The 114,536-nt window shown below is 59.6% G+C and carries 98 protein-coding genes and 3 pseudogenes (1 of these 101 running past the window's edge); 46 read left to right on the top strand and 55 right to left on the bottom strand.

Features of this window, described 5'->3' with window-relative positions:
• Nucleotides 1–2: 2 nt before the first annotated feature.
• Both GQ39_RS33870 and GQ39_RS33865 read right to left on the bottom strand, forming a co-directional pair.
• Nucleotides 3–728, bottom strand: a complete 726-nt coding sequence (locus GQ39_RS33870; RefSeq protein ID WP_371919880.1) for a methyl-accepting chemotaxis protein — start codon at nt 726–728, stop codon at nt 3–5.
• A gap of 132 nt (nt 729–860) precedes the next feature.
• Nucleotides 861–1,028, bottom strand: a pseudogene (locus tag GQ39_RS33865) (HAMP domain-containing protein); the annotation flags it as partial.
• A 973-nt stretch (nt 1,029–2,001) separates the two neighbouring features.
• Between GQ39_RS33865 and GQ39_RS24745 the strand changes: the two are divergent.
• The 5 genes from GQ39_RS24745 (at nt 2,002) to GQ39_RS24725 (ending at nt 9,167) form a co-directional block, all read left to right on the top strand.
• Nucleotides 2,002–2,904, top strand: coding sequence for a LysR family transcriptional regulator (locus GQ39_RS24745; RefSeq protein ID WP_047535368.1), 903 nt, complete (start codon nt 2,002–2,004; stop codon nt 2,902–2,904).
• Between the two features lie 127 nt (nt 2,905–3,031).
• Nucleotides 3,032–3,658 carry a glutathione S-transferase family protein gene (locus tag GQ39_RS24740; RefSeq protein WP_047535364.1) on the top strand — a complete coding sequence of 209 codons (627 nt, stop codon included), beginning with the start codon at nt 3,032–3,034 and terminating at the stop codon, nt 3,656–3,658.
• 64 nt (nt 3,659–3,722) lie between these two features.
• Nucleotides 3,723–5,753: a pyridoxamine 5'-phosphate oxidase family protein gene (locus GQ39_RS24735; RefSeq protein ID WP_047535361.1), complete on the top strand. Its 2,031-nt coding sequence runs from the start codon at nt 3,723–3,725 to the stop codon at nt 5,751–5,753.
• A 110-nt stretch (nt 5,754–5,863) separates the two neighbouring features.
• Nucleotides 5,864–7,060 carry a DUF3142 domain-containing protein gene (locus GQ39_RS24730; protein WP_047535358.1) on the top strand — a complete coding sequence of 399 codons (1,197 nt, stop codon included), beginning with the start codon at nt 5,864–5,866 and terminating at the stop codon, nt 7,058–7,060.
• Nucleotides 7,047–9,167: a hypothetical protein gene (locus GQ39_RS24725; protein WP_047535356.1), complete on the top strand. Its 2,121-nt coding sequence runs from the start codon at nt 7,047–7,049 to the stop codon at nt 9,165–9,167. Before GQ39_RS24730 ends, GQ39_RS24725 begins: the two co-directional genes overlap by 14 nt.
• On the opposite strand, the gene GQ39_RS24720 is transcribed toward GQ39_RS24725, so the two are convergent.
• Nucleotides 9,168–9,797 (bottom strand): LysE family translocator, encoded by a 630-nt coding sequence (locus tag GQ39_RS24720; protein ID WP_047535353.1) that lies wholly within the window; start codon nt 9,795–9,797, stop codon nt 9,168–9,170.
• Between the two features lie 145 nt (nt 9,798–9,942).
• On the opposite strand from GQ39_RS24720, the gene GQ39_RS24715 reads away from it, so the two are divergent.
• Nucleotides 9,943–10,416, top strand: a complete 474-nt coding sequence (locus tag GQ39_RS24715; RefSeq protein WP_047535350.1) for an Lrp/AsnC family transcriptional regulator — start codon at nt 9,943–9,945, stop codon at nt 10,414–10,416.
• A gap of 107 nt (nt 10,417–10,523) precedes the next feature.
• On the opposite strand, the gene lpdA is transcribed toward GQ39_RS24715, so the two are convergent.
• A complete protein-coding gene (gene lpdA, locus GQ39_RS24710; protein ID WP_047535348.1) occupies nt 10,524–11,924 on the bottom strand; it encodes a dihydrolipoyl dehydrogenase in 1,401 nt (466 codons plus the stop codon).
• A 218-nt stretch (nt 11,925–12,142) separates the two neighbouring features.
• Between lpdA and hflK (GQ39_RS24705) the strand changes: the two genes are divergently transcribed.
• The 5 genes from hflK (GQ39_RS24705) to cfaB all read left to right on the top strand — a co-directional run bounded on the left by hflK (GQ39_RS24705) (nt 12,143) and on the right by cfaB (nt 19,517).
• Nucleotides 12,143–14,104 carry a protease modulator HflK gene (hflK, locus tag GQ39_RS24705; protein ID WP_047535345.1) on the top strand — a complete coding sequence of 654 codons (1,962 nt, stop codon included), beginning with the start codon at nt 12,143–12,145 and terminating at the stop codon, nt 14,102–14,104.
• Complete coding sequence (hflC, locus tag GQ39_RS24700; RefSeq protein WP_047535344.1) at nt 14,101–15,144, top strand: protease modulator HflC; 1,044 nt, start codon at nt 14,101–14,103, stop codon at nt 15,142–15,144. The genes hflK (GQ39_RS24705) and hflC overlap by 4 nt, the downstream gene beginning before the upstream one ends.
• On the top strand, nt 15,141–16,199 hold the full coding sequence (hflK, locus tag GQ39_RS24695; RefSeq protein ID WP_047535341.1) for a protease modulator HflK: 1,059 nt from the start codon (nt 15,141–15,143) through the stop codon (nt 16,197–16,199). Before hflC ends, hflK (GQ39_RS24695) begins: the two co-directional genes overlap by 4 nt.
• Nucleotides 16,196–18,103, top strand: coding sequence for a cation-translocating P-type ATPase (locus tag GQ39_RS24690; RefSeq protein ID WP_047535338.1), 1,908 nt, complete (start codon nt 16,196–16,198; stop codon nt 18,101–18,103). Before hflK (GQ39_RS24695) ends, GQ39_RS24690 begins: the two co-directional genes overlap by 4 nt.
• A gap of 226 nt (nt 18,104–18,329) precedes the next feature.
• Nucleotides 18,330–19,517: a C17 cyclopropane fatty acid synthase CfaB gene (gene cfaB, locus GQ39_RS24685; RefSeq protein WP_047535335.1), complete on the top strand. Its 1,188-nt coding sequence runs from the start codon at nt 18,330–18,332 to the stop codon at nt 19,515–19,517.
• Here cfaB and cls read toward each other — a convergent pair.
• A complete protein-coding gene (gene cls / locus GQ39_RS24680) occupies nt 19,514–20,953 on the bottom strand; it encodes a cardiolipin synthase (RefSeq protein WP_047535333.1) in 1,440 nt (479 codons plus the stop codon). The two genes, cfaB and cls, sit on opposite strands and share 4 nt — an antisense overlap.
• A 133-nt stretch (nt 20,954–21,086) precedes the next feature.
• On the opposite strand from cls, the gene GQ39_RS24675 reads away from it, so the two are divergent.
• Nucleotides 21,087–21,608 carry a DUF3617 domain-containing protein gene (locus GQ39_RS24675; RefSeq protein WP_047535330.1) on the top strand — a complete coding sequence of 174 codons (522 nt, stop codon included), beginning with the start codon at nt 21,087–21,089 and terminating at the stop codon, nt 21,606–21,608.
• A gap of 78 nt (nt 21,609–21,686) precedes the next feature.
• Here GQ39_RS24675 and GQ39_RS24670 read toward each other — a convergent pair whose 3' ends face one another.
• The 5 genes from GQ39_RS24670 to folE2 form a co-directional block, all read right to left on the bottom strand.
• Complete coding sequence (locus GQ39_RS24670; protein ID WP_047535328.1) at nt 21,687–22,592, bottom strand: His/Gly/Thr/Pro-type tRNA ligase C-terminal domain-containing protein; 906 nt, start codon at nt 22,590–22,592, stop codon at nt 21,687–21,689.
• Between the two features lie 167 nt (nt 22,593–22,759).
• Nucleotides 22,760–23,635 (bottom strand): metal ABC transporter substrate-binding protein, encoded by an 876-nt coding sequence (locus GQ39_RS24665; protein WP_047535326.1) that lies wholly within the window; start codon nt 23,633–23,635, stop codon nt 22,760–22,762.
• An 11-nt stretch (nt 23,636–23,646) separates the two neighbouring features.
• A complete protein-coding gene (locus tag GQ39_RS24660; RefSeq protein WP_047535323.1) occupies nt 23,647–24,513 on the bottom strand; it encodes a metal ABC transporter permease in 867 nt (288 codons plus the stop codon).
• On the bottom strand, nt 24,513–25,181 hold the full coding sequence (locus GQ39_RS24655; RefSeq protein ID WP_047535321.1) for a metal ABC transporter ATP-binding protein: 669 nt from the start codon (nt 25,179–25,181) through the stop codon (nt 24,513–24,515). The genes GQ39_RS24660 and GQ39_RS24655 overlap by 1 nt, the downstream gene beginning before the upstream one ends.
• A complete protein-coding gene (gene folE2 / locus GQ39_RS24650) occupies nt 25,178–26,074 on the bottom strand; it encodes a GTP cyclohydrolase FolE2 (RefSeq protein WP_047535317.1) in 897 nt (298 codons plus the stop codon). The genes GQ39_RS24655 and folE2 overlap by 4 nt, the downstream gene beginning before the upstream one ends.
• 106 nt (nt 26,075–26,180) lie before the next feature.
• Here folE2 and GQ39_RS33430 point away from each other — a divergent pair.
• Nucleotides 26,181–26,378: pseudogene (locus GQ39_RS33430) on the top strand (N-acetylmuramoyl-L-alanine amidase); the annotation flags it as partial.
• A 3-nt stretch (nt 26,379–26,381) separates the two neighbouring features.
• On the opposite strand, the gene GQ39_RS24645 reads toward GQ39_RS33430, so the two are convergent.
• A complete protein-coding gene (locus GQ39_RS24645; RefSeq protein WP_047535313.1) occupies nt 26,382–26,759 on the bottom strand; it encodes a hypothetical protein in 378 nt (125 codons plus the stop codon).
• Nucleotides 26,760–26,903: 144 nt separating this feature from the next.
• Here GQ39_RS24645 and zigA point away from each other — a divergent pair, with 144 nt between their 5' ends.
• Nucleotides 26,904–28,109 carry a zinc metallochaperone GTPase ZigA gene (gene zigA, locus GQ39_RS24640; protein ID WP_047535310.1) on the top strand — a complete coding sequence of 402 codons (1,206 nt, stop codon included), beginning with the start codon at nt 26,904–26,906 and terminating at the stop codon, nt 28,107–28,109.
• On the top strand, nt 28,109–28,774 hold the full coding sequence (locus tag GQ39_RS24635; RefSeq protein ID WP_047535306.1) for a DUF1826 domain-containing protein: 666 nt from the start codon (nt 28,109–28,111) through the stop codon (nt 28,772–28,774). Before zigA ends, GQ39_RS24635 begins: the two co-directional genes overlap by 1 nt.
• A gap of 4 nt (nt 28,775–28,778) precedes the next feature.
• Here the strand turns inward: GQ39_RS24635 and GQ39_RS24630 are convergent, their stop codons facing one another.
• On the bottom strand, nt 28,779–29,135 hold the full coding sequence (locus tag GQ39_RS24630; protein ID WP_047535303.1) for a hypothetical protein: 357 nt from the start codon (nt 29,133–29,135) through the stop codon (nt 28,779–28,781).
• 26 nt (nt 29,136–29,161) lie between these two features.
• Between GQ39_RS24630 and GQ39_RS24625 the strand changes: the two genes are divergently transcribed.
• Nucleotides 29,162–30,133, top strand: coding sequence for a CobW family GTP-binding protein (locus GQ39_RS24625; protein ID WP_047535301.1), 972 nt, complete (start codon nt 29,162–29,164; stop codon nt 30,131–30,133).
• Between the two features lie 11 nt (nt 30,134–30,144).
• Here the strand turns inward: GQ39_RS24625 and GQ39_RS24620 are convergent, their stop codons facing one another.
• Nucleotides 30,145–30,558, bottom strand: coding sequence for a DUF3301 domain-containing protein (locus tag GQ39_RS24620; RefSeq protein ID WP_047535298.1), 414 nt, complete (start codon nt 30,556–30,558; stop codon nt 30,145–30,147).
• A gap of 120 nt (nt 30,559–30,678) precedes the next feature.
• On the opposite strand from GQ39_RS24620, the gene pdxY reads away from it, so the two are divergent.
• Nucleotides 30,679–31,551 (top strand): pyridoxal kinase PdxY, encoded by an 873-nt coding sequence (pdxY, locus tag GQ39_RS24615; protein ID WP_047535295.1) that lies wholly within the window; start codon nt 30,679–30,681, stop codon nt 31,549–31,551.
• Nucleotides 31,552–31,602: 51 nt separating this feature from the next.
• Here pdxY and GQ39_RS24610 read toward each other — a convergent pair whose 3' ends face one another.
• Nucleotides 31,603–32,085 carry an acyl-CoA thioesterase gene (locus GQ39_RS24610; RefSeq protein ID WP_003229693.1) on the bottom strand — a complete coding sequence of 161 codons (483 nt, stop codon included), beginning with the start codon at nt 32,083–32,085 and terminating at the stop codon, nt 31,603–31,605.
• A 283-nt stretch (nt 32,086–32,368) separates the two neighbouring features.
• Between GQ39_RS24610 and GQ39_RS24605 the strand changes: the two genes are divergently transcribed.
• The gene (locus tag GQ39_RS24605; RefSeq protein WP_047535289.1) at nt 32,369–34,132 is read left to right on the top strand and encodes a cation:proton antiporter; all 1,764 of its coding nucleotides are present in this window, start codon (nt 32,369–32,371) and stop codon (nt 34,130–34,132) included.
• Between the two features lie 22 nt (nt 34,133–34,154).
• On the opposite strand, the gene GQ39_RS24600 is transcribed toward GQ39_RS24605, so the two are convergent.
• The 4 genes from GQ39_RS24600 to uvrD form a co-directional block, all read right to left on the bottom strand.
• Nucleotides 34,155–34,562 (bottom strand): SMI1/KNR4 family protein, encoded by a 408-nt coding sequence (locus tag GQ39_RS24600; protein WP_047535286.1) that lies wholly within the window; start codon nt 34,560–34,562, stop codon nt 34,155–34,157.
• Between the two features lie 139 nt (nt 34,563–34,701).
• A complete protein-coding gene (locus GQ39_RS24595; protein WP_047535283.1) occupies nt 34,702–35,580 on the bottom strand; it encodes a Tim44 domain-containing protein in 879 nt (292 codons plus the stop codon).
• 179 nt (nt 35,581–35,759) lie between these two features.
• Complete coding sequence (locus tag GQ39_RS24590) at nt 35,760–36,200, bottom strand: EamA family transporter (protein ID WP_047535280.1); 441 nt, start codon at nt 36,198–36,200, stop codon at nt 35,760–35,762.
• A gap of 40 nt (nt 36,201–36,240) precedes the next feature.
• A complete protein-coding gene (gene uvrD, locus GQ39_RS24585; RefSeq protein ID WP_047535277.1) occupies nt 36,241–38,424 on the bottom strand; it encodes a DNA helicase II in 2,184 nt (727 codons plus the stop codon).
• 258 nt (nt 38,425–38,682) lie between these two features.
• Between uvrD and GQ39_RS24580 the strand changes: the two genes are divergently transcribed.
• Entirely contained in the window at nt 38,683–41,553 is a 2,871-nt protein-coding gene (locus GQ39_RS24580; protein ID WP_047535275.1) for an EAL domain-containing protein, read from the top strand.
• A gap of 61 nt (nt 41,554–41,614) precedes the next feature.
• Here the strand turns inward: GQ39_RS24580 and GQ39_RS24575 are convergent, their stop codons facing one another.
• Nucleotides 41,615–41,929 carry a hypothetical protein gene (locus GQ39_RS24575; protein WP_047535272.1) on the bottom strand — a complete coding sequence of 105 codons (315 nt, stop codon included), beginning with the start codon at nt 41,927–41,929 and terminating at the stop codon, nt 41,615–41,617.
• A 352-nt stretch (nt 41,930–42,281) separates the two neighbouring features.
• On the opposite strand from GQ39_RS24575, the gene hexR reads away from it, so the two are divergent.
• Nucleotides 42,282–43,148, top strand: coding sequence for a transcriptional regulator HexR (gene hexR, locus GQ39_RS24570; RefSeq protein ID WP_047535270.1), 867 nt, complete (start codon nt 42,282–42,284; stop codon nt 43,146–43,148).
• A 160-nt stretch (nt 43,149–43,308) separates the two neighbouring features.
• A complete protein-coding gene (locus tag GQ39_RS31845; protein ID WP_081997966.1) occupies nt 43,309–43,521 on the top strand; it encodes a PA3496 family putative envelope integrity protein in 213 nt (70 codons plus the stop codon).
• On the opposite strand, the gene GQ39_RS24565 is transcribed toward GQ39_RS31845, so the two are convergent.
• Nucleotides 43,463–44,425, bottom strand: a complete 963-nt coding sequence (locus GQ39_RS24565) for a LysR family transcriptional regulator (RefSeq protein ID WP_047535268.1) — start codon at nt 44,423–44,425, stop codon at nt 43,463–43,465. The genes GQ39_RS31845 and GQ39_RS24565 overlap by 59 nt on opposite strands.
• Before the next feature lie 190 nt (nt 44,426–44,615).
• Between GQ39_RS24565 and GQ39_RS24560 the strand changes: the two genes are divergently transcribed.
• Nucleotides 44,616–46,031, top strand: coding sequence for an acetyl-CoA carboxylase biotin carboxylase subunit (locus GQ39_RS24560; RefSeq protein ID WP_047535265.1), 1,416 nt, complete (start codon nt 44,616–44,618; stop codon nt 46,029–46,031).
• Between the two features lie 100 nt (nt 46,032–46,131).
• Entirely contained in the window at nt 46,132–47,940 is a 1,809-nt protein-coding gene (gene oadA, locus GQ39_RS24555; protein WP_047535262.1) for a sodium-extruding oxaloacetate decarboxylase subunit alpha, read from the top strand.
• 108 nt (nt 47,941–48,048) lie between these two features.
• On the opposite strand, the gene GQ39_RS24550 is transcribed toward oadA, so the two are convergent.
• Entirely contained in the window at nt 48,049–48,885 is an 837-nt protein-coding gene (locus tag GQ39_RS24550) for an amino acid ABC transporter permease (protein ID WP_047535259.1), read from the bottom strand.
• Entirely contained in the window at nt 48,882–49,703 is an 822-nt protein-coding gene (locus GQ39_RS24545) for an ABC transporter substrate-binding protein (protein ID WP_047535257.1), read from the bottom strand. Before GQ39_RS24545 ends, GQ39_RS24550 begins: the two co-directional genes overlap by 4 nt.
• Before the next feature lie 111 nt (nt 49,704–49,814).
• Between GQ39_RS24545 and GQ39_RS24540 the strand changes: the two genes are divergently transcribed.
• Entirely contained in the window at nt 49,815–50,714 is a 900-nt protein-coding gene (locus tag GQ39_RS24540; protein WP_047535255.1) for a homocysteine S-methyltransferase family protein, read from the top strand.
• Nucleotides 50,715–50,833: 119 nt separating this feature from the next.
• Here GQ39_RS24540 and GQ39_RS24535 read toward each other — a convergent pair whose 3' ends face one another.
• Genes GQ39_RS24535 through GQ39_RS24525 form a run of 3 tightly spaced genes read right to left on the bottom strand, consistent with a single transcriptional unit; the run spans nt 50,834 to nt 52,603 of the window.
• A complete protein-coding gene (locus tag GQ39_RS24535; RefSeq protein WP_047535252.1) occupies nt 50,834–51,505 on the bottom strand; it encodes a GNAT family N-acetyltransferase in 672 nt (223 codons plus the stop codon).
• A gap of 17 nt (nt 51,506–51,522) precedes the next feature.
• Entirely contained in the window at nt 51,523–51,969 is a 447-nt protein-coding gene (locus tag GQ39_RS24530; protein WP_047535249.1) for a GNAT family N-acetyltransferase, read from the bottom strand.
• 10 nt (nt 51,970–51,979) lie between these two features.
• Complete coding sequence (locus tag GQ39_RS24525; protein WP_047535246.1) at nt 51,980–52,603, bottom strand: FMN-binding negative transcriptional regulator; 624 nt, start codon at nt 52,601–52,603, stop codon at nt 51,980–51,982.
• A gap of 92 nt (nt 52,604–52,695) precedes the next feature.
• Here GQ39_RS24525 and pdxR point away from each other — a divergent pair, with 92 nt between their 5' ends.
• On the top strand, nt 52,696–54,249 hold the full coding sequence (gene pdxR, locus GQ39_RS24520; RefSeq protein WP_047535244.1) for a MocR-like pyridoxine biosynthesis transcription factor PdxR: 1,554 nt from the start codon (nt 52,696–52,698) through the stop codon (nt 54,247–54,249).
• A gap of 33 nt (nt 54,250–54,282) precedes the next feature.
• Here pdxR and GQ39_RS24515 read toward each other — a convergent pair whose 3' ends face one another.
• The 5 genes from GQ39_RS24515 to GQ39_RS24495 form a co-directional block, all read right to left on the bottom strand.
• Nucleotides 54,283–58,827, bottom strand: coding sequence for a dermonecrotic toxin domain-containing protein (locus GQ39_RS24515; protein ID WP_047535242.1), 4,545 nt, complete (start codon nt 58,825–58,827; stop codon nt 54,283–54,285).
• Nucleotides 58,820–63,433 carry a dermonecrotic toxin domain-containing protein gene (locus GQ39_RS24510; protein WP_047535238.1) on the bottom strand — a complete coding sequence of 1,538 codons (4,614 nt, stop codon included), beginning with the start codon at nt 63,431–63,433 and terminating at the stop codon, nt 58,820–58,822. The genes GQ39_RS24515 and GQ39_RS24510 overlap by 8 nt, the downstream gene beginning before the upstream one ends.
• 161 nt (nt 63,434–63,594) lie before the next feature.
• Nucleotides 63,595–64,695, bottom strand: a complete 1,101-nt coding sequence (locus GQ39_RS24505; protein WP_047535235.1) for a polyamine ABC transporter substrate-binding protein — start codon at nt 64,693–64,695, stop codon at nt 63,595–63,597.
• A gap of 12 nt (nt 64,696–64,707) precedes the next feature.
• On the bottom strand, nt 64,708–65,739 hold the full coding sequence (locus GQ39_RS24500) for a histone deacetylase family protein (protein ID WP_047535232.1): 1,032 nt from the start codon (nt 65,737–65,739) through the stop codon (nt 64,708–64,710).
• 166 nt (nt 65,740–65,905) lie between these two features.
• Nucleotides 65,906–66,904: an AraC family transcriptional regulator gene (locus tag GQ39_RS24495; RefSeq protein ID WP_047535230.1), complete on the bottom strand. Its 999-nt coding sequence runs from the start codon at nt 66,902–66,904 to the stop codon at nt 65,906–65,908.
• Nucleotides 66,905–67,123: 219 nt separating this feature from the next.
• Here GQ39_RS24495 and GQ39_RS24490 point away from each other — a divergent pair, with 219 nt between their 5' ends.
• The gene (locus GQ39_RS24490; RefSeq protein ID WP_047535229.1) at nt 67,124–70,534 is read left to right on the top strand and encodes a dermonecrotic toxin domain-containing protein; all 3,411 of its coding nucleotides are present in this window, start codon (nt 67,124–67,126) and stop codon (nt 70,532–70,534) included.
• A 76-nt stretch (nt 70,535–70,610) separates the two neighbouring features.
• Here GQ39_RS24490 and GQ39_RS24485 read toward each other — a convergent pair whose 3' ends face one another.
• From GQ39_RS24485 to aspA, 3 genes are all read right to left on the bottom strand, one after another.
• Nucleotides 70,611–71,615, bottom strand: coding sequence for an asparaginase (locus GQ39_RS24485; protein WP_047535228.1), 1,005 nt, complete (start codon nt 71,613–71,615; stop codon nt 70,611–70,613).
• Between the two features lie 106 nt (nt 71,616–71,721).
• Nucleotides 71,722–73,170, bottom strand: coding sequence for an alanine/glycine:cation symporter family protein (locus tag GQ39_RS24480; protein ID WP_047535227.1), 1,449 nt, complete (start codon nt 73,168–73,170; stop codon nt 71,722–71,724).
• 269 nt (nt 73,171–73,439) lie between these two features.
• Nucleotides 73,440–74,864, bottom strand: coding sequence for an aspartate ammonia-lyase (gene aspA / locus GQ39_RS24475; RefSeq protein WP_047535225.1), 1,425 nt, complete (start codon nt 74,862–74,864; stop codon nt 73,440–73,442).
• A 180-nt stretch (nt 74,865–75,044) separates the two neighbouring features.
• On the opposite strand from aspA, the gene GQ39_RS24470 reads away from it, so the two are divergent.
• Nucleotides 75,045–75,956 carry a LysR substrate-binding domain-containing protein gene (locus GQ39_RS24470; protein ID WP_047535223.1) on the top strand — a complete coding sequence of 304 codons (912 nt, stop codon included), beginning with the start codon at nt 75,045–75,047 and terminating at the stop codon, nt 75,954–75,956.
• A gap of 145 nt (nt 75,957–76,101) precedes the next feature.
• Here the strand turns inward: GQ39_RS24470 and GQ39_RS24465 are convergent, their stop codons facing one another.
• Nucleotides 76,102–76,698: a hypothetical protein gene (locus GQ39_RS24465; RefSeq protein WP_052193630.1), complete on the bottom strand. Its 597-nt coding sequence runs from the start codon at nt 76,696–76,698 to the stop codon at nt 76,102–76,104.
• 407 nt (nt 76,699–77,105) lie between these two features.
• On the opposite strand from GQ39_RS24465, the gene purE reads away from it, so the two are divergent.
• The 4 genes from purE (at nt 77,106) to GQ39_RS24445 (ending at nt 79,666) form a co-directional block, all read left to right on the top strand.
• Nucleotides 77,106–77,597 carry a 5-(carboxyamino)imidazole ribonucleotide mutase gene (gene purE / locus GQ39_RS24460; protein ID WP_017341565.1) on the top strand — a complete coding sequence of 164 codons (492 nt, stop codon included), beginning with the start codon at nt 77,106–77,108 and terminating at the stop codon, nt 77,595–77,597.
• Nucleotides 77,598–77,608: 11 nt separating this feature from the next.
• A complete protein-coding gene (locus tag GQ39_RS24455; RefSeq protein ID WP_047535216.1) occupies nt 77,609–78,691 on the top strand; it encodes a 5-(carboxyamino)imidazole ribonucleotide synthase in 1,083 nt (360 codons plus the stop codon).
• A 105-nt stretch (nt 78,692–78,796) separates the two neighbouring features.
• Nucleotides 78,797–79,042, top strand: coding sequence for a GlsB/YeaQ/YmgE family stress response membrane protein (locus tag GQ39_RS24450; RefSeq protein ID WP_047535215.1), 246 nt, complete (start codon nt 78,797–78,799; stop codon nt 79,040–79,042).
• Nucleotides 79,043–79,129: 87 nt separating this feature from the next.
• Nucleotides 79,130–79,666, top strand: coding sequence for a DUF3299 domain-containing protein (locus GQ39_RS24445; protein ID WP_047535212.1), 537 nt, complete (start codon nt 79,130–79,132; stop codon nt 79,664–79,666).
• 59 nt (nt 79,667–79,725) lie between these two features.
• Here the strand turns inward: GQ39_RS24445 and GQ39_RS24440 are convergent, their stop codons facing one another.
• Nucleotides 79,726–80,625 (bottom strand): D-hexose-6-phosphate mutarotase, encoded by a 900-nt coding sequence (locus GQ39_RS24440; protein ID WP_047535210.1) that lies wholly within the window; start codon nt 80,623–80,625, stop codon nt 79,726–79,728.
• Nucleotides 80,626–80,698: 73 nt separating this feature from the next.
• Nucleotides 80,699–81,103: an acyl-CoA thioesterase gene (locus GQ39_RS24435; RefSeq protein ID WP_047535207.1), complete on the bottom strand. Its 405-nt coding sequence runs from the start codon at nt 81,101–81,103 to the stop codon at nt 80,699–80,701.
• Nucleotides 81,104–81,466: 363 nt separating this feature from the next.
• Here GQ39_RS24435 and GQ39_RS24430 point away from each other — a divergent pair, with 363 nt between their 5' ends.
• The 8 genes from GQ39_RS24430 to GQ39_RS24395 all read left to right on the top strand — a co-directional run bounded on the left by GQ39_RS24430 (nt 81,467) and on the right by GQ39_RS24395 (nt 92,147).
• Nucleotides 81,467–82,765, top strand: coding sequence for an MFS transporter (locus tag GQ39_RS24430; protein ID WP_047535205.1), 1,299 nt, complete (start codon nt 81,467–81,469; stop codon nt 82,763–82,765).
• A gap of 231 nt (nt 82,766–82,996) precedes the next feature.
• On the top strand, nt 82,997–83,998 hold the full coding sequence (locus GQ39_RS24425) for a phosphate ABC transporter substrate-binding protein PstS (RefSeq protein WP_047535203.1): 1,002 nt from the start codon (nt 82,997–82,999) through the stop codon (nt 83,996–83,998).
• A gap of 163 nt (nt 83,999–84,161) precedes the next feature.
• Complete coding sequence (locus tag GQ39_RS24420; protein WP_047535201.1) at nt 84,162–86,444, top strand: ABC transporter permease subunit; 2,283 nt, start codon at nt 84,162–84,164, stop codon at nt 86,442–86,444.
• 15 nt (nt 86,445–86,459) lie between these two features.
• Nucleotides 86,460–88,130 (top strand): phosphate ABC transporter permease PstA, encoded by a 1,671-nt coding sequence (pstA, locus tag GQ39_RS24415; RefSeq protein ID WP_047535198.1) that lies wholly within the window; start codon nt 86,460–86,462, stop codon nt 88,128–88,130.
• Nucleotides 88,131–88,244: 114 nt separating this feature from the next.
• The gene (gene pstB / locus GQ39_RS24410; protein WP_047535196.1) at nt 88,245–89,078 is read left to right on the top strand and encodes a phosphate ABC transporter ATP-binding protein PstB; all 834 of its coding nucleotides are present in this window, start codon (nt 88,245–88,247) and stop codon (nt 89,076–89,078) included.
• 119 nt (nt 89,079–89,197) lie between these two features.
• Nucleotides 89,198–89,959: a phosphate signaling complex protein PhoU gene (gene phoU / locus GQ39_RS24405; RefSeq protein WP_047535192.1), complete on the top strand. Its 762-nt coding sequence runs from the start codon at nt 89,198–89,200 to the stop codon at nt 89,957–89,959.
• A 166-nt stretch (nt 89,960–90,125) separates the two neighbouring features.
• Complete coding sequence (locus GQ39_RS24400) at nt 90,126–91,043, top strand: response regulator (RefSeq protein ID WP_047535189.1); 918 nt, start codon at nt 90,126–90,128, stop codon at nt 91,041–91,043.
• A 207-nt stretch (nt 91,044–91,250) separates the two neighbouring features.
• The gene (locus GQ39_RS24395; RefSeq protein ID WP_047535186.1) at nt 91,251–92,147 is read left to right on the top strand and encodes a peptidoglycan DD-metalloendopeptidase family protein; all 897 of its coding nucleotides are present in this window, start codon (nt 91,251–91,253) and stop codon (nt 92,145–92,147) included.
• A 68-nt stretch (nt 92,148–92,215) separates the two neighbouring features.
• Here the strand turns inward: GQ39_RS24395 and GQ39_RS24390 are convergent, their stop codons facing one another.
• The 3 genes from GQ39_RS24390 to phoB all read right to left on the bottom strand — a co-directional run bounded on the left by GQ39_RS24390 (nt 92,216) and on the right by phoB (nt 95,781).
• Complete coding sequence (locus GQ39_RS24390; protein WP_047535182.1) at nt 92,216–93,556, bottom strand: hemolysin family protein; 1,341 nt, start codon at nt 93,554–93,556, stop codon at nt 92,216–92,218.
• 111 nt (nt 93,557–93,667) lie between these two features.
• Nucleotides 93,668–94,954, bottom strand: coding sequence for a phosphate regulon sensor histidine kinase PhoR (gene phoR / locus GQ39_RS24385; RefSeq protein WP_236693159.1), 1,287 nt, complete (start codon nt 94,952–94,954; stop codon nt 93,668–93,670).
• A gap of 137 nt (nt 94,955–95,091) precedes the next feature.
• On the bottom strand, nt 95,092–95,781 hold the full coding sequence (gene phoB / locus GQ39_RS24380) for a phosphate regulon transcriptional regulator PhoB (protein ID WP_034149326.1): 690 nt from the start codon (nt 95,779–95,781) through the stop codon (nt 95,092–95,094).
• Nucleotides 95,782–95,933: 152 nt separating this feature from the next.
• Here phoB and GQ39_RS24375 point away from each other — a divergent pair, with 152 nt between their 5' ends.
• Nucleotides 95,934–96,320, top strand: a complete 387-nt coding sequence (locus GQ39_RS24375) for a COG4315 family predicted lipoprotein (RefSeq protein WP_047535175.1) — start codon at nt 95,934–95,936, stop codon at nt 96,318–96,320.
• A 54-nt stretch (nt 96,321–96,374) separates the two neighbouring features.
• Here GQ39_RS24375 and ubiA read toward each other — a convergent pair whose 3' ends face one another.
• A complete protein-coding gene (gene ubiA / locus GQ39_RS24370; protein ID WP_047535172.1) occupies nt 96,375–97,265 on the bottom strand; it encodes a 4-hydroxybenzoate octaprenyltransferase in 891 nt (296 codons plus the stop codon).
• On the bottom strand, nt 97,265–97,828 hold the full coding sequence (locus GQ39_RS24365) for a chorismate--pyruvate lyase family protein (RefSeq protein ID WP_047535170.1): 564 nt from the start codon (nt 97,826–97,828) through the stop codon (nt 97,265–97,267). The genes ubiA and GQ39_RS24365 overlap by 1 nt, the downstream gene beginning before the upstream one ends.
• 200 nt (nt 97,829–98,028) lie before the next feature.
• Between GQ39_RS24365 and GQ39_RS24360 the strand changes: the two genes are divergently transcribed.
• The 4 genes from GQ39_RS24360 to GQ39_RS24345 all read left to right on the top strand — a co-directional run bounded on the left by GQ39_RS24360 (nt 98,029) and on the right by GQ39_RS24345 (nt 100,621).
• Entirely contained in the window at nt 98,029–98,196 is a 168-nt protein-coding gene (locus GQ39_RS24360) for a rubredoxin (RefSeq protein ID WP_007954349.1), read from the top strand.
• A gap of 21 nt (nt 98,197–98,217) precedes the next feature.
• On the top strand, nt 98,218–99,366 hold the full coding sequence (locus GQ39_RS24355; RefSeq protein WP_047535164.1) for an NAD(P)/FAD-dependent oxidoreductase: 1,149 nt from the start codon (nt 98,218–98,220) through the stop codon (nt 99,364–99,366).
• A gap of 194 nt (nt 99,367–99,560) precedes the next feature.
• On the top strand, nt 99,561–99,836 hold the full coding sequence (locus GQ39_RS24350; RefSeq protein ID WP_003213368.1) for an HU family DNA-binding protein: 276 nt from the start codon (nt 99,561–99,563) through the stop codon (nt 99,834–99,836).
• 401 nt (nt 99,837–100,237) lie between these two features.
• Entirely contained in the window at nt 100,238–100,621 is a 384-nt protein-coding gene (locus tag GQ39_RS24345; RefSeq protein WP_047535153.1) for a hypothetical protein, read from the top strand.
• Between the two features lie 55 nt (nt 100,622–100,676).
• Here GQ39_RS24345 and GQ39_RS24340 read toward each other — a convergent pair whose 3' ends face one another.
• Together GQ39_RS24340 and GQ39_RS24335 are read right to left on the bottom strand one after the other, a co-directional pair.
• Nucleotides 100,677–101,426, bottom strand: a complete 750-nt coding sequence (locus GQ39_RS24340; RefSeq protein ID WP_047535151.1) for a Fic/DOC family protein — start codon at nt 101,424–101,426, stop codon at nt 100,677–100,679.
• A complete protein-coding gene (locus tag GQ39_RS24335) occupies nt 101,423–101,680 on the bottom strand; it encodes a hypothetical protein (RefSeq protein ID WP_047535149.1) in 258 nt (85 codons plus the stop codon). The genes GQ39_RS24340 and GQ39_RS24335 overlap by 4 nt, the downstream gene beginning before the upstream one ends.
• 73 nt (nt 101,681–101,753) lie before the next feature.
• On the opposite strand from GQ39_RS24335, the pseudogene GQ39_RS31835 reads away from it, so the two are divergent.
• Nucleotides 101,754–101,879 (top strand): annotated as a pseudogene (locus GQ39_RS31835) (helicase); the annotation flags it as partial.
• Nucleotides 101,880–101,975: 96 nt separating this feature from the next.
• Here the strand turns inward: GQ39_RS31835 and GQ39_RS24330 are convergent.
• The 6 genes from GQ39_RS24330 to exbB all read right to left on the bottom strand — a co-directional run bounded on the left by GQ39_RS24330 (nt 101,976) and on the right by exbB (nt 108,859).
• Nucleotides 101,976–103,376: an aminoacyl-tRNA deacylase and HDOD domain-containing protein gene (locus tag GQ39_RS24330; protein WP_047535146.1), complete on the bottom strand. Its 1,401-nt coding sequence runs from the start codon at nt 103,374–103,376 to the stop codon at nt 101,976–101,978.
• Nucleotides 103,377–103,454: 78 nt separating this feature from the next.
• Nucleotides 103,455–105,530, bottom strand: a complete 2,076-nt coding sequence (gene recG / locus GQ39_RS24325; protein ID WP_047535143.1) for an ATP-dependent DNA helicase RecG — start codon at nt 105,528–105,530, stop codon at nt 103,455–103,457.
• A 9-nt stretch (nt 105,531–105,539) separates the two neighbouring features.
• Nucleotides 105,540–106,469 (bottom strand): hydrogen peroxide-inducible genes activator, encoded by a 930-nt coding sequence (locus GQ39_RS24320; RefSeq protein ID WP_047535140.1) that lies wholly within the window; start codon nt 106,467–106,469, stop codon nt 105,540–105,542.
• 240 nt (nt 106,470–106,709) lie between these two features.
• Complete coding sequence (locus GQ39_RS24315) at nt 106,710–107,459, bottom strand: TonB family protein (protein ID WP_047535137.1); 750 nt, start codon at nt 107,457–107,459, stop codon at nt 106,710–106,712.
• Entirely contained in the window at nt 107,456–107,884 is a 429-nt protein-coding gene (exbD, locus tag GQ39_RS24310; RefSeq protein ID WP_047535134.1) for a TonB system transport protein ExbD, read from the bottom strand. The genes GQ39_RS24315 and exbD overlap by 4 nt, the downstream gene beginning before the upstream one ends.
• Before the next feature lie 6 nt (nt 107,885–107,890).
• Nucleotides 107,891–108,859 carry a tonB-system energizer ExbB gene (gene exbB, locus GQ39_RS24305; RefSeq protein WP_047535131.1) on the bottom strand — a complete coding sequence of 323 codons (969 nt, stop codon included), beginning with the start codon at nt 108,857–108,859 and terminating at the stop codon, nt 107,891–107,893.
• A gap of 189 nt (nt 108,860–109,048) precedes the next feature.
• Between exbB and GQ39_RS24300 the strand changes: the two genes are divergently transcribed.
• Nucleotides 109,049–109,906, top strand: a complete 858-nt coding sequence (locus GQ39_RS24300) for an SDR family oxidoreductase (protein ID WP_047535128.1) — start codon at nt 109,049–109,051, stop codon at nt 109,904–109,906.
• 127 nt (nt 109,907–110,033) lie between these two features.
• Here GQ39_RS24300 and GQ39_RS24295 read toward each other — a convergent pair whose 3' ends face one another.
• The 6 genes from GQ39_RS24295 to GQ39_RS24270 form a co-directional block, all read right to left on the bottom strand.
• Nucleotides 110,034–110,774 carry a hypothetical protein gene (locus GQ39_RS24295; protein WP_047535125.1) on the bottom strand — a complete coding sequence of 247 codons (741 nt, stop codon included), beginning with the start codon at nt 110,772–110,774 and terminating at the stop codon, nt 110,034–110,036.
• Between the two features lie 67 nt (nt 110,775–110,841).
• On the bottom strand, nt 110,842–111,222 hold the full coding sequence (locus GQ39_RS24290; protein WP_003229509.1) for a RidA family protein: 381 nt from the start codon (nt 111,220–111,222) through the stop codon (nt 110,842–110,844).
• A gap of 24 nt (nt 111,223–111,246) precedes the next feature.
• Entirely contained in the window at nt 111,247–113,352 is a 2,106-nt protein-coding gene (gene spoT / locus GQ39_RS24285) for a bifunctional GTP diphosphokinase/guanosine-3',5'-bis pyrophosphate 3'-pyrophosphohydrolase (RefSeq protein WP_047535119.1), read from the bottom strand.
• A gap of 57 nt (nt 113,353–113,409) precedes the next feature.
• A complete protein-coding gene (gene rpoZ, locus GQ39_RS24280) occupies nt 113,410–113,673 on the bottom strand; it encodes a DNA-directed RNA polymerase subunit omega (RefSeq protein ID WP_007921129.1) in 264 nt (87 codons plus the stop codon).
• A gap of 166 nt (nt 113,674–113,839) precedes the next feature.
• Entirely contained in the window at nt 113,840–114,460 is a 621-nt protein-coding gene (gene gmk / locus GQ39_RS24275) for a guanylate kinase (RefSeq protein ID WP_047535114.1), read from the bottom strand.
• A 12-nt stretch (nt 114,461–114,472) separates the two neighbouring features.
• Nucleotides 114,473–114,536, bottom strand: partial view of a YicC/YloC family endoribonuclease gene (locus GQ39_RS24270; protein WP_047535111.1) — the 3' end only. It continues 800 nt past the right edge of the window; the window shows 64 of its 864 coding nt (coding positions 801–864); its start codon lies off the right edge, out of view — the gene reads right to left on this strand; it ends in the stop codon at nt 114,473–114,475.

The following is a 114,536-nucleotide window of genomic DNA, read 5'->3' as shown; positions in this document are numbered from 1 at the left end:
ACCTAAAGTTTGAACTGACGCACAATCTGCAACAACCGCTCAGCGTCTCCACCGCTCGCCCGGCCACGGCTGAGGGTGCTCTGCGCAAGTACAACGGTGGTGTTCGCGACTACCGAAACACTACTGATCCGCCGATTGATTTCATCGGTCACCATGGCCTGCTCTTTGGCAGCCTCAGCAATGTGCAGGCTCATATCGGACACTGAAGACACCAGTGCACTTATTCGCTGTAATGCTTCGCCAGCGCTAAGAGCCTGCTGCACTCCACGTTCAGCAAAGTCACGACTGTCGTCCATTACTTTAACCGCATGCTGTGAAGCATTTTGCAGCCGTTCGATCATATCGTTGATTTCTTGTGTAGATTTTTGCGTACGACTAGCCAACGTGCGGACTTCATCTGCCACTACTGCAAAACCACGACCTTGCTCACCGGCGCGAGCAGCTTCGATGGCGGCGTTAAGCGCCAGCAAGTTGGTTTGTTCGGCGATGGTGCGAATCACCTCCAGCACCCCGCCGATTTCGCGTGAATGGCCTTCCAGATCAGCGATCACTTGGGCAGCTTGACCCACTTCTTCTGCCAAGGAGCGAATATCAACGATGGTTTTATCGACGACGGCAATCGCTTCTTTTGCCTGTGTAGAGGCGTCACGCGTTTGAACAGAGCTGGCTTCGGCGTTGCTGGCAACCCCCTGCACGTTGGTAGCCATTTGATTGGCCGCCGCCGCCACTTGTTCAACTTCAATTTGCAAATCCGTAGCACTTTGCTGAGAGGCACCGGCATCACTTAGCAATTGTTCGGCCGATTGCTCTAGCCCCTTCGAAACATCCGCAACGGTCGAGATTTTGCTGCGCAAGCCGCCTAAAAATGTATTGAATAGCCCAACAACCTGACCTATTTCATCATCTCGCTTTGACTGGATGCTGCGGGTAAGGTCGCCGCTCCCGTCATTTAATGCGCTCAGTGACCTGCTCAGTTGCTGCATCGGCGGTAGCACTCGACTAGCAATCAGCCACAACACCCCGAGCATAATTAAAAGTACGGTTCCCCATGCGACGAGGCTGGTGACCTGGATTTTTGTGCGCTCGGCTTCACTGTCATCCAACTGCTGACGATACAACTTGTCCAATGGCTGACTAAAAGCAGCAAACTCGGAAATAACTTTTGCCGAACGCTGGTCAAAATCTTCCATAACTTTATCGCCGTCAGCTTTGTTACTGGCATAGGCCTGTACCATTAGCTTGCCGGTGCTGTTGAGTTGGTCCAGTGGCGTGCGCAGGGCCTGAAGTCGGCTGGAAAGACTTGGAACGATTTTCTCTATCTCCTCCAAAAGCTGTAGCGAAGCTGCGTAATGCTGCTGCGCTTCCTCCATCGGCTCATGGTCTTGAGTAAGGCTTGCATCGGTATAGAACTGTTGAATTTGCGCGCTCTCGTAGCGCAATTTTTGAGTCGACTCAAGAGCGTTTCCCAGTCGCTCGATTTCGGATCCAATGGCATCTAGGACGTTAAATTGGGTTTGCATCAATGTCGTTAAACCCATTGCTATAACGATCAAACCAGCAGCACAGAAAGTCATCAAACGAGAAATACTGAATATCATAAGGTAGTCCGGCAAAAGGGAACGCAGATCAAAAAATCGTGTGTTTTTAACGATTAGCAGTAGAGAACCACCGATTTTTCAAAGTTCTGTCTTGTTTGGTTGAAAGTAACTGATTTTTTGAGCAACGGATTTCCATTTTACTCTCAACGCACCACTACTTTAGGGATCCAATAGTCGTAGTGGGGGTGGGGAAGCTCCTGGCAACTTGCTGCAATCGCGCGGCAAGTGGAAAATGTCATGGCGTTCGGCGCTATATCTGGAGAAACATCCGGGGCGCTCCCCCAAGATGTGAGTTGGCCAATGTTCTCGGGGCCCTTTGTGACAAACTATGTTTTAAGCCAGCACCCTCTGAAAAATCGCAGCCAATGGTTGCGATTTTTTTATCCGAATCCAGGACATGCTCATGGACCGCTTCCAGGAAATGCAAGTCTTCGCCGCAGTCGCACAAGATCAAGGGTTTTCGGCGGCCGCGCGGCGTCTGGGTATGTCGGCAGCCAGTGTCACGCGCGCGGTGGCGGCGTTGGAGAGGCGTATTGGTACGCAGCTGCTGACGCGCACCACGCGCAGCGTTCATCTGAGCGAGGCGGGCCAGCGTTATCTTGAAGACTGTCGGAGAATTCTCGCCGAGGTGCAGGAAGCCGAGGACTCGGCGGCGGGCAGTCACGCCCAACCTCGTGGGCAACTGACGATTACCGCACCGGTATTGTTTGGTGAGCTGTTTGTCACGCCATTGATGGTGAATTTTCTGACGCAATTCCCCGATGTCACGATCAATGCGTTGTTGGTGGATCGTATGGTCAGCGTGGTGGAGGAGGGCATCGACGTGGCCGTGCGCATCGGGGAGCTGCCCGACAGCAATCAGCATGCAATTCGGGTGGGGGAGGTGCGACGGGTGATTTGTGCGTCGCCACGGTTTCTTGCCACTTTCGGACGGCCAAATCACCCGCAAGACCTGGCCCAGGCACCGGTTATCGCGACGTCCTCGATCGGGCAGTTAAGAAGCTGGCCGTTCCTCGTGGACGGCGAACCACTGAGTGTCCGGCCTGAACCACGGCTGGTGGTCACGGCGAATCAGGCGGCCATCGCCGCTGCCGGCCTCGGCCTGGGTTTCACACGAGTCTTGTCTTATCAGGTTGCAGGCAAAATAGCGGCCGGTGAACTGGAAATTATCCTGGCCGACTTCGAAATGCCGCCATTGCCCATCCATGTGGTTTACCAGGGCGGACGTAACGCCCCGGCGCGGGTTCGCAGTTTTGTCGATTTTACGGTGAAGGCCCTCCGGGAACACCCGGCCTTGCGCAGTTGATGCATTATTGCTGCAGATGAAATAATGGATTCCACTTGCTGGTTATTCTGTTGCTTTCGGGACTGGTAGAAGATGGCTGCCGTCGGTGCTGATCTTCCGAAGCGCCACTTACCCTGCGGAGTCGACCATGCAAGCCATCAAACTCTACAACTTTCCCCGTTCCGGCCACGCTCACCGTGTGGAGCTGATGCTTTCGCTGCTGCAATTACCCACCGAGTTGATCTTCGTTGACCTGGCCAAAGGCGAACACAAACAACCGCAATACCTGGCACTCAACGCTTTCGGACAGGTGCCTGTGCTGGATGACCAAGGCGTGGTGCTGGCGGATTCCAACGCGATCCTGGTTTATCTGGCACAGAAATACGGCAAGGGTCGTTGGCTGCCAACCGATCCGGTCGGTGCCGCCAAGGTACAGCGTTGGTTGTCGGTGGCTGCCGGGCCGATTGCCTTTGGTCCGGCCAGGGCCAGGTTGATTACGGTGTTTGGTGCACCTTACAACGCTGAAGAAACGATCGCTTATGCCCATACCGTGCTGAAGGTCATCGATCACGAACTGGCCAACACGCCTTGGCTGGCGGGCGGCGAGCCGACCATTGCTGACGTCGCGGCCTACAGCTACATCGCCCATGCACCTGAAGGCAATGTCTCGCTGGACGACTACGCCAACATCCGCGCCTGGCTGGCACGGGTCGAAGCCTTGCCCGGATTTGTCGGCATGCCGCGCACCGTCGCCGGCCTGCAAAAAACCGCCTGATGCTTGTGGCCCGACGCTGTCGGGCCGTTCACGCTGCGCCGAGGGTGCAGGGGGAGTAGCCGTAATGGACCGTTCACCGTGGCATGCTGGCGAGAAACAGATGCAGGCTCATGTCGGCGTCGCCGAGCGAATGGAGGTGTTGGGGCGTCGGGTGATTCGTAGCGAGATGCCGGACCAGCACCGCACGTTCTATCAGCAACTGCCGTTCATGCTTTACGGCGCGGTGGATGCCGAAGGCAACCCGTGGGCCAGCGTGCTTGAAGGTGAACCAGGCTTCGCCCATTCACCTGAACCAGGGCTGTTGCAATTCAGCAGCCTGCCGACTGCCGATGATCCGGCGCAATTGACTGACGGCGCTGCGATCGGTCTGCTGGGGATCGAACTTCACACCCGGCGCCGCAACCGTATCAACGGTCGTATCGGTGCTACATCGGCGAGCGGATTTAGCGTGACGGTGCAGCAGTCCTACGGTAATTGCCCGCAATACATTCAATTGCGCCAGTTTCGATCGGTGCCTCTGGAAGATCCGGCAACGCGACGCGCGCAGCATGACAGCGAGCTGGATGATGCGGCCAGGGCGATGATTGCCGAGGCAGATACCTTCTTTGTCGCCAGCTATGTGGACGTCGAGGGTGAGCGTTCGGTGGATGTCTCCCATCGCGGCGGTCAGTCCGGTTTTGTACAGGTAGAAGGTAATCGCCTGACCATCCCGGATTTCGCCGGCAATCTTTTTTTCAACACGTTGGGCAATCTTCTGGCCAATCCCAGGGCCGGTTTGTTGTTCATCGATTTCAATTCAGGTGACCTGCTGCAACTCAGTGGGCGCACCGAAATCATTCTTGAGGGTCCACAGGTCGAAGCCTTTCAAGGCGCCGAACGTTTATGGACGTTCCACGTGGAACATGTGGTGCGTCGGCCTGCAGCTTTGGCGTTGCGCTGGCGATTCGACGGCGTCTCTCCCACCAGTTTGCTGACCGGCACTTGGGCGCAGGCCAAGGCTCGTCTGCAAGCGCAGGCCCTGGGCGATAGCTGGCGGCCGCTGCGGGTGGTGCGGATTGAACCGGAAAGCCACAACATTCGCTCGATCTATCTGGAACCCGCCGACGGTGCCGGGTTGCCATTGTTCCACGCCGGGCAGCATTTGCCTTTGCGGTTCAACATTGATGGCGAGGTGCATATCCGCACGTACAGCCTGTCGAGCGCACCGTCGGATGATTTTTTCCGCATCAGCGTCAAACGTGATGGACGGGTGTCTTCGCACCTGCACGAACAGATTCGCGTCGGGGATCTGCTGGAGGCGCGTGCGCCTCAAGGGCATTTCACCGTGGCACCCCATGAGCGTCGGCCTTTGGTGTTGCTGGCTGCCGGAGTTGGCATCACGCCATTGCTGTCAATGCTGCGTGAAGTGGTTTATCAAGGTTTGCGCACCCGCCGCATTCGGCCGACCCTGTTCCTGCAGAGTTCGCGTACGTTGGGTGATCAAGTGTTTCGTCGTGAACTGGACCGCTTGCTTGGTGACGCTGGTGATGCCGTCAGGGTGGTGCGGCTGCTGAGTCAGCCAGAGCCGTCGGCGCGGGAAGGTGAAGATTTCGACCTGACTGGACGGATTGACGTCGCACTACTCAAGGATCTGCTTGAGGTAGAGGACTACGATCAGCTGGATTTCGTCCTGTGTGGCCCTGGAAGTTTTACCCAAGCGATGTACGACGGATTACGCGAGCTGGACATCCGCGACGCAAGGATTCACGCCGAAACCTTCGGGCCTTCCACATTGCGTAGACAGCCAGACCCCGACGCCGTGGTTATCGAACAACCGCCAGCCGCCACCACCTCGGTGCCGGTGGTGTTCCAGCGCTCCGCCAAGGAGGCGCGCTGGCAACCCGATGGCGGCAGTCTTCTGGAGCTGGCAGAGAGTCGCGGGTTGCGACCGGAATTCAGTTGCCGAGGGGGTTCCTGCGGGACCTGCAAGACTCGCCTGATCAGTGGCCAGGTGCATTATCCACAGCCGCCCGCCGAAGTGCCGGAGGAAGGACAGGTGCTGATTTGTTGTGCGATTCCGGCTCAGGGCGAGCAGCGTTTGGTGCTGGATATCTGAAGGATCGTCACACGCCATCATTGCCCGTGGATCGATGGCTCAGTAGGGTAGAGCGCAGAACGAAGGGGCCGTCACTGGCCCTTTCTGCATTTTCAGGGATAGGCGCTTACATGGTTTTTCTGACTCGCTGGATCCTCCTGCTGACGTCGCTCGCCCTGTTCAGTGGTTGCGAACGACAGGACGCTCCGCCACTCGATCAGCAGCTCTACGTCTGGCAACGACAATGGACATCCAACCATGACGTCGCCCTGAGGGACAGCCGCAAAGACTTTTCCGCTTTGCGGGTGCTGGCGCTACAAGCCTTTCCCCAGGCTGGCTGGAGTCGCGCACAAATTGATCCTGCATTGCTCAAGCGAGACGGGCGGCCACTGATTGCGGTGATTCGCCTCGATGGTCAGCTCAAGTCATTGGATCAGGATGAGGTCACGACACAGATTCAACAGGTGATCAGCGATTGGCAGGCGCTGGGACTGAGCCTCTGCGGTGTGGAAATCGACCACGACGCAGGCAACGCTCGGCTACCGGCCTACCGCGAATTTCTTCAGCAGCTGCGCGCCCGTCTACCGGCCTCATTACCCCTGAGCATTACCGCGTTACCGGCGTGGCTCGACAGTCGCGAATTGCCTGCGTTGTTATCCACAGTCGATAGCAGCGTGCTGCAAGTGCATGCCGTCAGCGACCCGCGTCGTGGGTTGTTCGATCCGGTCCAGGCCCTGCAGTGGGCAAACGCCTGGAGCCGTATCACTTCGAAACCCTTCTATTTGGCGTTGCCGGCCTACGGCGTGGCCTTGTTGCCGGGTGATGGCGGTGCGCCGATCGTGGAAAGTGAGGTACGCCTCGAACGTGAGGGTAAGCGTCAGGAATTGCTGGCCGATCCACAGCAACTCAGCCAGCTCAGCGCCAAGTTGCGCGCCGATCCACCGGCACATCTGGCCGGCCTGATCTGGTTTCGCCTGCCACTGGCCAACGACCGTCGAGCCTGGAGCCTGACGACGTTGCGCGCGGTGGTGCGAGGTGATGCCCTGAGCAGTCGGTTGGCGCTGAAACTCTCGGCTCAGGAAGGCCTCTATGACATCGGCATCAGTAACGAGGGCAACCTCGACAGCGCCTGGCCCGAACGTGTGACATTGGCGGTGCGAGGGTGTGAGGGGGCGGATGCGCTGGCCGGTTATGCGTTGCAACAAGGCCCGGATCTGCTTACCTTCACCCGCCTGCATGAAGGTCGAATAGCGGCTGGCGGACAGCGTGCCATGGGTTGGGCACGCTGCGCACATATTGATCAAGGAGGTTCGAATGTTTACCCGTAATTGGCCCCGCCATCTGCTTTGCCTGAGTCTCAGCCTGCCGCTGGGTTCGGCGTTAGCGTGCGGGCCGGATTTCCCCATGCGCCTGCTGGACAACCGTGGCCAGTCGCTGGCGGAACTGCCTGAGGGTAACTTCAATTTCGAGGTCAATCGCCTCGGGCATGCCATTGCCGGGCTGAAACGCGTCACCCAAGCAGTCAACAGCATGGAAGCAACCGACTATGCAGAACAGCGCAGTCAGGCCGAGCAGGCAGGTTTGACGGCCGAGCAGCAGGCGCTGGTGCAACAGTTGCGTGATTTGACCGATGCCCGGCGGGTTGAGGTTGAGGGTGAAAGTCTGCCGGCTGAGCTCAAGTTCTATCTGGCCGGTGCCGTGGCATTTGCTGGCGGTGATCATGGTCTGGCGGCGGAATATTTTCAGAAAGTACTGGCGCTGCCGGCCGATCAACGGCCGTTACGCAGCACCTGGGCCGCTTACTCGTTGGGCCGGGCGTTGTTTGCCATGAGCTCGGAAGCGGGCGCCGGTCCTGACCTGCTGGCGCAGTCGCGCAAGGCTTTCGAACAAGCCCGACAATTGAGCATCGATGGCTTCAGCGATCCGCTGGAACTGGGTGTTGCCAGTCTGGGTGAACAGGCCCGCGTTGCCCGGACCGAGGGCGACTGGAACAGCGCCATCGAGCTGTATGCCACGCAAAACCTCCAGGGGTCGGCGGTCGGCTACACCTCGCTGAAGCTGTTGATGGCTGATCTGTCAGCGATGCCGGACGATCAACTGGCCGAACTGCTCAAGGGCAAACCGGTGCAGCAACTGATCACGGCGTCCTTGATCAGTCGACTGGGATGGTCATTCGGTGATCAGCCGCCCAATGAACAGAAATTGATCAAACTTTTGCAGAGCAGCACGCGCGGCACACTCGATAACGCGGATCGCCTGGCGGCAGTCAATTATCAACAAGGTGACTACACCAGTGCCAAGGCCTTTCTCGAACACGCGGGCGATGGCGGCCTGGCTTGGTGGCTGCGGGCCAAACTGGCGGTGCGCGAGGGTGATAAAAGCGCCGCGGCTGCCGCTTATGCGAAGGCCGCCCAGGCTTTCCCGCAGAATGAATCCTGGGGTGAGCGCAGAACGCCGGACTACGACTACGAAACGCTCCAGCCCAAGTGTCGGGTCGATGGCGAAAGCGCGATTCTGGCCTTGCAGCGCGGGGATTATCTGCAGGCTTTTGATCAGCTTTATAGAAGCAACGACATTTACTGGTTCGATGCGGCAACAGTCGCCGAGCGTGTGCTGACCGTCGATGAGCTCAAACATTACGTCGACACTCAGGTGCCGGCGCCACCCCCCCTGACTCAGCAGGACCGCGATAACTATGTACCGCTGCCGGTGGCCGCCAAGCTGCGCAATTTGCTCGGACGGCGCTTGTTGCGTGAAGCACGTTACGACGAGGCACCGGCCTACTTCGACAGCCTGGATTTACAGAAAAAGGCAACGTGGTATGGGCAGTTGCGCCACGACGCTGAATCAAAATGGTGGCCGAGCAAGCGTGCATTTGCCTACTTCCACGCTGCCACGCTGGCCCGATTCGACGGAATGGAACTCCTGGGTTACGAGATGGCTCCGGACTACGCCACATTGGCTGGCAATTACAGTCTCGAAAGCAACGAACTCAAAGTTGGTCCATGGGTGGCCGAACAGGAAGTCATCCGCCAGCGAGCCAGCGCTGCCCAACCCGATCAGCGTTACCACTACCGCTATGTCGCGAATGCATTGGCCAGTCGTGCCGCCGATTACTTGCCTCATACCAGTCAGGCATTCGCGGCTGTGCTGTGTGCGGCGACGGGGTGGAACACCGGTCCGGATGAAAAACGCGCTTTCTATCAGCGCTACGTCAAAGAAGGCCCTTATGTGGATTGGGCAGTATTTTTCGGTGAACGCTGCCCTTATCCGGATTTCCAGAATGCAGATAAGCGTTACGTGACCCAAGCGGTGGCGCCCATCCGTGCAGCCCTTCGGCCCTACAAAAAGTGGCTGGAGATGGGGGGTGTCGTGGTGTTAACAGCGATAGCCCTGCTGCTGGTCAACCGTCATAAGCGCAAGAAACGGGCTTAATTACGCCTGCTGAACAAAGGTCAGCCGCACGGCGAAACCAATCAGCAGGCTGCCGAACAGCCACTGCTGAAGGCGTTGGGCGGATGGACTGCGTTGCAGCCATCGGCCCAGCGCCGCACCGACCAGCGCATAAGCACTGTCGAACAGCAAACCGACGGCCACCAACACCACGCCCAAGGTCGCGAATTGTGCGAGTACCGGCCCGGCGTGTGGGTTGATGAACTGGGGCAGTAGCACGGAGCAGAACAACAGCGCCTTGGGGTTGAGCAGGTTGGTCAGCAAACCGCGCTGGATCGCCTGCGCCCAGTGCGGTTTCCCGGTGGTTTGATGGGCACCATTGAGGTTCGGCAACAGGGTCGTGCGCAGGCACTGAACACCGATCCACAACAGGTACGCGGCGCCGGCCAGACGCACCACGTCGAAGGTCCAGGGCGCCGCCTTGAACAGTGCCGCCAAACCCAATGCCGCCAGCGCCACATGGCAGGCTCGGGCGATGGCCAGGCCCACCGCCGTGGCCAGCGCCGCGCCTTTGCCCTGGCGAGCACCGGTCTGCAACAGCAGGATCATGTCGGGGCCGGGCAATAAATACACCACCGCCAATGCCATGAAAAACAGCCAGAGACCCGCCATGTTGCACCCCATTCGTTGTCGATTCGGTAGGGCCAGTCTAGGGCGCAAGGGCGGGGCAGGTGGTTGCGTAGTTCGCTTCTAAAGCGGCCAGCCTTGGCATAATCTGCCAGGCTATGACCTCTGTGCTATCGGGATCTGCCAAACCATGAAACTGGATGCCTACGACCGCAAGATTCTTGCCGCGCTGCAACGGGACGGTCGCTTGAGTAATGTGCAGCTGGCTGACGAAATCGGACTGTCTGCGTCACCCTGTCTACGGCGGGTGCGGATGCTTGAAGAAGCCGGGGTGATTCGTGGCTACCAGGCCAATCTGGATCGCGACGAAGTCGGGCTTGGCTTGACCGTGTTTGTCGGGGTCAAGGTCGAGCGCCACAACGACGAGCAGGCAGAAGCGTTTCGCCTGTCAGTGACGGCGTTGCCCGAAGTGATTTCGGCGTTTCTGGTATCAGGAGAATCGGATTTTCTGCTGCAGGTGGTGGTCCCGGATTTGCGTGCCTATGACCGTTTCCTCACGGGATGCTTGTTGAAATTGCCGGGCGTGAGCGATATCCGCAGCAACTTTGCCATTCACACGGTGAAGACGCCGGGGGCGTTACCCTTGGGACATTTGCCGCTTTAGCCCCGGGCGAGCTTTTCGCGAGCAAGCTCCCACAGATGAACGCATTCCAATGTGGGAGCGAGCCCGCTCGCGTAAGCGATGGACCCGCCCCAGAACACTCAGGCGCCTTACATCTGCGTCGCCATCCCCTCCACATTCATCGCGGCCTGGCGCAACGCCTCGGAGCGAGTCGGGTGCGGGTGACAGGTCAGGGCGATGTCTTCGGCGGACGCGCTGAACTCCATGGCCACGCAATACTCGCCAATCATTTCACTGACGCTCGGGCCCACCAGATGCACGCCGAGGATTTCGTCCGTGCGCTCATCGGCCAGCACTTTGGCGAAGCCTTCGGTTTCGTGATTGATCTTCGCCCGGCTGTTGGCGGTGAAGGGGAATTTGCCGACTTTGAATGCCCGACCTTCGGCCTTCAGTTGTTCTTCGGTCTTGCCGACGCTGGCCAGTTCGGGTTTGGTATAGATCACGTTGGGGATCAAGTCGTAATTGACCTCGCCGGCCTTGCCCACGATCTGCTCGACGCAAGCCATGGCTTCGTCTTCGGCCTTATGGGCGAGCATCGGGCCGGAGGTGACATCGCCAATCACCCAGACGCCGGCGGCCTCGGTTCGATGGCCCTTGTTGGCGAGCATGCCGCGTTTGTCTGTGGTGAGGCCGACGTTTTCCAGCCCCAGGCCCTGTGTATAAGGTCGGCGTCCGATGGCCACCAGCACGTAATCGGCTTCAATCGACTCTGCGGTGCCGCCTGCGGCGGGCTCGACGCTGAGTTGAACGCCGGTGGCGGACGTGGTGGCGCGGGTCACTTTTGAACTCAGCTTGAAGCTGATCCCTTGTTTGCTCAATGAGCGCTGCAGGGTTTTGCCCGCTTCGCCGTCCACGCCCGGGCAGATACGGTCCAGGTATTCGACCACGGTCACCTGAGCCCCCAGACGCCGCCAGACCGAACCCAGCTCCAGGCCAATCACCCCAGCGCCGATCACCACCAGGTGTTTCGGGACTTCGGTCAGTGACAGGGCGCCAGTGGAATCGAGGATGCGTTGGTTATCGATGTCCACGCCGGGCAGGGGAGTGGGTTCGGAACCGGTGGCGATAATGATGTCTTTGGCGCTCAGTTCGGTCTTGCCACCGGCACTGTCCGTTACCGTGACTTTGCCCGGCCCGTCGATATGGCCCCATCCCTTGATCCAGTCGACCTTGTTTTTGCGAAAGAGGAACTCGATGCCTTTGGTCAGACCGGTCACGCTCTCGTCTTTCTGTTTCATCATTTGAGCCAGATTAAGCGTGGGTTTGACCTCAATCCCCAGGTTGGCGAATTCCGCGCCCATCGCCGCGTCGTAAAGTTCGGAGGCGTGCAGCAATGCCTTGGATGGCATGCAGCCGACGTTCAGGCAGGTGCCGCCCAGCGTGGCGCGTCCTTCTACGCACGCGGCTTTCAAACCCAGTTGGCCAGCGCGGATCGCTGCGTTGTAGCCACCGGGGCCACCGCCAAGTATCACAACGTCATAAGTGCTCATGGATTACTCCTGGAATGAAAGCGGTTGGGGAAGGGGTAAACGTAGTCTTTGATAAAAAATTACGATCATAATATGAGCGTTTTAGTGCATTTCGGTCAAGGCTTCAGGCTAGCGACAGGTTGAGCCTTTTTAGATAGCGCACATATGTACGGAAATTTCACTGGTCGCGTTATATCGTAACGAAATGTGACGCTGGCCAATGTAAACACTGGGGTGGTATGCAAGTCGATCTCGATGAGGAAGGAGCGCAGGCAGCCGGATTGCCGCGCTTTCAGCAGGCCGTTTTTCAAGGGCGACGATTGCGCCTGCTCGCCATCGGTCTGGGCGCGCTCGCGGCGATGGGCCTGGTATCTGGTTTTTTTGTCGGGCTGTTTGCGCCGCAATCCCTTTGGCCTGCCCTGTTGTTCAATCAGAGCGCCGCGTTGCTGGTGCTGGTTGCGGGCTTGCAATCCGCCGGGTGGGTGACGCGATGGCGCGCGCAGGCAATGAGTCCGCTGGCGCCGTTGGTGGTCGCCTCGGCAGAGACAGAAGCCCCGTCGGGCTGGTACGAACGGCTGCTGGAGCGGATCAGTCAGCGCTGGCTGAATCTGCTCGGGCAAATCGGTGCGCCAACACTGTGGTTGGGTGGTTGGGCGCTGTTGGCATTACTCAGCGTCGAGCAAGCCTGGAACCTTGATTTACCGCCCGCCGCTTTGGGGGTGTCGGCCACTGTCGGCGCTGCCATGGCGCTGTTGCTGGGCTTCGGCTTGCTGGTTCTTGAGCGTCAGCTGACGCAGGAAGGCAGCGCCCAATGGCCCGAAGCCGGCGCGTTGGCACAGTTGATCCGGGTGGCAATCATCAGCCTGATACTCGGTGCGTCATGCCTGTTGTTTGGCAATGAAACCTCGGTCTGGCCGGTGCGTCTGGCTGTACTGATCGGCCTGTTGCCGGGGCTCGTTGCATCCGAATTGTTGCTGCGTGCCGTGTTGTCACTGTTCAGCCCTCGTCGAGATCAACTCGAACCTGCTTTGCTGGCGCGCAGTTTTATCGCCGATATGCTGCGCTGGCCGCCACAACCCTTGCTGGCCCTGCAGCACGAATTGCACAACCGCTTCGGCATCGACCTGCGACAAATCTGGGCCTTCACTTACATGCGTCGGGCGTTTTTGCCGGTGCTGGGCGTTGTCGCTCTTGTCGGATGGTCGCTGACCGGTATTCATGAAATACCGTTGCAAGGGCGGGGGATCTACGAGCGCTTCGGCCAACCCGTGGCGGTATTCGGTCCTGGATTACAGGCAGGTTTACCCTGGCCGTTGGGCAGGGTGGTGAGTGTCGAAAACGGTGTGGTTCATGAATTGGCCACCAGCGTGGGTGAAAAATCAGCACCCGTGCAGGCCGACCCCGCCGAAGGCCCGGCGCCCATAGCGGCCAACCGGTTGTGGGACGCCAGCCATGTGAATGACAAATCCCAGGTGATTGCCAGCAGCCGTGCCGACAAACAGAGCTTCCAGATCGTCAACATGGACGTCCGGTTTGTCTATCGCATCGGTCTGGATGATCAGGCCGCGCTGGCGGCGACTTATAACAGCGCGGACGTGCCGACCCTGATCCGCAGCACCGCCAGCCGCATTCTGGTCCACGACTTCGCCTCGCGAACCCTTGATGGCTTACTCGGTGAGGACCGGGTCGGGCTCGCCGAAGAGATTGGTCGGGCCGTGCAGGCCGACCTGCAGAAGCTCGACAGCGGCGTTGAAATTCTCGCCACGGTGGTCGAGGCGATCCATCCACCGGCAGGGGCGGCCAATGCTTATCACGGTGTACAAGCGGCGCAGATCGGCGCGCAGGCCCTGATCGCCCGTGAACGCGGTGCCGCCGCCGAAGCAACCAACCAGGCCCGGTTGCAGGCCAGCATGGCCCGCGATCAGGCCACGGCGAGTGCCCAGGAAATCAATGCGACGGCCAAGGCTGCCGACCTGAAATTTGCCGCCGAGAAAAAGGCTTATGCCAGTGCGGGCCAGGCCTTCGTGCTTGAGCAATACCTCGGCCAACTTTCCCAGGGCCTGGCCAATGCCAGGTTGCTGGTCCTCGATCATCGCCTGGGCGGCAGCAGCAATGCGCCGACCATCGATCTCCGTACGTTCACGTTGCCGGCTGACCCTGCGCCGTCGCGTCCATCTGCTCAGCCAGGAGCCGCCCATTGAGCCAGTCGCATACCCACGATCATGATGACCACAGTGGCCACGATCACGGCCATGGCGGGCATCACCACCACGGTCATCACCACCATCACCACGGCGATCCACAAGAGGCCGGCCCGTTCCCTTGGCGACGCATGGGGTGGGCCGCGTTGCTGGTGGCGGTTGCGGTAGCGGCCGCGAGCCTGGTGCAAGTGCGCTCGGGTGAAGCGACGGTGATTACCCGTTTCGGCAATCCGTCGCGGGTCTTGCTTGAACCCGGTCTGGGGTGGCGTTGGCCGGCGCCGTTCGAAGCGGCGATCCCGGTTGATCTGCGGTTGCGCACCACGTCCAGCGGTTTGCAGGATGTCGGTACGCGCGACGGTTTGCGCATCATCATCCAGGCGTACGTGGCCTGGCAGGTGCAGGGTGACCCTGACAATGTGCAGCGCTTTATGCGTGCTGTGCAAAATCAGCCGGACGAAGCGGCGCGACAAATCCGCACCTTTGTCGGCTCGGCACTGGAGACCACGGCCAGTAGTTTCGATCTCGCCAATCTGGTGAACACCGACGCCAGCCAAGTTCACATCGCTGATTTCGAAGCGCAACTGCGTAAGCAAATCGATCAGCAGTTGCTGACCACCTATGGCGTGCGGGTACTGCAAGTGGGTATCGAACGCCTGACCTTGCCTTCAGTGACGCTGACGGCGACGGTTGATCGTATGCGCGCCGAGCGTGAAACCATCGCCACCGAACGCACAGCCATCGGCAAGCGCGAAGCGGCGCAAATCCGCTCCGCGGCGGAACGTGATGCGCGGATCGTGCAGGCCGATGCGACGGTGAAAGCGGCGGACATCGAGGCGCAATCCCGGGTCGAGGCCGCGCAGATTTATGGCCGCGCGTATGCCGGTTCGCCACAGCTCTACAACCTGCTGCGCTCGCTCGACACCTTGGGCACTGTAGTCACGCCGGGTACGAAACTGATTCTGCGCACTGATGCCGCGCCTTTCCGGGTGTTGGTTGATGGCCCGCCAACCCTCGATAACAAGTCCGGATCGCAGCCATGAGTTGGGTTCCACGTGGAACAAATGAGTTGAGCAGCCCCTGGATACAGGCCGGGCGCCTGGCATTTCTCGCGCTTTACGCGGTAACGGTCTTGGCTGCTTTGGCGTGGGCGTTCTCCAACGTGCGGCAAATAGACCCACAAAATCGTGCGGTGGTGTTGCACTTCGGCGCCCTGGATCGCATCCAGAATGCTGGTTTGCTATTGGCCTGGCCGCGACCGTTCGAGCAGGTGATTTTGCTGCCGGCGGCGGACCGGGTGATCGAGCGTCGCGTGGAAAACTTGCTGCGCACCGACACCGCCTTGCAGGCCGATCGCGTGGCCAGTTTCGCAACGCCGATCAGCGATGCGCTGGCAGGTTCCGGTTATCTGCTGACAGGGGATGCCGGTGTGGTGCAACTGGATGTTCGGGTGTTTTACAAGGTTACCGAGCCATATGCCTTCGTGCTTCAAGGCGAGCATGTAATCCCGGCACTGGACCGCATGGTGACCCGTAGCGCGGTGGCACTGACCGCCGCACGTGACCTGGACACTATTCTGGTCGCCCGACCGGAACTGATAGGTGCCGATAATCAGGCAGCCGAAAGACGTGAGCGCCTGCGAGGTGATCTGGTGCAAGGCATCAATCAACGCTTGGCTGAATTGGCGGCGACGGGGCAGGGATTGGGGATCGAGGTGTCGCGGGTCGATGTGCAGTCGAGTCTGCCAGACCCTGCGGTCACCGCCTTCAACGCGGTGCTGACGGCCAGCCAACAAGCCGACAAAGCCGTGGCCAACGCGCGCACGGAAGCGGAGAAGCTGACCCAGACCGCCAACGAACAAGCCGACCGCACACTGCAGGTCGCCCACGCTCAGGCCAGCGAACGGCTGGCGAAGGCCTCTGCGGATACGGCCACGGTGTTGAGCCTGACCCAGGCGCAACAACAGGGCACCGACCCGCAAATGTTGCTGCGTATCTACCGCGAGCGGATACCGAAGATTCTTGGCCAGGCTGGCTCGGTCACCACGGTTGATCCGAAAGACGATACCCGCCTGATCATTCAGGGAGCTGCACAATGACCGCTCAAACTGCTGCGCCGAGCATGTTGTCCTCGGCAGAACAACGCAGCGCTGCCCGTCAGTTGACGCTGGCCATGCTTGCACTCGGCTTGCTCGCGCTGGGCCTCTCGTGGCGCTGGTGGTCGCCGGATCAGATCGGTGTCAGCCAATTGCTCCTGGGTTTTGCTTCTGTATTGGTGGCCGTGCCGGTCATGCGGTCGGCCTGGTACAGCCTGCGGTATCCGAGTTTGCACGGGATTACTGATCAACTGATCGCCTTGGCCATGCTGGGGGCCTGGGCGACAGGCGATCTGCTCACGGCGGCGTTGTTGCCGATCATCATGATCTTCGGTCACGTGTTGGAAGAGCGCAGCGTCATTGGCTCGCAAGAAGCCATTCACGCCCTCGGCAAACTGACTCGCAGCCATGCACGCAAGGTTCAGGCGGATGGCTCCATCGTCGAGGTGGACAACGGTACGCTCAAGGCTGGCGATCGGGTGGAAGTTCGCGCCGGTGACCGGGTGCCGGCGGACGGTCGGGTGTTGTCCGGTCAGGCGAGTCTGGACACCGCATCCATTACCGGCGAATCGGTGCCGATGGAGGCCGGCGTCGGCATGCCGGTGTTCGGTGGCGCGATTAATCTCGATGGCCTGCTGCGCATCGAAGTCACCCGAACCGGCCGCGAATCGACCCTCGGCAAAGTCATCGCGCTGATGCAAAACGCCGAACGTTCCAAGCCGCCGATCACCCGGTTGCTGGAGCGTTACGCCGGAAGCTACATGGTGCTGGTATTGCTACTGGCCGCCGTGACCTGGTTCATCACCAATGATGCTCAAGCCATGCTCGCGGTGCTGGTGGCGGCTTGTCCTTGTGCGCTGGTGTTGTCTGCGCCCGCGACGGCGATTGCCGGGGTGGCAGTGGCTGCACGGCATGGCATTCTGATTCGCAGTTCGGCGTTTCTTGAGGAACTGGCCGACCTGACATCGCTGGTGGTCGACAAGACCGGAACCCTGACCTTCGGCACCTTGCGCCTGCAATCCATCGACAGCCCGCTGGAGGACCGCAGCCATGTCCTGAAACTTGCCGCCAGCCTCGGTTCCGCCAGCAGTCATCCGGTCAGTCGGGCGCTGGCCGGGCTGGTGACGCAGGATCATTTTTTGCTGTTGTCGAACATTCACGAGCGTCAGGGCTTGGGCGTGGTGGCCATGACGGAGCAAGGCGAAGCCGCGCTGGGGCGACCGGAGTTGTTCGCCCAATTGGGCATCGCCACCTCAGACGTTCCAGACCACGACGGTCCGATTGCCGGGCTGGCGCTAAACGGTGAATTCCTCGCCTGGCTGTTGTTGGCCGACAGCGTTAAACCGGAAGCGAAATTTGCCTTGAATGAATTGCGCGAGCTTGGATTGGGTCGGCAGCTGTTGCTGACCGGCGACCGACAAAGTGTCGCGCACTCGCTCGCTCGGGATGTCGGCATCAGTGACGTCGAGGCACAGGCCTTGCCTGAGGATAAGTTGAACTGCGTGCTCAAGGAGATCGGCAGCGGTTTCCGGCCAATGGTGGTGGGGGATGGAATCAACGATTCGCTGGCGCTCAAGGCGGGTGTGGTCGGTGTTGCAATGGGCGCGGGCGGGGCGGATATCGCATTGGCGTCGGCGGACGTCGTGTTGATCGGCAGCGACCTGCGTCGCCTCGGTACCTGCGTGCGCTTGAGTCGGCAATGCCGACAGACTTTGCAGGTCAACGTGATCATCGGCCTGGGTTGGACCCTGGCAATTGTGGCCTTTGCCGCGTTCGGCTGGCTCGGTGCGGCGGGCGCGATGATTGCGGCGGTCTTGCATAACCTCAGTACGTTGTTGGTATTGGGCAACGCAGGGCGGCTGCTGCGCTTTCAAGAGCCGTTGCTGAAGCTAAAGGATGGGGACTGAGTTCAATTCGGCAGCGGCTCTAGCGCGCTGGATGCCCGCTTGAAAGATTTCAGAACTGCGCGCGCTGTCCGCAGTCATCTAAGGTGAGGGCACGGCATTTTGTTTTTTCGCGGCAACTGGGCATTTCGCTGCGAATTATAGAAAACGGCTATTAATTCGATAGCCAGCTATTTTTTCAGGATGGTCTACCCTCTGATCAGACGTCTGAAACAAGGGGGGATTATCCATGCTCGCGCAACTTCCACCGGCCTTACAGAATCTGCAGTTACCGCTACGCCTGCGACTCTGGGACGGCCATGAATTCAATCTGGGGCCGTCACCCAGCGTCACGATTGTGGTCAAGGACCCACAAATGGTGACCCAGTTCACCCATCCCAGCCTGGACGCGCTAGGGGCAGCGTTTGTCGAAGGCAAACTGGAGCTGGAGGGTTCCATCAGCGACGTCATTCGCGTGTGCGATGAATGGAGTCAGGCGCTGCTAGCGGAGGACGATGGCAGTCAGCCTGTACGTACTGTCCACGACAAGGAAACCGACGCCAAGGCGATTTCCTACCACTACGACCTTTCCAATGCGTTTTATCAGCTGTGGCTCGACAGCGACATGGCCTATTCCTGCGCTTATTTCGAGACCGGCAGCGAGAGCCTTGAGCAAGCCCAACAAGCGAAATTCCGCCATTTGTGTCGCAAGTTGCGCCTGCAACCGGGTGACTATTTACTGGATGTCGGCTGCGGTTGGGGCGGATTGGCTCGGTATGCGGCCCGTGAATTCGGCGCGAAAGTTTTCGGCATTACGCTGAGCAAAGAGCAACTGGCCCTGGCCCGCGAGCGCGTTAAAGAGGAAGGGCTGGAGGACCTGGTCGAGCTGCAGTTGCTCGACTACCGCGATTTGCCGCAAGACGGTCGGTTCGACAAGGTGGTCAGCGTCGGAATGTTCGAACACGTCGGTCACGCCAACCTGGCCGAGTACTGCAAAACCTTGTTCGGTGCGGTGAAGGAGGGTGGCCTGGTGATGAACCACGGGATCACGGCCAAGCACACCGACGGTCGTCCGGTGGGACGTGGCGCTGGGGATTTCATTGAGAAATACGTATTCCCCAACGGCGAACTGCCGCACCTGTCGATGATCTCTGCCGAGATCAGCGAGGCAGGGCTCGAGATCGTCGATGTCGAGAGCCTGCGTCTGCACTACGCACGCACCCTGGACCACTGGAGCGAACGCCTCGAAGACAACCTTGAAGCCGCCGCCAAAGAGGTGCCGGATCAAGCGCTGCGGATCTGGCGGTTGTACCTGGCAGGATGCGCCTACGCGTTCGCCAGGGGCTGGATCAACCTGCACCAGATCCTTGCGGTGAAGACCCACCCCGATGGCAGCCATGAATTGCCGTGGACCCGCGACGACATCTATACGCCTTAAAGAATCGGCGAAATTAGCCGGGCAACCCGCATGCCGACCTGTTGCAGGCGGTGGGTTTCCCGGCTTTCTTCTTTGGCGATTTCGTGCGCCTGGGCGAAGTCGTCGTTGAGCATGCGCTCCACCTCGGCAGCAAAGGCGCTATCGACCGTCAGCAACATCACTTCGAAGTTCAGCCGGAACGAACGGTTGTCCAGGTTGGCGCTGCCAATGGCGCTGATTTCACTGTCGATCAAGACCACCTTCTGATGCAGGAAACCGGGCTGGTAGCGGAACACGCGCACCCCGGCACGCACCGCTTCGAAGGCATACAGGCTGGAGGCTGCATAGACGATTCGGTGATCGGGTCGTGATGGCAGCAGCAGCCGCACATCCACACCACGCAATACCGCCAGGCGCAAGGCGGCGAACACCGCTTCGTCCGGGATGAAATACGGGCTGGTGATCCACACCCGCTCGGTCGCCGCATGGATGGCTTCGACGAAAAATAACGAACAGGTTTCGTAGGAATCCGCTGGCCCGCTGGCCAGCAATTGGCAGAGCACTCCGTCATCCGGGTACACATCCGGCAGAATCAGGGGCGGCAGTGCGCGCGCGGCCCAGAACCAGTCTTCGGCAAAGGACTCCTGCATGCACGCGACCACTGGGCCACGGGCGCGCACATGGGTATCACGCCAAGGGGCCAGGGGCGGTTTCTCGCCCATGTATTCGTCGCCGACGTTGTGCCCGCCGACGAAGCCCAGCATCCCGTCCACGACGACGATCTTGCGGTGATTACGAAAGTTGACCTGAAAGCGGTTAAGCCAGCCGCTGCGGGTCGCGAAGGCCTTGACCTCGACGCCGCCCTCGCGCAACGACTGCACATAACTGTGGGGCAGGGAGTGACTGCCAATCCGGTCGTACAGCAAGTAAATCGCCACGCCTTCAGCGGCTTTGTGCAGCAGCAAATCTCGCAGACGCTGACCGAGGCGGTCGTCGTGGACGATGAAGAACTGGATCAGGACGGCTTCCTTTGCCTGACTGATGGCGTCGAAAATCGCATCGAACGTGGCTTGACCGTTGATCAACAGTCGCACTTCGTTGTTGGCCAGGCACGGCATACGGCCCAACTTCGGCATGGCTCTTAATGAGGCGTATGCGGTGGAGGCGCGAGCCGTGAGCGCTTCTTCTACCCATGGCCGCCAATTGAGCTCGGAGATCGCCCTGCGCATTTCTTCGTTGGCCTGGCGCCGGGCCTTGACGTAAGCGTTGAACGTACTGCGGCCAAACACCAGATAAGGGATGAGCGTCAGGTAAGGTATAAAAACCAGGGACAGGGCCCAAGCGATCGATCCCTGGGCGGTGCGTACGGTCAGCACCGCGTGTATCGCCGTGATCATGCCCAGGAAGTGCAGCAGAGCAATCGTGTAGCCAAAAATATGGGGGCCAAAATAATCCATGGGGGGCAGCCTTGCTCCTGAAGATTCAATGCGTAACAGACCATGTTCCGGGCAGAATGTCGCTATTTAATTGACCCATGAACCGAAGCCCGTGGCTGACGTCTAACGGCCACTACTGATCAGGAGTTACACGATGAACGTTCGTCTGCTGGGTTTGGCCATGGCACTGGGTTTGGCACTTCCTGTGGCCGCTCAGGCGCAAATGCTTCAGCCAGGCTTGTGGGAATTGACCTCAAGCAATATGAAAGTCGATGACCAGAACCTGCCGGATCTGCAATTGATCCTCGGTCAGCTTCAAAGTCAGATGACCCCTGAACAGCGCGCGCAGCTGGAAAAGCAGGGCATCACCATGGGCGGTAAAGGAATCCGCGCGTGCTTGACCCCGGAGCAGGTCAAGACTGACAACATTCCACTGACGGACCCGCAATCGGGCTGCAAGCAGGAAATCACTGATCGCAGCGGCAACCAGTGGAAATTCCGCTTCAGTTGTCCTAAGGCGCAAGGTGCAGGTGTCGCCACGTTCCTCAGCGATCGTGAGTTCACAACCAAGGTTAACGGCACCTTCAATGCCACCGGTATTCAGCAGAAGGGCAGTCTCGATACCCGCGCCGTGTGGTTGGGGCAGGATTGCGGAACCGTGAAGCCCAGGGCTTAAAAGCTTCGCGGGCCAGCCTCGTTCCTGCAGATGTCACCGACTGACAGGGAATGAGGCGGGTTCGCGAGGGTGCTGCGTTTACACGTGCTCATTTCCCGGTTGCTTCAACCATTCACACGCCGCCTCAACCTTCATCCTGCCGAAATCCTCACCGGTGCGACTGCGTACACTGACGAACCCACCCGCCTGCTCTTTCTCGCCAATCACGATCAGGTAGGGCACCGTTTGGCTGTGCTGGCGAATCTTGTAACCGACTTTTTCATGTCGCAGATCCGCCGCGGCGCGCACGCCAGTGCGGCGCAAGGTTTCGGTCACCGATTGTGCATAAGTCGCCTGACGTTCATCGATGCTCACGACCATCACATGGGGAGGCAGGCGCCACTGTTGCAGCTCCTGGTGGCTGGACCAACACGTACCGTAGATTCGTTGCTGCAAGGTCCCGCTGATGTGATCAAGGGCGAATGCTTGCAGAACCTTGGTGGTGGGCACGTGCGGGCCAGTCGTTAAATACTCGGAGTCACCCAGGCGGTAGACCGACAAGTGCTCAGGGTGCATGGAGGGAGAGGGCGTCTCGCGGCGACGTATTGAGTGGTTGGTCGCGGCCAGTGACTGCATGCGCGCTTCGATCAGGGGCAAATCGGTCGAGGTCAGGGGGCGCTCGACAGCAAACTCGCAAAAGAATCCGTCACCCAGCACCGAGCCCGTGCGCATTTGCGCGTGGGAATGGAGTTGCTTGACCGCCATGGCCAGCATCAACGAGCAGGACCGTCGCAGGATTTCCAGCCCATCGGGCTCGCGCGGCGTCACAATGCTGACCCTGGCGTTCGCCTTGATCATGAATTCGCAGTCCACTAGCGCACCTTCCACCCGGCCTGCTACTGCCGCATTGGCCAGCCCTGGACCGATACTCGCGGCAACCTCATGGACGGATAGCGGTTGATCGTATTCACGCAATGAACCATCGGGGAGGGTGATCTTGATCATGGTTATTGTTCTCAAATGCTTCGATCACACGCATGAACATTAGAGGTAAAGGTTATCGTTTGTCATTTAGACCTTCTTCCTATTCGACCACTGCCCCCGACGGCCATGTTCAGAACTCGTTCTTCAGGGCCTTGTAGCCAGGCGCCAGAACGCGGTAGGTCACCGGATCATGGTTTGCTCAACGCGTTGTAGAGGGTGTTGAGGTTGTGTTCGAACAACCCGGCAAACGTACTGGCCTGACCGCTCGACGCGAGCGCGTCGGAGTACAGGGTGCCGCCGATCTGCGCCCCGCTTTCGTCGGCGATCTGCTTGAGCAGGCGGGCGTCCTTGATGTTTTCCATGAACACCGCTTTGACCTTGGCCTGACGAATCTGGGTGATCAGCGCCGCGACTTCGCTGGCCGAAGGTTCGCGTTCGGTCGACAGGCCCTGAGGCGCCATGAAGTCGATTCCATACGCCTGGCCGAGATAGCCGAAAGCGTCATGGGACGTGACGATCTTGCGATTGCCCGGGGGAAGCGAGCCGAGCTTGGCCTTGGCTTCGGCCAGCAGTGCGTGGATCTGCTTCAGGTAGGTTTGGCTGTTGCGTTGGTAGTCGGCTTTGTTCGCGGGATCGGCGGCGATCAGCGCTTTGGCGATGTTGTTGATGTACAGCTCGGTGTTCGCCAGGTTGTGCCAGGCATGGGGGTCTGGAATGGATTCGCCGTCCTCCTCCAGTGAGCGCGGAATGACGCCGTGGCTGGCGCTGATCAACGGTGCTTCGGTTTCACTGCTGGCCACCAGGCGATCCAGCCACGGTTCGAAACCCAAGCCATTCTTGATGATGAGTTTGGCCTTCAACAGCGCTTTCGCGTCATCTGGCGTCGGTTCGTAAGTGTGGGCATCGGCGTCCGGGCCGACCATGTTGGTGATCTGTATATGTTCGCCACCGACCTGATGCGTCATGTCGGCGAGGATGCTGAAACTGGTGACCACCTGAAGTTTTTCTGCAGCGGACAGCGACATCGACAGCATCAAACTGAACAGCACGAGTAAAGCGCGCATCGGGTAATACCTCATTGGGATGTGAGCAAAGGAGGGCGGCGCAGCAATCCGTGCACCGGTCCGAACACCACGGACACCAGATAGAATCCGCCGGCCACCAGCACAATGGCGGGACCGCTGGGAAGCGAGTCATGGAACGACAGCAGCAGACCGAGCCACACCGAGATGCTGCCGAGCAGCGCCGCAATGGCGATCAGTACCGGCAGTCGACGGCTCCAGAAGCGCGCAGCGGCGGCGGGCAGCATCATCAAGCCAACCACCATCAAGGCCCCGATCGCCTGGAAACCAATAACCAGATTCAGCACCACGAGCGTCAGGAAGACGCCATGGACCAGTGGACCGAGCCGGCTGACGATTTGCAGGAAAAGCGGGTCGAGGGTGTCCAGCACCAGCGGACGGTAGATCAACAGCAGGGTGATCAGGCTGAAGCCGCAGACCCATAACATGCCAGTCAATGTCGGAGCATCGACCGCCAGCGCGGAGCCGAATAGCAGGTGCAGCAAGTCCAGGCGTTTACCGGCCATCCCGAGGATCAGTACGCCGCTGGCCAGGGAGATCGGGTAGACAGCGGCGAGGCTGGCGTCTTCCCGCAGGCCGGTGCGACGGGTGACCCATGCTGCGAGACCCGCCATGCCAAGGCCTGCGGCAAGACCGCCGATGGTCAGTGCGCCGAGGCTCAAACCGGCGAGCCAGAAGCCCAGTGCTGCACCGGGCAAGATGCCATGGGCCACCGCATCACCCATCAGGCTCATGCGTCGCAAGATCAGAAATACGCCAAGCGGCGCTGTGCTGCACGCCAGCGTCAGGCCACCGAGTAACGCTCGGCGCATGAAGACGAACTCGTGAAAGGGTTGCCAAAGATCGACGGCAGCGAGCATCAGGCCACCTGCGTTTGCGGTTGTTGATGGATCAAGTCCACGCTTTGCCCGAGGACGCACCCACTGCTTTTGATCAGCAGGGTTTGAGGCATGTGTTGGCGAACGGCGGCCAGGTCGTGGCACACGACGACCAACGTCCGGCCCTCGGCATGCCAGGCGTGAATGTGTTCCCAGAGCAGCGCCTGACCCGATTCATCGAGGGCCGCATGAGGTTCATCGAGCAACAACAAGGGCGCGTCCGCGAGGCTCAAACGGGCAAGCAGGGCACGCTGCAGTTCGCCGCCGGACAGTGCCATTAACGGGCGTTGTTCCAAGCCGATCAGGTGCCAACGTTCAAGCACGGCTTCGAGGCGTTGCTTGCGTGTCTCTGGCGCTTGCTTGCTGCCCCAGAAACCGGCGGCCACCAAGGCTTCCAGGTTGATGGGAAATTGCCGGTCCAGATGTTGTTGCTGTGGCAGAAATGAAAGGGCGCCCCGACGTGGAACCCCTAGCACAACCTTGCCAGCCAGGGGCTTTTGCAGGCCTGCAATGACTTTCAACAGGCTGCTTTTACCTGAACCGTTCGCCCCGATAATGGCGGTCAGGCTGCCCTCGGCTAATTCGAAATCTATCGGTGGCGTCAGCGGTTGTCCGGGCGCTCCCCATTGCAAGGCTTGGCAGCGGATCATGCGGCCTCCCAATTCCAGCGACTGTCAGCCACGGCATCGTGGGCGTGCAGGCTTTCCGCGTGGACGACTCGAATGTGGAAGGCATTAATGCCCGGGGCGCGTTTCAGGGCCTGGTTCAAACGGCGCGCGGCGTCTTCACAGAACATCAAGTTCTGACCGTTGGCCAAGGCGAAGGCTTGCTCGTCTGCGCGCTTTACTGCGGTTTGCACGGCGGTACCGAGGGCCGCTTCGGCGTCGTTGATGATTGCAATCAGCGGCAGTTCATTCAGATAGTCATCCAGACGAAGACGCAATTGGGCACTGCTGCGTTGACTGTGCGGCGTCGCGACGATGCCGTTTGTTGACCCGAGCCACGCCAACACGTCGGCATGTTGCAGGGAGGTATTGGCGAAGTCAGTGATGAATTGTTGCTGAATCAATTGCCGGGCCAGTGCCGCTGAACAAGGACAGGTTGAGGAATACGGCAGGTCGATTTTTAGTTCCACGTGGAACATTGCGTTTTTCAAACGCGCTTCGATGGTCACTGGGTAGCTTTTCCAACCGGCCAGCGGGCTAATCAATGCGGGTCTTTTTAGCAGTAAATCGGTGTGAATTTTTATCGATGCGCTGCTGGAAAGCCCTCGGTGGCTGTCGAGAAAATGCTGTAAAACTCGCTGTAGAACAGGGGGCGAGAGCGTTTCCTGTTCCAGTTGTTCCAGCGCCAGATAAAGACGCGACATGTGGATGCCGCGTGCTTCTCCATCGTCAAGGCTCACTCCGGCATCAGCGGTTGCCACCAAGCGTTGGCCATCGAACAAAACAGGAAGAGCAATGCCGCGCATGCCCACCCACTCCAGTGGCAGGGCTTGGCGTGCGGCCTGCGCGGCGATATCCGGCAGAGTCAGCGCATTCATGGGCGGGTCCATCGTGGGAGTTGATTTGACATGTTATATTATAACAATCAAATCGACGATGCCTTTTTTACGAGCGGGCTTTCACCCTGCACAGAGGCAAGCACAGCAGTCTCCGGACGTGCTGTCGCTCCTGGAGGAAACCGGCTTCATTTCCAATGCCTGCGATAGTCAGCGATTGGTCATGGCACGCCATTAGCAGGCAGTGGCTGACGGCTTGTTTGAAGGTTTGCAGCGCTACTTTCAGAAGAACCCGCCGGCCCACAGCTACATCGCCTGGCGGCAGGCGCAGAAAACGTCCCAAGCGTGGCTAGCAGCCAGCAACTCGGCTGCAGGTGAACCTGGCACTGCTACCGCCGGAGCTGGAAAACCGATTGATCGTGGTCCAGCCGACGCGCCGGTTATAGCCGACCCAGGTTTCGCCGTCAGACGCGATGCCAGTGAAAAACGTCAGTTGGCCATAACGACTGTTGGTCTGTGCCCAGTAGCGTTTTCCGGCCGCTTCGAACCCGCGCAGATAAATCGTGCTGCCGACCGTGTTGACGCCGTAGGCATTGCCATCGGCGTCCACGCAAGCCAGCAAATTGGCGCTGCGGGTGCAGGTGGCCAACGTCGGAATTTGCCCCCAGGTATCGACGGCGACCAACAATGCAGCGCTCATCAGCGCCAATTTCAGGGCATTAGGCATGGCGTTTCTCTTGGTTGGAAGGGGCTTTGGCATTCTGCCTTTTGTCATCGCGGGCAAAAAGGGAGTGGTTCGACTGATTGGTTATATTATAACATTTAAATAAGCCCGACGATTTGACCGGGCATTCCTTGTGAGGAGCACCTGATGCCCGATCGTCTTCCCGTCACCGTGTTGTCCGGCTTTCTCGGTGCCGGAAAAAGTACACTTCTTAATTACATACTACGTAATCGCGAAAACCTGCGGGTCGCTGTCATCGTCAACGACATGAGCGAAATCAACATCGACGGTAGCGAGGTGCAACGGGATGTGCGCCTCAATCGTGCTGAAGAAAAACTCGTGGAAATGAGCAACGGCTGCATTTGCTGCACCTTGCGCGAAGACTTGCTTGAGGAAGTGAGCAAACTCGCGATGGACGGTCGTTTTGATTACTTGTTGATCGAGTCCACCGGCATTTCCGAACCGCTTCCCGTCGCGGAAACCTTCACCTTCCGCGACGAAAGCGGCCAAAGCCTCAACGATATCGCCCGGCTCGACACCATGGTCACCGTGGTCGACGGCATGAACTTCCTGCTCGACTACCAGGCCGCCGACAGCCTCGACTCCCGTGGTGAAACCCTTGGCGAGGAGGATGAACGTTCGATCACCGACCTGTTGATCGAGCAGATCGAATTCGCCGACGTCATCCTGATCAGCAAAATCGACCTGATCAGCAGCCGCGAACGGCAAGAGTTGATGGCAATCCTCGAGCGGCTCAACGCCCGCGCGGAAATCATCGCGATGGTCATGGGCGAAGTGCCGCTGAAAAAAATCCTCAACACCGGTCGATTCGACTTCGAAAAAGCCGCCGAGGCACCGGGCTGGTTGCAGGCGTTACGGGGTGAGCATGTGCCGGAAACCGAAGAATATGGCATCGCGTCTGCGGTTTATCGTGCGCGCCGACCCTTTCATCCGCAGCGTTTCTTCAGCTTTATCGATCGTCCGTGGGTGAACGGCAAACTGCTGCGTTCCAAAGGTTTTTTCTGGCTGGCGAGCAAGTACAAGGATGCGGGCAGTTGGTCCCAGGCTGGGGGGCTGATGCGACACGGGTTTGCCGGACGCTGGTGGCGTTTCGTGCCGAAAGACCAGTGGCCTCAAGAGGAAGAAAGCACGGCCGGCATCATGGCGCACTGGACTGCCGCCACGGGTGACTGTCGACAGGAGCTGGTGTTCATCGGCCAGAACATCGATTTCGCGCACCTCACCGACGAGCTCGATGGCTGCCTGCTGACCGAAGGAGAAATGGCGCTCGGTGTCGAGGGCTGGCAACGTCTGCCAGATCCATTCGGTCCCTGGCATGAAGAGGCGGCCTGATGTTGACGCTGACCCCCGTAGGCGCGAGCCCGGTCGCGACGCGCGCCTTGTATCAATATCAGGCTGCCACTCCAGAGTCCTTGACCCGCATCCTCGACGATGATGTGAACCTCGCTGTCTGGAATCGCCAGCTCCCGGCCCATATCGCGGATTTCTCGACCCTGCTGCTGTCTCTGAACGATCCGCTGGCCGAGTCGTTGTCACTGGAAATGCCCAATGACGAAGCCGAGCCCGATCTCCACGGATTGGCCTCAGGTTTCAGTGATGTTCAGGGTTACGAAGGCTTCATCGCCGACCTGTCGTGGCTGGTCCGTGCTTTCGCTTGTTTGCTCGGCGCCAGGCGCATCGGCCTGCGTCTGCGGATTTTGGACAAGGCCATGTGCCCGCGTTTTCACGTCGATCACGTACCGGTGCGGCTGATTACCACCTATGCCGGGATCGGCAGCCAGTGGCTGATGGAAGGCGCCATGGACCGCCGACAATTGGGCAAGCCTGACGCGGAACCCCAGGACAACTCGCTGATCGGGCAGATCGCCAGCGGCGACGTGGCGTTGCTCAAGGGGGAGAAATGGCACGGCAACGAAGGTTTCGGGTTGATTCACCGCTCGCCGCAACTCGCTGCAGGCGAGCGTCGTTTGATCCTTACCCTCGACTGGTTGAGCTAGCGGCTCAGGGTTTGACCCAGGTGCCCTGGCTCTGCGCCTCGCAAAACGGCTTCAGATACGCCGCATCGGTGGCCACGCCGTAATAGTGAATATCCTGCCGGTAAGGCATATTGGCAACTTGAGCGTTGCTGCAGACGCCGAACGCCCCGGCAGGGCATTGGTCGAGGTACTGGACCTCGACTTTCTGTCCGGCCAGATTCGGTTGGCAAAAGCCGTCGGCGAACAGTTTTTCCGGGATGTTGCGGTTCTGCTGACAGACTTTCACGTCGAGCCTTTCAGCCTGACTGTGGACGACGCAGGCTTGAGCCAGCGCCTCGCCGCAAGTCAGCGTCAGGAGCAACGACAATCCTCTCAACCGCATCCTTACCTCCTCAGAAAACCTCGATCATGTTGCAGAACATTCCCACCCACGTCATCGCCGGGCCATTGGGTGCCGGCAAGACCAGTCTGATCAAGCACCTGCTGGCGCAGCGCCCGGCCGGAGAGCGCTGGGCGGTATTGATCAACGAGTTCGGCCAGATCGGTCTCGACGCCGCGCTGCTGACACAGGACGCCGATGGTATCGCACTGGGTGAAGTCGCCGGGGGCTGTTTGTGTTGCGTCAATGGCGCGCCGTTTCAGATCGGGCTCGGCCGCCTGCTGCGCAAGGCGCGACCGGATCGGTTGTTCATCGAACCGTCCGGGCTGGGGCATCCGGCGCAGTTGCTCAGGCAGTTGAGCGAGGCGCCGTGGGTCGGCGTGTTGGCGGTGCAGCCCTGTGTGATGGTGCTCGATGCCCAGGCTCTTGCCAGCGGCAAGGCGTTGCCCGAGTCGCAACAGGACGCGTTGGGCAGCGCCGGTTTGTTACTGCTGAACAAGGCGGAAGGCCTGGACGCCAGTGATCGCCAGCGAATCGCTGCGCAGTTGCCTGCTCGTTTATTGTATTGGACGCAGCAAGCGCTCTTGCCACTGAGCGAACTGCCGGGACTGGCGGCTCAGGGAGCGGCGGGTGTGGATAACTTTGTGATGCCCAGGGGGCTGGCGCAAATACCGGCAATCTGGAGCGATCCGGCGCTGCCGATTTGTTTGAGTCAGGAACAGGAGGGCGGCTGGAGCATCGGCTGGCGCTGGCATCCGAGCCAGACATTCGATGTGACGCTTGTATCCCGGTGGCTGACCAGCCTGGACTGGCGGCGGGCGAAGTTGGTTATCCACAGTGTCGAGGGGTGGGTCTCGGCAAATGCGCTGGACAATGCCGAATTGCAATGGCTGGCCAGTGAGTGGCGGCAGGATTCGCGGATCGAGCTGATTTTCAGTGCGCCGCAGGATGTCGACTTACTGCAGCAAAGCCTCGCCGGGTGTCGGTTGAGCGGGAATTAACTCGCCCGCGCTCAAGGCCGCCATTTGCTGTGTTCTTGCCGCCAATGGCTCAGTTCGATCACTTCGGCACTGGGCCTCGCCACATCGACCACCGGTGGCGTGTCGTCGAACGGTGCCGGGTAGGGCGCCAATTCGATCTGCGCACTGTGGGCGCCGAACTGGGTGATGGTGCCGTTGTGGCGAGTTTCGCCCGTCACGGTGAATTCGAAGTTATACACACGGGCCAGGCGCCGACGACCACTGGCATCCTTGATGAAGCCGATTTTTTTCAACGCCACGTTGCCATCCAGCAACTCGATTCCGAGTTTGCCGCAATGCTGCTTGACCCGCTCCAGCGCGCGTTCGCGCAGGCCGTGGTTGTGCCAGAGCCAAGCGCCCGCCGTGGCGAACAACATCAGCACGAAAATATTTCCAAGGGTCAGCATCAACAGGGTGCTCCAACAAGATAGTGTCAGCTTAACTGCGTCGCCGGTCTGTCGTACAGGCTGCGTTTAGTCGCATACTGCGCGGCTCGAATTTCAATCGTTTTACGGATAACTCACCGCATGAAACGTACACCCCATCTGCTCGCTATCCAGTCCCACGTGGTGTTCGGCCATGCTGGCAACAGTGCCGCGGTTTTCCCGATGCAGCGGGTCGGGGTAAATGTATGGCCGCTCAATACCGTGCAATTCTCCAACCACACCCAGTACGGCCAATGGACCGGCGAAGTGCTGGCGCCTCATCAGATCCCCGACCTGGTTGAAGGTATCGCGGCGATTGGCGAACTGGGCAATTGCGATGCGGTGTTGTCGGGCTATCTCGGCAGTGCGGCCCAGGGCCGGGCCATCCTCACGGGTGTGGCGCGGATCAAGTCGATGAATCCCAAGGCCTTGTACCTGTGTGACCCGGTGATGGGGCATCCGGAGAAAGGTTGCAGCGTGCCGGCGGAAGTCAGTGATTTCCTGCTGGAAGAGGCCGCCGCCGTGGCGGACTTCATGTGCCCGAATCAATTGGAGCTCGACAGCTTTTCGGGGCGCAAGCCGCAGTCGCTGTTCGACTGCCTGGCGATGGCGCGAGCGTTGCTGACGCGCGGTCCGAAGGCGGTGCTGGTCAAGCATCTGGACTATCCCGGCAAAACGCCGGACGTCTTCGAGATGCTCCTGGTGACCGCAGAAGGCAGCTGGCATTTGCAGCGTCCGCTGCTGGCGTTCCCGCGTCAGCCGGTGGGTGTTGGCGACCTGACCTCCGGGCTGTTCCTGGCCCGCGTTCTATTGGGCGACAGCCTGGTGGCCGCTTTCGAATTCGCCGCGTCGGCGGTGCATGAGGTGTTGCTGGAAACCCAGGCCTGCGCCAGTTATGAACTGGAACTGGTGCGGGCGCAGGACCGGATTGCCCATCCGCGGGTGCGGTTTGAAGCGACTTCGATCAGTTTGTAAGCGGATCGCGGCAAAAAAGATCGCAGCCGCCTCAGGCTGCGATCCTTCGGCTTAGGCGTCGCCCTTGATTTCCTGATAACGCTTTTCCAGTTCCTGGCGAATCTGCCGGCGTTGTTGAGCCTGCATGTAGCGACGCTTGTCTTCACTGTTTTGCGGTTGCAGGGGCGGCACGGCTGCGGGTTTGCGTTGGTCATCCACCGCGACCATGGTGAAGAAGCAGCTGTTGGTGTGGCGCACCGAGCGCTCACGAATGTTTTCGGTCACGACCTTGATGCCCACCTCCATCGAAGTGTTGCCGGTGTAGTTGACCGAAGCGAGGAAGGTCACCAGTTCGCCGACATGAATCGGCTCACGGAAAATCACCTGGTCTACCGACAGGGTCACCACGTAGCGGCCGGCATAACGGCTGGCGCAAGCGTAGGCCACTTCATCGAGGTACTTGAGCAAGGTCCCGCCGTGAACATTGCCAGAGAAGTTGGCCATGTCAGGGGTCATCAATACCGTCATCGACAGCTGGGCGTTTCCGGGTTCCATAGCATTCTCACGGGTCAAGGCAAGGTCTGAGGGGACGCACCTCTGCGGGTGCCTGTACGGTTTTTTCAAACCAACGTTATCGGGACGCCGCAGCGTGCGCCGCCGTCACGCCGGATCGATCTGTTTCCTTATATTGCACTGCCTTTCTGCCGGAAGTCGCGGTGTTACCCTTCAAAAGCCCATATCCAAGGGCAATTCCTACGCGGAAAGCGGATTTATTACCCTGCTTGATCAGACTTTTCCTGCGTCCGATTGAGCGATGTCAGTCAAGGAGCCTCACACCATGCATGCCATCAGTTTCATTCAGGATTTGGCAGTCATCATGCTGGTCGCAGGTGTGGTGACCGTGCTTTTTCATCGGTTCAAGCAACCGGTGGTTCTGGGCTACATCGTCGCCGGCTTCATCATTGGCCCACACACCCCGCCGTTCGGCTTGATCCACGACGAAGAAACCATCAAGACCCTGGCGGAGCTGGGGGTGATTTTCCTGATGTTCTGCCTGGGTCTGGAGTTCAGTCTGCGCAAGTTGTTCAAGGTGGGCGCCACAGCGTTTATCGCGGCGTTCCTGGAAATCGTGCTGATGATCTGGATCGGTTACGAGATAGGCCGATGGTTCGACTGGAACACCATGGATTCGCTGTTCCTGGGCGCGATCCTGGCGATTTCCTCGACCACCATCATCGTCAAGGCGCTCAACGATCTGAAGATGAAGAACGAGCGCTTTGCGCAGCTGATTTTCGGGGTGTTGATCGTCGAGGACATTCTGGGCATCGGCATCATCGCTTTGCTATCGAGTATCGCGGTCAGCGGCACGGTCAGCTCCGGCGAAGTGTTCTCCACGGTCGGCAAGCTCTCGCTGTTCATGATCGTCGCGCTGGTCATCGGCATTCTGTTGGTACCGCGATTGCTGGCCTATGTGGCCAGATTCGAGAGCAATGAAATGCTGCTGATCACGGTGCTGGGCCTGTGTTTTGGCTTCTGCCTGCTGGTGGTCAAACTCGAATACAGCATGGTGCTGGGCGCGTTCCTGATCGGTGCAATCATGGCCGAGTCCCGGCAGTTGCTGAAGATCGAGCGCCTGATCGAACCGGTTCGCGATTTATTCAGTGCAATTTTCTTCGTCGCCATCGGGTTGATGCTGGACCCGATGATCCTGCTGCAATATGCCTGGCCGATTGCGGTGATCACCGTCGCCGTGGTGCTCGGCAAGATGTTGTCCTGCGGTCTTGGCGCCTTTATCGCCGGCAATGACGGACGCACCTCACTGCGGGTGGGGATGGGGCTGTCGCAGATCGGCGAATTTTCTTTCATCATCGCTGCCCTGGGCATGACCCTGCAGGTGACTAGCAACTTCCTGTATCCGGTGGCGGTGGCGGTATCGGTGATTACCACGCTGCTGACACCCTATTTGATTCGCGCGGCCGATCCTTTGTCGATCAAGCTGGCCGCCGTGATGCCGCAGCGTCTGGGGCGAGTACTGGGGATGTATGGCGAATGGCTTCGCAGCATCCAGCCGCAGGGCGAGGGTGCGCTGCTGGCATCGATGATTCGACGAATTCTGCTGCAAGTTGGGGTCAATCTGGCATTGGTGATCGCGATCTTCTTCGCCGGCGCTTATTTCGCCGAGAAAGTGTCCGCCTATGTGCAAGATCTGATCAGCGATCCGAGCTGGCAGAAGGCGCTGATCTGGGGTGGAGCTCTGCTATTGTCGCTGCCCTTCCTGATTGCCGCGTATCGCAAGCTCAAGGCACTGTCGATGTTGCTGGCGGAAATGGGCGTGAAGCCGGAGATGGCCGGGCGCCACACACAGCGAGTGCGTCGGGTGATTGCAGAAGTCATCCCGATCCTCTCGCTGTTGGTGATCTTCCTGCTGTTGGCAGCCTTGTCGGCCAGTATTCTGCCGACCAACAAGTTGCTGATGCTGATCGTCGTGGTCGCAGCCGCCGTGGCGGCGCTGCTGTGGCGCTGGTTTATCCGTGTCCACACCAGGATGCAAATTGCGTTGCTGGATACTCTGGACAATCACAAGGATTCATCCGGGCACTAACCCGTTGGGGGCGTCTGCGCACTCAGCTTTCCAGCCAGACGTCCCGCGCCCAGTGCCAAACCGATTCCCAGGTTTCTTCGGCGAGCAGCTCGTCTTCGGCCTGCCAAAGCGCCACGGTGCCATCCTCTTCGACCACGTAGTAGTCATCACCGTCCTGGCAGATTGGAATCATGCTGCGATCAACGCCGGCGTCCCAGGCGTTGGCGGCAACGTCCGGCAGGTAGGTATGGGATTGTGGGTCGGTGACGGTCACCGGCTCCAGGCTGCCGTAGACCACGTCGCTGACGGTCAGCAGAAACTCTCTGAAGACGAAGGGAATGTCGATGAACAGCTGTTCTTCGATTTCCACCAGCAGATCTTCGTCCGGCAACTCCAAGGGGACCGGTACCGGTTCATTGGCTTCACGCAGCTGTTCGATGATTTCTTCCACGTCCGGGATCCTCTTGCTTGAATGGCGCGGTTTATATGGGGCGGTTTATACAGTAGCTCGCTATAGATGCAACCGTGAAATAGAAAACCCCGGACGAGTCCGGGGTTTTTTATTACTGCACGTAAGGCGCGTAGGTCAATCAGCCGTTCTGGCGGATACCGGCCACCAGCCAAGGCTGGTTTTCGCCCTGGGCACGTTCCATGTTCCAGCTTTCGCTGAACACTTCGCCCTGGTCGAAACGCGAGGTTTTCGACACGCCGCTGAAGGTCAGGGTGGCGATGGTCTTGTCGGCGCGATCATCCACACCGTCCAGTTGTACAACGAGGTTATCGATGTAGGTGGACTGGAAGCCGTCGCCCAGATCGGCACGTTCGCGCTTGAGGAAATCCAGCATTTGCGGGGTCACGAACTCGGCGATCTTGTCCATTTCGTTGGCATCCCAGTGTTGTTGCAGGGACTGGAAATGGTTGCGGGCCGCTTCGATGAAGTTCTTTTCATTGAACCAGGCTGGCGCATTGATCACCGGACGTGCAGCAACCGGTGCGGTCGAACCGCCGAAGATCGAGCCGCCGGCAGGCTTCTGCTCGAACACTTCACGCTGCATGGGTGCGTAACCTGCCGGAGCCATGTGCTCCTGCTGCTTGCGACGACGAGCGGCAATAAAGCGGAAGATCAGGAAGGCGATGACCGCCATGATCAGGATGTCGAAGATCTGCATGCCCTGGAAGCCACCGCCCATGAACATGGACGCCAACAGGCCACCGGCGGCGATACCGGCCAGAGGGCCGAGCCAGCGCGAAGCACCGCCGGCCTTGGCTGCGGCACCCGCGGCACCTGCAGCGCCAGCGGTCGCAGCAGCGCCGCCCATGCCTGGAGAAGAAGGTGCCATCTGGCTGGTTTGGTGCGTCGGCGCCGCGCCGGCGCTTTTGCCACCACCGAAGCGCTTGGCGGCATTGACGTCGAGACTCATCGTCAGGCCAATGCACAGCGCCATGGCGATGCTAAGAAAACGTTTCATAAAGGGAATTCCCGTTTGTGGAGGGCACGCGCGCCATGTTGCACAGCTGAAGTGTTACTGGCTAGCGGCAGAGTGTTTCGGGCTTTTGCTTGACAGGTTTCATTCAGCTTTAGTCAACGCAATAAGGCCTGTTAACTTTGGTCTGTAGGATAAGTGGATAAGTTCTGTAGGGAAGATCTCTAGCGTCGCAACGCCAGCATGACAACGCCGGCCGTGATCAGACCGATTCCGCCCCATTGGCGCAGGTCGAGTTTTTCACCCAGCAGGATCACGCCGAGCACCGCGACCAGCACCACGCTGAGTTTGTCCACCGGAGCGACCAGTGAGGCAGGGCCGACCTTGAGCGCGCGGAAGTAGCAAATCCACGATGCGCCAGTGGCCAGTCCCGACAGCAGCAGGAACAGATAGCTTTTGGTGGAAATCGATCCCAGTGACTGATATTGGCCCGTGGCGCACAAAATCAAGGCCAGGCTGACCAGGACCACGATGGTACGCAACAGGGTGGCAAAGTCGGAATTGACGTTTTCAATGCCGACTTTCGCGAAAATGGCCGTCATTGCCGCGAATGCCGCCGATAACAGGGCCCAGAATGTCCAGGAAGAAAAGAAGCCTGAGCCCATCTCATCGCACCTTAAATTCAAATGTCGGCCTGCTGAAAAGCTAGATCGCTTCCAGCTTCGCATACCCCAACATCAGCCACTTGCTGCCTTCGCTGAAGTTCACTTGCACGCGGGCCTGGGCCCCGGCGCCTTCGAAGTTGAGGATTACGCCATCGCCAAACACTGAGTGGCGTACGGTCTGCCCCAGGCTGAAGCCGGTCTGCGGGATCTCGCTGCCGCTGAACAGGTTGCTGCCACTCATCGACTGGTTGCCACCGAAAGGACGGCTGACGCTGTTGGAAAGTCGCACTTCCTGAATCAGGCCTTTCGGCACTTCGCGTACGAAACGCGAGACTTTGTTATAGGTCTCGCTGCCGTACAGACGTCGGGTTTCAGCATAGGTCATCACCAGGTTCTGCATGGCCCGGGTGATGCCGACATAGGCCAGGCGACGTTCCTCCTCAAGACGGCCGGGCTCTTCCAGGCTCATCTTGTGCGGGAACAGGCCTTCTTCCATGCCCACCAGGAACACATAAGGGAATTCCAGGCCCTTGGCGCTGTGCAAGGTCATCAACTGAATGCTGTCTTCGTGCTCGTCGGCCTGGGTATCCCCGGCCTCCAGCGACGCATGACCGAGGAACGCCGCCAGTGGCGTCAGGTCCTCGTCTTCTTCGCTGTTTTCGAAGTTGCGCGCGGCGCTGACCAGTTCCTCAAGGTTTTCCACCCGGGCCTGGCCTTTCTCGCCTTTTTCCGCTTCGTGATAGGCAATCAGCCCGGACTGCTCGATGACGGTCTGGGTCATCAGGTGCAGCGGCATCTCCATGCATTTGGCCGCGAGATTCTCGATCAGCTCGACAAATGCGCCCAGAGCGCTGGCCGCGCGACCGGTCAGGCCCTTGTTGGCCACGAGCTGACGCATGGCTTCCCACATCGACACATCGCTGTGGCGCGCGTGGTCACGAATCGCTTCGACGGTTTTCTCGCCAATGCCACGGGCCGGGACGTTGATCACCCGTTCCAGTGCCGCATCGTTGCCTCGACCTTCAAGCAAGCGCAGATAGGCCATGGCGTTCTTGATTTCCGCGCGTTCGAAGAAGCGCTGCCCACCATAGATGCGGTACGGGATGCGCTCACGCAGCAAGGCTTCTTCCAAAACGCGCGATTGGGCGTTGGAGCGATACAAAATGGCGATATCGCTACGGGCCAGGCCGGTTTTCAGCGCGCTTTCGATGGTTTCGACAACGTAGCGGGCTTCGTCGTGTTCATTGAATGCAGCGTACAGATTGATGGCTTCGCCTTCGCCGCCGTCAGTCCACAACTCTTTGCCCAGGCGCCCGGTATTGTTGGCGATCAAGGCGTTGGCGGCCTTGAGAATCCCGGCGGTGGAGCGGTAGTTCTGCTCCAGGCGAATGGTTTCGGCGTCCGGGAAGTCTTCGGAGTACTGATAGATGTTCTCGATTTTCGCGCCACGCCAGCCGTAAATCGACTGGTCGTCGTCGCCAACCACCATCAGGCTGTCGCCACCCTTGGCCAGCAGACGCAACCAGGCGTACTGAACGGCGTTGGTGTCCTGGAACTCGTCCACCAGAATGTGCCGGAAGCGCTTCTGATAATGCGCCAGCAGCCCCGGGTGATCGCGCCACAGGTCCAGTGCGCGCAACAGCAGTTCGGAGAAGTCGATGACGCCGGCGCGCAGGCACGCGGCCTCGTAGGCTTCATAGATGCTGCGCATGGTGGCCAGAAACAGGTCGCCGCTGGCTTGAATGTGTTGCGGACGCAGACCTTCGTCTTTCTGCCCGTTGATGAACCATTGAGCCTGACGGGCAGGCCAGCGTTGCTCGTCCAGGCCGAGCTCACGGATGACCCGCTTGACCAGTCGCTGCTGATCGTCGCTGTCGAGAATCTGGAAGGTCTGGCTCAGCCCGGCTTCCTGCCAGTGCGCCCGCAACAAGCGGTGGGCCAGGCCGTGGAAGGTGCCGACCCACATGCCGGCCGGGTTGATACCCATTAACTGCTCGATGCGATGACGCATCTCGGCAGCGGCCTTGTTGGTAAAGGTCACCGACAGAATGGAGTGAGGCGATGCGTTTTCGACCTGGATCAACCAGGCGATACGGTGCACCAGCACTCGGGTTTTACCGGAACCAGCACCGGCCAGGACCAACTGACGACCCACGGGGGCTGCTACGGCCTGCCGTTGGGCATCGTTGAGGGAGTTCAGCAGAAGGGAGAGATCATCGCGCATCGGGGCATTCTAGGGGGCTGCGTCACACCGGGCAAACCCCGCTTTGTTTTAGCCGATGAAAGAGGCGCGCGTGACGACCGGTCAGTCATTGTCCGCAGGCGCTGGCCGGCCTTGCCCAGCGGCTTTTACTCCCGAGACGGGTGGTCGTACTTTTGACTGTTTTTTAACCTGTAGCTGTTTGGTCCGGGCATTTGCTTGTGTATGCTCCGTTCACGTTTCGAGCCTGTGCTCGTCATTATAAGAACAAGAATATTGCCTATGATCTTCAGCTCCCACCTGTCGGGCCCCACAGTGGAGCCTCGGGTTATCCGTAAACAATACGCTATGGAAATGGCGGTCGAACGCACGCGTCTGCTTTATCAGGGCTCTTTGCTGCCGACATTGTTCATGTTGATCAATGGTCTGGTCTGCGCCGGGTTGCTCTGGAGCCCGCAGCGGTACTTCCTGGTCAGTGTCTGGATGGTGTGGTTGCTGTCCCTGGTGGCCTTGCGCGTGATTCAGGTCGCCGCCTTCGATTCGGCGATTCCCAACCGTCAGGCGCATCCCGTCTGGCGACGCATGTTTTTGCTGGGCTCCGGTCTGACTGGCTTGACCCTCGCTGGCGCGGGCATCGCGCTGGTTCCCGCCGATAACTTCATCCAGCAGGCCTGGGTTTTCGGTCTGATCGGCGCCGCGGCACTCTCAGCCAGTGTGGCCTATGCGGTCAGCCTGCCGGGGTTCCTGTCGTTCACTTTGCCCTGTTTGTTGCCGGCCATCGCCTATCTGTTCTGGGGCGGCGATGAGCAGGCGCAAGGCTGGGGCTGGTTCGGCCTGATTTTGTTGGGCGCCCTGAGCGTGGTGGCCTGGCAGGTCAACCGCCTGATCGATCGAGAGTTATTGCGACGCTTCCAGAATCAAGCGTTGATCGAGCATTTGCAGCAGGCGCAAAACTGCAGCGACCAGCTCAATCAAAAGCTGGCCAGCGAAGTTGAGCAGCGCCGTCGCGCCGAAAACGAACTGCGTGAAATTCAGGCCGGCCTGGAAAGCCGTGTTGCACAACGCAGCCTTGAGCTGGACGCTGCCAACCAGGCGCTGAGCAAGAGTGAGGCGCGACTGGCCCTGGCATTGGAGGCCAGTGAGCTGGGTCTATGGGACTGGAACCTGCAAACCGATGAGGTCCATCACACCCAGATTCAGGAGCTGTTCGGCCTGGAGCCAGAATACGTGACGGCCATGCTGCGTCATCTCAAGCCACGCCTGCATCCCGACGATCTTCCTGCGCTGAGAAAGGCGTTGGTCGAACATTTGAAGGGGCGGACCGAGGATTACCAGATCGAATACCGGGTGCGTCATGCCGACGGCCACTGGGTGTGGATCGAAGATCGCGGGCGAGCGGTGGAACGCGCTGAAAACGGCCGGGTGATCCGCATGGTCGGCACCCGTCGCGACATCAGCGCCAGCAAGGCGCTCGAAGAGCAGCAGCAACTGGCGGCGACGGTGTTTGAGGCGGCCAGCGAGGGCATTGTGATTTTTGATCCGAATTACGCCCTGATCGCCATCAATCAGGCCTTCAGCCGCGTGACTGGCTATGAGATCGAAGACATGCTGGGGCGCAACGTCGTCGAGTTGCCCTGCAGTCGCGATGCGCGCCGACACTACGGAGCGATTCACCAGGCGCTGGAGCAATACGGCAGCTGGCAGGGTGAACTGGTGGAAACCCGCAAGAACGGTGAGATGTACCCGCAATGGCTGCAATTGAGCACTGTGCGCGATACTCGGGGAAAGGTAAGCCATATTGTCGGCTTCTTCTCCGATCTCTCGGCGCGGCGAGAATCCGAAGAGCGCATGCGCTATCTAACCCATTACGACGAACTGACGGGCCTGGCCAACCGGGCGATGTTCCGCGAACGGCTCAGCGAAGCGCATCAGCGAGTGCGCCAGGGCGGCTATCGCAGCCTGGCACTGCTGCATATCAATCTGGATCGCTTCAAACAGCTCAACGATAGTCTTGGCCACGAAGTCGCCGATCAGTTGCTGCAGAAAATGGCTCGGCGGTTGGTCAACGCGCTGCCCGAGGCGGACACCATTGCGCGTTTGTCGGGCGACGAGTTTGCCGTGTTATTCAATTCCTACGGCAACCTCTCGAGCCTGGCGCGGGTAGCGACGCGCTTGTCGAATAAGTTGCGTTTGCCGTTGACCATCGATGGCCATGAACTGGTGGTCAGCTCATCCATGGGGATCAGCCTGTTGCCGGACAACGCCCGGGAGATTTCCGCGCTGGTCAGCCAGTCGAACATGGCCATGCAACATGCCAAACATCTGGGCGGCAATAATTTCCAGTTCTACACCGACAGCCTGCAAGCCAGCACGCTGGAGCGCTTGCAGCTGGAAAACCAGCTGCGCAAAGCCATCGATGAGAATCAGTTGATGGTGTTCTACCAGCCGAAGCTGTGTCTTGCCACGGGCAAGCTGAATGCTGCCGAGGCCTTGGTGCGCTGGGACCACCCGACCATGGGCCGCGTGCCGCCGGGAGACTTCATCGGGCTGGCGGAAGAAACCGGGCTGATCGGCCCAATTGGCGAGTTCGTGTTGCGTCAGGCCTGCTGGCAGGCCTGTGAGTGGCAGCGACAGGGGCTTGAGCCGATTCGGGTGTCGGTCAATCTGTCGGTGTATCAACTGCGTCAGGGCAAACTGGTCAGCCTGGTTCGGCAGGTGCTGGAGGAAACCGGTCTGGCGCCGCATTACCTGGAGCTGGAGCTCACCGAAAGCCAGTTGCTGGACAGCGTCGAGCACATCATCGCGAATTTCCAGCAGCTGCGTGATTTGGGCGTGAAGCTGGCGATCGATGATTTCGGTACCGGCTATTCGTCACTGAGCTATCTCAAGCGCATCCCGGTGGATTACGTGAAGATTGATCAGGCGTTCATTCGAGGCCTGGGGGAGGGTAGCGAGGACGCGGCGATTACCCGGGCGATCATCGCCATGGCTCACGGCTTGTCGTTGAAGGTAGTGGCGGAAGGGGTCGAGCGTCAGGAGCAACTTGAATTCCTCAAGCAAGAGCACTGCGACGAGGTGCAAGGGTATCTGATCAGCCGGCCCATCGAGGCGGAGAGCCTGGCGATCCTGTTGCGGGAGCAATTCGCCGGTTGAATGGCAAGATTTCCCGTCGGGCAGGTTTGAATGCCGACGGGAAATCGGGAATATGATGTTTTTAGTGGGTCATCAGAACTTCATCGATATGGTGAATTAACTTTCCGTCGTGAAAGATACTGACGCCGGTGACATAGGATTCGCCAGATACTTTATATTCGACAAGTTTGTCGGTCTCGACCTGTAAAGAAATTTGATTGGAAGTTTCAAGTTTCAAATCCAGGCTAAGGTCATAGGATTTGTCCTGTATCGGACTGAGTTCAAGCTTGGGTGTGATGCCCGTATGGGCAACGGTCACAGTGCCGAAGGTGCGGAAAGATTTGGCGCCAGGCATGCGATCGATTTGTGCGGTCCAGTTCTTCGTTTTAATGCTCATGATATAGAGTTCCTTTAATTAATTGTTGTTGCTTCCTGCGGAGTTAATATATCGAGCAAAGTTTGATTGCGGGTAATAAAATAAAGTTGTGTTTGTAAGGTTATGTATATTGTTTTTATTGTTCTGGCGAGTCGGGATGAACCATCACTTAGCCGGCTGAAGACCGTAGTGAGCGCGAAAAGGGGAGGCAAGGGGCTGCTTCAAGCATCAGGCAGGACTGCTACATGAAGCGCAGGCACGTGAAATCGAGGGATCTGGTTACGCATTGAGCAGGCAAAAAGCCGTTTCATGTAGTATAACTACAAGCTTGCTACATCCCCCGGCGCTTGCCCATAACAAAGAGTCCACCCCTTTGAATCTGCTGCAACACATCGCCCAGTCTCGCCACCTGTTACGCAAGTCGGAGCTCAAGGTCGCCGACCACGTGCTGCTTGATCCTGCGGCCGTGATGCACAGTTCCATGGCTGATCTGGCCCATAGCGTGGGCATCAGCGAGCCGACCATCGTGCGCTTTTGCCGCGCTATCGGTTGCTCCGGGTTCCAGGACCTGAAGCTGAAGCTGGCCCAGAGCCTGGCGGCAGGCGCGAGCTTCGGGCAGTTCGCGATCCACGAAGACGATTCGGTCGCTGATTACAGCCTGAAGATTTTCGACACCACGTTGCACACCTTGATGGAGGTTCGCGAGAAGCTCGATCCCCTGGAGTTGCAGCGAGCCGTGACGCTGATGTCACAGGCTCAGCGCGTGGAATTCTACGGTTTCGGCGCATCGGGTGCGGTCGCGGCGGATGCCCAGCACAAGTTCTTCCGTTTGCTGCTCACGGCTGCGGCCTATTCCGACCCTCACATGCAGGCAATGTCGGCGGTGACCCTGAAACCGACCGACGTGGCGATCTGTATTTCCCAGTCTGGACGTTCCAAGGATTTGCTGATCACCGCCAACCTGGTGCGTGAAAGCGGTGCGTCATTGATCACGCTTTGCCCAAGTCAGACGCCGTTGGCCGAACTGTCGACCGTCAACCTGGCGATCGATGTGCATGAAGACACCGAAATCTACACACCGCTTACCTCGCGTATTGCTCACCTGGTGGTGATCGATGTTCTGGCGATGGGGGTGGCCATGGCCCGTGGTCCGAGCCTGGTCAATCACCTCAAGAGCGTCAAGCGCAGCCTTCGCGGCTTGCGGTTATCGCCCAAGTCGGTGAAAGCACTGGACGAATGATTTCAAGGTTGGCGTGGACTTTGTGGCGAGGGAGCAAGCTCCCTCGCCACGGGTGCCGCGGCGACCCACAAATTTTCATCAGTCTGTAACTTCAGAGCCGCCAAAGCGTCATCCCCCGCGCCTATCTTGAAGCTCCCGTACTCGCCTTGGGAGACTCGAAATGGCCCTGCCTTACGAAGAACGCAACAGCGCTGTCAAAACCCGTCGCCAGCAAGAAGATCAGCGCCGCATGGAATTTCGCCGCGCCATCGAAGATCGCTGTGAACGCCGTCAGCTTCTGGCCGAGATTGGTGATTTTCCTGAAGATCCGGAACTCAACTTTTGGCAGGCTGCATCGACAGCTTCCCGTCGAAACGCTCAACCAGCGCGCTGATCTGTACACGTTCGCTGCGAATGAACGCAAGGAATGCGTGAGCCACCGGTGACAGCCGTTTAGCCTTGGCCTGCACCAGGCACCAGCTGCGATACAGCGGCAGCTCCTCGACCGGTAACTCGATCAATCCGCCGGTCGCCAGTTCAAGGTTCAGGGCGTGGCGCGTTAACAGCGCCACGCCCAGACCCGCCAATACGCATTCACGCTGGGCTTCGGCTGACGAGACTTCCTGGGTCTGGTTGAAGTGCACGCGCTTCTCTTTGAAATACTCTTCGCAAGCCAGTCGCGTCCCGGAGCCGGACTCGCGCATCAGCAGTGTGTAGGGCTCAAGATCCTGCAATCGCAGCGGCCCCATGTGACACAGCGGATGATCCGGCGGCGCCACGGCGACGATGGGATTGTTGAGGAACGGCAAGAACTCCAGGCCCATGTCCTGCGGCACCATCGACATGATCACCAGGTCGTCGCGGTTGTCCGACAGGCGTCGAATCACCTGTCCGCGGTTGACCACCGTCAGTTGCAGGTTCACTTCCGGGTGCTGGCGCTTGAAGGCGGCAAACAGGTGTGGAACGAAATACTTGGCGCTGGATTCTACCGCCAGCTTCAATTGGCCCTGCAGCGAGCCCTGCATGTCCGAGAGCTGCATGTCGAGGTTTTCCAGGCGCCCGAAAATGTCCCGGCTGGCGCGTTGAAGGGCTTCCGCCGCTTCCGTCATGTAGAGTTTCTTGCCGACGTAGTCGAACAAAGGCTGGCCAATCAGTTCCTCAAGTTGCCGAATCTGTAGGCTGACGGCCGGTTGTGTGAGCGACATTTCGTCGGCTGCACGGCTGTAGGACCTTAGGTCACAGACTTCATTGAAAATCTGCAATTGACGCAATGTCATACGCATCAATGACTTACGCATTTTTTGCTCGCTCTCTTCGCCGGCAGATGTTTCAACTATAAGTCTTTACTTATGCATGACCCAATAATTATTCATTTTTGTTAATTCCTTGTGAGGGCTAGTGTGGGGCCGCGACCAGATTGAAACATTTGGTCACGCGTCGACCTGGTCTAGCAGGTCGTGGGTACCACCGGCTCATGGGAACCTCCAAGTGATAAAAAAGATCCTGATCGCCAACCGTGGTGAGATTGCCGTACGAATCGTGCGTGCTTGCGCCGAAATGGGCATTCGCTCGGTCGCGATCTATTCCGACGCCGACCGCCATGCCCTGCATGTGAAGCGTGCGGACGAAGCCCACAGCATCGGTGCCGAGCCGCTGGCCGGTTACCTGAACCCGCGCAAGCTGGTGAACCTAGCTGTGGAAACCGGTTGTGATGCGCTGCACCCCGGCTACGGATTCCTTTCGGAAAACGCCGAACTGGCGGACATCTGCGCCGAACGCGGGATCAAATTCATTGGTCCATCGGCTGAAGTCATTCGTCGCATGGGTGATAAGACCGAAGCTCGCCGCAGCATGATCAAGGCAGGCGTGCCGGTGACTCCAGGCACCGAAGGCAACGTGTCGGGCATCGAAGAGGCCCTGCTCGAGGGTGATCGTATCGGTTACCCGGTGATGCTCAAGGCCACTTCCGGTGGTGGCGGTCGCGGCATTCGTCGTTGCAACAGCCGCGAAGAACTCGAACAAGCCTTCCCACGCGTCATTTCCGAAGCCACCAAGGCTTTCGGTTCTGCGGAAGTGTTTCTGGAAAAGTGCATCGTCAACCCGAAACACATCGAAGCTCAGATTCTTGGCGACAGCTTTGGCAACGTGGTGCACCTGTTCGAGCGTGATTGCTCGATCCAGCGTCGCAACCAAAAGCTGATCGAGATCGCCCCGAGCCCGCAACTGACCCCTGAACAGCGCGCCTACATCGGCGACCTGTCGGTGCGTGCAGCCAAGGCTGTGGGTTACGAGAACGCCGGCACTGTGGAGTTCCTGCTCGCCGAGGGCGAGGTGTACTTCATGGAAATGAACACCCGGGTGCAGGTGGAACACACCATCACCGAAGAAATCACCGGCATCGACATTGTTCGTGAGCAGATCCGCATCGCCTCCGGGCTGCCGCTTTCGGTGAAGCAGGAAGATATCCAGCACCGTGGTTTCGCCCTGCAGTTCCGGATCAACGCCGAAGACCCGAAAAACAACTTCCTGCCGAGCTTCGGCAAGATCACTCGTTACTACGCTCCCGGCGGCCCGGGCGTGCGGACCGACACGGCGATCTACACCGGTTACACCATTCCGCCGTTCTACGATTCCATGTGCCTGAAACTGGTGGTGTGGGCGTTGACCTGGGAAGAAGCGCTGGACCGTGGCTTGCGTGCCCTCGACGACATGCGTCTGCAAGGGGTCAAGACCACCGCCGCGTACTACCAGGAAATCCTGCGTAACCCGGAATTCCGTAGCGGCCAGTTCAACACCAGCTTCGTTGAAAGCCACCCTGAACTGACCAACTACTCGATCAAGCGCAAACCCGAAGAGCTGGCCCTGGCCATCGCCGCCGCCATCGCCGCACACGCCGGTTTATGAATAAACAGCTGCAAGTTGTCAGCGGCAAGCTTCAAGTAAAAGCAGATTGGCTTTTTCTTGCAGCTTGTAGCTTGAAACTTGTCGCTATGAGGAGATACCAATGACTAAAAAGATCTTCGTTACCGACACCATCCTGCGCGACGCCCACCAATCGCTGCTCGCCACGCGCATGCGCACCGAAGACATGCTGCCGATCTGCGACAAGCTCGACAAAGTCGGCTACTGGTCGCTGGAATGCTGGGGCGGGGCGACTTTCGACGCCTGCGTCCGCTTCCTCAAAGAAGACCCGTGGGAGCGTCTGCGTCAACTGCGCGCCGCGTTGCCTAACACCCGCCTGCAGATGCTCCTGCGCGGCCAGAACCTGTTGGGCTACCGCCACTACAGCGACGACGTGGTCAGGGCGTTCGTGGCCAAGGCGGCGGTCAATGGCATCGACGTATTCCGTATCTTCGACGCCATGAACGACGTGCGTAACCTGCGCGTGGCCATCGAAGCGGTAAAAGCTGCCGGCAAGCACGCCCAGGGCACCATCGCCTACACCACCAGCCCGGTGCACACCATCGACGCGTTCGTGGCGCAAGCCAAGCAAATGGAAGCCATGGGCTGCGACTCGGTGGCGATCAAGGACATGGCTGGCCTGCTGACGCCGTACGCCACCGGCGAATTGGTCAAGGCCTTGAAATCCGAGCAGTCGCTGCCCGTATTCATTCACTCCCACGACACCGCGGGTCTGGCCGCGATGTGCCAACTCAAGGCGATCGAAAACGGCGCCGACCACATCGACACCGCGATCTCCAGCTTCGCCTCTGGTACCAGCCACCCGGGCACCGAGTCGATGGTTGCCGCCCTGAAAGGCACCGAGTTCGACACCGGCCTGAATCTGGAACTGCTGCAAGAGATCGGCCTGTACTTCTACGCCGTGCGCAAGAAATACCACCAGTTCGAAAGCGAATTCACCGCCGTCGACACCCGTGTTCAAGTCAACCAGGTTCCGGGCGGGATGATTTCCAACCTGGCCAACCAGTTGAAAGAGCAGGGCGCTTTGAACCGTATGGGCGAAGTGCTGGCTGAAATCCCGCGCGTTCGCGAAGACCTCGGCTTCCCGCCGCTGGTGACCCCGACCTCGCAGATCGTTGGCACCCAGGCATTTTTCAACGTGCTCGCCGGTGAGCGTTACAAGACCATCACCAACGAAGTGAAACTCTATCTGCAAGGCGGTTACGGCAAGGCGCCGGGCACCGTGAACGAGCAACTGCGTCGCCAGGCCATCGGCAGCGAAGAGGTTATCGACGTTCGCCCGGCCGACCTGCTCAAGCCGGAAATGGCCAAGCTGCGTGCCGACATCGGTGCCCTGGCCAAGTCTGAAGAGGATGTGCTGACCTTCGCCATGTTCCCGGACATTGGCCGCAAGTTCCTTGAAGAGCGTGCCGCTGGCACCCTGACGCCGGAAGTGTTGTTGCCTATTCCAGAAGCCGGCGGCATGGCCTCGGCGGGCGGCGAAGGCGTACCGACCGAATTCGTCATCGACGTCCATGGCGAAACTTACCGCGTCGACATCACCGGCGTGGGCGTGAAGGCCGAAGGCAAGCGTCACTTCTACCTGTCCATCGATGGCATGCCGGAAGAAGTCGTGTTCGAGCCGCTCAACGAGTTCGTCAGCGGCGGCAGCAGCAAGCGCAAGCAAGCGACTGAGCCGGGCCACGTCAGCACCACCATGCCGGGCAACATCGTCGACGTATTGGTCAAGGAAGGCGACACCGTCAAGGCTGGCCAGGCTGTGCTGATCACCGAAGCGATGAAGATGGAAACCGAAGTCCAGGCCGCCATCGCCGGCAAGGTCACCGCCATTCACGTGGCCAAGGGTGACCGGGTGAATCCGGGCGAGATCCTGATCGAGATCGAAGGCTGATTTAACAGCCTCGATAAAACGCTTTAAACCTCGGGGGGGCATGTGCTCCCCTTTTTTTTGCGTTGTTGGCCGAGTCGTATTTATGAAGTCACCACACTTCAAGTGAACTCATCGGTTATGCAAATACGCCTTCCCGTAGTGCCGCTCCATTCTTGCCTGAATCAACTCCAATCCAATCGACATCAGCCAGTAAATCACCGCCGCAGTCGTCAGCATCTCAATGTACCGATAGCTCGACCGCCCATAGGATTGCGCCAAAAACATCACTTCCCAAACCCCCATCACCGAGATCAGCGACGAGTCCTTGAGCATGGAGATGAACTGGTTGGTGGTCGGCGGGATGATGGTGCGCATGGCTTGGGGCAGGGTGACGCGCCAGAAAATCACGGTTTCGCGCATGCCCAGGGCCAGTGATGCTTCCCGTTGGCCATGGGGAACGCCGAGGATGCCTGCGCGAAAGATTTCGCTCAGGTAGGCGCCGTAGTTCAGCGACAGGGCGATGATCCCGGCCGCGATGGCGCCCGGTACGACGCCCAGTTGAGGCAGGCCGAGGTAGATCAACAGAATCTGTATCAGCAAGGGTGTGCCGCGAAAGAACGAGGCGTAGAAACTGGCGATGCCGAACGCCACGGCGCTTTTCGACAGCCGCCCCAGGGCGGTGATGAAACCCAGCAGCGATGAGGCGACGATAGAGCACAGGCACAGAAACAACGTCAGCGCCGCACCTTGCAGGAAGCCGTTGGGCGCCAGGTGCAGGCCGACGAGGTTGGGCAGTTTGTCGAGGATGATTGAGAATTTCAGGTCGAAGCTCAGGAAGAAGCTGGTGAACAACCCGAGCATGGCCGCCCAGGTCAGGTACAGCCGCGTGCGGAAACTGAAGATCCGTTGCAGTCGTGACTCAGCCACCGGTTGCGGTGGCTGGGGAGGTTGCTGGAAAGAAGTCATTTACTGATATCGGCGCCGATCCATTTTTGCGAGAGCTTGCTCAATGTGCCGTCCTGTTTCAACTGGGCGAAGACTTCACGTACTTTGCTGTCCCACTGGGCGTCACCCTTTTCAATGGCGACCGAGTTCGGCTCCGAGTACAGCGGGTCGCCGGCCAGTTTGAAGCGCTTGTCTTCGTTCAGGCGCGGTTGGGCGGTCACCAGGTTAGTGAGAATCGCGTCCAGTCGAACCCCGGCCCCCAGGCCCAGGTCCTGGAAGGCGACGTTGTCGGTGTCATACGGGGCGATCTGCACGTCTTCGAACGGGTACTGCAATTGCGTGTCTTCGGCGCCTTCGATCACCAGGTTTTTGTTCAGGTAGCTTTCGTAGCTGGAGGCGCTGGTGAGGCCAACTTTCTTGCCGCTCAGGTCCTTGGCATTGTGAATGCGTTCATCCTTGGCGTTCACCACGATCACCGCCGGCGAAGCGTAGTACTCGACCGGGAAGTCGAAGACCTCGGCGCGGGCTTTGCTCGGGGTCATGGAGCAGATACAGATGTCGTAACGACCACTCCAGCGGCCAGCGGCAATCACATCCCAGGACGGGGTTTCGAGGCGCAGTTTCACACCCAGCTTCTCGGCCACGGCTTTAGCCACGTCGACGTCGAAACCGTCGAGTTGGTTCTGGTCGTTGAGGAACGAGAACGGTGGATAACTTTCCATCAACACGCCCACCAGTTCTTTCTTTTGTTCGATGCGATCCAGCGTGGCGCCGCCAAAGGCTTGGGTGGAGGCAGCCAGAATCGTCAGGCCCAGGGCCAATAGCGGTTGGAATTTCACAGTCGATCCCTGATAAAAAATGATTGTTATTAACCGATTGGTGCGTATTAAATAGTTATAACAACGACTCTGGTAGTGAGTTATTTTCATAAGCTTATGAGTGAATAGCATATGGGCGCAGCAAGCACAGTGATTCTGGATGGTGGCATGGGCCGCGAGTTGCAGCGCCGAGGGGCTCCATTCAGGCAGCCCGAATGGTCGGCGCTGGCCTTGAGCGAAGCACCGCAAGCGGTAGAGGCGGTGCACGCGGCTTATATCGAAAGCGGCGCGAATGTGATCACCAGCAACAGCTACGCGGTGGTGCCATTCCATATCGGTGAAGAGCGTTTCGCCGCTGAAGGTCAGGCCCTCGCGGCGTTGGCCGGTGAGCTGGCGCGGCGAGCAGTCGATGCGGCGGGCAAACCGGTGCGCGTGGCAGGCTCATTGCCTCCGCTGTTTGGTTCTTATCGTCCGGACCTGTTCGACGCCAAACGTGTCACTGAATTGCTGACGCCACTGGTGAAGGGGCTCGCGCCGCATGTTGACCTATGGCTGGCGGAAACCCAGAGCTCGATCGTTGAGGCGCAAGCGATACACGCCGGTCTGCCGAAGGACGGCAAGCCGTTCTGGCTGTCGTTTACCTTGAAGGATGAAGACGTCGACGAAGTGCCGCGTTTGCGTTCTGGCGAGCCAGTGGCCGAGGCGGCGGCAGTGGCGGTTGAGCTGGGCGTCGAGACGTTGCTGTTCAACTGCAGCCAGCCGGAAGTGATTGGCGCGGCGATTGATGCGGCGCGGGAAGCGTTTGAACGGTTGGGGGTGAACATTCAAATCGGCGCGTATGCCAATGCCTTCCCGCCGCAACCGAAAGAGGCGACGGCTAACGATGGGCTGGACCCGTTGCGCGACGATCTCGATCCGCCAGGTTACCTGCAATGGGCGGCGGATTGGCGCAAGCGTGGGGCGAGCCATTTGGGCGGGTGCTGCGGGATCGGGCCGGAGCATATTGCTGTGCTTGCCCAGAAACTGGCGTGAAGCCATTCGCGGGCGGGCTTGCTCCCACAAGGTTTGGACTGGCCACGATAATGTGACCATCGCAAGACCCTGCAGGAGCGAGGCTTGCCCGCGAAGGCGCCCGTCCAGGCGCTAAAGATCTACCCGCGGCACTCTGCCAGGGTTTTCACCTGCCCCGATTCCGTCTGGTTCTCATCGCTCAACCAGCGCGCGAACCCGGCACCAATCGCCGGCCATTCCGAATCGAGGATCGAGTACCACGCGGTATCGCGGTTCTGTCCCTTGACCACCATGTGCTGGCGAAACACGCCTTCAAAACTGAATCCCAACCGCTCGGCCGCGTATTTGGAGCGGGCGTTGGCGTTGTTGCATTTCCATTCCAGGCGCCGGTAACCCAGGGCGAATGATTCCTTGGCCAACAGGTAAACCGCCTCGGTACTCTTTGGCGAGCGTTGCATCGGCGCGCCGAAGGTCACATGGCCGATTTCGATGCGACCCTGGGCCGGCACGATCGACATCAGGCTGAGAATGCCTTGAACCTCGCCTGTGGCTTTATCGATCACGCTGAAGAAGTACGGGTCGCTATTGGCCGCATGGTTGTTCAGCCAATCGTTGAACGCGCTGCGCTGGGGGAAGGGACCGTAAGGCAAGTAGTCCCAGAGTTTGGGGTCGGCGCCCGGGCCTTGCAGGACTTCGAACAGACCGTCGCCGTGGCGCGCCGGGTCGAGTTTTTCCAGGCGGATGAAACGCCCTTCGATGAGTTGAACCGAGGGTGCCGGGACGCCTTTCCAGTCCGCGAGTGAAATCGACATGTTGTTCTCCTTGAACCTTAAATGGCTTTGCGAAACTGGATGAAACCGGGACGTTCGGCGATGCGCTCGTAGAGCTGGATCGCGGTGGCGTTGGTTTCGTGGGTCAGCCAATGCACCTTGCAGCAACCGTCGGCCTTGGCTGTGGTGTAGACGAATTCAATCAACTGGCGGCCCACGCCCGTGCCGCGGGTTTCTGGCACTACCAGCAAATCTTGCAGGTAGCAGGAATTTTCGATGCTCCAGTTTGAACGATGGTAGATGAAATGCACCATGCCCACGGCTTTGCCGTCGGCCCAGGCCAGAGCGGCGTGGGTCGGTTCGTTTGTGGCGAGGATGCGCTGCCAGGTGCTTTGGGTGACGGCATCCGGCAATTCGGTGTTGTAGAAGCGCAGGTAGGCCTGCCACAACGGCAACCACGCGGCGTGATCATCGGCGGTGACTGGGCGAATGTCGATTTGACTCATGGCGAATTCCTTAGCGCATCAATTGGGCAAGGGTTTGGTCGTTGACTTCGGGGCTGGCGGCCAGGCCTTCACGTACGCCGGCGATGTCGGCGGCGCTGCGGTTCTGGCTGAGCTTGCGCTTGCCTTCCAGACGGTCGATGGGAATGGCGAAACCGACGATGGCCTTGAGCATGCCGTCGATGTAATCGGCGGGGGCATCGGCCACGGACCACGGTTGAGTGCGGCCAGCTTCATGGCGGTCGGTGAGGGTGCTGACGATGTCCAGCAGCCGCCCGCCATCGCTGAACGTTTCGGCTCGGCCATAGGCGTGTACGGCGACGTAGTTCCAGGTTGGCACGACTTTGCCGTGTTCGGCCTTGCTCGGGTAGAAGCCGGGGCTGACGTAGGCGTCGGCACCGGCAAAAATCAGCAGGGCTTCGGCACCGTCGCGCAGGTCTTTCCACTGTGGGTTGGCTTTGGCCAGATGCCCGTACAACGTGCCGTTCGAGCCTTGTTCGCAATGCAGCAGCACCGGCACATGACTGGCTTGCAGGCCGCTCTCGCCCTGGGTAACCAATATGGCGAGGCGGGTGGCGAGGATCAGTTCATGCAGTTGGGACAACTCGTCGATGGCAAAAGCGCGCGGCGTGTACATGGGGATATTTTCCTTGGCGAATGTCTGCATCCTAGGCAGGCTATTGGTCTGTTGTAAGAGCCATTAACGACCAATTTCATAGGTCCATTGCCATGACGGACGCGCCGCTTTCCTTGTCGTTCAATCCCGCTGGTATCGAACTCGACCGCCGCCAGGGGCTGAGCCGCCAGCTCTATCAGGCTTTGCGCCTTCGCGTCCTCGATGGGCGATTGGCCAGCGGTACGCGACTGCCGGCCAGTCGTGATCTGGCCGCAGCGTTGGCGATTTCCCGTAACAGCGTGGTGCGTGCCTACGATCAGCTCTATGCCGAAGGATTTATCGAAGGGCGCGTTGGTGACGGGACCTATGTGGCTCAGCTACCGCAAACCGCAATACCGGCAAAAAAACTATCCACAAAAGTATCCACAGGGTTGTCAACAGGCTTACCCACAGCCTTATCCACAAATTGGCTGGATTTACCTGTGGTTTCATCCAGCAAAGTTATCCACAGCGATGCGTTGGCGCGCGTTGAAAAGAACCATCTGGCGATGCCGCCGAGTGGTCCGCCGCGAGCATTTCGGGTCGGTGTTCCGGCGTTCGATCTATTTCCCTTTGAGGTCTGGGCCAAGCTGAATGCGGCTTTCTGGCGTAAACCCGATCTGCAGCAGTTGTGTTACGGCGACCCGGCAGGCGATGCCCGATTACGCGGGTTGATTGCGGCCTACTTGCGCAGTTCGCGAGGCATGCAGTGCACGGCTGAGCAAATAGTGATCACCAGTGGTGCGCAGCAGGGGATCAGCCTTTGTGCACAGTTGCTGGTGGAGCCGGGCGACGGCGTGGCGATTGAAAATCCGGGGTATCGCGCGGCGGGCCATGCGTTTGCCGTCGCCGGTGCGCGGTTGCACGGGGTCGCCGTGGACAGCGAGGGCATCGACTGCGACGAGCTGGCCATGCTCAGTGACTGCCGGCTGACCTACGTCACGCCCTCGCATCAGTACCCGACAGGGGTGGTCATGAGCCTGGCGCGTCGTCTGGAGTTGCTGGCCTGGGCCGAGCGCACGCAGGGCTGGATCGTCGAGGATGATTACGATGGCGAGTACCGCTACAGCGGCGCACCGCTGGCTCCCTTGGCGGCATTGGACCGGCAAGGCCGGGTGCTTTACGTCGGCACGTTCGGCAAGGTGGCGTTCCCTGCCTTGCGTCTGGGGTATCTGGTATTGCCGACAGGGCTGGTGGATGCGTTTTCCCAGCGCCGTGCCGTTGATGTTCGCCATTCCGAAGTCAGCACCCAGGCGGTGATGGCCGAGTTCATGGCGGCGGGGCACTTCCAGCGACATATCCGCCGCATGCGCCGTGCGGCGTTGAGTCGGCGCAATACGCTGCTCAATGGTTGGCCGCTGGACATGCCCGGCGTCGGCCCGTTACCCACGGTTGCCGCCGGGCTGCACATGACCGTGCCGGTCGACAGTGTGGCGCGCGAGCAGGAACTGATCGAATGGGCACGTGGTGTCGATGTCGAGATCAATGGCCTGAGCAGTTATTGGCTGCCGGACTCCGCCACCCCGATCGATCAGCGTGCCGGGCTGGTGCTGGGCTTTGCCGCGGTGCCCGAGAAATCGATCGAAGCGGCGCTGGCGCGATTACGCACGGTGTGGCGTGCCGGCTGAAGAGGGCGGCCAGTCGGGCCGCCCACGCGCGCGTCAAGGTTGCGTCTCGAGTTTGAAGAACGGGGACGGATCGTTGATGCGCCGCAGCACGTAGTCCAGTGGCGTCAGAGTGGTCAGTGCCTGGCGCCGTTCGGCCGAGAATTGCTGCAGGTGCGGTTCGGCGATTTTCAGGTGTGCGGCGGTGTATTGCTCCAGCGGCGCATCCACGGACGCATAGTGAAAATGCGCGAGCCACAGCGGCTTGTCGTGGCCGGCGATGTCCAGCACCTGGTACTCCTGAAAGTAGTCCCGGCGTTTTTTGGTCCTGATCCGGCCTTGGCCGTTCTTGACGATGCGCACCTGGTTGTTATCCAGCAGCCACTGCAAATACGCCTGTCGGGGCTGCCGATCCTTGAGCAGGCTGGCGCGGATGCTGACGCCCTGAGCACGTAACCGGACGGCTGCACTCTTGAGCTCCCCGCTCAGGTTGCCCACAGGAAGCCGCGCTCCGCCCGATGCGCGTATGCGCTCCAGTGCCTGCTCGACATTGATCGCTGCCCGCTCCAGTCGTTGAGCCTGATGATCGAAAAGATCCTGCATGTCCGCTGGAATACGATTGGGCTTGAAGGCATCTTTGCGGGTTCGATCAATGAACGCCTGTACGTCCTCATTCAGGGTCAAGGCATCGTCGACCGTGTCGACGTCATCCAGCACGGGCTGCAGACCGGGGGCCGGCCTGGCGGGAAGTACTTCCCTCAGGGGCAGTTCGTCCGCTGTGGAAGCCTTGGCGGGCGCAGAGTCACGTGGTCGAGTCTTGGTGACTTTGCCAATAGGGCGGGAGGGACCGGCAACTGCGGGTTTGGGCATCACCGGAGGATCGTTTTGTCTAACCTCGGGCAGTAGCGTATTCAGTTGCGTCTGAGCCAGTTGCTTGAACTCGCCGATCAATGCGCTGACCCGTTTAAGCTCGAACGCTTCCACCTTGTCGGGGTATTCGCCGGGCAGGTCTTCGAGACGCTGATTCACATCGGCGTAGACATCGATCAGCCGGCTCAGAGTGTCGATGCGCTGTGCGGTGGCTTCACCGCTGTCGTGCGTTCTGATCAAGGCGGCATGCTGGTGGGTGGCGGTTGCGGCCTCGATAATCAACGAGCCGACCGCTTCACGCGCCGGCTCGTCGTTCTCGGAGGCGGTACCGCGCACGCACAACTCGTGGGACATGCCGATTTCGTTGGACTTCAAGTCCCACTGATTAAAAGCGGGAAGCAGCTCTCGCAGGCTTTGCGAGGTGGTCATGCCCGCGTGACCAGCCGCCTCCAGGTTCTCAAGCGATGCCTGGGAAAGCTGCAGGCGGGCGATGATCTCCTGGCTCAATGCCAACGCCTGCCTGACTCCCTGAACATGCGTCTGCAATAAAGCGTCGGAATCGATGACCGTGTCTTGCGCCAGCATTTCGGTGAGTTTGGCGTAGTCGTTGCGCTTGAATACGAGCCACAGGCAGATGTTCTTTTGCAGCACGATGGTCATGCGCTCTAAATCGTTGAGATAGCCTTTGGTTCCTCCTGTGAGACGCCATTGCTCGAGATTTTTCAATGCCTGATCGTAATCATCGATCAGCTTTTCCAGACGAGCGACGTAACGCTGTGTCGCCTGCTCGTGCGCGAGCCCGGTTGCGCCCAGCATTTCTGTATAGGCCTCCTTCAACTCGGCATTGTTGGCGACCTCCTGGCCTTTGAAAGTCTCCAGCGCAACGCCCAGTCGTTTCTTCTGCTGCTCCTTGGCCTTGCGTTGTGCTTTGAGCTGGCTTTGCAAACTGGTGCCCCCGGCGCCCCCGCGCAAGCGCAATCGGGTGTCGACAAACCACTGTCCTTGCGTGTTATGAATCAACAGCGGGCCGGTTTTCGAGGGGGTCTGCGGATCTACGATTTGCACCTGCTCGTTGTCGTTTTCCACGACACGGAACCAGCGCTCGCCAACCTGTGCGTAGGTGTTGCCGTCCAGGCGATACAAGGGCGCGGTATCGTGCGAGAGGGTTTCCAGCGACGGAGTCGTGAGGTCGACAGTCGGCACTTTCAGGCCCTCCAGATACAGCGCCAATGCCGTGCCTGAGCGATGGGGCACTGAGCCGCCAGGCTCAAGTGACGAGTAATGGCTGGACGCAAGTTCGCCGGTCAAAGGTGTCGTCATTAACGTCACGGTGGGCTTGGCAAGTGCTGTCGATGGCGTGACGCCGACCTTGAGCTGCCTGTCGTGCTCGTCCCGTGGCCCAGCCTTAAGCCTGGCCCTGCGTCGAGTGGCGGCATGTTGCGCCAGGAGCATGCCCAGGTTCAGAAGCATATCGGCGATGGCGCTCCATTGAGCATGAGCATCACCGCGATTGTGCGCGTCCAGAACTTGCTCGATTTCGCTGATGCTTTGCCAGACCCAAACCGCAGCCCCTGCCGGGCCACTGAGAAAATTCGAGGCAATGTTGAACAGCGCCCAACCGCTGTCCCGAAGCAGGGCCCAGCGTCGTTGTGCATTGGATAACGATTGGCGGTCGGCGAGTTCGGCCATGGCCAGGGCATGGTTCTTGAACAGGGTGGGGAATACATCGCCGCTCAGTTCCGTTGAAGAAAGTTCGACGGGACCGGCCCAACCCGAGGATGTCCAGGGTTCGGAGAGCAGTTGTACGCTCAGCCACGGGTTGGGAAAGCCGATGGGGAACGTGTATTGGGCGTATTTGAAAGCGAGGGTGGAATCGGGCAGCCACGCCAGCACCGAGTCCCTCAGCTCGCCTGGCTGGTGCAAGGCGTACAGCAGGTTTTGCGCTGACGGGAATTGCAGCAACGGTTGTTCGAACAGCGGGCGATAGAGCAGGCAAGGACCCTTCTCTGGCTGGCGCGCAGCGATGATGAACATATTGGCAACGGTGTCGCCGGCGGTTTCCCCGGCCCGGATGAAGGTCAGGGGACGAATGACCACCGGTTGAGCGTGACCGGGCGTCGGCTTGAGCCATTCGCGCACATAGCGACACCCCAATTCGTCTACGCCGCCAATGCGCCGGATCTTGCACTCCAGCGCAATCAGCGGCAGCAAAGCGCGCAACTGGCTGATGTAGAAGTGCTCCTGCAAGGGTGCCTGCACCGGATCGTCAATCAATTTGTCCTTGATCAGGCGCGGATACGCCTCGCCAATATCGACCTTGCTCGCGATCTTCGTCAGGTAGCCTTCATCCAGCCATTCGGGGACCGTTTGCGGCGGGTTGAATCGAAGCGTTGCCTGATACGGCGCGGAATTTTGAACGGCGTATTCGCCGAGCGTTTCGGTATGAACATCGAGCGGGTTGGGCAGCGTCAAACCACCGGACTCGAAGCTGTTGGTGATGGTGATCTCGAGGCTATCGAGCGGCAGTCCGGTTGCGGATGGTTTGTCAGCCACGATCGCTTCGCGCATGCGCTGCTGGGCGAAGGTGGTCATGGGCGGAATCCGGAACAGTTGTTTGTCCGTCTGCCTGTACAGCTTGCCCAGCGCATTGATCGATTGGCTGTAGTGATCCAGGTCCGTCACCGAAGCACCAAAAAGCCAGTCGGGTATTGCGTCGGCCAGCTCGCCGAGCGCCTTTTGCTCCTGGATATTGGCGTTTTCTACCTGAGGAGCCGAAGCCAAAGGGGTATCCAGTTCGGCGGCAAGGCCTTGAGCTGTCATCGCGGCAATGGAATCGAGTTGGTTGGCGATCAGGGCCCAAGCCATGTGGTCGAAAATATTGCCCTCCGGTTCAAACAGTTGCCATTGCAAATTTTGTCCGGGCGGCAGCTTATCGAGGCGGGCCGGCAACGAAGCACCTAACTGTTCCAGTGAATTGAAGGTTTCGTAGCCATATCCCACGGTGTACATCATGACCAGATCGCGCTCTTCATAGTGCCCTGTAATCACCGCGGCTCCGGCCAGTGTCTGGTGTCGGGTGATGCCTTGCGCGTCGATGGTGTCACAGTCGACGAGGCTGACCTGAATAGTCGAAAACGTCGGGTCATGAGCCAGGCGCGACTGTTTATCAGGATGACGCGAGATGGCGCGAGCCACCCGACACTGATCCTTATCCCAACCGTTGACTCTTTGAACATTGAGGGCTTTGCGCAAGGCTGCGGACAACTCCAGCCAGTGCGGTGCCAGCTGCCCCTTGAGGTTCCAATAGGCCAGTTGCTGTTCGCCATAGGCAACCAAGAGCAGGGGTGAATAGTCATTGAGCAACTCGGCGATGGCTTCGATATCGATATCCAGATGCACGACAGGCGTGGCCAAGGGATTCAATGTCAGAAAGTGCTCGCCTTCGAGATAGTTGGCGCTTTTCGAGGTAGCGAACAGGTTTATCAACGTCTGGGTCAACGATTCAAACTGTGTGGGCCTCGCCTCGAGCACGCCGTCCAGGATTTGCCATTGAGGCGTGCCGATCATGGTTTGGTCAGGGTCGATATCGCGCTCGGGATACCGCGCCTTCAGCGCTTGGCGCAGTAGCAGGGCGGCGACCTCATCGACCGTGGGGCCTCTGCTGGTCTGGTGAATCACTTGGCTTTTTTTTAGCAGTGCGGGCGTTTCGGTATCTTCCAGGTGTTCAGTCATCGCCAACTTCCTTCTTGACGTTCGAGGCTTTTGAAAAGAACAGTGAATTGGCCAGCGGCGGGCTGATTTCGCTGCGATAGATGGCGATCAGCTGGCTGCTGGAAGCCGAATTCAGATCGAATGCCCCGGCCATCAGTCGTTGATTACGCAGTTTCAGGTGGGCGGCAGTAAACGCTTCGGCGGGGCTATCGGGGCCGGCATAGTGGAAGTGCGCGTACCACAACGGTTGCCCGGTGCCTGTCTCGCGAATCTCGTATTCCTGCAGGTAATCCTTGCGCGGGCCTTTGAGTCGACGCCGTTCACCATTCGGCACGATATCGATTTCATTTTTGCCCGATAGCCATTCGACGCGAGCGGCCGTGGGCGGCTGTTGCTTGATCATCTCGACCCTGATTCGGTAGCCCTCGGCATAGAGTCGATCGCGCGCTGCGCTCAATTGCGTCACCAGCGCTGTCGTGGAGGTCGTTGTATTCGAACCGGTCGGGGTCTGTTCCAGTGTCCTGGCGCTTTTGTCGAGTTGCTCGGCTTTGTGCTGGAACAACTCCTCGATTTCCACCGGTATACGGCCAGGTTTTTTTGCGCTCGCTTCGGTTTGCCGAATGAAGGTATCCACGCTCTCGAGCAACGTCTGGCCTTGAGCAATTTGCATCTGGAGTTCGGGCACCTGGATGGTCGGATGCCGCTTGGGTTGCACGCGCTCGACCCACACGCCTGGTGTCTTCTCGTGGAAGGTGGCGATCACTTTGCCGGTCATGGGCGATTTCACATCCAGCAGGACCGGTTGTCCCGATGCCGAGGGACGAACTTCGCCAACGACCGTACCCTTGAAGCGCGTTTTGACGACCCGTTTGCGCGATGCCGGTGCGGGCCTTGAAGGGCCGGGACGGGGCTCCACCGGCAGTTGTTCGCGCAGCAGTTGCGCCAGATAGGCTTCGGTCTCTTGCTGGAATTCGCTGATCCGTTTACGTACGTGTTTGAACGGTTGCTCCAGAACCGCTTCCTTGTGGCTGAGGCTGAAGTCTTCGAAGGATTGGTCGATGGCGGCAAACTGTTCGAGCATCCCGTTGAGGCCTTCGATGCGGTCGCCCTCAGCCCATGTACTGTCTTTGAGCATCAACTCCTGCGACGTCTGGATAACCAGGTTGGTGGTATCGAGCAGGCGTTCGAATGCGCTTCGAGCATCAGTCAACCCAGCACTGTTTCCTTCTTTCAGACAGACGTCGCGAGCCAGCGAAACCTGGAGTGCCTTGAGATCGTTAAGGCTGAAAGCAGGCAATTTTGCCCGATAGGTGCTGGCCACCTCGGCAGCACTTCTACCGAGTCGGCTCAACGCCGGGAACTGCGATTGTGCAAACTCGATTTTGCCGATCATGCCCTCGGTCAGGTCGGTCATTTTCTGGTAGGTGGCGCGATCGCCGGCACCCCCTGCCGTTTCTTCAGCTTCCAGCAGCGCCAGGGTTTCCCTCAGGGTTTGAGCGAACGTTGGACTGCGTTGGTCAAGCCACGTCTGGTTGAAGAACAGCTGAGTGCCGAGCATCTCGATCATGGATGCCCGGTAGTTGGGCACTGTTTCCAGCAGGCTCAGGGATTTCATCTGTTCGATGGGAGCGGCGTAGTCTTGGGTGCGTCGCTCGAGCTGCTCGAGGAATTGCGTTTGCGCGGTGAGCAGAGCCTCGTCGCCGACCGAATTTTTCATGGCGTTGTGGGCGTCCGTCAGCTCCTTGCGTGCCTTCTCGCGTCCGTCGTTAAACTCGGCCAATTGACTCTTGAGTTCGGTGATGCGTGCACGGTTTTGTTGCTTCAGTGCCTTGCGTTGGCTCGACAGCCCGCCGCCCCGCAAGCGCAGGCGCGTGTCGACGAACCATTCGCCGCGGTTGTTGCGGATCAGCGCCGGACCGCTGCGCACAGGCTGCTCCCGTGCGTCGATGATCGACACTTCGCCCGTGTCCTCGACCGCGACCTCGAACCAGCGCTCGCCCACCGGTGCGTAACAGGCGTTGCCCTTTCGATAGAGGTGACGATACAGGCCGCTGTCGTTGACGGGCGCTGATAGCTCTTCGGGTGGCGTGATATTGAAGCGGTCCAGGGTTCTGGCAAGGTCCAGGGCCGTATCGGTCGCCACGGACTGGCGATGTTGCGCGGGAGGGTGTTCGCTGGGAATGTCGGGCAACTGCACGACGGACACAGGTTGCGGGGCTGGTTTTTCCGGGGGCTCGATCGCTGTTGCTATCGGCTTTTCCTGGGCTCTGCGCACAGGCGAATTACGCGTACTGGCGTGATGGGCAAGCACCATGGCCAGGGTCAGCAACAGATCGGTCATGGCGGATGTCTGTTGCTGATCGCCACTGCCGGCAGCGTCGAGGGTTTGCTGCAAGTCATCCAGCACTTGCCAGATCCACGCGGCCGTCCCGACGGTGCGACCGAGAAAGGGCAGTGCGGCATTGAGCAGCGTCCAGGCTACGCGTTTGAAAGTCTCCCAGCGATATTGCGCATTGGACAACGATTGCCGTTGCGCCATTTCAACCAGCGCATTGACGTTGGCCTTGTACAAGGTGGCCAGGTAAACGCCGCTGAGGACCCGCTGGCCAAGGCTGACCGGGCCGCTCATTTGCAGGGAGGTCAACGGGTCGGCCAGCTGTTGGGAAATGCTCCAGACCGAAGGTCGGTCGCCGGTGAACGCATAGTTGGCGTAGTTGGCGCGGGCGTCGTCCGGCAGCCAGGCGAGTACCGATTGGCGCAACATCGGCGAGTGTTTGATGGCGTAGATCAGGTTGGCCGGCGTCGGGTACTGGCTCAACGGTTGCTCAAGCATTGGCCGGTAAAGCAAGCATGGTCCCTTGTCCATCTGCCGGGGGCCGATCACGAACATGTTGGTCACTTCATCGGTGGCGCCCCCGACGCGCCAGCCAGGCGTGAAGGCCAGTGGGCGAATCACGATCTCCTGGCCATCCACCCAGCGATTGGCGTCGAGCACCTGGACCACGGCGGCGACATAGCGATAACCGGTTTCATCGATGCCGTTCTGGTTGCGAATCTTCAACTGTAAGGCCTGCAGCGGTAACTCGACGCGCAAATGACTGGTGAACAGGTTCTGCCGTCGCAGGCTTTCAACGGGGTCGGCGAGCAGCTCGCTTTTGATCAGCGCCGGGTACTTCTGGCCGATGTCGACGCGAGTGATCAGCGCCTCCAGATAGCTTGGCGTCATCCATTGCGGCACTGCTGTGGCGCTGGTGCTACGTACGGATTTGTTGCCCTGGGGCAGGGCAATCAGGTTTTGCAGTGCCAGGTCGACCAGGCTCAGGGTCGTGCGCTCGGGCTCCACCATCGGCACAAAGCTGCCCCAGACCACCACGCTGTCGACCACGATCTCGATGTCCGCCAGGTTCAGTCCTGCCGCATCGGCATGATCGTTGAGCATGGCCTCGCGCAGTTGATCCAGCGCAAATTCGCGGATCGGCTTGAGCCCGTCCTGAAAGGACTTCCCGGCGTTCTGATTACGCACGGTCACCAGGTCCATCAGATGCCGACTGTAGGCGGTGAGATCAGTGGGAGAAGCACCGGCCATCCAGTCAGGCAGCGACTGCTCGACCTGATTGAATCGCGAGGATGACTGCTTGTCCGTCGGGTCGAGCTCACTGGTGGTGCGGCTGACGTGGGGCGCCAAGTCCGGATTGCTTGCAGCGGGTTCGTTGGCCAGCGCACCGATGGCGTCGGCTTGCAGGGCGATGAGGTTGCACGCCAGGCGGTCGAAATAATTGCCCTGGGGTTCGATCAGGCGCCAATGCAGGACGTTGCCCGGTGTTTGCCCATCGGCGTCCGCCACCAACGATGCGCCCAGTTCCTCCAGGGAGTCGAACGTCTGGAAGCCACGGGGGATGGTGTGAGTGATCACCAGGGTTCGAGTGCCCAGGGTTCCGATCAGGACTGCCATGTCGAGGATGTTGACGTGAGTCGAGGCAGCACCGCTCATGGCGTCCAGGTCGATCAGGCAGGCGCGTGACTGATAGGGGTCATGGGAACGGCGAGCACTTTTTTCCGGGTAGGCGAACAGTTTGCCGGCCATGGCGTGTTGGTCGCTGTCCCAGTCCGGGTTGGCCTCGATGTTCCATAGATCGCGCAAGGATTTGGACAGCTCCTGCCAGCGCGGAGTGGACGCGCGGGTGTACTGGTTCCAGTAATCGACCTGCTGTTCTTGAAACGCGACAAACAGCAGCGGCGCCAGCTCATTGAGCAGGCGCCCGATGGCTTCAATGCTGACTGGCAGTTGTACAGGCGTCTGCTCCTGAGGCTGCAGCGTGAGGTAGTGTTCACCGTCGAGGTAGATCACTGGCGTGCCCGCTACACCATGGTGCACCAGCGTGTCGGTCAGCGATTTGAAGTGCCGTGGCCCGGGTTCGACGCGCCCATTGTGATAGGCCCAGGTTGGCATCACCACCATGGCCAGGCGCGGATCGATATGTAGATTCGGGTACAGCGCTTTCAGGGCAGGCTGCAGCGCGTGGGTGGCGACTTCCCTGATCGAGGGGCCGGTGACCAATTGGGTGAGCAGGGCATTCTGGTCGGAGGAAAGGCCGGGTAAAACGGGAGGGCGGGTGGCGTCGGTCATGGTCACATCCTTTGTGTGGTTAGCGGGCACCGCAGAACATTCGGTGCGCGAAGCGTTGCAAGGTAGTGACGGGCCGTTGGGCGATGGCGGTAAATAAATATCGCGGGCAAAAAAAGACCCGCGCATGCGCGGGTCCGGGGAAGCGGTTGAAGCGATACGGGTCAGGTGCCTGACTTGATTTTGGTCCAGGCCCGGGTCCGCGCACGTTCGGCATCGCGAGGCAGCGGTTGCAGGGTATAGAGCGTGCCCATCGCCGTGTCGGTCGGGTACAGGTTCGGGTTATTGCGGATCGCCGGGTCGACCAGCTCGGTGGCGTCCTTGTTCGGGTTCGGGTAGCCGACGAAGTCGCTGACCGGCGCAATCACCTGCGGTTGCAGCAAGTAGTTGATGAAGGTGTAGGCGTCTTCCGGGTTCTTCGCACCCTTCGGAATGGCGAGCATGTCGAACCAGATCGGCGCGCCTTCTTTTGGCAGCCGCATGTCGACGACGACACCATTCTTGGCTTCCTTGGCGCGGTTGGCGGCCTGGGAAAAACTGCCGGAATAGCCCACGGCGACGCAGATGTCACCGTTGGCGATATCAGCCATGTACTTCGATGAGTGGAAGTAGGTGATATACGGGCGAATCTTCATCAGCAGCGCTTCAGCCTTGTCGTAGTCCGCAGGCTTTTTGCTGTTGGGGTCCAGGCCGAGGTGTTGCAGGGCCAGGGGCAGTATCTCCGACGGCGAGTCGAGCAGGGCGACGCCGCACTGCTTGAGCTTGCTGATGTTCTCTTCCTTGAAGATCAGGTCCCAGCTGTCCACCGGTGCGTTATCGCCGAGGACTGCCTTGACCTTGGCCGGGTTGAAGCCGATCAGGATGGTGCCGTACATGTAAGGCACCGCGAATTTGTTCCCCGGGTCGTTGGCTTCGATCAGCTTCATCAGCTTGGGATCGAGGTGGTTCCAGTTCGGCAGCTTGCTGCGGTCCAGCGGCTGGAACACGCCAGCCTCGATCTGCTTGGCGAGGAACACGTTGGACGGCACCACCACGTCGTAACCGGAGTTGCCGGTCAGCAGCTTGGCTTCGAGGGCTTCGTTGGTGTCGAAAATGTCGTAGACCAGTTTGGTCTGGGTGTTCTGCGCCTTGAAATCTTCCAGGGCTTTGGGGGTGATGTAGTCGAACCAGTTGTAGACGCGCAACGTTCGTTCTTCGGCGTGCGCGGCGCCACTGAGCACCAGGGCACTCAGGGCCGGCACGATAAAACGCTTGAGCCTTTTCATTGTTTTAATTCCTCACTGAGCGCTTTCAAAACCTTCAAGGACGTTCACCGCGTTGATGCCGATTTCCTCGACCGCGTAACCGCCCTCCATCACGAACAGCGTTGGTTTGCCCAGGGCTGCGATGCGCTTGCCCATGGCCAGGTAATCCGGGCTATCGAGCTTGAATTGCGAGATCGGATCGTCCTTGAAGGTGTCGACGCCCAGGGACACGACAATGATGTCCGCGCCGTAGCTTTCGATCTCTTTGCAGGCCTGTTCCAGCGCCGCGCTCCATGTGTCCCAGCCGCTGCCGGCGGGCAACGGGTAGTTGAAATTGAAGCCCTCACCGGCGCCTTCACCCAACTCATCTTCATAACCAAGGAAGAACGGGAACTCGGCTTCCGGGTGGCCATGGATCGAGGTGAACAGCACGTCGTTGCGTTCATAGAAAATCGATTGGGTGCCGTTGCCGTGGTGGTAGTCCACGTCGAGGATCGCGACCTTTTTGTGACCCTGGTCGAGGAAGGCCTGGGCGGCGATGGCCGCGTTGTTAAGGTAGCAATAACCCCCCATCAAGTCGCCAGCGGCGTGGTGTCCTGGTGGACGGCACAAGGCAAAGGCACTGCGCGCGCCAGCCTGGATTTCTGCCTGGGCGGTCAATGCCACTTGCGCTGCGCTGTACGCGGCCTGCCAGGTTCCGGCAGTGATCGGCGCACCGCCGTCGAAGCTGTAGTAACCGAGCTGGCCGTGCAGGCTGGTCGGTTTGATTTGGCGCAGGGTGCGGGCCGGCCAGGTGTAGGGCAGCAGGTCGCCGTCAGTGTTGAATTCGGTCCAGCGCGCCCAGGCGCCTTTGAAGAAGTCGAGGTAGTCGCGGCTGTGTATGCGCTCGATGGGGCCGAGGCCGAAATCCTTGGGCGCTTCTACCGGGCCGAGGTTCTGGTTTTGCACGCGGGCCAACACGTGGTCGGCGCGCGAAGGCATTTCGAAGCAAGGCTTGAGTTGCCCATCTATCAATTCACAACGGCCGTGGTGCAGATGGTGATCATTCGAGTAGATCGTCAGCATTTCTTGTTCTCCGCAGGCTGATTCGGTTGAACACAGTCTTGCGGCATGGACGATTTTGGAAAACGGCAGGAAAGGCCAAAAGGGGATCGATATGGCCAAAAAAACTGACCGAAATTCGCCCCTTTTTAATGCGCCACGCCCTGGCATGGCGCGTGGAATTCAGACGTTATCCATGTGGGCGGAACTGGCTTGGCGCTACACCACTCCAGCGCACGAAGGCATGGCGAAAGCTCGCGGTCTCGCTGAAACCCAGGGCCTCGGCAATCTGATAGATCGGCAACTGATCCTCGCACAGCATTTGCTTGGCCTGTTCGAAGCGCAATTCATCGAGCAATTCCTGATAGCTGCAGCCCAGGTCCTTGAGATGCCGACGCAGGGTTCTCGCCGAACAGTTCATCTGCTCCGCCAGGCCCTCCAGCCCAGGCGCCGCATTCAGTTGCGCACTCAGCAATTGGCGGATTCGCCCCAGCCACGCCTGGCGTCCGGTGAACTCGGTATTCTGCTTGCGGCAACGTTCGGCCATGGCTTGATGGGTAATCACGTCGGCCAAGGGCAAGGGTTGATCGAGCCAGTGCTTGTCGAAGGCGAAGGCGTTGTCCCGTGCCCCGAAATGCAGCGGGCAGTTGAAGTGTTCGGCATAGGTCGCTTCGTAGTCGGGTGCGGCATGTTCGAAGCGAGCGGCGAGCAGTGGCAGCGGATGACCGAGCAGGTCGTCGCAGATGACCTTCAGCGAAACCAGGCAGAACTCGGCGTTGAACACCGCCATCGCCGGGCTCTCGCGATAGTCGGCCGCGACGAACCAGACACGCTCGCCATCTTCCTCCAGGCTCAGTTCGAAAAGTGTTCCCAGCAGCGCCGGATAACGCATCGCCAGACGCAAAGCGTCACCGAAGGTGGCACTGGTGAGCAGTGCATAACCGAGAATGCCGTAGCAGGACACGTGCATCCGCCGGCCCAATTCCAGGCCGATGTCACGCTTGAGTGCGACAGCGTTGGCACAGACTTGCATCTCTTGATTGGTGGTGATGCGCGTGTCGGCGCGGTTCAGATCCGCCGCACTGATGCCGCTGCCGGCCAATAGCGCCTCACTGGACAAGCCTTCAGCCTTGAAGGTGTTGAGGATCAGCGAGACGGCATTGAGGGTCGTGAGATGAGAGTGGAGCATGGCGACTTCCAGTCTTGATTTGCTGGAATGGGAGCAAGTTGTGTGCCGGGCCCGGAGTCATGGGGGGGCGGCACGCCCGGTGAAGCCAACGGTTACAGACGCTATACATGGATACCGCCTTCCCGTGTCTGCAAGGTTATTACCTTGGTCATGACGGTCACACGCCCGAGCGTTGGCTGTCGTGACGACATTTCATGTACCCAGGGATGGACTTAAATCATGACCTCTTCAGACACGACCTCAACCGATACCCGCCTGCTGCGTCCCCTGCGGCCGGATGCTGAGGTGGCTTCACAGGCCTTGAGCATTTTGCACCTGTTTGCCAATCGCCCCACCTTGCGAGAAACGGCTCGAAGGACCTTGCAACAAGTCCTGGATGACCTGTTTCCCAGTCTCGATATCAAGGCTGCAAGCGCTGCCGTACTCGAACCTCGGTGGAATGAAACCCCGGGAGGGTCAAGCTTTGCGGGTTATCTAAGCTACGGACTGACGGATCTGTTGCTCGAAAGTTACTGGAAGGGCAGTTGCAGGGCTTTCAGTGACAAGAGCTTTCTCTCACGCTACTCCAACGTAGAAACGCCTCCAGCCATTAACGTTGAATTGAGCGAAATCAGCGAGGTGCTCGATGAATGGGGGCCGCAGTTGCTGCAGTGCTATCAACAAGAGCTGGTCGACTTCTGGAGCCAATCGAGCGGGAACGACGCCGGTCTCTGGCAGCGACTGCGCGATCTGTTCCGAGAGCAACTGCGGATAGCCTCCCAAGCACTTGCCGGTGAAGCACTGCTGGCGGTCCAGGGCGTGCTTGATTACCCCGATAACACCCAGCGCGAAAGGGTCCAGGGCGATGCGGCGACCCAAGCTGCCGTGACATTCGTGTATGAGGACGTCAGCACCGCCACTGCGGATGATGTGCTGGTCCTGTCGATGACCCGCAATGTGGGTGGGCGAACCATTGCGCTACTGTTCACATTGTCCGGCGGAATCGAAGTATTCAGCTCCGAGGAAGCCATGACGCGATCCTGGTTTGGTGTGCGCCGCGCGGGACGCCTGTCGCTAAGAAACTACTGGCCTGAACATGACATTTTCGACGCACTGACCCTGAGTCTTCTCGAGCGTCAGCTGCAGGTTATTGCGGCAATCAAACCCGAAGTATTCGCCGACTTGCCGACGCTCGAACGACGGCTGGAACAGGTCAGTAGTCCCTCGACGTTACTGGGTGCCTTTCATTCAGGTCATGAAGCCAGGTTGTCGACGCTGGAAGACTTGTTGCCATCATGGCTAAAGCAAGCCAGTCCGGCTGATCGCGTTGCTTACAGCAAATTGCTGGCCTCGCAGGCGGGCCAGAATCGAACCGGTACCACATTCCTGTCGGACATCGCGCCCATTCATGAGTATGCCGAGCAGGCATTGAAGGCGCTGATGGTCGCAGACGATCCGACCCGAAAGCTTATCAATGTGCGCGATATCGAGGTGACGCAGCAGCGGTTGGAGAACACGGCGTTCGAAATCATTGATCCGCCATTTCCCGAGCCTCGCTACCAGACAACCCGCTCGGCATTTTCGCAACTGGCCGTGAAAAATATCGGCGCGTTGCCCCTGGTTCCATCGCAGATCCATTATCGCAACGGCGAACCACCGGCGTGGCTGACCTATGACTATCTGAGGGACCTGACCACTCGCGCCGACATCGGCCAGCGTTATCCCGACCTGTTGCAGCGCAAATTGCGGGGTGACTCCGATGAGTCCCAAAGGCGACGAGAACAATTTCGCGCAAGCATGAGCATTCAACTGCCGCTGTTGGCACTGGAACTGAAAATCCGCAAGCGCTTGTCCGATCCGGCTTATCGACAGGTTGTCGCCGCCCTGCAAACGGCCGCGGTCGATCGTCAGGTCGAGGGACATGCCATGGTGGTCAGACCGCTGGGATTCCAGGCTGGAGCCGACTCCAGAACGGACTACGTCTTGAACATGTTTGTGATCGGCCCGCAGGAGCTTGGACGCGGGCCACACATTCTCTACCGACCTGCTTCGGACGAACCAATGCTCGAGTTTGTCTCGTGGGCAGATTTGTTGAGCGCCATTCAGGAGGATGAGTCATTGCAGCGCAGCGTGCTTGCCGGGCTGGCACCCTCGATTCGCCACATCTATGCCAACGGCGGCTTCGTGGAGCCCCATGTAGGAGGGGTCATTCTCGGTGAGTTCGACGTGCTCCAGTTGCAACGCGTCTCGCTCGCCAGCGCGGTCTCAGTGGACGTGTTCAGCGCGCTGTACCGGGCTTGCGCCCAGGCACTGATCGAGCAGGCCAAAGGTGATTCCGTATCGAACTCAGAGGCCCGCTGGGATCAACTCAAGGACTTCGGGTGGGCATTGTTCAACCTGTTACAACCATTGTTGGACGGCCCATTGGCTACTATCGGCCTTTTGGTCCAACTCACCAAAAGCATTGAAGGGCTTGTTCAACGCGAAAATGCCGAGCATCGATTGGAAGCAGCGGCAGATGTGTTGATGAACCTGGCCTTGATACTGGTGCACTCGGGTTCGCCCGTGCCTGCGATTGCGCGCACCGAAGCGTCTGGCGTTGTCGGCGAAACCGCGCTCGATCTGCGCATCCTGCTCGACAATAAAATTGACAGGCGGCCTGTCGGCCCTTTCGGGGGAGAGCCGAAGCTGTCTTTTGGCTGGAACAGCGCGCGAGGCCAGTTGTCAGCTCCACAGCTGGCCAATCTCAACTCATTCAAGCTCTCGGTGCCGCTGCGCGGAGATTCGTTGGTCAAATCCGGCGAGTTTCGCGGGCTATATAAGCAAGGCGGCAACGTGTATGCCTGCATCGAAGATGACTGGTTTCGGGTGTCGCCTACATTGGATGGGGTTGTGATCACCGATCCGACGAGCGCGTCGCGCAGGGGCCCCTGGTTGAAAAGCGATGAGCAGGGTCGCTGGAGTTTCGATTTCCGCCTACGGCTGCTGGGAGGCATGCCGCTTAGTGTTCGGGCCACAAGGAAGCTTGGAAAACTGGAGAAAAATGCGCGAGATCTATTGGCCGGATACGACGGGCAGGTGGCTGAGGCCAGGCGGATGGCCAAATCCGATCGTCCGCCGGCCGATGTAGAAAGTCTCATCATGAACCAGGCTGACCCGTTTGACGCTGCCGCCTACAACATCGAGGCGTTGACCCGGTCGGCGGGTGAAGTGTCATTAGAGCCAGTCGTCGATCAATTGAGGAATACAGCCACGCGCCTTCGGAAGCTGGCACAGCAAACACGCATTGAAATGTACAAGTCGCGGAATCCGACCGCGGGGGCGGTGGAGTATCTGTTGGAGGCAGAAGAGATAAGCATCCGCAAGGTCGGCGGGCGAACCGACAGCTCTGGGGGTAAAGGCACTGACTTTTTGCAGGAATACGAGATCCGCGATACCGACAACAATGTGCTGTGGTATGCCCATTTTCACTACCCGACAAAAGAGGCTGCTCCAGATTCCTTTGCCAAGGCGCATTTGAAAACGGTCGCGCAGCGCCGCCTGGGCCTGAATTTTCAGAAGGATCAACAGGCGGCTGGCCACGCAGTGACCAGCATATGGCGTGGCGACATTAGCCGAACGACGGCCAGGCAGGTGTTTTTCCATCAATAGACTGAAGTTACAGGGCAAGCCTTCCTGACGGCGACGGACAGGAAGGCTTGCTAGTTTGCTACCGGCCCTGTTTGCCTCAGACCAGCTCGCCACAGAGGTCGAGTTCTACAAGTCGACGGACTTCGCTCGTTTCCAGCCCCGCCCCCAACAACCCGTGCAACTTGCCGAACGCCGCTTCACGGGTCATGCCGCCGCCGGACAACACACCGACCCCGCGCAAGCGACTGCCGGCCTCGTATACATCCAGCTCGACGCCACCTTCATGGCACTGCGTAACCGCCACCACCACCACGCCTTTGTCCCGCGCTCGCCCCAGGCTGGCGAGGAACGCCGGATTGTCGCTGGGCCCGGTTCCACTGCCATAGCACTCCAGCACCAGGCCTTGAATGCCGCTGGCGAGCAAGCCGTCCAGTACCTCGGCGCCGATGCCGGGGAACAGTGGCAGTACCGCGACGTTCGCCAGTTGCCTGGGTTGGTTGTAGTTCAACTGTGGAGCTATCGAAGTTGCCTTCACGCCGCCGCCCTGACGTTCCAGGCGCTTGAAGGGATGGCGGCCGAAACTGCGTACTTTCGCGCAGCGGGTCGGTGCCAACAGCTCGCCATGGAAGTACAGGTGCACACCCGGTGCCAGGCCTTGGCCCAACGCAACCAGCGCGCCGCTGAGGTTTTCCCAGGCATCGCTATCAGTGACGCCGGCCGGCAGCATGGAGCCGGTGAAGCACACGCGGGCCTGCAGGCCGAGCAACTGGAAGCTCATCGCCGCAGCACTGTAGGCCAGGGTGTCGGTGCCATGCAGGATCAGCACACTGTCGCAGCCTTGCACGTCAACGGCATCGACCACGGCTTCACGCAGTTGCTGCCAGTAGGCCGGGGTCATGTTGGCGCTGTCGATCAGCGGCGACATCTCGCGAAAGCGCCACTGCGGCACGACCCGTTCCGGTTGGCTGTGCAGGTACTCGCGCATGCGCGCTTCGAAACCGGAGGCCGGGGCCAGACCATGGGCGCTGGCTTGCATGCCGATGGTGCCGCCGGTGTAGAGCACCATGACGTGCTGGGCGGCAGGGTAGTTCGAGGAATTCATGGGGATTCTCCGGAAGGAAGAGTGCCTGTGGAAGTGAGCTTGTTCGCTTCCACAGTTTTTCGAACTTTAACTGACGGGCGCGGAGTATGCGCCCGTCATCTACCCGTCAGCGTTGCGCTGCAGGTACGCCATGCGGTTCGGCTTGGGCCTTGGTGGCGGCTGGCGGATTGGCCGGCCACGCCTGGCGATCCAGATCCAGGTCCGGGAACTTGGCGGAATCGAACACCGGCGTCTTGATCCCGGCGGCGCGCTGGTCGTCGTAGTCGCGCAGGATGCGCATGCCGACCTTGAACAGCAGGAACAGCGCGATCAGGTTGACGAACGCCAGCAGGGTCATGGTGATGTCGGCGAAGGCGAACACGGTGCCGAGGTTCTCGATGGCGCCCCAGAAGATCAATACCAGCACCAACGCACGGTAGCCCATCAGCGCCTTGCGGTTTTCGCCGATCAGGAAGCGCAGGTTGCTCTCGCCCAGGTAGTAGTTGTAGAGGATCGAGGTGAACACGAACAACGCCAGCGCCACGGAAATGAACATCCGGCCCCAGTCACCGACCACGGCGGCCAGGGAGTTCTGGGTCAGGGCGATGCCGTCGCCTTCGAAGCCCGGGGTGTAGAAGCCCGAGAGCAGGATCAGCAGCGCGGTGCAGGTGCAGATCACGAACGTGTCGAGGAATACGCTGAAGGCTTGCACCACGCCTTGTGCCACCGGGTGCTCGACCGACGCGACAGCGGCCACATTGGGCGCGCTGCCCAGGCCCGCTTCGTTGGCGAACACGCCACGCTTCACGCCCATGACGATGGCGCTGCCGATCAGGCCGCCGAAGGCCTGGTCCAGACCGAAGGCACTTTTGACGATGGTCATCAGCATGGCTGGAACGTGATCGAACTGCAGCACGATCACGTAAAGGGTCACGCCGATGTACACCAGTGTTTTCACCGGCACCAGCAGGTCGGCGACCTTGGCGATGCGCTTGATTCCGCCAATGAACACCAGGCCCAGCAGCACGGCCAGGCCGATGCCGGTGTAGGTCGTGTCCAGACCGAAGGCATTGTTCAGTGAGTGGGTCACGGCGTGGGCTTGCAGGCCGTTGAAGGCGAAGCCGAACGTCACCAGCAGCAGGAATGCCATGAGCATGCCGAGCCCGCGTTTTTGCAGGCCATGCTGGATGTAGTAGGACGGGCCGCCCCGGTAGGTACCGTCGGCATCGGCGCGTTTGTAGAGCTGGCCAAGGGAGCATTCAAAGAAGCTGCTGGACATGCCGACCAGCGCGGTCACCCACATCCAGAACACCGCGCCTGGTCCGCCAAGGGTCACGGCGATGCCGACACCGGCGATGTTGCCTGCACCGACGCGGCCGGCAAGGCTGAGCATCAGGGCCTGGAACGAGCTGAGTTGCCCGGCGCTGCTTTTAAGGCTGTCGCGGAACACGGCGAACATGTGGAAGAAGTGACGCAATTGAACGAAACGCGAGCGGATCGTGAAATAGCTACCGAGCCCGACAATGAGCACGATCAGTACTTTCCCTGAGAGGAAGTCGTTAATGACTTCGAGCATGGATTTTTCCTCGCTGTTTTTTGTTTAGGCAAATGCTGGCCAGACGGACACATTGCGTTACACCCGTTGGCGCTCGGCACAACAGGCGGGTCGATGTTCGTCCCGGTTTCATATCGCGGGTTTGTTGTTAGGTCGGGTTTCGCAGGGGTTGAGCTTTTGCTTCTGTCGCGGATAAAAAAAGGGCCTGGAGAATGATCTCCAAGCCCTCAAAAGGTGAGAGGTGTCTAGTCCCTCGACCTGGTGAGCGGTGCTACAGGTAACGCGTCGGATCAGGCTTTAAGCGGAACCAGACGCGGAGCAATCATGTTTTCCGGGCGCAGGATGTCGGCGAGCATGGCGTCGTCGAGCAAGCCTTCTTCGCGCACCAGTTCCAGCACGCCGCGGCCGCTTTCGAGCGCGATGCGGGCGATGCGGGTGGCGTTTTCATAGCCGATGTACGGGTTCAGTGCGGTGACCAGGCCGATCGAGTGTTCGACCAGTTCACGGCAGCGCTCTTCGTTGGCGGTGATGCCGACGATGCAGTGCTCGCGCAGCATGTCCATGGCGCGTTGCAGCAGGCGGATCGAGTCGAAGATCTTGAACGCGATCAGCGGCTCCATCACGTTCAGTTGCAGCTGGCCGCCTTCGGCCGCGATGGTCAGCGCCAAGTCGTTACCGATGATCTGGAACGCGACTTGGTTAACGGCTTCCGGGATAACCGGGTTGACCTTGCCTGGCATGATCGAGCTGCCCGGCTGACGCGCTGGCAGGTTGATTTCGTTGATGCCGGTGCGTGGACCGCTGGACAGCAGGCGCAAGTCGTTGCAGATCTTCGACAGCTTGACCGCGGTACGCTTGAGCATGCCGGAGAACAGCACGAACGCGCCCATGTCGGAAGTGGCTTCGATCAGGTCGGCTGCCGGTACCAGCGGATGACCGCTGATGGTTGCCAGGCGCTGAACGGCCAGGTGCTGGTAGCGCGGGTCGGCGTTGATGCCGGTGCCGATCGCGGTGCCGCCCAGGTTCACTTCGGTCAGCAGTTCAGGTGCCAGCGTTTTCAGGCGTGCCAGGTCTTCGCCCAGGGTCGTGGCGAAAGCACGGAATTCCTGGCCGAGGGTCATCGGCACGGCGTCTTGCAGCTGGGTACGGCCCATCTTCAGGACGTGGTTGAATTCTGCACCTTTGGCGGCAAACGACTGAATCAGGCTGTCGAGGCTGGCCAGCAGCGCATCGTGACCCAACAGCAGACCCAGGCGGATAGCCGTCGGGTAAGCGTCGTTGGTCGACTGCGCCATGTTCACGTCGTTGTTCGGGTGCAGGTACTGATATTCGCCTTTCTGGTGACCCATGGCCTCCAGTGCGATGTTGGCGATCACTTCGTTGGCGTTCATGTTGGTCGAAGTGCCAGCGCCGCCTTGAATCATGTCCACCACGAACTCTTCGTGGAAATCGCCGCGGATCAATCGTGCACAGGCTTCGCTGATGGCCGCGTGCTTGGCTTCACTGAGGTGACCCAATTCACGGTTGGCGTCAGCGGCGGCTTGTTTGACCATGGCCAGGCCGACAACCAGCTTCGGGTAGTGCGAAATCGGAACGCCGGAGAGACGGAAGTTGTTCACCGCTCGCAGGGTCTGGATGCCGTAATACGCTTGAGCCGGTACTTCGAGTACGCCAAGCAGGTCTTTTTCTGTGCGGAAAGATGCAGCGGAGGACATGATAGAAATCATCTCGATATGGACCCGGTCTGTGCCGGAACACTGCAAATGCTAGGCTTGTGAAGAAATTTGGGCCAATGCTGTTAAACACTGGCCTATGCACATTCGGCATAATGCCTATGTGACGCCGTGTGTGCGGCGAGCGTGTGACCTAAATTGGTGCGTGTCCGGGAGGACGTGATGAATCTGGAAAGCAAATGGCTGGAGGACTTCAGTGCCCTAGCTGCCACCCGCAGCTTCTCCCAGGCGGCGGAACGGCGTTTCGTGACCCAGCCGGCGTTCAGTCGGCGGATCCGCAGCCTGGAAGCCGCGCTGGGCCTGACGCTGGTCAACCGCTCGCGCACGCCGGTGGAGCTGACGGCGGCGGGGCAGTTGTTCCTCGTCACCGCGCGGACCGTGGTCGAGCAACTCGGTGAGGTGTTGCGTCATTTGCATCATCTGGAAGGCGGGCAGGGTGAAGTAATGCAGGTCGCTGCCGCTCACTCGCTGGCGCTGGGGTTCTTTCCGCGCTGGATCGCCCAACTGCGCAACGAAGGCCTGAACATCGCCACACGATTGGTGGCAACCAACGTTGGCGATGCGGTGCATGCCTTGCGGGAAGGTGGCTGCGACCTGATGCTCGCGTTCTACGACCCGGATGCGGCCATGCAGATGGACCCGGAAATCTTCCCTTCGCTACACCTGGGGCATACCGAGATGCTCCCGGTTTGCGCGGCGGATACAGAGGGCAAGCCGCTGTTCGATCTGGAAGGTGAGGGCAGTGTGCCTTTGCTGGCCTACAGCGCGGGCGCGTTTCTCGGTCGCTCGGTGAACATGCTGTTACGTCAGCGAGCGTTGCGCTTCACTACCATCTACGAAACCGCCATGGCCGACAGCCTCAAAAGCATGGCGCTGGAGGGACTGGGCATCGCCTGGGTGCCGCAATTGAGTGTGCGCGCCGAACTGGCGCGCGGTGAACTGGTGGTCTGCGGCGGTCCGCAATGGCATGTGCCACTGGAAATTCGCCTGTATCGCTGCGCGCTGGTGCGCAAGGCGAATGTGCGGTTGTTGTGGCGCAAGCTGGAGGGTGGGGCGGCGGGCTCGACCATCTGACAGAAAATAAAGAGTGAAAGCCGATGATGCGTTCACTCTTTTACAGTGGCGGGGTTAATCGGGTTTTTATTGTATCTCTTCGAGATATTTGAACGGATTGAATCGACCTGTCATGAAACTTTCCTGATGAATAATCCAGTCGTTATCAGTCTATGCTCGCCAAATAATTCTTTATGTTCTGTCGGTTGGCAGGGCTGAAGAGATAACAGTTGGATGTAATGCCTCCAGGTTTTGGTGTCATGTAAGTTTCACACCACCAGCCGTTGTATTGGATTTCCGAATCTTCATGCCTGGCCCCTAGTAAATGGCCAATTTCATGGGCGGCATAGTTGTAGCCGGTCAGCGATGCGATTGCGCTTATTCCGGTAAATAACGGTGGGTGGACACGAGCTATACCTGCGATCCTGTTGTTCATGTCTTCGTTGGTGACCAGGAGCACTTTGGTCGGTCGGTCAATTATGAACCCTTCTGCGAGTCTTTTCTCCAAATAGCTGACGCACATGTTTTCCCAGCGCGATGAGGTGATTTGTTCGTTTTCGTTTTTATAATCAAAGTTGCTGTAGGGCGCGAGGCGGCCAAAGATCACGTAGACTTTACGCTCGGTGAAACTTTCCAGCTCGGATATGAGCGGCTGGAAGTAGTCGGCATGAAGGTTTTTTCTTGTTGATTCCGGTACGTCATCGTGAATGACCACGAAAATAGTAATTGGTTTCTTCTTGGTGGAGTCGGCAGTTGGGCTCATCCTTGAATCCTTTAGTTGTCTTGTGAATGTTGCAAGCTTTGTTTGCTTATAAAGTTCCAGCGGATTAAATCTAATGATGATGTATTGTTTTTGCGAGTTGGCGTCTGTTGCTTTGTATTGCGTTGAATTAATAGTGCCAACTTTTGGCGGTTAGAAGTTTGGGTTCTCGAGAGTAATTAAGTCGTCATCTGAAACAGCTGTCCCAGCTGACTTTGGAGTCAGTTTAAATTCCGGCAAGGCGAATGACAGATGGTCGCAAGAGGGGCTGTTTATCTGGCGTATTGCGGTATACTGCGCGGCCTTCGGCCGGTTCGCCCGGCCATAATTCGTACAATCAAGCCACGCATTTTGCGTGGCTTGTTGTTTTTTGATGCGCCTGCGGGCGCCCAGAGAGAAGAGGCACGACGATGAGTGCATTGGTTGGCGTGATCATGGGCTCCAAGTCCGATTGGTCCACCCTTAGCCACACCGCCGATATGCTGGAAAAGCTCGGCATCCCCTACGAGGTGAAAGTGGTCTCTGCCCACCGCACCCCGGACCTGCTGTTCCAGTACGCTGAAGAAGCCGAGGCGCGTGGCATCGAGGTGATCATCGCCGGTGCCGGTGGCGCGGCCCACTTGCCTGGCATGTGTGCGGCCAAGACCCACCTGCCGGTGCTGGGCGTGCCGGTGCAGTCGTCGATGCTCTCGGGTGTCGATTCGCTGCTCTCTATTGTGCAGATGCCTGCGGGCATTCCGGTCGCCACCCTGGCCATCGGCAAGGCTGGCGCGATCAACGCCGCGCTGCTGTCGGCGAGTATCCTGGGCGCCAAGCACCCGCAGTTCCACGCGGTGTTGAAAACCTTCCGTGCTGAGCAGACAGACAGCGTCCTGGAAAATCCAGACCCACGCATCGCCTGAGGTTGTTGACGATGAAGATCGGTGTAATCGGTGGCGGCCAGTTGGGCCGCATGTTGGCGCTGGCGGGTACTCCGCTGGGCATGAACTTCGCTTTTCTGGACCCGGCGCCGGACGCCTGCGCTGCGGCATTGGGTGAACACCTGCGCGCCGACTACGGTGACCAGGATCACCTGCGTCAGTTGGCCGATGAAGTCGATCTGGTGACCTTTGAGTTCGAGAGCGTCCCGGCCGAAACCGTGGCGTTCCTGTCGCAATTCGTTCCGGTTTATCCGAGTGCCGAAGCCTTGCGCATTGCCCGCGATCGCTGGTTCGAGAAGAGCATGTTCAAGGACCTGGGGATTCCAACCCCGGCGTTTGCCGACATTCAGTCGCAAGCCGATCTCGACGCCGCTGTGGCCTCCATCGGTCTGCCGGCCGTGCTCAAGACCCGCACCCTGGGTTACGACGGCAAGGGCCAGAAAGTTCTGCGCACCCCTGAAGATGTGGTTGGCACGTTTGCCGAGCTGGGCAACGTCGCCTGCCTGCTGGAAGGCTTCGTGCCGTTCACCGGTGAAGTCTCGTTGATCGCCGTGCGTGCCCGAGACGGTGAGACCCGCTTCTACCCGCTGGTGCACAACACCCACGACAGCGGCATCCTCAAGCTGTCCGTGGCCAGCACCGATCATCCGCTGCAAGCCCTGGCCGAAGACTATTCCAGCCGCGTGCTCAAGCAACTGGATTACGTGGGGGTGATGGCGTTCGAGTTCTTTGAAGTCGACGGTGGCCTCAAGGCCAACGAAATCGCCCCGCGCGTACACAACTCCGGGCACTGGACCACCGAAGGCGCCGAATGCAGCCAGTTCGAAAACCACCTGCGCGCCGTGGCCGGCCTGCCGTTGGGTTCGACGGCCAAGGTCGGCGAAAGCGCCATGCTCAACTTCATCGGCAAAGTGCCGGAGACCGAGAAAGTCCTGGCCATCGCCGATTGCCACCTGCACCACTATGGCAAGGCATTCAAGGTCGGGCGCAAGGTCGGTCACGCCAACCTGCGTTGTGCAGACCGCGAGACGCTGGCCGCGCAGATCCTCAAGGTCGAAGCGCTCATCGCCGAATAGTTTCATGTGGTAGCGGCGGAACCATTCAGGGGCGCCGTTCTCTCATGGCAGGATGCGAAAGTCTGGCTAGGCTTTCGCATGACTATCCATTCAGAGGGAAATGCCATGGGAATTATCGGAACCATCTTTATCGGCCTGATCGTCGGCCTGCTGGCGCGGTTCCTGAAACCGGGCGATGACAGCATGGGCTGGATCATGACCATCCTGCTCGGTATTGGCGGTTCGCTGGCGGCTACTTATGGCGGCCAGGCATTGGGCTTTTATCAGGCCGGCCAAGGTGCGGGTTTCATTGGCGCACTGGTGGGCGCCGTCGTATTGCTGGTGATCTACGGCCTGATCAAAAAGAACTGATTTAAGCGACAAAGCCCTCTCGGCCGCGTACGCCGAGAGGGCTAGAATGCTCGGCGTCTCACCGTCCTCCCTTTACCGAGCACTTTCATGCGCCGTCTTCTTTTGACTCTTCTTTTCCTGGGCACGGGCCTGGCTCATGCCGCCGAACTGCCGGAAACCGACTGGCTCGAACTGATGCCCAAGTCGGACCAGAAAGCCCTCGAGGCCATGCCCGAAATCGACCACAACTCCCCCGAGGCCAATGGCACCTTTACCGAAAAGGGTGGCATGAAGCAGAGCAAAGGCCTGCCGGCGGTGATGTATTCAACCAAAACCGTAGCGTCGATGAACGACAAGAACATTCGTATCGGTGGTTATCCGGTGCCGTTGGAGACCGACGCGAAAGGACGCAGCACGCTGTTTTTCCTGGTGCCGTACCCGGGTGCCTGCATCCACGTGCCGCCACCGCCACCGAATCAACTGGTGCTGGTGCGTTATCCGCAAGGTTTGAAACTCAACGACATCTACACACCGCTGTGGGTGACCGGCACGCTGAAGATCGAGAAGGTCAGCAATGACCTGGCCGATGCGGCGTATGCACTGGATGCGGCGAAGGTGCGGGTGGTGAAAGAGTCGGATCTGTAACGGCAACACTAAAACATTGCGGGAGCGAGCTCGCTCCCACAGTGGTTTTGTAGTGCGGCTTAGAGCGGCTTGCTGGCGATGCTGACGCCCAGGGTATGGCTTGCACCCGGCGCCAGCGAAACCACATCACCCATCACATTCGCCGTCTCGATGCACAGCATGCGCTGCCAGCCATCGTTGGCCATGTCGCTGAACGCGGCGGCGCGCTCGATCCATGGGTTCCAGATCACTGCGGAGCGCGAACCACTGCTGGTCAGCGCGATGCGGCGCTCCCAGGCTGGATCGACGATGCTCAGCGTCGCCGGGGTATTCAGGTAGATGCGATCCGTCTCGCCGGTAAAGCGCAAGTCGCCGGACTGAGTGACGGTTTTCCAGTCGTCCAGCGTCTCGATGTAATCCAGGCCATCCAGCCCTTCGACATGCACGTTGCGCACATCGCTGACGGCGAAATAGCTGTGTAGCGCCTGGCTGATGGTGACGTTTTCAGCGCCCTGGTTGTGGCTGGTCAGGTGGATATGCAACTGTTCATCCAGACGAATGCTCAGCGTCAAGTCCACCTGATGCGGCCAGCCCGGCAGACCGCCTTCGGGGTAGGGCAGGAGGAATTCGATCTTGAGGCTATCGCCCTCTGCTTCTATGCCGCCCAGTTCCCAGTCCATCGCTCGCACCAGGCCGTGAGCTGCGGCCGGTTCGTGGCTGACGCGCATCGACTGAACGCTCTGCGGGTTGCGCGCCAGGTTGCCGAACCACGGCCAGCAAACCGGTACGCCGGCACGAATGCTCTTGCCCGTCTTGAACACCGCCTCGTCGTTGAGCCAGATCAACGGTGGCCGGCCGGCCAGTTGATAACTGAGGATCTGCGCACCTTGCTGGGCGACCAGCAATTCGGCCTGGCCGTGGCGGATGCGCCAGCAGTTCAGTTCATCCAGTTTCACGGCTTCAACGTTGGGCGTGTTCATGGGGCAGCTCTCGATCGGGAACAATGACGACTACAGACTGCAAAAAGATCGCCGGGTTTAACGAGGCGTTTTATTAACGAGCTCTGGGCGGAACCGAACGGGTGCGGCCGCTGCCATCGATGGCGACGAACACGAACACCGCTTCAGTGACTTTACGCCATTCGCTGGACAGCGGATCGTCGCTCCAGACCTCGACCATCATCTTGATCGAGCTACGGCCGATTTCCAGTGCCTGCGTATAGAAGGAGAGCTGAGCGCCCACCGCCACCGGTACCAGGAACGCCATACGGTCGATCGCCACCGTGGCCACGCGCCCACCGGCAACCTTGCTGGCCATAGCGGTGCCAGCCAAGTCCATTTGCGAAACCAGCCAGCCGCCGAAAATATCGCCAAAGCCGTTGGTTTCGCGAGGAAGGGCGGTGATTTGCAGGGCCAGGTCGCCTTGCGGAATCGGATCTTCTTGTTCGAGCTCTATCATGCCGGGGGGCCTCTGACCCGTGACTCTTCGTTGGTATTGCTGGTGGTAGCCGTCTTCGCGAAAAACGATCCAAGCACCGAACATACTACGTTCGTCACGTTTTTCTTAAGGCGCCTAAAGGGAAACTCTGCGAAATCGCCTATGAACCTGACAGGCGTTTTCGCACAGCAACCCTTTCGAACTGCAGCGAGATTGCGAGTATATCGGTCGGTAGACTCCGAGACGACCGTCCGGTTCTCATTTTGACTGTCAAAAACGCGCCTCTATGTGCTTTTTCGAACAATTTGTTATGGTGCCGGTCCTGCCCGAGCCCTTGCCAGCGTTGTTGGGGCGGCAGATTTGACTATAAGAGAAGCCCTTGCCATGACCACAGCGCCCTCGAGTATCGCGCAGCCAAGCCAACCTGCACGTCCGCTGACCCGCAACGACTACAAGACCCTATCGCTGTCGGCCCTGGGCGGCGCGCTGGAATTCTACGACTTCATCATTTTCGTGTTCTTTGCCACGGTGGTGGGGAAACTGTTCTTCCCGGCGGACATGCCGGAGTGGCTGCGCTTAATGCAGACTTTCGGCATTTTTGCCGCCGGCTATCTGGCTCGACCACTGGGCGGCATCGTGATGGCGCACTTCGGCGATCTGCTGGGGCGCAAGAAGATGTTCACCCTGAGCATTTTCATGATGGCGGTGCCGACCCTGATCATGGGCCTGCTGCCGACCTATGCGCAGATCGGCATGTGGGCGCCTATCCTGTTGCTGCTGATGCGGGTGATCCAGGGCGCGGCCATCGGCGGCGAAGTGCCGGGCGCCTGGGTCTTCGTTTCCGAGCACGTACCGCAACGGCACATCGGCTACGCCTGCGGCACGCTGACCAGCGGTCTGACGGCAGGCATCCTCCTGGGATCTCTAGTGGCGACGGCGATCAACAGCCTGTACACCCCTGGGGAAGTGTCGGATTACGCCTGGCGGATTCCGTTCCTGTTGGGCGGTGTGTTTGGCCTGTTCTCGGTGTACCTGCGCCGCTGGTTGCACGAAACCCCGGTGTTCGCCGAACTGCAATTGCGCAAGGCCCTGGCCGAGGAAGTCCCGCTGCGTGCGGTGCTGCGTGACCATCGTGGTGCCATCGCGATTTCCATGCTGCTGACCTGGCTGCTGTCCGCCGGGATCGTGGTGTTGATTCTGATGACCCCGACCGTGTTGCAAACGGTCTATCACTTCTCGCCAACCACATCCCTGCAGGCGAACAGTGTGGCGATCATTTTCCTTAGCGTGGGTTGCATCATTGCCGGCGCATTGGCCGATCGTTTTGGTGCGGGGCGGGTGTTCGTATTCGGTTGTGCGGCCCTGCTGGCCAGCTCCTGGACCTTCTACCACAGCCTGGCCGACCATCCTGACTGGCTGTTCCCGCTGTATGCCCTGACCGGCCTGCTGGTCGGCACCATCGGTGCGGTGCCGTACGTCATGGTCAAGGCGTTCCCGCCTGTGGTGCGCTTTAGCGGCTTGTCCTTTTCCTACAACGTGGCCTACGCCATTTTCGGTGGCCTGACGCCGATGATCGTCAGTTTGTTGCTCAAGGAAAGCCCGATGGGGCCGGCTTACTATGTGGCGGTGCTGTGTGGCGTCGGGATTGTGGTGGGCGGTTATCTCTGGAAGAAAGGGCGCTGATCCCGCGGTCCTCTGTGGCTGTACCGGTCCTATCGCTAGCAGGCTAGCTCCCACATTGAAATGCATTCCAATGTGGGAGCTAGCCTGCTAGCGATTTGGGGCGCCCCGAATCACCCGGTAAAAACGCGATGCTGGCCTTTCATCCAATTGTCATATTTCAGCCATAGAGTGTTCACACGGCCTGCTGATACTTGGCCCCGAATAACACACCCTATCTGCTAGGAGTAAGGCATGAAACTGAAGCGTTTGATGGCGGCAATGACTTTTGTCGCTGCTGGCGTTGCGACTGCCAACGCGGTTGCCGCTGTTGACCCTGCTATCCCGAGCTACACCAAGACCACTGGTGTGTCGGGCAACCTGTCCAGCGTCGGTTCCGATACCCTGGCCAACCTCATGACCCTGTGGGCTGAGAACTACAAAAAAGAATACCCGAACGTAAACATTCAGATTCAGGCCGCTGGCTCCGCCACCGCGCCACCTGCGCTGACTGAAGGCACCTCTAACCTGGGCCCGATGAGCCGCAAGATGAAGGACACCGAACTGGCTGCCTTCGAGCAGAAGTACGGCTACAAGCCAACCGCTATCCCGGTTGCCGTGGACGCCCTGGCGGTGTTCGTGCACAAGGACAACCCGATCCAGCACCTGACCATGGAACAAGTCGACGCGATCTTCTCGTCCACTCGTCTGTGCGGCGCCAAGACCGAAGTCAAAACCTGGGGTGACCTGGGCGTGACCGGCGACCTGGCCAACAAGCCGGTTCAACTGTTCGGTCGTAACTCGGTATCCGGCACCTACGGCTACTTCAAAGAAGAAGCCCTGTGCAAAGGCGACTACAAACCAAACGTCAACGAACAACCAGGTTCGGCTTCGGTCGTGCAGTCGATCAGCTCCTCGCTGAACGGCATCGGTTACTCGGGCATCGGTTACAAGACCGCCAGCGTGAAGACCGTGGCCCTGGCCAAGAAAGGCAGCACCGACTTCATTGAAGACAGCGAAGAAAACGCCCTGAACGGCAAATACCCGCTGTCCCGCTTCCTGTACGTATACGTCAACAAGGCCCCGAACAAGCCTCTGGCCCCGCTGGAAGCCGAGTTCGTGAAACTGGTTCTGTCGAAACAGGGTCAGGAAGTGGTCGTGAAAGACGGTTACATCCCACTGCCAGCCAAAGTTGCAGCCAAAGCCCTGGCTGACTTGGGGCTGTCGGAAGGCGGCGCTGAAGTCGCAAAAAAGTAACAAATTGAATCCGGTGTGAACTTCACCGGATTCACATGGGGGCGGCAGGAGCTGCCCTCATACACCTCTAATTCTCTATCCACTGCCAGCCACCGCTGGCGGCGGATTTGTTGCGTCACTGCATTGTCATCTTTCTGTCATACAGGATCGCTAGGGTGTGCGCATGAATGATCTGGCCAATTCCAACATGACTACAAATCCCCCCAAGCGAATTGATTTCAATACGCCTGAGCTGCAACGCAAGCGCCGCATTCGCGCGCTCAAAGATCGCCTGACCCGCTGGTACGTCCTCGTGGGTGGCCTGGCCGTGCTGGGTGCGATCACGTTGATCTTTTTCTTCCTTGCCTACGTCGTCGCGCCCCTGTTCCAGGGTGCCAGCCTGACCGCCAAGGACGCCATCACGCCTGCCTGGATGCAAGACGCCGGCAAGCCGCTGATGATCTCCCTGGAAGAGCAGAACCAAGTGGCCATGCGGGTTTCCGACAAAGGCCAGGCGCTGTTCTTCGATATCGACAGTGGCGCTGAACTCAAGCGCGTCGATTTGCCTGTTCCGGCCGGCGTCACCGTGACCTCCATCGGAGAAGACCAGCCAGGTCACCCGTTGGTGGCCGTGGGCCTGTCCAACGGTCAGGCGCTGGTGTTCCGTCACACCTATAAAGTCAGCTACCCGCAAGGCAAGAAAACCATTTCGCCAGCGGTCGAGTACCCGTACGGCGAAGCACCTATCGTGGTGAACGAGGCGGGTGGTGCGCTTGAGCACGTCAGCCTCAACGCCAACGATTCGACCCTGATGCTGGTCGGTGCCACCGGTTCGCAACTCAATGTGTTGTCGCTCACCAGCGAAGAAAACATGATGACCGGCGAAATCACCAACGAGCAGAAGCGTATCGATCTGCCGCAAATGACCGAACCGGTGAAAAACATCTTCGTCGATCCGCGTCAGCAGTGGCTGTACGTGGTCAACGGGCGTGCCCAGGCCGACGTATTCAGCCTGCGTGACAAGAGTCTCAACGGTCGCTACAAACTGCTGGAAGACGGTGAAGCCCAAGTCACGGCCAGCACTCAGTTGGTTGGCGGTATCTCGCTGATCATCGGCGACTCCAAAGGTGGCCTGGCTCAATGGTTCATGGCGCGCGATCAGGACGGTGAACAACGCCTCAAGCAGATCCGTACCTTCCAGATGGGCACCACGCCTATTGTTGAAATCACTGCCGAAGAACGCCGTAAGGGCTTTATCGCCCTCGACGCCTCCGGCAAGCTCGGCGTATTCCACAGTACGGCCCACCGCACCTTGCTGGTGGATCAAGTGGTCGAAGGCCAGGGCATTTTCGGCCTGTCGCCACGGGCCAACCGCGTGATCGTGGAAGCCGGCGGCAAGCTGCAACCGTTGCTGCTCGACAACCCGCACCCGGAAGTCTCTTGGAGCGCGCTGTGGAGCAAGGTCTGGTACGAGAACTACGACGAGCCTAAATACGTCTGGCAATCGACCGCCGCCAACACCGATTTCGAACCCAAGCTGAGCCTGTCGCCGCTGACCTTCGGTACCCTCAAGGCCGCGTTCTACGCGATGCTGCTGGCGGCTCCACTGGCCGTCGCCGCTGCGATCTACACCGCGTACTTCATGGCACCGGGCATGCGCCGCAAGGTCAAGCCGGTGATCGAACTGATGGAAGCGATGCCGACGGTGATCCTCGGTTTCTTCGCCGGTCTGTTCCTCGCCCCGTATGTGGAAGGGCACTTGCCGGGCATCTTCAGCCTGCTGATGCTCCTGCCGATCGGCATTCTGGTCGCCGGTTTCGTCTTCAGTCGCCTGCCTGAATCCATTCGCCTGAAAGTGCCCGATGGCTGGGAAAGCGCGATCCTGATCCCGGTGATCCTCTTCGTTGGCTGGCTCTCGCTGTACATGAGCCCGTTCATGGAGAACTGGTTCTTCGGCGGCGACATGCGCATGTGGATCTCCCACGACCTGGGCATCACCTACGACCAGCGCAACGCACTGGTGGTCGGCCTGGCCATGGGCTTTGCGGTCATCCCGAACATCTACTCCATCGCCGAAGACGCCGTGTTCAGCGTACCGCGTGGCCTCACCCTCGGCTCCCTGGCCCTCGGTGCCACGCCGTGGCAGACCATGACGCGCGTGGTGATCCTCACCGCCAGCCCGGGCATCTTCTCGGCGCTGATGATCGGCATGGGCCGTGCGGTCGGTGAAACCATGATCGTGTTGATGGCCACCGGTAACACCCCGGTCATGGAGATGAACCTGTTCGAAGGTCTGCGCACCCTGGCCGCCAACGTCGCGGTGGAAATGCCCGAATCGGAAGTCGGCGGCAGTCACTACCGCGTGCTGTTCCTCTCGGCGCTGGTGTTGCTGTTGTTCACCTTCGTCATGAACACCCTCGCGGAACTGATTCGTCAGCGTCTGCGCAAGAAATACTCGTCGCTTTAAGAAAGGTAGAAGTCTGTGAAACAGAACTCCCTGAATGGATGGTTCAAGAGCGGCGCCCCCGGCGTCTGGATCAGCGGTGGCGCGGTGTCCATCGCGGTCATCATGACCATTGGCCTGCTGGCGGTGATCGCCGTGCGCGGCCTGGGTCACTTCTGGCCGGCGGATCTGATCCACGCCAACTACGACGTGCCGGGCCAGGCTAATCACCTGGTCATTGGCGAAGTGGTACAGAAGGAAGAAGTGCCCCGCGCACGTCTGAAGTCCGCTGGTTTGCCGGTGCCGGATCAAGGCCCGGAATTCATGACCCGCGAGCTGATCAAGGTCGGCAACCGCGACCTGAACGGCAACGACTTCACCTGGACCGTCGGCGAGTGGCTGACCAACCAGACGACGCCGCCGGAGCTGATGGCCATCGAGCGTCGTGAGTGGGGTAACTTCTACGGCTACCTGGTCAACGTCAAACAGGATGGCAAGGTCATTGCTGAAGGCGAAGCCGCATGGCCTGAGTTGCAGGCCCGTGTCGATCGCGTCAACAAGCTGGCTGCGCAGCTCAAGAGCCTGGAAAAAACCGACATCGGCGCGATTAACGCCGGTCTCGAGCGCATCCGCCTGCACGGTCGCAAGCTGGAGCTGGAAGGCAAACTCGACCCTGCCGCGCAAGCGGACATGGAATCCGAGCGCGCTGAACTGAACGCTCGCTATCAAGAGATCGAAGCACGTTTGGCCGATCTGCACGCGCAGTTCAACCGCGACAGCCTCACGGCCCGCGATGCCAACGGCAAGGAAGTGGAAATTGGCATCGGCAAAGTGGTTCACGCCTATCAGCCGAACGCCATGAGCACCCTGACCAAGATCGGCTTCTACTTCAGCAAGGTCTGGGAATTCCTGAGCGACGACCCGCGTGAGGCGAACACCGAAGGCGGGATTTTCCCGGCGATCTTCGGCACCGTGATGATGACCCTGATCATGGCGATGATCGTCACCCCGTTCGGCGTGCTGGCGGCGGTGTACCTGCGTGAATACGCCAAGCAGAACACCCTGACCCGCGTGATCCGCATCGCGGTGAACAACCTGGCGGGCGTTCCGGCCATCGTGTACGGCGTGTTCGGTCTGGGCTTCTTCGTCTACGTGCTGGGTGGCTCGGTCGACCGGTTGTTCTTCCCGGAAGCCTTGCCGGCACCGACCTTCGGTACGCCGGGCCTGCTCTGGGCTTCGCTGACCCTGGCACTGCTGGCGGTGCCGGTGGTGATCGTGGCCACTGAAGAAGGCCTGGCGCGAATTCCTCGCACCGTTCGCGAAGGCTCGTTGGCCCTCGGCGCGACCAAGGCTGAAACCTTGTGGAAGATCGTGCTGCCGATGGCCAGCCCGGCGATGATGACCGGCATGATCCTCGCCGTGGCACGCGCCGCCGGTGAGGTGGCGCCGCTGATGCTGGTGGGTGTGGTGAAACTGGCGCCGTCGCTGCCGGTGGACGGCAACTACCCGTACCTGCACCTGGACCAGAAGATCATGCACTTGGGCTTCCATATCTATGACGTCGGCTTCCAGAGCCCGAACGTCGAGGCCGCGCGGCCGCTGGTATACGCCACGGCGCTGCTGCTGGTACTGGTGATCGCGACATTGAACCTGTCGGCCGTGTGGATCCGTAACCACCTGCGCGAAAAATACAAAGCGCTGGATAGCTGATAAATAAGCCACAAGCGGCAAGTTCCAAGCGGCAAGCTTTAGGCCGCAAGCCGCTTTTGCTCAAACTTGCAGCTTGCAGCTAGAAGCTTGCAGCTACGAACGGAGTGAGACCCCATGCAGCACGAAGCACATACTCACGGCATCAACATGTCGGCCCTGGGTCGCGACAAGCAGAGCCTGAATCTCGAGCAGGAAACCGTGGCCATCGAGGTACCGAGCCTGAGCCTGTTCTACGGTGAGAAACAAGCGCTGTACGATGTCAGCATGAACATCCCGAAACAGCGCGTGACCGCCTTCATCGGTCCGTCCGGCTGCGGCAAATCCACATTGCTGCGTACGTTTAACCGCATGAACGATCTGGTGGACGGCTGCCGCGTCGAAGGCGCGATCAACCTGTACGGCAACAACATCTATCGCAAGGGCGAAGACGTGGCCGAGCTGCGTCGTCGCGTCGGCATGGTGTTCCAGAAGCCCAACCCGTTCCCGAAAACCATCTATGAAAACGTGGTTTACGGCCTGCGGATCCAGGGCATCAACAAGAAGCGCATCCTTGACGAAGCGGTCGAGTGGGCGTTGAAAGGCGCGGCCCTGTGGGATGAAGTCAAAGACCGTCTGCATGAATCGGCACTGGGCCTGTCCGGTGGTCAGCAGCAACGTCTGGTCATCGCCCGCACCATCGCCGTGGAACCGGAAGTGCTGCTGCTCGACGAACCGTGCTCGGCACTCGACCCGATCTCGACGCTGAAAGTCGAAGAGCTGATCTACGAACTGAAATCCAAATTCACCATCGTCATCGTGACCCACAACATGCAACAGGCCGCTCGGGTATCCGACTACACGGCGTTCATGTACATGGGCAAACTGGTGGAATTCGGCGACACCGACACCCTGTTCACCAATCCGGCGAAGAAGCAGACCGAAGACTACATCACCGGTCGTTACGGCTAGCCCCTACAGCCGCAAGCGTCAAGCTGCAAGCGGCAAGAGAAGCGGTGCGATATCAGGACTTATACATAACTGCTTGAAGCTTGCAGCTTGAAGCTTGCAACTTTCGCGGAGCGAAACAGATGATTAGCAAAGAAGGCCTTACCCACCACATCTCCCAGCAGTTCAACGCCGAACTGGAGGAAGTGCGCAGCCACCTCCTGGCCATGGGCGGTCTGGTGGAAAAACAGGTCAACGACGCGGTCACCGCGCTGATCGAGGCCGATTCCGGCCTGGCCCAGCAGGTTCGCGAAATCGACGACCAGATCAATCAGATGGAACGCAACATCGACGAAGAATGCCTGCGCATTCTGGCCCGTCGTCAGCCGGCGGCGTCTGACCTGCGTCTGATCATCAGCATCTCCAAGTCGGTGATCGACCTGGAGCGCATCGGTGATGAAGCGACCAAGATCGCCCGTCGTGCCATCCAGTTGTGCGAAGAAGGCGAAGCGCCACGCGGCTACGTCGAAGTGCGCCACATCGGCGACCAGGTCCGTAACATGGTTCGTGACGCGTTGGACGCCTTTGCCCGTTTCGACGCCGATCTGGCGTTGTCCGTGGCGCAGTACGACAAAATCATCGACCGTGAATACAAGACCGCTCTGCGTGAGCTGGCGACCTACATGATGGAAGACCCGCGCTCTATCTCGCGCGTCTTGAGCATTATCTGGGTGCTGCGCTCGCTGGAGCGCATCGGCGACCACGCGCGCAATATTTCCGAGTTGGTGATTTACCTGGTGCGCGGCACTGACGTACGTCACCTTGGCCTCAAGCGCATGAAAGAAGAAGTTGAAGGAACCGCCGGCGAAACCGCTAATGTTCCGGGCAAACCTGACGATAAGTAAGATTGCCCAAGTAAAGCGCCCGGCCTGTTGGCCGGGCGTTTTTGTTTGCGGCTCTCGAATTCGAAAAGCAGCACCCGCGAACGAAAAGTCCCGGCGTGACTGAAGGTTTTGGCAATGTGCCATCAGCAAAGCGGTATGCTTGCCGGGGTTTTTTAAGGGGTTATGGATGAGTAAGGTCAGTGTGTTGGTCGTGGACGATGCCTCGTTTATTCGTGACCTGGTGAAGAAATGCCTGCGTAACTATTTCCCGGGCATGCGGATCGAAGACGCAATCAATGGCAAAAAGGCTCAGGCATTGCTGGCCCGGGAAGCGTTCGACCTGGTGCTGTGCGACTGGGAAATGCCGGAAATGTCCGGCCTGGAACTGCTGACTTGGTGTCGCGCGCAGGACAGCCTCAAAACCATGCCGTTTGTGATGGTGACCAGCCGTGGCGACAAGGAGAACGTCGTCCAGGCAATCCAGGCCGGGGTTTCTGGCTATGTCAGCAAGCCGTTCACCAACGAGCAATTGATCAATAAGGTCAGGCAGGCACTGCACAAGGTCGGCAAGCTCGACGCGTTGGTGAACGTTGCATCGACCAAAACGACTTCGGCGTTCGGTAACGACTCACTGAATGCATTGACTGGCGGCAAGGCCACCGTGGTCGCGCCATCGCCTTCTGCCCCGACTCCTGCTGCCGCGCCATCCCGTGGTTTGCTCAACAGTCCGCCGGTCAAGGCTCCCGCTCCGGCTGCCTCTGGGGCGGGTGGGCGTGGTCAGGGGCAATTGCGCCTGCCCAACGGTATCCAGCAATGCGTGATCAAGGCGCTGAGCCTCAAGGAAGCGCTGCTGGTGGTGAAACGCTCCGAAACACTGCCACAGGTACTGGACAGTGCCGTGCTCGACCTGGAGCAGGGCGACAACGCCGAGACTGCTCGTCTGAATGGCTATTTGCACGCCGTCGTCGCCCATGAGCCCAAGCCGGACAGCGACTGGTTGCAATTGACCTTCCGTTTCGTCGATCAGGACTCGCAGAAGCTCGATTACATTTCCCGCCTGATCGCCCGTGGCACCGCACAGAAGCACTTCGTTCCGGGCGCGTAAGTCAGGCGTCGCCTGTCAGCCAGCCATCGCGGGCGAGCCCGCTCCCACAGGTACAGTGCAGAACCTGTGGGGGCGAACTTGCCCGCGATGACGCTAAAGCAATCACCACACATCTGCTAAACCATCCACTTTGAAACATCTGCCGACAACACAGGTCAATTCCGACTGCTAGGCTCATTCCAGGCCTCACACGACAGAATCCTGCCCATGCTCGCGCGCCTGCTGTTTTTATGTGGTCTGTTCATGGCCGCCACCCCGGCGATGGCCGTGACTATCTACAAGTCCACCGACGCCAATGGCGTGGTCTCCTACAGTGACCGCCCCACGAAAGGCTCCAAGGTGTTCACCTTCCGCGATCGCATGGAAGAGCACCTTGAGCGTCAGGTGTACCTGGTGATCATGAAGAAGGAAGGCGTGGACAGCGTATACGTGCGAAACGACCTCTATGCGCCGGTGGAAATCGAATTGAGTTTCGATGGCTTGAAGAACGTCAGTGGCGCGCCGAGCCGGCCGATTCGTCGGGTGATGCCGTCACGCAGCAGCATTCGCCTGGCGATGCTCACGGCCACAGAGGCCACAAGGCCGATCGCCTATATCCCCAGGTTCGAATACTCCCTGGGCGACCCCGCAGGCGCCTCCATGGCCTATCGATACCCGTTGCCCTGGCGTGGCGGGCCGTTTCGGGTGAGTCAGGGTGCCGAGGGCCAATACAGCCACTTTGGGCCGAAGAACCGTTACGCCATCGACATCGCCATGCCCGAAGGCACACCGATCATTGCCGCACGTGGCGGGGTCGTGGTGAAGATCGAAAACGGACAGACTGGACGCGGCACCAATCCATCGGGCAATTTCGTGCGGGTGTTGCACGATGACGGGACCATGGGCGTGTACCTGCACCTGAAAAAAGGCTCGGTCAGCGTTCGGGAGGGGCAAAGGGTCATGGTGGGCACCGCGCTTGCGCTGTCGGGCAATACCGGCAACAGCAGCGGGCCGCACCTGCATTTCGTGGTGCAGCGCAATACCGGGATGGGCCTGGTGTCGATTCCGTATCAGTTCAACCAACCGGTGAGCTCATTGCCCAACTTTGCGTTGGGCAAGCAATAACGAAGGCTTGCGAAAACTAATTGTGGCGAGCAAGCAAGCTCCCTCGCCACAAGCGCCGGGTGCAGCACTCAATCCAGCATCAAGACCTTGGCCAGAATGATCTTCGGCCCTTTCATCTTCTTGATGATGATGCGCAGGCCTTCGACTTCCAGCACTTCTTCCTCTTCCGGTACGCGTTTCAGGGTTTCGTAGACCAGCCCTGCGAGGGTTTCGGCTTCAACGTGGTCCAGGTCGATGCCCAGCAGCCGTTCGACCTTGAACAGCGGCGTATCGCCCCGTACCAGCAGTTTGCCCGGCTGGTAGGCGAGGATCCCGCGTTCGGCCTTGCGGTGTTCGTCCTGAATGTCGCCCACCAGCACTTCCAGCACGTCTTCCATGGTCAGGTAGCCGATGATGTTGCCGTCGGCCTCTTCAACCACGGCGAAGTGCGAGCCGCCCTTGCGGAACTGTTCGAGTAGTTGCGACAGCGGCATGTGCCTGGACACGCGCTCCAGCGGACGGGTCAGTTCGGCCAGGTTGAACGACTCGGGAATATGATCCAGTGCCGCCAGTTCAAGCAGCAGGTCCTTGATGTGCAGCAAGCCGACGAACTCCTGGCGCTCGCTGTCGTACACCGGATAACGGCTGAACTTGTGACGACGGAACATCGCCAGGATTTCCTTGAGGGGGGCGTTGAACTCCAGTGTCACCAGGTCTTCGCGGGAGTTGGCCCAGTCGACCACCTCCAGTTCGCCCATTTCCACCGCCGAAGCCAATACGCGCATGCCTTGGTCGCTCGGGTCCTGGCCACGGCTGGAGTGCAGGATCAGTTTCAATTCTTCGCGGCTGTAGTGATGCTCGTGATGCGGGCCGGGCTCGCCCTGGCCGGCGATGCGCAGGATCGCGTTGGCGCTGGCGTTGAGCAAGTAGATCGCCGGGTACATGGCCCAGTAGAACAGGTACAGCGGCACGGCGGTCCACAGCGACAGCAGCTCGGGCTTGCGGATGGCCCAGGATTTCGGGGCCAGCTCGCCGACCACGATGTGCAGGTACGAGATGACAAAAAACGCAGCGAAGAACGAAACGCCTTTGATCACTTCGGCCGACTGCACGCCGACGGCGTCGAGCAGCGGTTCGAGGATGTGCGCGAACGCCGGTTCGCCGACCCAGCCGAGGCCCAGGGAGGCGAGGGTGATGCCCAATTGGCACGCCGACAGGTAGGCATCGAGCTGGCTGTGCACGGTCCGCAGGATCTGCCCGCGCCAGCCGTGTTGTTCAGCGATGGCTTCGACCCGGGTCGAGCGCAATTTGACCATGGCAAATTCCGCCGCAACGAAAAAACCGTTGAGCAACACCAGGATCAGAGCAAAAAGAATCATGCCGAAGTCGGCGAATAGTGTGGCGAGGGTCAAACCAGGGGAAGGGTCCATGATGGAGTTTTGCGGGTTCCGTGTATTCGAAAGGAAAGAAAAAGTGGGCCTGAAAGGCAGGCACAAGTCAGCCAATGTAGCGGCTGACTCAGCGATTGCCTAGTACTGCCATCAGTCCGTTGGACTAATGACTCTGGATTTGCTGACTTGGGCGGGGGCGAAATGGCAGGTAAAAGTGCTCCCGTGCCCCGGCACGCTGCTGATTTCCATCCGTGCGCGGTGCCGCAACAGCACGTGTTTGACGATCGCCAGCCCCAGGCCGGTGCCACCGGTATTGGAGTTGCGACTGGAGTCGACGCGATAGAAGCGTTCGGTCAGGCGCGGCAGGTGTTTGCTGTCGATGCCGATCCCGGAATCCTGCACGCTCAGGTGCGCGCCTTGTTCATCGCCCCACCAGCGAATGCGGATGTTGCCTTCGGCCGGGGTGTACTTGACCGCGTTGAACACCAGGTTGGAAAAAGCGCTGCGCAGTTCGGCTTCGCTGCCCTTGAGCAGAATCGTCGGGTCGGCTTCCAGGGTGATGTGCTGGTTTTTCTGGCCGGAGAGCTGCTGAGCGTCACTCTTGATCGACTGCAACAGGCCATCGATGGCCACTGGCTGGTTATCCGATGGGTAATCGGTCGCTTCGAGCTTGGCCAGCAGCAGCAAGTCATTGAGCAGCGTCTGCATGCGCCCGCCTTGTTGCTGCATTTGCTGCAAGGCGCGACTCCAGCGCGGGTTCACGTCCTCGACGTTGTCGAGCAGGGTTTCCAGGTAGCCGCATATCACCGTCAGGGGTGTGCGTAATTCATGGGAAACGTTGGCGATGAAGTCTTTGCGCATCTGTTCGAGCTGATGGATGCGTGTGACGTCGCGTACCAGCATCAGGTGCTCGTTGTTGCCGTAGCGGGTGATGTACAGCTGAATACGCATCCGGTCGTTGGTCGGCGAAGGGATTTCCAGCGGCTCGGCGTAGCTGTCCTGCTCGAAGTATTCCTTGAAGCGCGGGTGGCGCACCAGGTTGGTCACCGGCTGACCGCTGTCCTGTGGCGTCTTGAGGCCCAGCAAGGTTTCGGCGGCGCGGTTCCACCATTCCAGGTTGCCGTCGCTGTCGAGCATGACCACCGCATCTTTCAATGCGGCGGTGGATTCCTGAACCCGGTCGATCACCGCTTGCAACCGCCCGCGCACTCGCTGATCGCGACGCTGCAGGTGATAGATGCTGTCGAACACTTCGCCCCACAGGCCATAGCCATCGGGCGGGGCTTCATCGGGTTGGTGCAGGCGCAGCCACTCGTGCAGGCGCAGCAGTTGCTTGAGGGTCCAGGCCAGGTAAAGGCCCAGGCCCGCGGCGAGGCTCCAGCCGTAGTAGCCGCTGATCAAACCGATCACCAGGCAGGCGGTGACCAGTAGCAGCATGTGGCGAATCAGGGTTCCATGCCAGTTTTGGTTCAAGGGGGCGTCCTAGCGCAGCTTCAAGTTTCTAGCCGCAAGCTGCAAGTTATAGCGGGCTGTGCTTCTGCTTGCCGCTTAAAGCTTGGCGCTTGCAACTGCTTTTATGCCTTTGTAGAGAACCGGTAGCCGGTTCCGCGCACGGTTTGTACCAGGTTTTCGTAGGCGTCGCCGAGGGCTTTGCGCAGGCGGCGGATGTGCACATCGACGGTGCGCTCTTCGACATAGACATTGCCGCCCCAGACCTGATCCAGCAACTGGCCGCGCGTGTAGGCGCGTTCCTGGTGGGTCATGAAGAATTGCAGCAGGCGGTATTCGGTCGGCCCCATTTCGGCCGGCTTGCCGTCGATGGTCACGCGGTGGCCGATCGGGTCCAACAGCAGGCCACCGACTTCAATCGGCGCTTCGCCATCGGTAGGGCCGGCGCGGCGCAGCACGGCTTTGAGGCGTGCGACCAACTCACGGGGGGAAAAAGGTTTGGTGATGTAATCGTCGGCACCGACTTCCAGGCCCTGGATCTTGTTGTCCTCTTCGCCCTTGGCGGTGAGCATGATGATCGGGATATCACCGGTCAGTTCATCGCGCTTGAGGCGGCGGGCCAATTCGATGCCGGAGGTGCCGGGCAGCATCCAGTCGAGCAGGATCAAGTCCGGTTTGCGGTCGACGATAATGGCGTGGGCCTGCTGGGAGTTCTCGGCCTCCAGGCAGTCATAGCCGGCCATTTCCAACGCAACGGCGATCATTTCGCGAATAGGCGCTTCGTCGTCGACGATCAGAATGCTCCTGCCAACCATGCCTTAATCCTCTTGTCATTTAACTGTCTTGCGCCGCATTAGATAACGGAATTATTGCAGTCGTGTGACAGTATTTTAGTCGCCCGGCGATCGTCGTGAACCTGAACTAAGCTCTAAGTCCGAATCCTGACAACCGCAAGAGGAAGGTTTCCATGAATTACATCGCTCAATCCTGGAAGGCGTTACTGGTAACGGCCGTGCTAACGCTGCCGACCCTGGCGCTCGCCGCTGAACCGGTGATGATGAAAGACGGCATGATGGTCGACCATAAAGGCATGACCGTATACACGTTCGATAAGGACTCAGGCGGCAAGTCGATGTGTAATGGTGACTGCGCGAAGAACTGGCCACCCATGATGGCTCCGGCCGGGGCCAAGGCCGAAGGCAAATTTACGCCCATCAAGCGCGATGACGGCATGATGCAGTGGGCGTATGACGGTAAACCGCTGTACACCTTTGTAAAGGACGAAAAGCCTGGAGAAATGAAGGGTGACGGCATGAAAGACGTCTGGCACGTCGTTCACCAGTCGCAGAAGTAACCAACGTGATCCGCCCCCGCATGAATACTCTGCGGGGGCGATATCAATCCTGTCTCAGCGCAACCCGTAATCCAGCACGATCCCGACGAAAATCGCCAGCCCGGCCCAGTGATTGTGCAAAAACGCCTTGAAACAGCGCATCCGGTCCTTGTCGCGGGTGTACCAGAACTCCCAGGCGAAGCAGGCTGCCGCCACCGCCAACCCGAGGTGGAACCAGCCACCGAGCTCGAATTTCGAACCCGCCAGCAACAGACAACCCAGCGCCAATCCTTGCAGGGTCAGGATGATCACCCGGTCCGCTTCGCCAAACAGTATCGCCGTGGACTTCACGCCGATCTTCAGATCGTCGTCGCGGTCGGTCATTGCGTAATAGGTGTCGTAGCCCACTGTCCACATCAGGTTGGCGATGTAGAGCAGCCACGCCGCTGCCGGCAAATCACCGGTTTCGGCGGTGAATGCCATTGGCATGCCCCAGGAAAACGCCGCGCCCAACACCACCTGCGGGTAATAGGTGTAGCGCTTCATGAACGGGTAAGTGAAGGCCAGCGCCAGGCCGCCAAGTGACAGCCAGATCGTGGTCGCATTGGTGCACAGCACCAGCAGGAAACTCACCCCCATCAGCAGCGCAAAGAACACCAACGCTTCCTTGGAGCTGATCTTGCCGCTCGCCAGTGGGCGCTGTGCGGTGCGTTTCACATGGCCATCGACTTTGCGGTCGGCCCAATCGTTGATCACGCAGCCACCGGCGCGAGTCAACACCACGCCAAGGACGAAAATCACGATGTTGGCCAGCGACGGCGAGCCCTTGCCGGCAATCCACAGCGCCCACAGCGTTGGCCACAGCAACAGATAGATGCCGATCGGCTTGTCCATGCGCGTCAGCTGAATGAAATCCCAGGCCCGTGGGTTCAAGCGGTTCAGGGACTTGAGCAGGCTCTGGTACATCAGCAATTCTCCGGATGGGCGCGGACGGCGTTCCACAGGGTCGGCAGGAAAATCTCGGCCACCAGCACGCTCAAGGTGCCACGGTCGAACCGTGAGCGGCGGCCCCATAGCTCAGGCGACCGGACCTCGTTGGGCAGCCACGCTTGAGGATAGTGGCAAACCTCGATGGCCCGGCGCTGGAAGGCGTGATCGCAAAACAGCAATTCGCCCAAGGAGCGGCTGCCCAATTCGTCCATGTGCAAGCCGTCGCCCTGCAATGCACTGCGCGAGGCCACGCTGCGGGCAAACACCCACGCCTCGCCGTGACCGCGCAGGTACACCTCGCGAACCCAGCCCTCACTGCCGTCGGCCAGATCCAGCGCGGCGCATTCGTCGGCGCGCAGGGTCTGCCAGCCTTCGAACAGCGGCGTAACGCTGAAGCCGTCATTCGACAAGCGGGTCAGGCGGCGGGTCAGCGAACCTTCGTCGAATAGCCAGTCGAGGGTAGACGTATCGGGGAGGGGCGTCAGTTGGCTTTGAGGAAGCCAGAGCGGGGCCGGGCAAGCGGATTTTGAGTGCGGCACAGTGAGTCATTATTGGCAGCAAAGGAGGCGGCGAGCTTAACATGTCGGCTCATGAATTTGAGTGATCTGGCCGCCCGTTGCGCCGAACAGGCTTGCATCTGCGCGGCCCCATCAGTACAAAACGCCCTGAGCCGGACGGCAGCGCTGCAACCATCGACCGTTCGCGCCGGTAAAAGCCTGAATCCTGAGGAAGTACCTGAATGAAAAAGTGGCAATGTGTGGTCTGCGGCCTGATCTACAACGAAGCCGACGGCTGGCCGGATGACGGCATCGCGCCGGGCACCTTGTGGCAGGACGTGCCCGAAGACTGGCTGTGCCCGGATTGCGGCGTCGGCAAAATGGATTTCGAAATGATCGAAATCAACTAAGACACCTGGAAGGAGTAAGGAATGAACGCACCTGTCGTGATCGTCGGCACCGGACTGGCGGGCTACAACCTGGCCCGCGAGTTTCGCAAACTCGATGGCGAAACCCCGCTGCTGCTGATTACCGCCGATGACGGGCGCTCCTACTCCAAGCCGATGCTCTCCACCGGTTTCGGCAAAAACAAAGACGCCGATGGCCTGAGCATGGCAGAACCCGGCACCATGGCCGAGCAGTTGAAAGCCGAAGTGCGCACCCACACGCGCATCAGTGGTATCGACCCGGGACACAAGCGCCTGTGGATCGGCGAAGAAGCGGTGTACTACCGTGACCTGATCCTGGCCTGGGGCGCAGAAACCGTGCGCGTGCCCATCGAAGGTGATGCGGCGGACTGCGTATTCCCGATCAACGACCTCGAAGACTACGCACGCTTTCGCGCCGCAGCGGCCGGCAAGCGCCGGGTGTTGTTGCTCGGCACCGGCCTGATCGGCTGCGAGTTCGCCAACGACCTCAGTCTGGGCGGCTACGAGGTGCAACTGGTGGCGCCGTGCGAACAAGTCATGCCGACCCTGCTGCACCCGGCGGCGGCTGCGGCGGTGCAGGCCGGGCTGGAAAGCCTCGGCGCACGCTTCCACCTCGGGCCGGTGCTCAATCGCCTGCAGCGCGTCGCTGATGGGCTGGAGGCGCACCTGTCCGATGGCCAGGTGATCCCGTGCGACGTGGTCGTGTCGGCCATTGGCCTGCGCCCGCGTATCGACCTGGCCGCCGCTGCCGGCGTGCAAGTCAATCGCGGCATCGTGGTCAACCGCCACCTGCAAACTTCCCACGCCAACATCTACGCCCTGGGCGACTGTGCCGAGGTCGATGGGCTGAACCTGTTGTACGTAATGCCCCTGATGAGCTGTGCGAGAGCGCTGGCCCAGACCCTCGCCGGTAACCCGACGACGGTCACTTATGGCCCGATGCCCATCACCGTCAAAACCCCGGTGTGCCCATTGGTGGTGTCCCCGCCGCCACGCGGCACGGAGGGCGTTTGGACCGTCGAAGGGCAGGGCGCCGACATCAAGGTGTTATGCCGCGATGCCGGCGGCAAACTGCTCGGTTATGCCCTGACAGGCGCGGCGGTAACTGAAAAACTGGCCCTGAACAAAGAACTTCCGGCGCTGCTGGCGTAAATACCGGTCGTTCTGTCGGAATCACCCCCCTTTTGCCCATACATTGGCCGCGCCGACACTGGCGCGGCTCCTCGCTGCGTGCCATCCTCACTCCCGTCTGCCGCAGAGTAGAGCACCTGCGGCGCTTTGGGCGCTGCTCCGCAGAGAGCAGCACGGACATAACAACAAAAAACCGTCAAAGGGGCTTCACTAATATGCGTAAACCAGAACTCGCCGCAGCAATTGCTGAAAAAGCAGACCTCACCAAAGAGCAGGCCAACCGCGTTCTCAACGCCGTTCTCGAAGAAATCACCGGCGCCCTGCACCGCAAAGACAGCGTCACGCTGGTAGGTTTCGGCACCTTCCTGCAACGCCACCGCGGCGCCCGCACCGGCAAAAACCCGCAAACCGGTGAGCCCGTCAAAATCAAGGCCAGCAACACCGTTGCGTTCAAGCCAGGCAAATCGTTGAAAGACAGCGTCAATCCGTAATCCGTCGCCATACCCTGCGTAGCAGGGGAGCCGAACAAAGAATGGGCACGCCAACCAGGTTGGGTGCCCATTTTTTTGGTTTTCGCGCCATCCCGGAAATTGATAACACATCACCTGTAGGGGCGAGCTTGCTCGCGATGGTCGTTAACGATAACGCGTGTGGACTGGATAAACGCGGCGCACGTGAGGTCATCGCCGGCAAGCCGGCTCCTACAGAATGTGTTTCGTTTGGTGTGGGAATGACGTGGCGAGTGGTTTGGCAGAAGGCTTTAATAATTGTGACTTGGTAGTCATCGTGCTGCTAATGGTTATGATCTCCTCTTAATGGAACTGAATACTGGCGTAATGGCTTGAAGCCGTTAAACTGCCCCGGCCGTTCATTTTCTTTTTGAGGCTTGCGCATGAAATTTCGTTTTCTGCTGTGGATGCTGGGTTTGTTGATGGGCAAGGCCAGTCGGACCAATCCTGCGTTTCAGCAGCAGTTGGGCGACAAGGAGTTGGTGTTTCAACTGCAGACCCTGGACGGGAAAGTGGCGCGGCATTTCCGGGTGAAGGATCAGCGCATTACCAGCAAGGCCGGTGTGTATGCCGAGCCTGCGTTTGCCATTGCCTTTAAAGACGCGGCGTATGGCTTTGCCACGATGCAGGCGAAGAACAAGCAGTTGGCGTTCATGACGGGTATTCAGGACAAGTCGATTCAGATCAAGGGCAACCCGGCGCTGGTGATCTGGTTCCAGGGGTTGACCAAGTATTTGAAGCCGAAGAAGGCCAAGCCAAAGGCTTGAGGTTGTTTCCGGCTGATAACAAGGAGTCGTCTCCAGCTTTTTGCCTTACGACATCCTACGGGTCTGATGTGTCGAGTGGTCGTGCCCTGTAAGTCTTGTATATCTGCTGGACTTCCGGATTGTCCAGGCTCTCGTAGGTGATGCCTTCCTTGTCCAGGCCATCCAGGCCACGGATGCTGCTGATGGTCGCTGGCCACTCGTCTCGACTGGCGATATCGACTACGAACGGTTTCAGGTAGTGATCGAGATGCCTCTCGCGAGGCTCTCGAATTTCATTACTGAGCGCCCGCAGGTAGTCGTCCTTGATGGTCTTTGACCAGTCGATGGCGAACCGGGCCCGATAGCAGAGCTCCATGAAGACCAACAGGATCGTGCGGCCGTTGCCGTCGAGAAAGGGGTGTGCGAATGCTAGTTGGCCCATTACTTCGCCAGGGCGATCTCTGAAACGTTTCTGGTTTGCTGCTAGCTCAAGCGCATAGTCGACAGACATCTTGATGGAGTTCGGATGCTCAAAGACGGTGCTTCGCGGATCGCCATGTAAGCCCTTGAAGACAGCCAAGTGAGGGACTAGCTCGCATCGATCTTTCCCTGCCCAAGGATAGAAGCCGGAGAAAAGGATCTCGTGAACTTTGAGGACTGACTTGTAATCGATTGGCTGGGTCTTGGCCAAATAGGTAAGAGCGTCTTCGATGCTCAGTTCGAAGGAAAAATGCTCTGATTCTTTAACTTCAGTGGGATCTTTCAGGCCCAGCGAGTTTTGAAGGTAGCCAGCCGTTTCGAAATCGCCGAACGGGTCAAAAGTCATGCGCTATGTTTCTTGGAGCGCCTCTCCTGAAGGTACCGCCCTTGGAGCACCAAGGCTTCTGATTTGCTCAGTGCGCCTTTTTTCTTCAGATTGACGAGCAACTGTTCAACGCCATCCAGCACGACGATATCACCAGCCAGACAGGTGATGGTCACGGCCATACGGCTCATGCCGTCAGGTTCGGCAGTGATCTTGTGGTCCTTGGCAAGCTTGCGGACTTGACTTGCAACACTATTAGCCGCTGTTTGGGTCATCGGAAAGCCCTCTATTTACGCTCAAATCTTAGCAGTGCGCTTGCTTTTTGTCGTTGCTGGCTCGTCGGCCAATGCATTTATGATGGGGATTCAAGACAAGTCGATTCAGATCAAGGGCAACCCGGCGCTGGTGATCTGGTTCCAGGGGTTGACCAAGTATTTGAAGCCGAAGAAGGCGAAAACTGTCGCCAAGGTTTGAGTGGGTCAGTCAGACTGGGTTGGATTCATCGCGGGCAAGCCCGCTCCCACAGGGATCACCTAAATCCTGTGGGGGCGTGGCTTGCCCGCGATGCTTTCAGCCCTGAGTGAATTGCGAAGCGAGTTCGCGCAGCAATACTTCGGCTTCAAGGACTTTGCTAACCACGTCGTCGGCCTTGTCGCGAGTCAGGCCCAGGCGTTCGAGCAGGGCATCGGGGATGTCTTCGTCGGGGCCGGAACCAATGCCGCGGCTACGCAGCAAGCGCACGCTCAGGCACACCAGGTTCGGGTACTCGGCGTAGTCGCCGTCGTAATGGGGGTCGTGCTGGAAGCGCAGCGCGGTGGCCAGTTCATCGGGCATGTCCCAGTAACGCATCAGCCATGCGCCGATCTGTTCGCGGCTGATGCCCAGCAAGTGTTGCTCGATGTAGCTGTGGCACAGATGCGGGTTGACCTCCAGGTGGCGACAGATCAGCGAGAAGTGCGGCGGGAACACGTGGGCCAGCAGCAGGTAGCCGAAGTTGTGCAGCAGGCCGGCCAGATAGGTCAGGCCGGCTTCCGGACGCTGGGCGCGCGGCATGGCGCGGGTCAGGCCTTCGATGACGGCGGCGGTGTAGATCGATTGCTGCCAGTAAGGCGTGCTGTGTTGCGGGTGGTCCTTGGGCAGGCTCAGGGTTTTGCCCAGGGCCAGGCCCAGCGCCAGGTTGATCACCAGGTCGAAACCCAGCACGCGCACGATGGCGTCTTCCACCGAACGGATCTTGCCCGGCGAAGCGTAGTACGGCGACGCCGCCCAGCTCACCACTTGCGCCGCCAGCGCCGGGTCAGTCTCGACCACGCCGGTGATGTCGTCGATGGTAGCGTTGGGGTCGACGCGCAGTTTGATGATCTTTTGCGCGGTCTCGGCCAGCGGCGGAATCTCGATGGTCGCTTCCAGGCGTTGCTGGATGCGCCGCGCGGTGAACGCTTGGACGGCCTGGGTGATTTCCTCGCGGTCGTCGTCGGGGCGGTCGAGGTTCGGGCGGATGCTGGTCAGCGCTTCGCCGAAGTTAGCGGCGCTGGCTTTACTCAGCATGGATTTGAAGGCATCGCTGGTGATTTCCAGCAGTACGCCAGGCTCACCGGAGTTGACCAGCACGATCGGCTCATGCAGCAGGCTTTCGTCGTACAGGCACGGTGAGCTGGTCAGTGCCGGCAGGCCGGGCAACAGGCTCAGGTTATGTTTGCCGAGCATCTTTTCCAGGCGCTCGGTCGGCACCGCAGTGAGGCGGCGGCCGGTGAGTTCGGTGAGGCGATTGAGGTCCAGCAATTGGCTTTGCGGGAACAACACCATCAGCGCACCGACGGCGTCATCAAGCAGCGCAGCTTGAACTTTGCGCGCGGGGTTCAGACCGTGGTGGTCGAGGACTTCCTTGTAGGCAATGCTCATTTTGCCCAGCAACAGCCGAATGACCGACGGCGCGTGCGGGGTAGCGGGTGCGAGGGCAACTTCGGTCATGGTCTGTATCCGTTTTAAAACAATGGCAGGAGTATAACCAGCTTGCTCGAACCCATCGCTCAGAAACTGAGACGGTGCTCACACTTGGCCGTATTGCTGCCCGTGACGCAACCAACGATCAAGTAATGGGCTGACGTGATCGGGCCAGCGTTCGAGCAAGGCCTGAGCGGCATCGCGCACCGCCGGCAGCAGGTCGGCATCGCGCATCAGGTCGGCGACTTTGAATTGAAGCAGGCCGGTCTGCCGCGTGCCGAGCATTTCACCGGGGCCGCGCAGTTCGAGGTCTTTTTCGGCGATGACGAATCCGTCATTGGTTTCGCGCATGATGCCCAGTCGCTGGCGTCCGATCTGCGACAGCGGTGGATGGTAGAGCAATACGCAATGGCTGACGGCGCTGCCCCGCCCGACGCGACCGCGCAACTGGTGCAGTTGCGCCAGGCCAAGACGTTCCGGGTTTTCGATAATCATCAGGCTGGCGTTGGGCACGTCAACGCCCACTTCGATCACGGTAGTGGCGACCAGCAGTTGCAGGTTACCGGCCTTGAACTCGGCCATCACGGCTGCTTTTTCGGCAGGCTTCATGCGCCCGTGAATCAGCCCGACTTTCAGCTCGCCGAGCGCGGCGGTGAGGTCTTCATAAGTGGTTTCGGCGGCCTGGCAGGTCAGCTCTTCTGACTCCTCGATCAGCGTGCACACCCAATAGGCCTGTCGACCTTCGGCACAGGCGCCGCGCACTCGTTCGATGACTTCGACGCGTCGGGTGTCGGTGATCAGCACCGTGTTCACCGGGGTTCGGCCGGGCGGCAATTCGTCGAGGATCGAGGTGTCGAGGTCGGCGTAGGCACTCATGGCCAGCGTGCGCGGGATAGGTGTCGCAGTCATGATCAGCTGATGCGGACACATGCGCCCGCCGACACCTTTCTGGCGTAACGCCAGGCGCTGTTGCACACCAAAGCGGTGTTGCTCGTCGATGATCACCAGTGCCAGGTTCTTGAACTGCACCTCGTCCTGAAACAGCGCATGGGTGCCGACCACCATCGGCGTGCCATTGGCGATTTGCTCCAGCGCGGCCACGCGGTTTTTGCCCTTGAGCTTGCCGGCCAGCCACGCGACTTCGATGCCCAAGGGTTCTAGCCAGCGCTTGAAGGTAATGAAGTGCTGCTCGGCGAGAATTTCGGTGGGCGCCATCAGAGCGACCTGATAACCAGCCTCCAATGCTTGCAATGCAGCCTGCGCCGCGACCACGGTCTTGCCCGCGCCGACGTCACCTTGAATCAAGCGCAGCATCGGCTCGTGTTGACTGAGATCGTAGGCGATTTCGTTGCCCACCCGGCGCTGTGCACCCGTGGGGCTGAAGCCGAGGTTGGCCAGGTATTGGGCCGGTAGCTTCGTGGCTTTGGGCATGGCCGGTGCGCGCAGCGAACGCATGCTCTCGCGCAGGCGTTGCTGGGACAGTTGATGGGTCAGCAGTTCTTCGAAGGCCAGGCGGTGCTGGGCCCAGTGGTGGCCGAGGGCGAGTTCGTCGACATCGGCATCGGCCGGCGGATGATGCAGGTAGCGGATCGCATCGGCCAGCGGTGCCAATTGATAGTCGCGGGCGAGTTCGGTCGGCAGCCAGTCGGGCAGGCTGGTGGGGCCGAGTAACGTCAGGGTCTGCATGCACAGTTGGCGCAAGCGCTGTTGCGTCAGGCCTTCGGTGAGCGGGTACACCGGCGTCAGGGTTTCGTCCACCGGCGGCGGCTCGTCGCCGGTAATGGCGCGGTATTCCGGGTGGTAGATTTCCAGACCCGACGCACCGGGTCGCGCTTCGCCGTAGCAGCGAATTCGCGTGCCGCGCTTGAGGCCTTCTTTCTGGGCGTTGCTGAAATGGTAGAAGCGCAGACTGAGTCCGCCGGTGCCGTCCTGCAGGCGCACCACCAGGCTGCGGCGTCGGCCCATGACCACGTCGGCGCCGCTGACCGTGCCTTCGATCACGGCGTCCTGCCCCGGGCGCAACGCACCAATCGGGACTACGCGCGTGCGATCCTGGTACCGCAATGGCAGGTGAAACAGGACGTCCTGGAGATTTTCCAGGCCGACCTTGGCCAGTTTCTCGGCCATGGCTTCGCCGACACCCTTGAGTGCCGTCACCGACACTTGCGACAACTCGGTCATGACGCTTGCTTAGCCGGCCACCACCGGTGCGGATGGCTTGGCCACCGAGCACAGGCGAATGGAGTCAGCGAGGATTTCAATGGCTTTCGGGCGCGGGAAGCTCGCACGCCAGGCGATGGCCACGGTGCGAAACGGTACCGGCGCCGACAACGGCCGAACTTCGATCACGCCAGGGGCGTAGTGATGGCTGTCGACGGCCGACAGCGGCAGGATCGAAATCCCGAGGCCGGAGGCAACCATGTGGCGGATGGTTTCCAGCGAGCTGGATTCCACGGTGGTGTGTTTGGCGCCGTCGTTACCTTTGGTCAGGGTCGGGCAGGCTTCCAGCACTTGATCGCGGAAGCAGTGGCCTTCGCCGAGCAACAGCAGGCTCTTGTCATTGAGCAGGCTGGCGTCGATGGATTCTTTTTGCGTCCATGGGTGCTGCGCCGGCATCAGGACGTAGAACGGCTCGTCGTAGAGTTGCAGGGTCAGGACGTCGGCTTCATTGAACGGCAGGGCGATGATGATCGCGTCGAGCTCGCCGTTGCGCAGCTTGTCACGCAGGATGTGGGTGAAGTTTTCTTCGATGTACAACGGCATCTGCGGGGCAACCCGGTGCAGTTGCGGGATCAGGTGCGGGAACAGATACGGGCCGACGGTGTAGATCGCGCCGACTTTCAGCGGGGCGGTCAGCTGGTTCTTGCCGGCTTGTGCCAGTTCGCGAATGCCTTGGGCCTGTTCCAGGACTTTCTGTGCCTGGGCCACGATGCCTTCACCAACCGGGGTCAGGCGCACGGCGCTTTTGCTGCGCTCGAAAATCAGCACACCGAGTTCGTCTTCGAGCTTTTTCACGCCTACCGAAAGGGTCGGCTGGCTGACGTGGCAACGCTCGGCCGCGTGGCCAAAGTGCTGCTCTTGGGCGAGGGTAACGATGTAGCGTAATTCTGTAAGAGTCATAGCAAGCGTCCATGAAGTTGCGGGCCAAGCATAACGCTTGCAATCGATAGACGCACGTTATCAGACAGTATGTGCTGAGTGACACCGGGTAATGCACGTTTGCCGTTTCCAGATAGGCGAAAGGCACCTTTTCGGTGCCTTTCGCATGGCGGAGCGAGCTTGCTCGCGATAGCGGTGCAACAGTCAACGATGATGTTGGATGTCAGGCAGCAATCGCGAGCAAGCCCGCTCCCACATTAATCAGCGTCGGCGTTTGTCTATCGAGTAAACAAAGGGTGCAACAATTTCGATGGAGCCATTTTTGAGCATCTCGGCCGGAGGTTTTGGCAGCGGCTGAGCACGGCGGATCATGTCCAGGGTCGCCCTGTCCAGATCGGCAGTGCCTGAGGCGCCCACCAGCTCGAATGACAGGACGTTGCCTTCGGCATCCACCACGAAACGCAGGCGGTTAATGCCTTCCTTTCCCCGTGCCTGTGCACTGGGCGGGTACTTTTTGTACTTTTGCAGGTGCGCCAGCAAGGTGCCTTCCCAACTGGCCTTGGCCGCTAGTTGAGCTGCCGATGGCCCAGGAGCGGGCTGAGCGGATTTCTCCGTTGGTGCCGGCGTTGGTGGTTCTTCGCTCGGTTTTGCTTCGGACGGCTTTTCCTTCGGTGGTTCCGGTTTTTTCTCCACAGGCTTGGGCGGTTGAGGCTTCGGCTTGGGTTTGACCGGTTTGGGCACCGCGATTTCCGCCTTCGGCGCTTCGGCGAGTTTCGGTATCGGCAGTTCCTCTACCGGGGCCGGTGGCTGTGGCGGTGTGACGACCTTTGGCGGTGCAGGCGGTGGCGGGGCGGGAAGCGGCGCCAGCTCGACCATCATTGCCTGGGGCGGCAATTCGATGGGCGGGCGGGCGGTCCAGTTCACGGCCAGCGCGATGGCCAGCGCATGAACGCCTAGCACCACGGCCAGGCTACCGCCATATCGCGTCAGCTTTTGGCGCGTCGTGATCATTTCTTGACTGCCGACTCGAGACCGACCAGACCCACCTTCAGGTAACCGGCGGAGCGCAGGGTGTCCATCACGCTCATGAGGTCGCCGTAATCCACGCCTTTATCGGCCTGGAAGAAGATCGTCGTGTCTTTCTTGCCCTGGGTCTTGGCGTCGAGCGTAGCGCCGAGTGCTTCGGCCTTCACTTCATCTTCGCCGAGGAACAGGCGTTGGTCAGCCTTGACGCTGAGGAACACCGGTTTTTCCGGCCGCGGCGCCGGTTTGGCGGTGGACGCGGGCAGATCGACTTTGATGTCCACAGTGGCCAACGGTGCCGCCACCATGAAGATGATCAACAGCACCAGCATCACGTCGATGAACGGCGTGACGTTGATTTCGTGATTCTCGGCCAGATCGTCGTCTGCGCCTTCTTTCAAATGCAGGCCCATGGCCGATTACCCCACTTTCACCATGTGCGGTTGCGAGCTGCGCTCGGGCTGGTGGTCGAGGTCGCGGCTGACCAGCAGCAGCACCTGTGCCGACGCGTCGGACACCTGAGCCTTGTAGCCGGCGATGGAGCGGGCAAACACGTTGTAGATCACGACCGCTGGAATCGCTGCGACCAGCCCCAGGGCGGTGGCCAGCAAGGCCTCGGCAATGCCGGGAGCCACGACGGCGAGGTTGGTGGTCTGGGTTTTGGCGATGCCGATAAAGCTGTTCATGATGCCCCATACGGTACCGAACAGGCCCACGAATGGCGCGGTTGAACCGATGGTGGCAAGCACGCCGGTGCCGCTGCTCATGTTGCGACCGCAGGCCGCCACCAGGCGTTCGAGGCGGAAGCTGACGCGTTCCTTGATGCCTTCTTTTTCGCGACTGTTAACCGACAGGCGCATCTCTTCGAGAGCGTCGTGCACCAACAGATTGGCGAGGGTACCTTCCTTCGCCGCCGCGACGCTGGCTTCCTTGAGCGAGGCAGATTTTTTCAGCTGGGCGATTTCACTGCGCAGGCGGCGCTTGGCGCCCATCAGCTCCAGGCCTTTGGCGATCCAGATGGTCCAGGTGATGATCGAAGCGATGGCCAGGCCGATCATCACGATTTTCACAATGATGTCGGCGTTTTTGTACATGCCCCATGGCGACAGGTCGTGGGCCATGCCCAGGGTGTTGTCGGCTTCGAGTACTTCGGGAGCGTCTTCGCCGGCGATCGCTTGTGTCTGCGCTGGGTCGTTGGCGACCGGAGTGACAACCGGGGCGGTGTGATCGGCTGGAGCCGGTGCGGTGGCGGAGGTCGGAGTGGCCGGCGCTTGCGCATCAGCGAACGCGGCGGCAGGCGCCAGCATCAGGCTGAACAGCAGGGCGGCCACCGCGCTCCAGGCACGAGGTCGTTTGGTTGGCAAAGCGGAGAGTTGATTACATGTCATGCTGGGCCGGACCTGAGAGGAAAATTCGATTAATGTTCTTCCAGGCCTCGTGAGGCCGAGAACAAAGTGGCGTGCATTATTGCAATTAATTCTTGTTAACAAAAGCGATAGAGTCTTTTTTTTCCTGCATTGCTAACCGCTCGTCCACTGTCGGCGCTAGCTTATCCGTTTCCGAGAGGAGTTTTTTTGATGTCCGCACCTTCTGTTCTGATCGCCGGTTGCGGTGATGTCGGCAGTCGTCTGGCCACGCAATTGTTGGCTTTGGGGTGGGAGGTTCATGGCCTGCGGCGTGACATTTCACGTTTGCCCGAGGGTGTCATCGGCGTTGCGGGCGACTTGTTCAATGAGGACTGTCCGGCCACCTGGCCAATCGGTGCCGTGGACTACCTGGTGTATTGCGCGGCCGCTACCGATCACGATGAAGCCGGCTACCGGGCTGCTTATGTCCAGGGCTTGCAACACGTTCTGGGCTGGTTGGACGACTATGGGCAGGTTCCTGAACGCTTGTTGTTCGTTTCCAGCAGCAGTGTTTATAGGCAGCAGGAGGGCGAGTGGGTTGACGAGACTTCGCCAGCGGTGGCGGCGGGCTATTCCGGTCGCGTGATGCTCGAAGCGGAGCAGATTGCCCTTAAGAGCGGCATCCCGGCCAGTATTGTGCGGTTGACCGGTATTTATGGTCCGGGCCGCGAGTGGTTGCTGACCCAGGTGCGCCGAGGCTATCGCGTGGCGGTCGATCCACCGTTGTATGCCAATCGGATCCATGCCGATGACGCTGCAGGGTTGATGGCGTTTTTGCTTGAGGCTGCTCGACGTGGCGTGGCGTTGGAGGATGTCTATATCGGCGTCGATGACGCGCCCGCAGCGTTGGCGGATGTGGTGGGTTGGTTGCGCGAGTATCTGGGTGTGACCGAATGGGCCGACGATGCCAGCGTGCGCCGCACCGGGAGCAAGCGCTGCAGTAATGCCCGGGCAAAAGCCTTGGGCTGGGCGCCGAAGTATCCGAGTTTTCGCGAAGGGTATGCAGCGATTATCGATGGGCGCTGCTGACGTTCAGGCGCCACAAACACCTGTGGGAGCGAGCTGGCTTGCGATGACGGCCTGACAGTCAGCATATGATGTTGAATGTGATGGCCTCATCGCGAGCCAGCTCGCTCCCACAATATTTTTGTATGACTTACTGCTTCTCGAGCAGCCACTTGCGATCACCCGGTGTGAACGAAGGCATCTCGTCTGCCTGTGCGGTGTTCACGGTCTGGAAGATTTCCAGTTCTTTGCCTTTACGGGTAAAGATCCACGCATTTCCTTGCCCGTTGAGTTGCAGCCACATGTTGTCATTGCCGCCGCTCATCGACGCACAATCGCCCGCCAGGCACAGTGCGTAGCGATCAGTGTTCGGCAAACCGGTCACCTGGCCGTCGGCCTGGAACTGCACGGTATTGCCTTCACCTGGACCGCTGACGATTTTCCAGCTACCGCCCATGTAAGCCGAATACAGCGCGCGTTCGAAGCTGGCGCCAATCGGTGCGCCCTCCGGTACCGGGATCAGTGCGCGGTCGAAGACTTGCGCCGGCTCGTTGTCGCTGGCGGACTGGCTAAGTTGCTTGCCGTCACGTTTCAACTCGCTGGCCGAGCTGCCATAAAAGTCGATTTTCCAGGCGCCGGACTCTTCGCCCAGCATCTTGCCTTCGACATTTTCAAAGCCATTGGTGTAGCGGGCCTGACCGGCCTTGGTGTTGACGTTCCATTCCAGGTTCGGGCCATAGGTCTGGAGCGCCTCACGCAGGGGGACGCCTTTGGATGCAGTATCGATCGCCGCCTGATTGATCCAGGTGCCGCTGATATCACGGTCGGCAGGGTTGCTGGCACAACCGCCCAAGAACAGGGCGAGCAGCGAGAGAGCAAGCGCTTTGCGCATGGTGGAATCCTATCAAGCTTTCCTTACAGCAGAGCAGTCGGCGCAGCCAGAGGCTGCGCCGGACGCATTACTCGATGACCAGAATGGCATCCATTTCAACCTGCGAACCCTTTGGCAGGGCCGCGACGCCAATGGCGGCGCGGGCTGGGTACGGTTGGTCGAAGTACTTGCCCATGATCTCGTTGACCTTGGCGAAGTGGCTCAGGTCGGTGAGGAAGATGTTCAGCTTGACGATGTCCTTGAACGAACCACCGGCGGCTTCAGCCACGGCCTTGAGGTTCTCGAAGACCTGGACGGTCTGGGCTTCGAAGCCTTCAACCAGTTCCATGGTTTTTGGGTCCAGAGGAATCTGACCCGACATGTAAACGGTGTTGCCAGCCTTGATCGCCTGGGAGTAAGTACCGATGGCGGCCGGGGCCTTGTCGCTGGTGATAACGGTCTTGGTCATTGATGACTCCTTGTAATGGGTGGCTTAGGCGCGCATCCGAGTGATGCGGATCACCCCGGTCAGGGCGCGCAGTTTCTTGATCACGCGGGCCAGGTGCACGCGGTCGTGCACGCTGACCACCAGTTGGACCACGCTGATGCGACCATCGCGTTCGTCCATGCTGATTTTTTCGATGTTGCCGTCGGCCGCGTTGACGCTGCTGGCCAGCAGGGCGATCAGGCCACGCTGGTGTTCCAGCTCGACGCGCAGTTCGACATTGAATTCGCCGGTGACATCCTTGGCCCACGAGAGCTGGATGCATTTTTCCGGATTGTGGCGGATTTCGCTGATGTTGCGGCAGTTGTCCAGGTGCACGACCATGCCTTTGCCTGCGGACAGGTGGCCGACAATCGGGTCGCCCGGGATCGGCGTGCAGCACTTGGCGTAGCTGAGCACCAGGCCTTCTGTGCCGCGAATCGCCAGTGGACCTTCCGGGCTCGGCAGCTGTTCGCCTTCCCCGAGCAGGCGTCGGGCGACGACGTAGGCCATGCGATTGCCCAGGCCGATGTCTTCCAGCAGGTCTTCGATCAGCTCGAGGCGATACTCGGTGAGCATCGCCTGGATGCGCTCGGCCGGGATTTTTTCCAGCGTGCTGTCGAAGCCGTTGAGGACTTTGTTCAGCAGGCGTTCGCCCAGGCTGATGGACTCGGAGCGGCGTTGCAGTTTCAGTGCATGGCGGATGTGCGTGCGCGCCTTGCCGGTGACCACGAAGTTGAGCCACGCCGGGTTCGGACGCGCGCCCGGAGCACTGACGATTTCGACCGTGGAGCCGCTTTGCAGGGGTTCGGACAGCGGCGCGAGTCGACGGTTGATCCGGCAGGCAATGCAGCTGTTGCCGACGTCGGTGTGCACTGCATAGGCGAAGTCGACTGCCGTGGAGCCCTTGGGCAACTCCATGATCCGGCCTTTGGGCGTGAACACGTAGACCTCGTCCGGGAACAGGTCGATCTTCACGCTTTCGATGAATTCCAGCGAGTTGCCGGCGCGCTGCTGCATCTCCAGCACGCCTTTGACCCATTGGCGCGCGCGGGCGTGAGTGCCTTTTGGCTGCTCGTCGCCGCTGGATTTATACAGCCAATGGGCGGCGATGCCGTTGTTGGCCATCTCTTCCATTTCGCGGGTGCGGATCTGGATTTCGATCGGAACGCCATGCATGCCGAACAGCGTCGTGTGCAGCGACTGATAGCCGTTGGCCTTGGGGATCGCGATGTAATCCTTGAAGCGTCCCGGCAACGGTTTGTACAAATTATGCACGGCGCCCAGGACGCGGTAGCAGGTGTCGACCTTGTCGACGATGATCCGGAACGCGTAGACGTCCATGATCTCGTTGAAGGCCCGGCGCTTGCCACGCATTTTCTTGTAGATGCCGTAGAGGTGTTTCTGCCGACCGCTGACCTCGCCCTGAATGCCATCGATGGCCAGGCAGTGGCTGAGGGATTCCTCAATCTTGTTGACGATTTCCTTGCGGTTGCCCCGGGCGCGCTTGACCGCCTGGTAGATTCGCGCGGAACGCATCGGGTGCATGGCCTTGAAGCCGAGGTCTTCGAATTCTATGCGGATGGCGTGCATGCCCAGCCGATTGGCGATGGGCGCATAGATTTCCAGGGTTTCCTTGGCGATGCGGCGGCGTTTTTCGCCGGACAGCACTTCCAGCGTGCGCATGTTGTGCAGGCGGTCGGCCAGCTTGACCAGGATCACGCGAATGTCGCGTGCCATGGCCATGGCCATTTTCTGGAAGTTTTCAGCCTGGGCTTCGGCCTTGGTCTCGAAGTTCATCTGGGTCAGTTTGCTGACCCCGTCGACCAATTCGGCCACGGTTTCACCGAACTGCGCTTGCAGTGCTTCCTTGGCGATACCGGTGTCTTCGATCACGTCATGCAGCATGGCTGCCATCAGGCTCTGATGGTCCATATGCATTTCGGCAAGAATATTCGCCACCGCGAGAGGGTGCGTGACGTACGCCTCGCCACTGCGGCGGCGTTGGCCGTCGTGGGCTTGTTCGGCGTAGAAATACGCCCGGCGGACCAGGTTGACCTGGTCCTTGCCGAGGTAGGTCGATAAGCGATCGGCGAGGGCGTCTATGCTCGGCATGATGACTCCTGCCGCAAGCTGTGTTCCCGCGCCGTGCTACGTCGACCAGGCATAGGCTTAGACGGCCTCGTTGGACTCGTCCTCGAATGCAGCAAAAAGCGGTTCATCTTCAACGATTTCGGCTTCGGCGATAGCTGCGTAGTCGATCAGGCCTTCAGCGATTTCACGCAGGGCGACGACGGTAGGCTTGTCGTTTTCCCAGGCTACTTTCGGCTCTTTGCCGCCGGTGGCCAGTTGACGGGCACGCTTGGTAGAGAGCATGACCAGCTCAAAGCGGTTATCCACGTGTTCTAGGCAGTCTTCAACGGTTACGCGGGCCATGGTCTTCCTCGTAGCAAATGCAATATGCGCGCTGCCCGGATGGGCGAGCGGACTCAACAGTTTAAAAAATCACCAGCGATTAGGGAAGCGCTGATTTTTGACCAAGCCCTTCAACGCGCTGCAAGTGCCAATGTAAAGCCCTTGCAGCGGTTTTGGGAAGAGCTGATTAGTCGAGCAATTCAGCCAGCAACTTGCCAAAACGCTGTTGTTGGCGTTTCTGCTGCAGCTGATTGGCGCGGAAAATCGCCTTCAGGTCGTTCAGTGCGTGGGCGAAATCGTCGTTGATGATCAGGTAGTCGTAGTCGACGTAGTGGCTCATTTCGCTGACAGCTTCGCGCATCCGGCCGTCGATGATCTCGTCGCTGTCCTGGCCACGGTTGGTCAGGCGCTGGTGCAGGGCCTGAAGCGATGGCGGCAGAATGAAGATCGAGCGGGCCTTGGGCATCAGTTGACGCACTTGCTCGGCACCCTGCCAGTCGATTTCCAGGATCAGGTCGTGGCCTTCGTCGAGGGTCTGCTGCAGGTGGCTTTGCGAGGTGCCATAGAGGTTGCCGAAGACTTCGGCGCGCTCGAGGAAATCCCCGTGCTCGATCATCTTCACGAACTCGCTGCGTTCGACGAAGTGGTAGTTCACGCCGTTCACTTCACCGGGGCGCATGGCACGGGTGGTGTGGGAGATCGATACGCGGATCTCCGGATCGGCGTCGGTCAGGGCCTTGACCAGGCTGCTTTTGCCCGCGCCTGAAGGGGCGGAAATGATGTACAGGGTGCCGGTGCTGTGGGTCATGTCGGGAATGCCTTACTCAATATTCTGCACTTGTTCGCGCATCTGCTCGATCAACACCTTGAGGTTGACCGCAGCC

It is taken from the genome of Pseudomonas sp. 11/12A, assembly GCF_000800055.1.
In the GTDB taxonomy this organism is placed as follows: Bacteria; Pseudomonadota; Gammaproteobacteria; order Pseudomonadales; family Pseudomonadaceae; genus Aquipseudomonas; species Aquipseudomonas mohnii.
Note: the sequence above shows the minus strand (reverse complement) of the source record. Positions and strands in the feature narration are given on the sequence as shown.

Coding starts and splice junctions, on each gene's coding strand:
- GQ39_RS24745 (WP_047535368.1), top strand. CDS start 2,002: ATGGACCGCTTCCAGGAAATGCAAGTCTTCGCCGCAGTCGCACAAGAT.
- GQ39_RS24740 (WP_047535364.1), top strand. CDS start 3,032: ATGCAAGCCATCAAACTCTACAACTTTCCCCGTTCCGGCCACGCTCAC.
- GQ39_RS24735 (WP_047535361.1), top strand. CDS start 3,723: ATGGACCGTTCACCGTGGCATGCTGGCGAGAAACAGATGCAGGCTCAT.
- GQ39_RS24730 (WP_047535358.1), top strand. CDS start 5,864: ATGGTTTTTCTGACTCGCTGGATCCTCCTGCTGACGTCGCTCGCCCTG.
- GQ39_RS24725 (WP_047535356.1), top strand. CDS start 7,047: ATGTTTACCCGTAATTGGCCCCGCCATCTGCTTTGCCTGAGTCTCAGC.
- GQ39_RS24720 (WP_047535353.1), bottom strand. CDS start 9,797: ATGGCGGGTCTCTGGCTGTTTTTCATGGCATTGGCGGTGGTGTATTTA.
- GQ39_RS24715 (WP_047535350.1), top strand. CDS start 9,943: ATGAAACTGGATGCCTACGACCGCAAGATTCTTGCCGCGCTGCAACGG.
- lpdA (WP_047535348.1), bottom strand. CDS start 11,924: ATGAGCACTTATGACGTTGTGATACTTGGCGGTGGCCCCGGTGGCTAC.
- hflK (WP_047535345.1), top strand. CDS start 12,143: ATGCAAGTCGATCTCGATGAGGAAGGAGCGCAGGCAGCCGGATTGCCG.
- hflK (WP_047535341.1), top strand. CDS start 15,141: ATGAGTTGGGTTCCACGTGGAACAAATGAGTTGAGCAGCCCCTGGATA.
- GQ39_RS24690 (WP_047535338.1), top strand. CDS start 16,196: ATGACCGCTCAAACTGCTGCGCCGAGCATGTTGTCCTCGGCAGAACAA.
- cfaB (WP_047535335.1), top strand. CDS start 18,330: ATGCTCGCGCAACTTCCACCGGCCTTACAGAATCTGCAGTTACCGCTA.
- cls (WP_047535333.1), bottom strand. CDS start 20,953: ATGGATTATTTTGGCCCCCATATTTTTGGCTACACGATTGCTCTGCTG.
- GQ39_RS24675 (WP_047535330.1), top strand. CDS start 21,087: ATGAACGTTCGTCTGCTGGGTTTGGCCATGGCACTGGGTTTGGCACTT.
- GQ39_RS24670 (WP_047535328.1), bottom strand. CDS start 22,592: ATGATCAAGATCACCCTCCCCGATGGTTCATTGCGTGAATACGATCAA.
- GQ39_RS24665 (WP_047535326.1), bottom strand. CDS start 23,635: ATGCGCGCTTTACTCGTGCTGTTCAGTTTGATGCTGTCGATGTCGCTG.
- GQ39_RS24660 (WP_047535323.1), bottom strand. CDS start 24,513: ATGCTCGCTGCCGTCGATCTTTGGCAACCCTTTCACGAGTTCGTCTTC.
- GQ39_RS24655 (WP_047535321.1), bottom strand. CDS start 25,181: ATGATCCGCTGCCAAGCCTTGCAATGGGGAGCGCCCGGACAACCGCTG.
- folE2 (WP_047535317.1), bottom strand. CDS start 26,074: ATGAATGCGCTGACTCTGCCGGATATCGCCGCGCAGGCCGCACGCCAA.
- GQ39_RS24645 (WP_047535313.1), bottom strand. CDS start 26,759: ATGCCTAATGCCCTGAAATTGGCGCTGATGAGCGCTGCATTGTTGGTC.
- zigA (WP_047535310.1), top strand. CDS start 26,904: ATGCCCGATCGTCTTCCCGTCACCGTGTTGTCCGGCTTTCTCGGTGCC.
- GQ39_RS24635 (WP_047535306.1), top strand. CDS start 28,109: ATGTTGACGCTGACCCCCGTAGGCGCGAGCCCGGTCGCGACGCGCGCC.
- GQ39_RS24630 (WP_047535303.1), bottom strand. CDS start 29,135: ATGCGGTTGAGAGGATTGTCGTTGCTCCTGACGCTGACTTGCGGCGAG.
- GQ39_RS24625 (WP_047535301.1), top strand. CDS start 29,162: ATGTTGCAGAACATTCCCACCCACGTCATCGCCGGGCCATTGGGTGCC.
- GQ39_RS24620 (WP_047535298.1), bottom strand. CDS start 30,558: ATGCTGACCCTTGGAAATATTTTCGTGCTGATGTTGTTCGCCACGGCG.
- pdxY (WP_047535295.1), top strand. CDS start 30,679: ATGAAACGTACACCCCATCTGCTCGCTATCCAGTCCCACGTGGTGTTC.
- GQ39_RS24610 (WP_003229693.1), bottom strand. CDS start 32,085: ATGGAACCCGGAAACGCCCAGCTGTCGATGACGGTATTGATGACCCCT.
- GQ39_RS24605 (WP_047535289.1), top strand. CDS start 32,369: ATGCATGCCATCAGTTTCATTCAGGATTTGGCAGTCATCATGCTGGTC.
- GQ39_RS24595 (WP_047535283.1), bottom strand. CDS start 35,580: ATGAAACGTTTTCTTAGCATCGCCATGGCGCTGTGCATTGGCCTGACG.
- GQ39_RS24590 (WP_047535280.1), bottom strand. CDS start 36,200: ATGGGCTCAGGCTTCTTTTCTTCCTGGACATTCTGGGCCCTGTTATCG.
- uvrD (WP_047535277.1), bottom strand. CDS start 38,424: ATGCGCGATGATCTCTCCCTTCTGCTGAACTCCCTCAACGATGCCCAA.
- GQ39_RS24580 (WP_047535275.1), top strand. CDS start 38,683: ATGATCTTCAGCTCCCACCTGTCGGGCCCCACAGTGGAGCCTCGGGTT.
- GQ39_RS24575 (WP_047535272.1), bottom strand. CDS start 41,929: ATGAGCATTAAAACGAAGAACTGGACCGCACAAATCGATCGCATGCCT.
- GQ39_RS31845 (WP_081997966.1), top strand. CDS start 43,309: ATGGCCCTGCCTTACGAAGAACGCAACAGCGCTGTCAAAACCCGTCGC.
- GQ39_RS24565 (WP_047535268.1), bottom strand. CDS start 44,425: ATGCGTAAGTCATTGATGCGTATGACATTGCGTCAATTGCAGATTTTC.
- oadA (WP_047535262.1), top strand. CDS start 46,132: ATGACTAAAAAGATCTTCGTTACCGACACCATCCTGCGCGACGCCCAC.
- GQ39_RS24550 (WP_047535259.1), bottom strand. CDS start 48,885: ATGACTTCTTTCCAGCAACCTCCCCAGCCACCGCAACCGGTGGCTGAG.
- GQ39_RS24540 (WP_047535255.1), top strand. CDS start 49,815: ATGGGCGCAGCAAGCACAGTGATTCTGGATGGTGGCATGGGCCGCGAG.
- GQ39_RS24535 (WP_047535252.1), bottom strand. CDS start 51,505: ATGTCGATTTCACTCGCGGACTGGAAAGGCGTCCCGGCACCCTCGGTT.
- GQ39_RS24530 (WP_047535249.1), bottom strand. CDS start 51,969: ATGAGTCAAATCGACATTCGCCCAGTCACCGCCGATGATCACGCCGCG.
- GQ39_RS24525 (WP_047535246.1), bottom strand. CDS start 52,603: ATGTACACGCCGCGCGCTTTTGCCATCGACGAGTTGTCCCAACTGCAT.
- pdxR (WP_047535244.1), top strand. CDS start 52,696: ATGACGGACGCGCCGCTTTCCTTGTCGTTCAATCCCGCTGGTATCGAA.
- GQ39_RS24515 (WP_047535242.1), bottom strand. CDS start 58,827: ATGACTGAACACCTGGAAGATACCGAAACGCCCGCACTGCTAAAAAAA.
- GQ39_RS24510 (WP_047535238.1), bottom strand. CDS start 63,433: ATGACCGACGCCACCCGCCCTCCCGTTTTACCCGGCCTTTCCTCCGAC.
- GQ39_RS24505 (WP_047535235.1), bottom strand. CDS start 64,695: ATGAAAAGGCTCAAGCGTTTTATCGTGCCGGCCCTGAGTGCCCTGGTG.
- GQ39_RS24500 (WP_047535232.1), bottom strand. CDS start 65,739: ATGCTGACGATCTACTCGAATGATCACCATCTGCACCACGGCCGTTGT.
- GQ39_RS24495 (WP_047535230.1), bottom strand. CDS start 66,904: ATGCTCCACTCTCATCTCACGACCCTCAATGCCGTCTCGCTGATCCTC.
- GQ39_RS24490 (WP_047535229.1), top strand. CDS start 67,124: ATGACCTCTTCAGACACGACCTCAACCGATACCCGCCTGCTGCGTCCC.
- GQ39_RS24485 (WP_047535228.1), bottom strand. CDS start 71,615: ATGAATTCCTCGAACTACCCTGCCGCCCAGCACGTCATGGTGCTCTAC.
- GQ39_RS24480 (WP_047535227.1), bottom strand. CDS start 73,170: ATGCTCGAAGTCATTAACGACTTCCTCTCAGGGAAAGTACTGATCGTG.
- aspA (WP_047535225.1), bottom strand. CDS start 74,864: ATGTCCTCCGCTGCATCTTTCCGCACAGAAAAAGACCTGCTTGGCGTA.
- GQ39_RS24470 (WP_047535223.1), top strand. CDS start 75,045: ATGAATCTGGAAAGCAAATGGCTGGAGGACTTCAGTGCCCTAGCTGCC.
- GQ39_RS24465 (WP_052193630.1), bottom strand. CDS start 76,698: ATGAGCCCAACTGCCGACTCCACCAAGAAGAAACCAATTACTATTTTC.
- purE (WP_017341565.1), top strand. CDS start 77,106: ATGAGTGCATTGGTTGGCGTGATCATGGGCTCCAAGTCCGATTGGTCC.
- GQ39_RS24455 (WP_047535216.1), top strand. CDS start 77,609: ATGAAGATCGGTGTAATCGGTGGCGGCCAGTTGGGCCGCATGTTGGCG.
- GQ39_RS24450 (WP_047535215.1), top strand. CDS start 78,797: ATGGGAATTATCGGAACCATCTTTATCGGCCTGATCGTCGGCCTGCTG.
- GQ39_RS24445 (WP_047535212.1), top strand. CDS start 79,130: ATGCGCCGTCTTCTTTTGACTCTTCTTTTCCTGGGCACGGGCCTGGCT.
- GQ39_RS24440 (WP_047535210.1), bottom strand. CDS start 80,625: ATGAACACGCCCAACGTTGAAGCCGTGAAACTGGATGAACTGAACTGC.
- GQ39_RS24435 (WP_047535207.1), bottom strand. CDS start 81,103: ATGATAGAGCTCGAACAAGAAGATCCGATTCCGCAAGGCGACCTGGCC.
- GQ39_RS24430 (WP_047535205.1), top strand. CDS start 81,467: ATGACCACAGCGCCCTCGAGTATCGCGCAGCCAAGCCAACCTGCACGT.
- GQ39_RS24425 (WP_047535203.1), top strand. CDS start 82,997: ATGAAACTGAAGCGTTTGATGGCGGCAATGACTTTTGTCGCTGCTGGC.
- GQ39_RS24420 (WP_047535201.1), top strand. CDS start 84,162: ATGAATGATCTGGCCAATTCCAACATGACTACAAATCCCCCCAAGCGA.
- pstB (WP_047535196.1), top strand. CDS start 88,245: ATGCAGCACGAAGCACATACTCACGGCATCAACATGTCGGCCCTGGGT.
- phoU (WP_047535192.1), top strand. CDS start 89,198: ATGATTAGCAAAGAAGGCCTTACCCACCACATCTCCCAGCAGTTCAAC.
- GQ39_RS24400 (WP_047535189.1), top strand. CDS start 90,126: ATGAGTAAGGTCAGTGTGTTGGTCGTGGACGATGCCTCGTTTATTCGT.
- GQ39_RS24395 (WP_047535186.1), top strand. CDS start 91,251: ATGCTCGCGCGCCTGCTGTTTTTATGTGGTCTGTTCATGGCCGCCACC.
- GQ39_RS24390 (WP_047535182.1), bottom strand. CDS start 93,556: ATGGACCCTTCCCCTGGTTTGACCCTCGCCACACTATTCGCCGACTTC.
- phoR (WP_236693159.1), bottom strand. CDS start 94,954: ATGCTGCTACTGGTCACCGCCTGCCTGGTGATCGGTTTGATCAGCGGC.
- phoB (WP_034149326.1), bottom strand. CDS start 95,781: ATGGTTGGCAGGAGCATTCTGATCGTCGACGACGAAGCGCCTATTCGC.
- GQ39_RS24375 (WP_047535175.1), top strand. CDS start 95,934: ATGAATTACATCGCTCAATCCTGGAAGGCGTTACTGGTAACGGCCGTG.
- ubiA (WP_047535172.1), bottom strand. CDS start 97,265: ATGTACCAGAGCCTGCTCAAGTCCCTGAACCGCTTGAACCCACGGGCC.
- GQ39_RS24360 (WP_007954349.1), top strand. CDS start 98,029: ATGAAAAAGTGGCAATGTGTGGTCTGCGGCCTGATCTACAACGAAGCC.
- GQ39_RS24355 (WP_047535164.1), top strand. CDS start 98,218: ATGAACGCACCTGTCGTGATCGTCGGCACCGGACTGGCGGGCTACAAC.
- GQ39_RS24350 (WP_003213368.1), top strand. CDS start 99,561: ATGCGTAAACCAGAACTCGCCGCAGCAATTGCTGAAAAAGCAGACCTC.
- GQ39_RS24345 (WP_047535153.1), top strand. CDS start 100,238: ATGAAATTTCGTTTTCTGCTGTGGATGCTGGGTTTGTTGATGGGCAAG.
- GQ39_RS24340 (WP_047535151.1), bottom strand. CDS start 101,426: ATGACTTTTGACCCGTTCGGCGATTTCGAAACGGCTGGCTACCTTCAA.
- GQ39_RS24335 (WP_047535149.1), bottom strand. CDS start 101,680: ATGACCCAAACAGCGGCTAATAGTGTTGCAAGTCAAGTCCGCAAGCTT.
- GQ39_RS24330 (WP_047535146.1), bottom strand. CDS start 103,376: ATGACCGAAGTTGCCCTCGCACCCGCTACCCCGCACGCGCCGTCGGTC.
- recG (WP_047535143.1), bottom strand. CDS start 105,530: ATGACCGAGTTGTCGCAAGTGTCGGTGACGGCACTCAAGGGTGTCGGC.
- GQ39_RS24320 (WP_047535140.1), bottom strand. CDS start 106,469: ATGACTCTTACAGAATTACGCTACATCGTTACCCTCGCCCAAGAGCAG.
- GQ39_RS24315 (WP_047535137.1), bottom strand. CDS start 107,459: ATGATCACGACGCGCCAAAAGCTGACGCGATATGGCGGTAGCCTGGCC.
- exbD (WP_047535134.1), bottom strand. CDS start 107,884: ATGGGCCTGCATTTGAAAGAAGGCGCAGACGACGATCTGGCCGAGAAT.
- exbB (WP_047535131.1), bottom strand. CDS start 108,859: ATGACATGTAATCAACTCTCCGCTTTGCCAACCAAACGACCTCGTGCC.
- GQ39_RS24300 (WP_047535128.1), top strand. CDS start 109,049: ATGTCCGCACCTTCTGTTCTGATCGCCGGTTGCGGTGATGTCGGCAGT.
- GQ39_RS24295 (WP_047535125.1), bottom strand. CDS start 110,774: ATGCGCAAAGCGCTTGCTCTCTCGCTGCTCGCCCTGTTCTTGGGCGGT.
- GQ39_RS24290 (WP_003229509.1), bottom strand. CDS start 111,222: ATGACCAAGACCGTTATCACCAGCGACAAGGCCCCGGCCGCCATCGGT.
- spoT (WP_047535119.1), bottom strand. CDS start 113,352: ATGCCGAGCATAGACGCCCTCGCCGATCGCTTATCGACCTACCTCGGC.
- rpoZ (WP_007921129.1), bottom strand. CDS start 113,673: ATGGCCCGCGTAACCGTTGAAGACTGCCTAGAACACGTGGATAACCGC.
- gmk (WP_047535114.1), bottom strand. CDS start 114,460: ATGACCCACAGCACCGGCACCCTGTACATCATTTCCGCCCCTTCAGGC.